Below are 115343 nucleotides of genomic sequence, written 5' to 3' on the forward strand. Positions count from 1 at the left end.
GGCAATGCGGCTGAGCTGATTATCACGATTGTGGCGCTGAGTCGGGGCGAGCTCGATCTGGTCAAGGCATCGATCACTGGTTCGATCCTTGGCAACCTGCTGCTGATCCTGGGCGCGAGCCTGCTGCTCGGTGGCCTGCGGCATGGCACGCAGAAGTTCGATCGCAGCCTGGCTGGCGTTTCGGCCACAATGATGACGCTGGCGGTGATTGGCTTGATCGTGCCAACGCTGTTTGAGCTGCTGCACGAGCTGAATCTGGGTAGCCTGAACGTTTTCAACACCAATGTCAACGACCCGGCGCTCAACCATCTCAGCTTGTGGGTGGCGGGTATTCTGATCCTTCTCTATGTGCTCAGCCTGGTGTATACCTTCCGCACACCGCAGCGCGAAGAGCATGCCGGCGTTGACGACCACAGCGACGAAGACGAAACGCATACTGCCAGGTGGAGCGTGCCGATGTCGGTGGGCGTGCTGGCGGCCAGCACAGTCGCGATTGTGTTTCTGAGCGAATTTCTGGTTGGTGCGGTCGAGCCAGTGGTCGAGAGCCTGGGCATCAGCAAGCTGTTCCTGGGCGTGATCATTATTCCGATCGTGGGCAATGTGGCCGAGCATATTGTGGGCGTGCAGGTTGCGCTGAAGAACAAGATGGACCTGTCGCTTTCGATCTCGCTCGGTTCGAGCATGCAGGTGGCGCTGTTTGTTGCCCCGCTGCTGGTGTTTATCAGCCTGCTGTTCGGGCCCGAGCTGACGCTGTTCTTTAGCCTGTTTGAAGTGGTGGCGCTGACGCTGGCGGTGTTTTCGGCCACGCTGGTTTCGGTCGATGGCGAAAGCAACTGGCTCGAAGGCGCGCAGCTGCTGGCGGTGTATGTGGTGGTTGCGCTGGGCTTCTACTATACTGGCGTGGTTGCGCCGGCAGGCTAGTATGCCCACCGCGCGCAAGGCTGCGCCATCACCACCATGCTGAACACGATCCACCTGCAAACGTTTCTTGCTGTGGTCGAAGCGGGTAACTACAGCGCCGCCGCCGAACGCCTGCATATGTCGCAGCCGGCGGTGAGCCAGCATATTCGCGCGCTGGAAGATCAGCTCGACCACATCCGCCTGTTTCGGCGCGTGGGCCAGCAGATGCTGCTGACGCACGCCGGCGAAGACCTGGTGGTGTCGGCGCGCGAGATGCTGGCCCTCTCGGCGCGGGCGGAAGAAAGCATTCGCGCGCTGCGCGGCCAGATCAGCGGGCGCGTGACACTGGGCTGCACCGCTTCCAGTGGCGAGATCCTGCTGCCGGGCCTGCTCGGCGCGTTCCGCACGCATTTCCCCGCGATCATGATCACTGTCTCGATCGCGCCGATCGAGGCGCTGCTGGAAGGCCTGGAAACCCAGCAGGTGCAGATGCTGCTGATCGAAGAGCAGCAGCGCCGCCGCGGCTGGGAATCGACGCTGCTTGGCACCGAGCGGGTCGTGCTGATCGCGCCACGCGGCCATGCCCTGCTGCACCAGGAGCAGGTGCCGCCCGGCATGCTGCGCGAACACCCGCTGGTGCTGCCACGCGCTGGCACACCCCTGCGGCGCATTATTGAGGATGGTCTGCGACGGCGCGGCGTGGGCGCAACCGACATTCATGCCGCGCTCGAAACCGACGCCATCGGCATGACGCTGCAGGCGGTGCGCGATGGGGTTGGGCTGGCTTTCATCCCCCAAACGCGCATGACACGCGGCCGCGACCTCGCAATTGTCGACCTGGCCGGCGTGAACTTGCAGCAAGACTGGCACCTGCTGCGTTCGCGTGAGCGCAACGCCCCCCGCGCCGTGCAGGAACTGTATACGTTTATGCTTGGCCCCAGCGCGCGCCGCCTGCTTGGCAAGGCTGGCCTGAAAGTGCCGGCCGAGTAGCACACGCTTCCCCACGCCCTTGACGCTCTGTGATGCGTCCTCTATACTTGCAGGCGTAACTCAACTGTTCCCTCCATACAACATACTACTCGCTGTGAGTTGTGTTTGCCGATACGATGCCGCGCTATTCATGCATTTGCGCCGGGCATAAGGAACCAGCATGACCGATCTTTCCCAATTTTATGGACCCAACGCCGGGTATGTGCTCGAACTGTATGAGCGCTACAAGCACGACCCTGCCTCGGTGGATGCCGACACACGCGCGGCTTTTGAGCGCTGGGCGCCACCAGAAACACCTGCGCCCGCCGCTTCAACGCCCGCTGCCGCGCAGCCAGCGCCAGCCACGCCCGCGCCCGAACTGGATGTGACGCGCACGGTTGCTGCAGCACGCCTGATCCGCTACATCCGCGAGCTTGGGCATCTCGATGCCCAGATCGACCCGCTGGGCAGCGCGCCGCCCGGCGACCTGGGCTTACACCTCGATATTCACGGCGTCGACGAGGCCTTTCTGGCGTCGCTGCCGGCCAGCATTGTGCGCGGCCCGCTGGCCGCCGAGTCGCGCAATGCGCTGGAAGGCGTAGAAAAGCTGCGCCGCGCCTATTCCAGCTCGATTGGCTACGAAACCGACCATATCAACACTTTTGAAGAGCGCTCGTGGATTCGCGAAGCAATTGAAAGCCAGCAGTTCTTCTACGGCTTCGACGACAACCGCCGCCGCGAGCTGCTGATGCGCCTCACCGAGGTCGAGACGTTTGAGCGCTTTCTACACACGAATTTTGTTGGCCAGAAGCGCTTTTCGCTCGAAGGCTGCGACATGGTCGTGCCGATGCTCGACTCGATCATTCGCAATGCCGCCGCCGCTGGTTCGCACGAAGTAGTGATCGGCATGGCGCATCGCGGCCGCCTGAATGTGCTGGCGCACACACTTGGCAAGCCCTACGCCGCGATTTTGTCGGAGTTTCATGCCGCCAACCGCAGCGAAGGCGCGTCGCCCGCCGGAAAGGGCAGCGTGGGCTGGGCTGGCGATGTGAAGTACCACCTCGGCGCGCAGCGCACCTATCGCGAAAGCGGCATTGACGCGATGCCAATCACACTCGCGCCGAACCCGAGCCACCTCGAATTCGTGAACCCGGTGGTGGAGGGGCGCGCGCGCGCCGCGCAGGAAACGCGCGACCGCCCCGGCGCGCCCGAGCAGAGCGACAAAGCCTCGCTGGCGATTTTGCTCCACGGCGATGCGGCCTTTCCCGGGCAGGGCGTGGTGGCCGAAACGCTGAATATGTCGCGCCTGACTGGCTACCGCACTGGCGGCACCATTCACATCATCACCAACAACCAGATCGGCTTCACCACCGAGCCAAGTGACTCGCGCAGCACGCTGTACGCCAGCGACCTCGCCAAGGGCTTTGAGGTGCCGATTGTGCATGTGAATGCCGACGACGTGGAGGCGTGCATCGCCGTGGCGCGCATGGCCTACGCCTACCGCGAAACGTTTGGCCGCGACTTTGTGATCGACCTGGTGGGCTATCGCCGCTGGGGGCATAACGAAGGCGACGAGCCGGCATTCACCCAGCCGACGATGTATGCAAACATCGCCACGCACCCAACCGTGCGCCAGATCTGGGCCGAGCGCATGGCCGAGGTTGGGCTGGTGAGCGCTGAAGAAGCGACGCAGATGCAAACCGACGTGACCGAGCGGCTGCAGGAAGCCCGCCGCGAGGCCGAAACCAAGCCGCACGAAGACCGCCGGCCCAAGCCTGCGCCGCCCGGCTTGGCGCGCAATGCACACACAGCCGTTGACGCTGAGAAGCTGCAGGCGATGAATGCGGCGCTGCTGAACCGGCCAGCTGGCTTCACCATAAATAATCGCCTGGAGCGCACGCTGGAGCGCCGCCGCAGTGGGCTTGAGCAGGCTAATGCGATCGACTGGGGCCACGCCGAGGCGCTGGCCTTTGCGTCGATCCTGGCCGACGGCGTGCCCATCCGCCTGACCGGGCAGGACAGCGAGCGCGGCACCTTCAGCCACCGCCACGCCGTGCTGCGCGACAGCACGAGCGGACAGACCTATACGCCATTGCAGCGGCTGCCACAAGCCAAAGCGTCGTTCGCGATCTATAACAGCCCGCTTTCTGAGGCGGCGGTGCTGGGCTTCGAGTATGGCTATTCGTCGCACACGCCCGAGACACTGGTGCTTTGGGAAGGGCAGTTTGGCGATTTTGCGAATGGCGCGCAGGTGATCATCGACCAGTTTATTTCCAGCGGGCGCGCGAAGTGGGGCCAGCTGCCCGCGCTGGTGCTGCTGCTGCCGCACGGCTACGAGGGCCAGGGGCCAGAACACTCCAGCGCACGATTAGAGCGCTACCTTCAGCTTGCCGCCGACGAAAATATTCGCGTGGCGAACTGCACCAGCGCCGGCCAGTATTTTCACCTGCTGCGCCGCCAGGCCGCCCTGCTCACCAGCGACCCGCGCCCGCTGATCGTTATGTCGCCCAAGAGCTTGCTGCGCCACCCGCGCGCGGGAAGCTCGCTCCGTGATCTGGCCGAAGGACAGTTCCTGCGCGTGATCGACGACCCGACTGGCGGCGAGCGCGCCGACGCAGTTTCGCGCCTGGTGCTGTGCTCGGGCAAGGTGTATATCGACCTGCTGGGCGCGCCCGAGGCCGGCGCCGCGCCGCAGGTGGCGGTTGCGCGCGTCGAGGAGCTGTATTCCTTCCCCGACACCGAATTGCGCGCTGTGATCGGGCGCTACCCGCATCTGCAAGAGGTCGTCTGGCTGCAGGAAGAGCCGCGCAACATGGGCGCGTGGAACTACATTGCCCCACGCCTGCGCGCACTGCTGCCCGACGCCATGCCGCTGCTGTATTCCGGGCGCGCCGAGTCGGCCACGCCGGCGGAGGGCTCGCTGGTGGAACACGCGATTGAACAGGCACGGATTATTGCGCAGGCGCTGCAAGGCCAGCTTCAGCCCGCCGCCGGCAGTCTTGCGTAGCGCATCAGAATATTCTGTAGAGTGGAGAAAATTATGGCGGTTGAAGTGCGTGTTCCCACCTTGGGCGAGTCGATCGTCGAGGCGACGGTGGGCAAGTGGCTCAAGCGCGTGGGCGATACCGTCGCCGCGGGCGAGACGCTGGTCGACCTGGAAACCGATAAAGTGAATGTCGAAGTCGCCGCCGAGCAGGCCGGCGTGCTTGAGCAGATTCTGAAAAACGAGGGCGAGAACGTCGCCGTGGGCGAGGTGATTGGCACCCTTGGCGCAGGTGGCGCTGCTGCGCAAAACGGCACCGGCGCTCCCGCCCCGGCGGCGCAAGCTCCCGCTCCTGAGCCCGCCCCCGCTCAGGCTCCCGCGCCCGAAGCCGCGGCACCGGCTGCGCCTGCCGCACCAGCCGCCGAGCGCGACGCGATTGCAACGCCAGTGGCGCGGCGCATCGCCAGCGAAGAAGGCGTGGACCTGCGCGCGGTTTCCGGCAGCGGGCCGGGTGGCCGCGTCACCAAAGACGACGTGGCCGCGCAGATCAAGCCCGCCGCGACGGCCCCAGCCATGCCCGCGCCCGCTGCGCCCGCACCTGCGCTGGCAGCACCAGCCGCGCCCGCGCCGCGCGCCGCCGACCCGCGCGAAGAGCGCGTGCGCATGACGCGCCGCCGCCAAACCATCGCCCAGCGCCTGGTCGAAGCACAACAAACCGCCGCGATGCTCACCACCTTTAACGAGATCGACATGAGCGCGGTGATGGACCTGCGCAAGCGGCGCAAAGACAGCTTCAAAGAGCGCAACGGCGTCAACCTGGGCTTTATGTCGTTCTTCACCAAGGCAGTTGTGGGCGCGCTGAAAGCCTTCCCCATGCTGAATGCTGAAATCCAGGGCACCGACATCGTCCTCAAGCACTACTACGACATCGGCATTGCAGTGGGCGTGGAAGAAGGGCTGGTGGTGCCAGTGCTGCGCGACGCCGACCGCAAGAGCTTCGCGACGATCGAGCGCGAAATTGGCGACCTGGCAGGCCGCGCGCGCGATGGCAAGCTTGCGCTGAACGACCTGCAGGGCGGCACGTTCACCATCACCAATGGTGGCGTGTTTGGCTCACTGATGTCCACGCCCATCCTGAATGCGCCACAGGTCGGCATTCTTGGCATGCACAAAATCCAGGAGCGACCGATTGCGCTTGGCGGAGAGGTGAAGATTCGCCCGATGATGTATGTGGCGCTTTCCTACGACCATCGCATCGTCGACGGCAGCACGTCAGTGCGCTTTCTGGTGCGCGTGAAAGAGCTGGTCGAAGACCCTGAGTCGCTGCTGCTGGAAGGATAAAGCCGAGGCCAAAAGAAAGGACGCGGGCATTGCGCTCGCGTCCTTTCTTATTATGTTAAATTAAACGAGGGAACTCGAAGCGCATCCTGAGTAGCGCGACGCGCGTATCGAAGGGTGCGCTTGATTATTCATTACGCCAGTCTGCCACTCGCTTCCGGCAGCGGCTGCAAACCGCCGCGGCTGACAATCGCCGCCCCCACGCCCGGCAGCGCCAGCGCCACAAATAACACCGCGCCAGCCAGGGGTGCAAGCGAGGCCACAATCATCACTGGCAGCACCAGCACAAGCAAGGCCAGAAACGGCAGCGCGCCCGGCTTCGAACCAGCCCGCCGCGCCAGCCAGCCACCCAGCAACTGCGAAAACACAGCCAGACCGTAGGCATACAACGCTATCACCAGCGCCACGCCGATCAGCAGGAGCGGCACGCCCACCACCGACGCCACCAGCAAGGCCCCGAGCGGCGGCAGAACCAGCGCCAGCAGCAGGGTTGTGAGCGCGCCGAGGATGAGGGTGCGCGCGGGAGCCTGCGCGAGGGTGCGGGCAGCCAATCTGGTGCGGCGCGGCCAGAACGCAATAAACAAGAGGCAGAAGGCCGCCAGCAGCGCGCCAGCCGTTCCGGCAAACAGCGCGCGGCCAACCCCGCCAAACGCGCTCGTATCCACTCCCGGCATAATCAGGTCGAGTAAGCTGGCCAGCGCGCCGCCGCCCGCCGAGTTCTCGATACGCTGCCCGGCCACTGCCGCGCCCGCCGCAACCTGCAAATCGCCGCCCGAGGCTAGGGCGTGGCCGCGCACCACCGCGCCCGGCGCGATGATCACTGTGCCGCTGTAGCTCACGACGTCGCCACCAACCGTGCCAAGCACCGTGATCGAGCCGCTCCAGCTGGTGACATCGCCCTCAACCGTCCCTTCCACCCGAATATCCTGCGATACCGTCGCGATGCTGCCAGCCTCAGTGTGGCCGGCCGGCACCACCAGCACATCTTCGCCTTGCGCCAGCGCAGCGCCAGGCCAGAGCAGCAGGCAGATCAGCAGCAATATTGCAAAACGTTTCATGGCCCGCGCTCCAGTGCAAAGCGTGGCGCCAGCCGTGCCAGCCACCACCACATTGCTGCGCCACCCGCGACCAGCGCCACGCCCACCGCCAGCTGCGCCGGAGAGACCGCCCCAACCGTGCGCCACAGCGGTTTCGCCAGTAGCTGAACCGTGAGCAGCGTGCGGCTCAGGCCAGTGCTGCCATCGCCAAACAGGCGTGCCAGCCACTCGCCGCCAAGCATAGACAGCGCGCCCGCCAGCACCACCAGCGCAACCACAAGGGCAGCACCAGCCCGCGTCACGAGCCGCACCAGCGCTGCCGCACGGGCGGCGCGCGCGGCCTGTGCGGGCGCAAGCGCCGGCAAGCGCCGGGCCGTGCGCGACACCAGCGCGGGCGGTGGATCAAGCGTCGCCGGCTCGCCTAGCTGCGCCAGCGCGCGGCGCAGGGCAGCCTCGGCGCGCTCCTCGGCGCTCAGGCTGTCGTCTCGGTGTCCCATAAAACCTGCTCCTCTGAGCCCAGCGCCGCCGCCAGCATATGCCGCGCGCGGTGCAGGCGAGTTTTAATCGTGCTTTCCGGCAGGCCCGTCACCTGGCAGATCTCCTCGTAGGAAAGATCCTGCCAGTAGCGCAGCACCGTCACCAGGCGATAATGCTCGGGCAGCTTTTGCAGCGCCTGCTGCACCATGCGCCGCTGCTCCTGGGTAATCGCGCTCCGCTCGGGGCCTGGCTCGGCACTTGGCAATGCATACGCGGCATCATCAAGCGTCATCCAGGCGAAGCGCTTCCGGCGCAACCGGTCGATACAATAATTCGACCCAATCGACAACAGCCACGTCGAAAAGCGGCGTGTTCGGTCAAAACTCTCCAGGCGCGTATAGGCGCGCAGAAAAATTTCCTGGCTGGCGTCTTCGGCATCCTCGGCGTTGCCAAGCATGCGGTAGGCCACGTTATACACTGCGCCGGCATAGCGGTGCATCAACTGGCCGAAGGCAGCGCGATCGCCCCGGAGAGCTTGTTCAACCCAGCTGATCTCGTCGACCTGCTGTTCCATAATCATTTCCTACAGCTATGTACGCAACTGGCTGCAAAGGGTTTCAGGGTTTCTTGCGCCTTTGCCCCAAAATCGAACACTTTTTAAACCACTACTACTTGCACAAGCAAATCTCTTCGTGTACCATGCGAGCGTTCCACCACGAATGAGTGCTGCACTGGCGCCCATGTGGAACCGAATTAGCGAGCAACAATGTTACTCGGGCAGCACGCCCAGGGAGATCGAGAGTGGCAGTTTCCTTGAATCGCGACCAGATCCGCGCCGCGCTCGCGCAGAATGATCCGTCGCTCAGCATGTATTTAGATCTTGAGACAGGCACGGTTGTGCGCGTCGACGAAACCGATTCGTCACCCGCTATGGAAGCGCTTCGCAACGAGGTGATGGAAAAGTACGGCGATCGTTTCCGCTATATCTCGGGTGGCAATAGCGCGGCCGACGATGCCGCCGTGTCGGCCTGGCTTGAAGGGGAAGGGCTCTAGCCCCGGCAATTGGAGTGGGCTGCGCGTTGGGAAAGCCCGCCGCGCAGCCCACTTTCTGTTTCTCAGGCGCGATCGTTGAGCGCAACCACGCCCGGCAGCTCGCGGCCTTCCAGCAGCTCCAGCGACGCGCCGCCGCCAGTCGAGATATGGCCGATCTTGTCGGCCAGCCCCATCTGCTCAACCGCCGCCACCGAGTCGCCGCCACCAATCACGGTGCGGCCCGTGCTTTCGCTCATGGCCTGCGCAATGCCGCGGGTGCCCTCGGCAAAGGGCGCGGCTTCGAAATAGCCCATCGGCCCGTTCCAAACCACCGTCTTTGCGCTCGTGATCTTTTCGCTGAACGCGGCAACCGTCGCCGGCCCAATGTCGAGGATGCGCCAGCCCTCGGGCACCGCGTCGACCGCCACAACCTTGTGGTTCGCGTCGGCGCTCATGGCGTCGGCAATCACCACATCGGTCGGCAGCAGAATTTCGGCGTTGCGCTCGCGCGCGAAGTTGAGGATATTATTCACCTCGCCGACCGCATTCGCTTCCACCAGCGAGTCGGCGACTGAGTGACCCATCGCCAGGAAAAAGGTGTTGGCCATGCCACCACCGATCAGCAGGCTGTCGACGATGCGCAGGAGGTTGGTGATGACGCTGATCTTGTCGCTGATCTTGGCACCGCCCATAATTGCCACAAATGGCCGCTCGGGGTTTTCCAGCAGGCCGCCCAGCTCGGCCAGCTCGCGCTCCATCAGCAGACCGCTCACGGCTGGCAGGAAATGCGCCACACCCTCGGTTGATGCGTGTGCGCGGTGGGCCGCGCCAAAGGCGTCGTTCACATACACATCGCCCAGTTTGGCCAGCTCGCGCGCCATGGCTTCGTCGTTGCCTTCTTCGCGGGCGTCAAAGCGCGTGTTTTCCAGCATCAGCACTTCGCCCGGCTGAAGCGCCTGCGCGGCGGCCTCGGCCTCGTCGCCAGTTGTCACTGGCACGGTTTTGACCGGGCGGCCCAGCAGCTCGCTCAGGTGCGCAGCCACCGGGGCCAGGCGCAAGTCTTCCACAACCTTCTTCTTGGGCCGGCCCAGGTGCGACATCAGCACCACCGACGCGCCGTGATCGAGCAAATATTGTATGGTCGGCAATGCGGCGCGCACACGCGTGTCGTCGGTGATCCGCCCGCCATCCAGCGGCACATTGAAATCAACCCGTACCAGCGCCCGCTTGCCGCTCCAATCGATATCGCGAATCGTCTGCTTCGCCATATACCCTCCTTATGCAAGGTTACACGCATCTGGCTGCCAAAATCGCGCCTATTGTATCACACCCTGCCGAAGCGACGATGGTTATTTATTTACTCAGCCTGCACGTTCGATTACATTGCGGCGATCCATACCTTTCGAAGATTGTAAAGCGATATACTACTAAGGACATCGCAGCTTCTCACAAGAACAGGATACCGCTATGCCTGCGAATTCTTCATCTTCTTCCGCAGCCAGGCCCGCCGATCAGCGCATTGTGGTCACCGGCATGGGGCTGGTCACACCGCTTGGCATTGGCCTCGAATCCTTCTGGAACGGACTAATCGCCGGCCGCAGCGCGACTTGCCCCGCTACACTCTGCGACCTGAGCGACATGGCTAGCCGCGTGGTTGCCGAAGTGCCCGATTTCGTCGCGCACGATTTTATGGATCACCGCGAGGCGCGCAAGCTTTCGCGCGGCAGCCAGTTTGCGGTAGCCGCCGCGCGGCTGGCCGTGGCCGATGCCTCGCTGGCAATCACGGACAGCAACCGCGAGGCGATTGGCGCATTAGTAGCGAACAGCGCCACCTCGCCGCCCGAGATCGAGATCAGCACCAAAGCCTTCTTCGAGCGCGGGCCGAGCCGGATCAACCCGTTTCATTTTGCCGCCTCGCTGCCGCACATGCCGGCCTGCCAGGTCGCCATTCAGCTTGGGCTGCTGGGCCACAGCACTTCGATTGGTACGGCCTGCGCGGCCGGCGCGCAAGCCATTGGCGAAGCAGCTGAGATTATTCGGCGCGGCGATGCCGATGTGATGCTGGCGGGCGGCAGCGAGGCCACGATCTGCCGGCTGACGATTGCATCGTTCCTGAGCCTGCGCGCGCTCAGCACGAACAGCGATGTGCCACCCGCTGCCGCCTCGCGCCCGTTCGACGCAGCGCGGGACGGCTTTGTGCTGGGCGAGGGCGCGGGCGTGCTGGTGCTCGAACGGCTCAGCGATGCGCTGCGCCGCGACGCGCCGATCTATGGCGAGCTGCTGGGCTATGCGTCTTCCAGCGATGCCTACCACATCACCGCACCGCACCCCGAAGGCGCGGGCGCGGCGCGTGCGATGCGCAAGGCGCTGCTGCGGTCGGGGCTTAGCCCAGCCAACATCGACTACATCAACGCGCACGCCACCAGCACCCCCGCCGGCGATATTGCCGAAACCGTGGCGATCAAACAGGTGTTTAGCGAGCACGCCTACCGCATCCCGGTCAGCGCGATCAAGTCGATGATCGGTCACCTGACCAGCGCGGGCGGCGCGGTGGAAGCGGCTGCAACGCTCATGGCGCTGCGGCACGGCTTGATTCCGCCCACGATCAACTACGCCACACCCGACCCGGCCTGCGACCTGGACTATGTGCCAAATCACGCGCGCGCGGTGCCGCTGGAGGTGGCGTTAAGCAACTCGTTTGGGTTTGGGGGAATGAACAGCTCGCTGGTGTTTGGGCGCGCGCCGCTCAGCGAATAATAGTGTAGACAGCGATGCCAAACAGGATCTGCACCACAATCGACGCGCCCTGGAGCAGACGCGTGCCCACCCGCTGCGCGCGGTAGAATACAAGGCCGATCACCATATTCAGCAGGCTCAGGGCCAGCGCCGCCAGCGGCAGAAACAGCACCTGGTGGCGCGGGCGCAGATCGGCGACCTGCCCGGCCGCGTCGAAACGCATGCGCACCATTGGCTCCAGGGCGGGGTAGCGCGCCGCCACAAGGCCCAGCACCACAAGGTTGAGCACTAGAGTGAGTAGAAGCAGCAGGCGCACAGTGGGGTCGCTCCAGAAGTCGTAAAGGAAGATGCGGCTCGGTTCGACCACGGCCGACAAGGGTTTGGTTGCGCCAAGGTTGCGGCGCTGCTCAAGATCCTGCACAAAGCCCTCGCCGTCGGCCGGCGAGATCGTATACGCCTGTTCGGCTGTATACACCACCAGCGATTGCGCCGCCGGGCGCGTGGAAAACTGGTGCAGTTTCCGGCCATCGCCCGTGCGCCCAGCGCCCCAGTAATAGCCAATTCCCTGCAGCACGCGCCAGGGCAGCGATACCGGCTCGACGCCAATATCGACGCTTTGCACCTGTTCAAGCGGCACCACTGCGCGATTGCCGAGCCAGGCAATATACAAGCCATTGCGATCCAGCTCATAGTGCAGCGTGAATGCAGCGAGGGTGCGGTACAACAGCACACCAGAGGCCAGCAGCAAGGCAATAAACAGCACCAGCAGGCGGAAAAGCGCCAGATTGATCGGCCAGCCCTCGGGTGGGCCTTGCAGCTGCCGCGCAAGCTGAACGCCGACCAAAGCCGCGCCAATCAGCAAGGCGACGAGCAGGGCCAGCGCGATCCAAAATCCCATTGACAGTTGCGGTTTCCAACGTCGCATAGATGTTCACCAACCGGGGATGAAACAGGCGGGGTGGCGCGCATAGGAGTTTCCTACGCACAGCCACCCCGCAGGTTTCGTCGCCACTTATGGCGCAGCAGTTGCGCCTGGGGTTGCTTCCAGCGTCGTCGTCGCCGTGGTCACTGTGGTGGCGGTTGGCGTGGCCAGCAGCTGCACGGTTGGCAGGGTATTGACATCAACCGTGGGCGTTGGCGGCGACGTTGGCGTTGGCGAAACAGCCGGGTAGCGCGCGATCGTCGCGGCGGCCCGCTTCTGTGCCAGCCACTCATCGAGCTTCTTGCTGCGTTCGTTTTGCAGCTGCACGGCTTTGTCTTCCGCCTTTTTGGTCACAAGCTGAATAATGCTCCAGCCTGCCGGCGTCTGGATGAGGTCGCTGATCTCATTTTCTTTCAGCGCCAGCGCCGCCTTCACAATTTCCGGGTCCATCTTGCGGCCATCCGACGTTTTGCCTGCCATGTCGAAGGTTGGCAAAGTGCCGCCCGCATCGCGCGTTGCATAGTCGTCGGAGCTGGTTTTGGCAGTTTCTGCGAAATCGGCACCGCCGCGCAGCTTCGCAAGAATCTCCTCGGCTTTGGGGCGGCTTGCCGCCAGCGCTGCCTGCTGCTGCTCTTGCGTGTCGGAAAGCGTCGACGTGGTCGAGATCAGGATCTGGCGCACTTCAATCGTGCTTGGGTCGGTTGAAGGCGTGAAGCTGGCTTCGGGCAGAAGCTGCTCTTCGACTTTGGCAGCAATTGCATCGCGCAGGTACTGGTCGTGCAGGGCGCGCTTGAAGTCGTCGAGCGTCAGGTTGGCCTTCTGCGGCGCGCTGGGGTCGCCCGAGAGCTGCAGCATTTCCTGCTGATAGGCGTCGTACAGCCGGCCAATAATGCCATCCTGCTGGCCGAGCGCCACATCGGGCAGGGGTGTGGCGGTGGGGACGTCCGTCGGCGCTTCGGTGGCGGTTGCGCTGGGTGCTTCAGGAGCATCTGCAGCGGCAGTTGCAGCAGCAGTTGGTGCTTCAGGCGCGGCGGCAGTCGGCTCAACGACCGCAGTTGGCGTGAGCGTGGTGGTTGAGGTAGGCACTGGGGCGGGCGGCGAAAATACGCGACCCAGGTCGGACACAATCCGCTGGGCGATCTCGCCATCGCTGACCTGAATGTTATAGTCGGCGGCTGCGCTCTGGATCAGCAGTTGCCGGTCGATCCAGGTTCCAACCGTGGCATCATCGACGGCGGCCGTGCGAACGGTTGGCACCTCCGCGTCGAGAGTCGCAAGCTGGCTGCTGATCTGGCTGCCGAACTGCGCGCCGAGGAAGCTCAACAATTGCAGGTTTTGCGCTACCTGGCGGGCAATTTCGTTGCGGCGCTCTTCCCAGTAGCCGCTGCGTGTCAGTGTTGCATTGCCCGCCTGGGCCACCGGGCGGCTCGGCACCCACAGTTTATCGTACCCCACGCCAACCAGCACGGCCAGCAGCGCAAGGCCAACAGCCACGCCCGCAATAATCACGACCAGGCGCTGGCGGCGCTCTTCGCGCTGGCGGCGGGTCATGGCGCGCCGAGTCAGGGGCGCCTGTGGTTTCTGGGGTTGAGGCGATTTTGGTGTCTGGGCCATATTCTCCACATACATAATGGGCATAGGTCATCCCTATGCCCATTGCTACGCTTCTATTGCATAGAGCCAGAGACGATGCAAAAACGCTGGCGGCACCCTCTATGCAGCGCCTGCGCTAGCCGCGGGTATGTGCGGAAGCGAAGGGCAGCAGCGCCATGTGGCGAGCGCGCTTGATCGCAACCGTCAGGCTGCGCTGGTGGCGCGCGCATGTGCCAGTGCGGCGGCGCGGCAGGATCTTGCCACGATCGGAGACAAAACGCTGCAGGCGCTTGATATCTTTGTAGTCGGCGGTGCGGATTTTGTCGGCGCAGAAACCGCAGACCTTGCGCCGGGCGATGAACTTGCGCCGGCCACCTGCACCAGGCCCACCCGGGCCACGCCGTCGGGTATCACTCATTGGGAACCTCTGTCACATATATGGGCAGCGGCAGTCAGCACACTGCGATCAGTATCAAAAAGGGATGTCTTCGTCGCCAATATCGATCGACCGATCAACGGAGCGCGAATTTACGCTGCGCGGGGCCGGCCGATGATCGAAATCATCCTCGGGCATATTCTCACGCGCGCCGCGACCGTCGAGCATAATCATATCGCTGGCGATCACCTCGGTGCGGTAGCGCGTCTGGCCATCCTGATCCTGCCACTGGCGGGTTTGCAGGCGGCCCTCGATATAGACGCGGCTCGCCTTGCGCAAATGCTCGTTGCAGATCTCGGCCAGCTTATTCCAGGTAACAATGTTGAACCACTCGGTTTCCTCGCGCATATCGCCGCTGCCATCTTTCCACTGGCGGCCAGCCGCGACGCTGAACGTCGTAACCGGGCTTCCGCCGGGGGTGTAGCGCATTTCGGGATCTTTGCCGAGCCGACCGATGATCATGACCTTATTGAGATCTTTGGCCATCATCGTTACCTTTCGTCAGCGCTCGCCCAACGCCAGGCAGCGCGCCAAAGCCCGCTACTCTTCGTCGGTGTCGGTGTCGGTGTCGTCGTTATCAGCACCACTATCAGCGTCCTCATCATCCGCAGCGTCATCGCTGGCTGGCGCGCCCACCGACACGGCAGCCACCGCCGGCGCAGTGGCCGACTTGGTTTCCACCAGGGTCATCAGGTAGCGCAGCACCGAGTCGTTCAGCTTGAGCGCGCGCTCAAGCGTTACGACCTGCGTCGTGGGAAGGCTGAAATGACAGAGCACGTAGAAGCCCTCGTTGAAAGGGCGGCGGCTGGCCTCGCCTTCGGCATATTCGCGGATGGGGTAGGCGAATTTCCGGCGGCCCCAGGGTGCGGATTGGTCCACGCTCGTCACCTCACCGCCGGCAGCGGTGATCGACTGGCGCACGCGATTAATCGCGTTGGTGATCTCTTCCTCGCTCGATCGCAGAGGCGAGATAATGAACAGCATTTCGTAGTCACGCCGACGCTCGCGCATTGTTCCTCCTGTGGTGTTGCCCCCCTGTCATAGCCTACTCGATTGCGCGTCGCGTGTAGGTGCAGGGGAGCAGAAGCATGATTCGATTACGGCGGGAGATTATAGCACAGGCGCGCCACTGCTGCAAACGCTGGTGCCGTGCGCGCTGTTCTTGGCGCAGAGCATTCACAACCGCAGGCGATCAAGAGTGCGGAGCAGGGTTAAAATACCAGCTCCTGGATTTGACGCTTCTCAGGGCCTATGCTATACTTTTCGGCGCTGGGACGTGGTGCCTGTAGCTCAATGGCAGAGCGCCTGACTGTGGCTCAGGAGGTTGCGGGTTCGAAACCCGTCAGGCACCCCAGCAAAAATTTGCTCCACTCAGCCCTAGCGCAGGATTGCTGCTAGGGCGTTTTGTTGCGCATCCCCGCGCAGCCCGAGCGATCCAGCAGGCAAAGCCTTGCGTACTAGCGTATACAATTGCTGGAATTCCTTGAGCCAATGAGGCCATGCATGATCCGTGTTTCGCGCCAGCGGCGCATTGCCGCGCCGCCTGCCGCCGTGTTTGCGGCACTCACCGAGCCCGACCGGCTTGCCGCGCTGCTGCCGCGCGTGCGCCGCATCGAATTGCTGGAGCAGCACCCAGGATTCGCCCGCGTGGCAACACATATGGCGCTGGGACCGTTTGGTACGCTGCGCAGCGAGGGCGAAGTGCGCTGGCAGGATGGCCGCGAGGTTGTGTTCGCCGCGCCCCGCCCGGTGCCGGTCGAGGCGCGCTGGCAGATCCTGCCCATCGGTGACGCAACCGACCTGCACGCCACGCTCTCGCTTGATCTCGCGCCGCTGCTGGGGCCGCTGGCCGCGTTCGTGCCCACCGCCGAGGTCGAGCGCATGGTCGCCGCCGATCTCGAAGCCGCACTGCTGGCCGTTGCTGGCGCGGTGCGCGCCTAGCAGGGAGGCGTGCTGGCTCTGGTATCATAGGCGCGGAACCACCGCAACAAGGACGCAACTGTGATAGATGTTCGGCGCATTTTGGCCGGGCTGGTGCTCAGCACGCTGATCGGTGGCCTGGCCTATCGGCGCAACTCGCTCAGCGCCAGCGGCTGGCTTGGCGCAATCATCACTGGTACGCTGACGTTTGGGTTTGGCGGATGGACATGGGGCGCGACACTGTTGGCGTTTTTCGTCAGTTCGAGCGCGCTGTCGCATGTTCGGCAGGCGCAGAAGCAGCGGCTTGCTGGCGAGAAATTCGAGAAGGGTGGCCGGCGCGACCTGTGGCAAACACTGGCGAATGGCGGCCCGGGCGCGCTGCTGGCGCTCGTCTATGGCCTTGCTGGCGAGCCGCTTGCGCTGCTGCTGGCATTTGCTGGCGTGATGGCAACCGTCACGGCCGATACCTGGGCCACCGAGTTGGGCGTGCTGAGCCCAACGCCGCCACGCTTGATCACCAGCGGGCGGCGCGTCGCGCCCGGCACCTCGGGCGGGGTGACGGCGTTGGGTTTGGGTGCCTCGCTGGCGGGCGCGCTGCTGATTGGCGCGTGCCTGGTGCTGCTGTACCGCGCTGAGCATGGCGCGTGGGCGTTTCTGCCCTTGCCGGCCGCGCTGCTTGGCGGCACGGCTGGCAGCCTGGCCGACAGCCTGCTTGGCGCGACGCTTCAGGCGATCTATCGCACGGCCAGTGGCGGCGAAACCGAGCGCCGCACCGACAGTGCTGGCCACGCGCTCGCCAGCATGCGTGGCTGGCGCTGGATGAACAACGATATGGTGAACATGCTCAGCTCGCTCCTTGGTGGTGTTGCGGCACTTGCGCTTGGCCGCACCCTCGGCGGGTAGATACCAGCAAACAAAACGCCGGACTGGCCTTGCCAGTCCGGCGTTTCGATTCAGTAGTGGCGGAAACCTAGCCGTTGCTTGTCGCCGCTGCCGGCTGCTGCTGGTCAGCGGGGGCGGGTTGCGCGGGCTGCTCAGCCGGGGCGGGGGGCGGTGTTGCGCCGGGGTTTGCGCCGGGCGCAAAGGTCGGCTTGCCGTCGGGGCCGAAATCAGCCGGGTTGTAGACGTAAATATTCGGCCAGGCGCGGAACTTGGTTTGGAACAGTTCGGGTTTGCGCTTCACGCCATTGTCAATGATCGTGCGAACGACGTCGATCGTCATACCGCCGCGTGAATGGTCGCTCTGGCGGCTAAAACCGCGCGGCTGCTCGGCATCGGCCACAAACTGGGGCTCAGTTGGCGCGGGGATCTGGTTGTACACGCGCCGCGTCAGCGAAACCTGCCGGTTCGGCTTGGTGCCGTAGAAAGCGATTTCGGCCACGCCAGTGCGTGCATTCGAAGCGCTCTGCATCAGCAGCCAGTTGCCGGTGTCATTCACGAATTTAAAGTCGGGCCCGCCGGTAAAGATCGTTGCATCCATGCCCGCGCCATTACCCTGTGGGCCAAGCGCGTAGCGGTCGTACCAGCTGATATAGAAGGAGTGGCCCCAGCGCTCGGTGATCGGCAGGCCAGCCCAGAACGCCGCGCGGAACAGCGTGGTCGAGTCCTGGCAGATGCCGCCGCCAAACTCCAGCTGGGTGCGATTCTGAATAATCGCATAGCCCTTGACAAAGCCATTGCGCTCGTCAATATCGCCAATATTCTGGTTGAACGAGAACTCTTCACCCGGCGCGATCAGGATGCCTTGCAGCAGGTTCATGCCCGCGCCGATGTTGTGGATGCGATATTCTGCCGATCCAGTGAAATCGCTGCGCCCAACCGACACGAGCTCTTTGATGCCAAGCTGGTTGAGGTTGGCTTCCGTCACCTGCGGGGCGACTTCGCGCACCGGCAAGGCCAGCTCGCGCTGCGGGCTGCCAATCGCCGCCAGAATGTCGGTGAGCGCCTGGCTTTCGTCCATGCGCAGGCCCGGCTTGCCCGGCTTGATGATCTTGAGGTTGCCGTCGTTCCAGGCCACGCGCGGGTTCACGCTGCCGCGACCGGTTTCGTTCGCCATCTCAACGATGCGCTTGTTGAGGTGGTAGGGGTTCAGCGCCACCGCCACGCGGTCGGTGCTGCTGTCGGCTGGCACGCGGGCGATATTCAGCATCAGGGCGATGTCGCTGGGCTGCCAGGTGTATTCTTTCTTTTCGACTTTGAGCGTGAATGGCGCTTGCAGCATCGCTTCGATTTGCTGGCGGGCACTGGCAACCGCTGCGTCATTCAGGCGCGGCTCGACGTCGCGGGTTTGCACGGCCACGGTTTGCGGCTGCAGGGCGGTGAGTGTGGGCATAATCTGCGCCACTGTCGCATCGACCAGCACCTGCCGGCCAGTCGTGGCGGGCTGCGTCACCACCTGCACGCCATCGAGCCGCAGCGTGGCGTCGGCTGGCGCACGCTCAAGCGCGGCGGTATTGGCGGCAACATACTCGCGCAGCTTGTTCTGGTCGAACGACACATGGAGTGGCAATTCCAGGCCGTTCTGCCAGATCGCGTACACTTCCTGCAGGTTTTCGATCAGGCCGTTCTGGCGGCCAGCGCGGTAGGCGCTGCTCACCGCATCCTGAAAATCAAAGCTGACGCCAATATCGGCGGGGCTCGGCTGGAACTGCTGGCTGCCGACCGAAAGTGTTAGCGGGTGCTGCAAGAAATCGGCATGGCGCGCGCGCAAGGCATCTTCCGCCTGCTGCGGCGTCATTTCGCCCACCTGCAAGCCCTGTATTGTGACATTCGGGTAGATTTTGCCCTGGTAGGAACGGTCGAGGTAGTACAGGCCGCCGCCCGCGCCTGCCAGCGATAGCACCAGCAAGGTCATGACGACGTAGAAGCTGGTGTGGATGCCCCGGCGCGGTGGCTGCCAGGCAGCTTGCGGGGCCGGCGGCGGGCCGCCCAGGCGCGGCATTTCGGCCGGGCGGTCGGTGATCTCGTGGGCGGGGAGTTGGCGGGTCGGGTATGACTCGCGAGGCGAGTGCCGATTTAGCCCTCGCTCAGAAAACAGCTCTTCAGCAGACACATGAGCCTCCAGAACATCTGCGACAGTTCTCGGGACCAATTACGAGCGGGCGGGCACACCAGCGCGATAGATCGCACTGGATGGGGTTAATCAGCTTTCACCGCACTATAGCCGAAAGACACATGCTGTGTCAATGACTGGAAGATGAAAATTGCTTACAATTTACAAGCAAGTTCTAGGCCACAAGAAAACTAAGCAGGGCCGCATCTCTGCGTGAAATATTCTTCACCAAATAGCGGCAAACCATTAGTGCGAGCGCCGATTGCGCCAGCGCGGCAGCCGCCGGATTGGTTTCAGGCGTAAAGGGATGGCGCGCACACGCAGGCGCGCGGCCGGCAAATGCAGGCGCGCGCCGCCAATACGCCTGATTTCGGCAATTGATGGCAGGCGCAGGCGGCGTTTGCGGGTGGGCGGGGCCAGCTGCAGCTGATCGAGAATGATCTGGGCGATCTGGCTGGCACCATCGCGTGGCACGGCGTCGGCGAGGCGCGCAACCGTGCCGGCGTAGGTCGCAGGGTCCATCAGGTCGGCAATCGCGGGCACAATACGGTCGGGCGTTGGGCAGAATGCGCCAAGCTCGTGATTCAGCACAAAGTCGATGTTGCCGCGCTCTTGCATGCCCACGGCCTCGGTGACGATCACCGGGCGGCGCATGACCAGCGCCTCCATCAGCGTGCCCGGCCCGGCCTTGGTGATAATAATATCGCTGGCGGCCATCAGCACTTCCATGTTGTCCACAAAGCCATAAATATGGATGGAAGGGCGCAAGCCCAGCGCCTGAAGATCGGCGCGCAGCGTGGCGTTTTTGCCCGTCACCACCAGCAGTTGCACATTGGGGTAGGCCTGATCGAGCATCAGCACAAGGTCGCGCAGCTGGCCCGAGCCCACCCCGCCGCTCGTGACGAGCACGGTGAATGGTTCGGCCTCGACGCCCAGCGCCGCCCGTGCCTCGGCGCGCGTGCCAGGGTAGGCCGCGAATTTCGGGTGCACGGGGAAGCCGGTGCAAACGAGCTTGCTGGCCGGGAAGCCGCGTTTCAGCAGCAGCTGGTAGGCTTCCTGCGTCGGCACAATGCACAGCTCCGCGCCCGGGTCGGCCCAGGAAGAATGCAGGCTCACAAGGTCGGTCACGACCGTGACAAAGCGGAATGACAGGCGGTACGTGGCGCGGGCATTGCCGATCAGCCGATTGACCAGCGGGTGTACCGAAACGACGAGTTTTGGGCGGGTTTCTTCGAGCACGCGCACAATGTTGCGATGCGCAGTCAGGTACACAAACTGCGTCAGCGCATCCACCCGGCGCGGGCCGTCGGTGACCTGAAACATGAGATCGAACACGGGCAGCCAGCGCGTCGAAAGCTGGCCGTAGAGGTCGGGGGCATCGCGCACCAGCGGCAGGCGCGTGCTGGTGAGCAAATCGACGATATGGCGCTCGGTGCTTTCGCCCGAAAGCTGGGCAAGCGCAGCATTGATCGCGTCGGCGCCGGCACGGTGGCCGCCGCCGGTATCGGAAATAGCAAACAGAATATTTGGTGTCTGGCTCACGGAAGGCTCCTCACAGCCGGCGGCGCATCATCATCCCATTGTGCAGGCCTGGCCTTGCGGCCCGCCGCGCATGGGCCAGAGCTGGCCCGCAACCCTTCTCTTCCGGCTGGCATGAACCTGCGGCAATCGTTACCGCGCCAACGAGCCAACACGAACCGCGACACCGGTTCACAGAAATGCAGCAGTGCAGCCGGATGTCGTCCTCACCTCAATGCCGCTATCCTACCATACCACGCACGATCGTGTAAAGCTTGCGCCAGTATGCTATAATCCACAATCACTGGATTAGCTTCTTGGGCACCTGCGGGGGGATTATGCTTCAACCCCAGGCCGCGTCCACAGTGCTATCATCTGCCCAGCCAGCCCAGTCGCTGCTGCCGCTCAAGCTGACGCCACCGCCACTTCGCGATGGCGTTTTGCTCCGGCCTGATCTGCAAGCCCTGCTCTCCGAAGTGCGCTTGCATCCGCTGACGCTGGTGATCGCCCCGGCTGGCTACGGCAAAACAACGCTGCTCTCACAGTGGGTTTCCGATTTGCAGCGTACCAATGCGCCTGTGTGCTGGCTTTCGCTCGATCGCGGCGAGCGCTACCCGGCGATGTTCCTGGCCTACCTGATTCGCGCATTCCAGAGCATTGAGCCGCAGCTTGGGCAGGAAGCCTGGCGCGTGCTTTCGGGCGCCTCGAACATGCAGCGCGACTGGCCGCTGGTGGCGGGCGCGCTGTGCAGCGATTTGCAGCGCATGCTGCCAACCACCACCTTTTTGTTTCTGGATGACCTTCAGCAGGTGATGGATTCGGCGGTGATCGGCCAGATTTTAAGCTACCTGCTGCGCGCCGCGCCGCCCACCTTACACATTGTCGTAGCCGCGCGCCGCACCCCAACCTTTGCGCCGATCTCGCGCATGCGCACCGAGGGCCGGATTCTTGAGCTGTCGCAGCGCGAATTGCATCTTTCGGTTGGCGATGCACGCCAGCTGATGGCCTCGCAGGGCGTTGCGCTGAGCGATGCCGACCTGACGGTGCTGCTCGCGCGCACCGAGGGCTGGGCGCTGAGTGTCCAGCTTGCCGCGCGCGCGCTGGCCAGCCAGCCCACCGAACGGCGCACTGATTTCGTGCAGGCGCTGGCCGGCAGCCAGCAACAGCTGCTGCGCTACCTTGCTACCGAGGTGCTGGCCGATCTGCCCGCCGAGCTGATCGATTTCCTGCGGCTGGTGGCCATCCCCGAGCGCTTCGACGCCGATTTGCTGGGCGATGTGCTCCAGCGCGACGATGTTGGCTACCTGCTGGGGCGCGCGCAGGCGCTTGGCCTGCCCATCCTCCCGCTCGACGAGCGCGGCGACATGCTGCGCTTCCACCCGCTCTGGCGCGAGCTGCTGCTGAACACAAACCTGGCAGTTCAGGGAAATGCCGACGAAGCGGGCGAAGCGCCGAACGTGCCCGACATCCGCGCGCTGCACCGCCGCTTTGGCCAGGCCCAGGAAGCGCGCGGCGACCTTGAAGAAGCGCTCCACCACTATGCCAGCGCCGGCGCCACCGACGAGCTGGCGCGCGCCCTGCGCGAGCGCGCCTGGCCGCTGCTGCAATCGCCCCGCCGCGACTCGGTGCGGCGCTGGCTCGAATTGCTACCCAGCGACATGCGCCAGCACGACTCCGAGCTGCTATACATGTGGGGCTACAGCCAGATCGTCAACGAGCCCGAGCAAGCCATCAGCGCAATTGAGCAGGCCGCCGAGCGCTACCACCAGGGCGGCCAGCTCGACCGCGAGCTGCGCGCATTGGCCGACCTGACGGCGCTGCTGTATCTGCGGGGCCGGCCGCCGAGCTTTGTGGCCTGCTGTATTCAGGCGGTGCGCTCGGCCAACCAGCTGCGCGATGCGTGGTCGCGCGGGGCGGCGCTGGTGTGTGTGACGGCGCTGCTCTACACCAAAGGGCGGCACACCGCGGCGCTGCGTGTGGCGCGCCAGGCCGGTGGCCACCCGCTCTCGCCCGCCTGGCACTGGCAGCTTGCCATGATCGTCGCTTCAATTCACAACCAGTTCGGCGCGCCGATCGACGCCCTGATCGCCATCGATAGCGCGCTAAGCCTGCCACAGGTCGATCGCGACGACCGCCTGCGCCAAAACTTGCTGCGCCACCGCGCTTTCGCGCTTGAGCTGCAAGGGCAAAGCAGCGAAGCCGCGTCGCTGGCGCTCGATTCGCACCGCCACCTGGGCGATTATTATCGCGACGGCAGCGCCAGCTTGAGCGCCCGCCAACTGGGGCTGCTGCTGCTGCTGGTTGGGCGCGCCGACGAGGCTGCAACCTATATTGCGCAGGCGCGCACCGCATTTCACGCCATGGGCGCGCTTGAGCCACTGGCCAGCCTGCAAGCCCTCGACCTGTACAGCCAGCTGCTGCGCGGGCAGGGCCAGCGCGCGCAGGCTTCGGTGGGCGCGGTGCTGCGCCAGCTTGAAGAAGCGGAGGCCACGGCGCCCGACCTGCGCCTGCGTCTCTTGCTGGCGCTGGTGCTGGGGGAAGGTGGCAAGCCCAAAGAAGCGCTTGCGCTGGCGCGCGAAACTGTCAGCCAGATGCAGGCGCGCGGCTACCGACTCTTCCTGGCCTGCGCACACTTATACACCGCCTACCTGGCTGGTCTGTCCGGCGACACTGGCACGCGCCAGGAGGCGCTCGCCGCAGGGTGGGAAATCTTCACCGCCGATGGGCAGCACTACCTGCCGCTGCTGCCGCCCGCCGCCCTGAGCGATGTGACCGTGGCGGGCTTGCGCGCGGGCTTGCCAGCCGAGAGCATTGGGCTGGTGATGCGCCAGCAACTGCCCGACCAGGCATTCGAGCTGCTGCGCAGCATGACCGACGCGACCGACCCGGCTGTGCGCGCCAATGTGGCGCAGCTGCTGGGCGATCTTGGCACGGCGGCGGCTTACCCCGCACTGCGCGCGCTGGCAAAAGATCGCAGCAATACCGTGCGCCAGGCCGCCGACCACGCCCTTGCCCGGATTGTCTACCGGCCGCCCTACAAGCTGCGCGTGCGCACGCTTGGCGCATTTACGATCTGGCGCGGCGACACCGAAGTGCGCGACCGCGACTGGCGCAGCAGCAAGGCGCGCCAGCTCTTCCAGCTGCTGCTCACCGAGCGCGGGCGCATGCTCCCGCGTGACCGCGTGCTCGAAGCGCTCTGGCCCGAGATGGAAGCCGACGCGGCGGCAAACAACATGCGCGTCACGATCAACCGCCTGAGCAAGGCACTTGAGCCCGAACGCCCGGAAGGTGCGCCGCCCGCCTATATTCTGCAACAGGGCGAAACATTTGGCTTTAACACCAGCAGCGACCACCAGATCGACGTGGTGGATTTTGCCGAGGCGGTTGCCGAAGGCCAGCGCGCGCTCCGGCGCGGCCAGCGCAGCGCGGCAATTGCGGCCCTGCGCAGCGCAATTTCGCTCTACGGCGGGCCATACCTGCCCGACAACATGTACGAAGATTGGAGTGTGGTCGAGCGCGAGCGGCTGGCAATGCTGTTTAACGACGCCGCGCTGCGCCTGGGGCAGCTTCTGCTCGACGAGGGGCTGGCGCACGACGCGATTGGCCTGGGCTGGCGCGTTCTGGAGCATGACCGCGCCCATGAAGAAGCCTACCGCCTGCTGATGCACGCGCACGCTGCCCTGGGCGAGCGCAGCACTGCGCTGCGCCTGTACACGCGCTGCGTCGCGATGCTGCAAGAGGATCTGGGAGTCGAGCCAATGGCGGAAACGCAGGCGCTCTACAACACGCTGCGCGAGCTGCGCTAGGGTCTTTTATTGCCCTGCGCGCTCAGGGCCGGCTTATCGCCGTCACCACATTCATCAGGTAGCTGACCTCGATGCGATCGCCCGCCCGTGGGTTTTCGTAGGCGCTTTCGGTGCCAATGCGCGCGCTGCGCAACGCGCCAGGCGCGTCGTCGTGGGCGTACTCGATGTCGTAGAAGCGCGTGCCGTGAATATCGACCAGCCGCACGGCGTGGAGCGTGGCGGCCTGTTTCCCCGCAAAAATCATGCAATTCCCCGCTTGTTCATAACCCTGCGTCATCCAGGCAGAAACGCCGCACGGCGGCTGCCACCCCGCCCTCGCCCGCCGGCGGCGCAACCCAATCGGCGGCGGCGCGCGCATCGGCCTGGGCATCGCCCACCGCCACGCCCACACCCGCCATGCGCAGCATGCCCACATCCGCCTCGGCATCGCCAATCGCCAGCACGTCGGCGGCGGGCAAGCCCCACGCGGCGCACAAAAACGCCAGCGCCGATTCTTTTGTGGCGTCGATATGCGTGATTGTCGCGTCGGCCAGAGTGCCGTCGGCATGGTAGTGGCGCACAAAGCGCAGCGGGGCATGGGCGAATTCGCGCATCAGCATGGCCGCGCCGGTTTCGCCGCGCACAATCAGGCGGCTGGGCGGGCGCACAAGCGCCGGCAGCATGGCGGCTACATCTTCGCCACGCGCCTGAATATGCGCAGCCGGGTGCGAGCCAGGCCGATAGAGGTTGTATTCGTCGACCGTGGCCAGCAGCGGCAGTTCATGCTGGTCGGCCAGCGCGGCCATTTCACGCGCCAGCTCAAGCGGGATGTTCAGCTCATGCAGCACAGTGCCCGCTTCATCGAAAATAGTCGCGCCGCCATTACAGGCAAGCGTGCATTCCACGCCCAGTCGTTCGGCGATCTGAAGCGCAGAATCGCGCTTGCGGATGGTGCACAGCGCCACGCGCACGCCGCGCCGGGCAGCTTCGCGCAGCGCCAGGCCGTTTTCGGGCGGCAGGGTGCCATCGCGGGCGATCAGCGTCGAGTCAATATCGGAAATAATTAGCTGGATCATGCCGCCAGTATAGCACGACTCGTCGGAGGAACTTGCGCAATTCTATTTCTGGTCAAGGCCATGTCGACGTTAGAATGGGAAGCGAGATCTATCCACAGATTACGCAGATTCCACAGATATAAAGATTTCTCATCTGCGTAATCTGTGGATCGAATTTGGGACTTTGGTGCAGCCCTGACTTCTCATTCTGACACAACTTACGCGGTGAAGTGTGGGGCGTGGCCTTTAGCCTGCGGCAGCAAGGAATTTCATTATTTTTTGTGCGACGATTTTGGCGCTCCGCGCCAAAATCGTCGCACATTTTTCGTCTCAGCAAGCAGCAACGGATTTCTGCAAGGTTGCGCCAGGGCAGTTCCACATGATGTTTTGGAGCAGGGGAAAGCCTGGTTGCGCATCGCAATCACCAAACCCTAACCCCTATTCCCCGGCGCGTTCACGCGCCTACTATGGCGCAATGGTGATCGAGCGCGTCACATACGTCCAGTCGCTGGCGGTGCTGTGCGCGTAGATGAAGAGCGTGTGCTGCCCCGGCGCGAGCCCGCCAAGCTGCCAGTTGTAGAAAAAGCCCGACGCGCTGTAGCGTTCGTCGCCAAAGACCTGCGCTACATCCTCGCGCTCGATATGATAGGGGGCTTCCGCAAGAAACTGGCCCTGGCCGGCCGGGCCGTCGAGGTAGAGGTGAATATGATCGACGCCAGTGCTTTCCGCTCCGGCCGGGTCGATTGCCCAGCCCTGCAGCGACACCATGTCGCCTTGCCCGGCCTGCTCGGCCAGCGCGTCGATCTCGATCTCGGCGTGCGGCGCAGCCTGGGCAGCCGCTGGCGCAAGATTTGGCGCCGCACCCGGCAAGCCTTCGTTGCGCACCGCGCCAGTATACGCGCACAGCCGCTGGTCGCCGCGTTCGAGGTACATGCGCGCGCAGCTGCTGTCGTAGCCGCCGCGCCCGCTGTGGATGCGCCAGCCCGAAAGCACCAGGCCATCGATCGGCACTTCCTGGCCGTTGTGCTTCAGGGCAAAATGCAGGTGCGGGCCAGTAGCGGCGCCACCTTCACACAGGGCCTCGCGCGGCGTATTAGCCACGTTCGCAATATGTTCGTTGGCCTGCACCGGGCCAGAATCGCGCACAATACGCTCGATATGATAGTACACCGTCGTCCAGCCATCGCCATGGTCGATCTCAAGGCCGCACGACGAGGTTTTACGAATCGTGCCGGCAGCAGCAGCGACCACCCACATGCCATCGGTGTTCGAGCGCCAGCGCGGCCAGGGCCGCCCCACGCTGAAGTCGATCGCATCGCGGCGCGCGCCATGCACGCCATTAAACGTCCACGTATCGCCAATCGGGAACGGGAGCTGAAAACGGTCGGGCGGGGGAACATCGGCGAGGGGGGCAGCGCCGGCAGACGGGGCCGGCCACAGGTGCGCAAGCACGGCGCACAGAACGAGCGCAAGAAAAAAACGACGCAATACAAACGCTCCTGATGGCGACAAGGCCATCCCAGCGCACGCGAAAACACGGCGCGCGCAAGCGGACTACACGTGCTACAGCGGCAGGGCTGCAGGCGGTTGATGAGTTAGAATGCAGTGTGTCATCGGTGGCGCGATTATACATGAATGTTGGAATCGCGCAAGTCAAATTTTAACGCCGGTTTAATGGATCGGCCGAATGCGGCTGAGCCGGTGAAGCATTTCGCCCGAGCGAACAAGCAGCTCGCGCCCGGCGCAGGCAGTGCTTTTGCGCATCAGCGTGCGTTAGCATGCGAGTGAGGCGCTGAAAGGTTAGGCTCAAGCAACGTTTCCTGCGCTCGCCATAGTATGCTTGGATTTCTGAAAAATCAGGTAAAAAATATGTGCTTGCAGCTCGATACTATCAGAACTCTCGTGAAATTACGTGCTGCGAACTATTTACTGGCAGTGTGGCCGGGCTAGTCCTGCGGCGAGTCGTTGAGATTTGGTTGCAGGATTTCAGCATTATGCTATAATGGTCACACCGAATTAGTGTCAATCTAACACAACTTTCTCAGGCGCTCGGAAATGCATTTGCATGGCGCAATGCAACTGAAGGAGAGGACCATGACCACCGTGCGGCGTGGCGGGCTGAACAGCACCGCCCTTGCTCTCATCCCCCTGGCCATTGCCATCAACATCGCCATTGGGCAACTCGTAGCCGTGCTGAAGCTGCCGCTCTACCTCGACAGCATTGGAACGGTGCTCACGGGGGCGCTGCTTGGCCCGTGGGTTGGGCTGATCACTGGCGCGCTTTCGAATATTATCTGGACGCTCATCGGTATCAATCCGCCAGCGTGGTGGTTTGCGCCTGTGGCTGCTATTATTGGCCTGATCGCCGGCTTTGCCGGCCGCGCGCGCTTGTTCCAGCGCCCTTCGCCGCGCTGGTTGTCGGCCGTGATCGGTGCGGTATTTCTGGCAGCGCTGGCACTGTTCGTGCTGCTGTTCATCAACCAGAGCACCGACGCCGACGGCTTTGTGGTGCTGCCCAGCGCCGGCGACCTGATTGCGCAGAACCCGCTGGTGTTTCTGGTGGCAATTGCGATTGGCGCGGCGATTGGCTACTTTGTGCTGCAAAACGCGGGCTACGCCGGCCTGGTTGGGCTGCTCACAGGCGTGGTCGCCGCAATCGTGTCGGCGCCAATTGCGGCCTATGTATTTGGCGGTATCACTGGCGCTGGCACCGACGCGCTGGTGGCGGCCTTCCGCGCCAGTGGCGCGAACATCCTGGCGTCGGCGTTTGCGCAGGGCACGGTTTCCGATCCCTTCGACAAAATGACATCGTTTATGATTGTCTACCTTATAATTCAGTCGCTGCCGCAGCGCCTGCTCCAGCGCTTCCCGAACGCGCGCCCGGCCGGCGCTGTTGTGAGCCCGGCGGCAAGCCGCTAGTGCGCTTGCAGCGCAGGGGTTAGGGTGTGGGGAACAGGGATTGCAATGCTGACGTTCTTCCCTGATTTCCACTGTGGGTAGTTCATACGACAACGAAGGACGACAGACTGCCGTAACGGCGTCTTTCGTCCTTCGCCCGTGGTTCAGGCAAATTCAAGCAACGGCACAGAATGTATGCAATCGAGTTTTAGTCCAGGCAATAGCTTTCTGCACCGCCTGCACCCGCTCACCAAGCTGACGGCGGTGCTTCTGATGCTGGTGGCGATCTACGTTCTGCCGGGCGAGTGGGGGCCGCTGGCGCTGTTTGTGCTGATCGTGGCGCTGGCCTTTGCAGCGGGCGTGGCCGGCTCGCTGCTGCGCACCCTGCTGCGGGTCATCCTGCCACTGGCCTTCTCGCTGTTTCTCATCCAGGGGATTCTGTTCCCGCCCGCGAATGCCACGCCGCTGCCGCTCGGCCCGATCACACTTATGCGCGAAGGCTTGCTGTTCGCCTATATCATCAGCACGCGCCTGCTGGTGATGAGCGCGATGGTGTTGCTGCTGCTGCGCACTACTCACCCGGCCGATCTGGTGTATGCGCTGACCGAGCGCGGCCTGCCGCGCAGCATCGGCTACATTCTGCTGGTCACCCTGCAAATCATTCCCGACATGTCGGCGCGCGCTACGGCCATTCTCGAAGCGCAGCGCTCGCGCGGGCTGGAAACGCAGCGCGGTTTTTTTCGCTTTCGCGGGCTGGTGCCGCTGATCAGTCCGCTGGTGGTAGGCGCGCTGGTGGATGTGGAAGAACGCGCGATGGCGCTGGAATCGCGCGCGTACACCGCGCCCGGCCCGAAAACCAGCCTGCGCCAGCTCACCGACAGTGGCGCGCAGCGCGTGGCCCGCCTGCTGATGCTGCTGGCCGTGGTGGCGCTGCTTGGCTGGCAGGTCTATCGCTTCTTTGCCTAGCGCCCCAGCGGGCGCAGGCGTATGCGATACGTCCTTTGGGTCTGGGCGTATTGCATACGCCCTTTGGGTCTGGGCGTATTGCATACGCCCTTTGGGTCTGGGCGTATTGCATACGTCCTTTGGGTCTGGGCGTATTGCATACGCCCTTTGTTATAGTGGCGTAGTGCGTCAAACCGCGAAACCGGCGCACTGCGCATTTTGTTTATGATGAATCAATCCATGCCGCCAATCATCGATCTGCGCGATGTCAGCTTTACCTATGCAATCGGCACGCGCCCGGCCCTCAGCCATATCAGCCTCGCCATTCCCGCCGGCCAGATCTGTGGCGTGATCGGGCGCGCGGGCGCGGGCAAAAGCACGCTTGGCGCGCTGTGCGCCGGCTTTGTACCCAATTTCTACGAAGGTACATTCAGCGGCGCCGCCCAGATCGACGGGCAGAATGTCGTCGAGCAGGAAGTTTCGGCGCTGGTACGCCACGTTGGGCTGGTTGGCAGCAACGCCTTCAGCCAGATCTCGGGCGCGCGCTTTACGGTGTACGAAGAAATTGGCTTCGGGCTGGAGAATATTGGTCTGCCGCGCGAAGAGATCAAGGAGCGGATCGAGTGGGCGCTGAACGCCCTGCAGATGAACGAGCTGCGCGACCGCTCGCCCTACGCGCTGTCGGGTGGGCAGCAGCAGCGCCTGGTGCTCGCCGCAACCCTGGCGATGCGCCCGCCCGTGCTGGTGCTCGATGAGCCAACCGCCCAGCTCGACCCGCCGACGATCGAGAAGCTGGCCGATCTGCTGCGCGACCTGAGCAAGCAGGGCACCACCATCCTGTTCGCCGAGCACCGCCTGGAATGGGCCGCTAGCCTGGCCGAGCGCATTGTGGTGCTGGATGAAGGCCAGGTCGTTGCCGATGGCCCAACCCCCGAAGTGCTGACCGACCCAATTCTGATCGAGCGCAAGATCGGCTGGCCGCGCCCGGCAGCCCTCGCCGCCGCAGCGCGCAAAGCCGCTCTCTGGCCCGACAAACGGGCGCTGCCGGTCACGTTGCCCGGCCTGGTCGAGGGCCTGCGCGACGCGAGCGGGCACGCCGCACCCACGATGCCGCCAGCCGGCGCACCCGCGCCGCCTGCCACCACAAGCCCCGCCGCTCAACCCATTATCGCAATCAATAATGTGCGCTTCAGCTACCCCAGCGGCGTCGAGGCGCTCAAAGGCGTGTCGCTCAGCATTGGCCGGGGCGAGCGCGTGGCGCTGCTGGGGCGCAATGGCGCGGGCAAAAGCACGCTGCTGCGCCATATGAATGGCTTGCTGCTGCCATCCGCGGGCCAGGTGACGGTAGCCGGCACCGACACGCGCAAAACCACGGTAGCCCGCTGCGCGCCGCACGTCGGCATTGTGTTTCAGGATATTCGCAACCAGCTCTTTGCCCGTACCGTGCGCGACGAGCTGCGCTTTGGGCCGCGCAACCTTGGCCGCACGCCCGCCGAAGTCGATCAGATGGTTGGCCGCGCGCTCGACGCCCTGGGCCTCACCGAGTTTGCCGACGTGCACCCCTACGATCTGCCGCCCGCCCTGCGCCGCCTGGTGGCGGTGGCCGCCGTCGCCGCGCTCGAAAGCGATGTGCTCATTCTTGACGAGCCCACCGCCGGCCTCGACAACGCCAGCATCGCGCGCCTGACCAACCTGGCCGAGCAGCTGCCGACGCAGGGCCGCACCATCGTCGTCGTCAGCCACGACATCGACTTCTGTTTTGAAACACTCGACCGAGTCATCCTGATGAAAGATGGCGGCATTATACTCGACAGTAGCTGGGAGAACCTGGGCCACCCGGGGCGCGCGCTAATTGCCGACACCATCGAGCTGCCGATGGCGCTGGCCGCCGCAGAAACGCTCGCCGCCGACGACAGCAGCCCGCTTGGGCAGCTGCTCACGCAGAACGCACGCTCGCTCAGCCCGATGCAGCCAGCGCTCTAAGCGCATACGCTGTGGCACCAGCTGCGCTGAATGTGTATGGAATGTAAGATTTTTCGTGGCCTTTTTGTCATCTTGTGGGCAAGAGCAGCGGGAAGAGCTATGGTATTATTGGAAAACAAGGAATGGTTTTAGAGAGCGACCCACGCAGTGGGGCGGTGGATAGCCGCCCCCTCTGATTTATATAGGCAAAAAATAGCGCCTATCGACGTTCTTATCCATCAAAATACGCAAGAAATCAGATCGTTGTGATTAGTAGGATTGTGGAGCAAGCCGATGATTGACCAAGACAACACCTACCTCCCACCGGCACCCCAGAGTGGCCGCACCCCTGGCGCCACCGACCCCGACGACGACCAGACTGGCCTCTGGTCGCAGATCATGGCGGTGTTTCGCGATATTGGCGGCTCATTCGATGCCTTCGCCAACGACGCCCACCCGGAAGTGCGCGCGCTTGGCCGCGCTGCTCGCCAGCGCCGCCCGCCCAGCAGCGACGATTATTTCGCGCTTGGCGACCTGTGCGCCCGCCTGACACTGAACAAAAACCAGCTCAACGAAGCCTACCTCGCCAAAACGCTGGCCGCCTACACCCAGGCCGCCGAGATCGATCGCGCCGAGCGCCGGCCCGCGCGCGTGGCGCTGCAAACCTTCGCGCAGTGGGTCGTCGATACGGCGCGCACACTCGGCAGCTACGACGCGCTGAAAGCTGCTACGCTGGCCTGCGAGCGCATCCAGCAGCTTGATTTGCTGGCGAACAAACCCGAAGATCGCGCGCGCTGGAACGAAACCGAGCAGCGCCTGCGCGAACAGCTGGCCCGCCAGGACACCGCGCAGACTCAGGTGGTGAGCGGCAGCGCCTCGCAGCTCGAAAGCCAGATGCTCTGCGACCAGGGCCAGATGCTGCTGCGCCAAAGCCAGCCCGAAGAAGCGTTCAACCTGTTCGAGCGCGCCATTTCGCTCAACAGCCGCAGCCACGCCGCCTGGCTGTGGCGCGCCATGGCGCTCACCGACATGGGGCGCTTCAACGATGCGCTCGCCAGCTACGACCGCGCGCTGGAGATCGAGCCCGACAATGCGCGCGTGTGGAACAGCAAGGGCGCGCTGCTGACCGAGCTTGGCCGCGCCGAGGCCGCGCTCGAATGCCTGAACCGCGCGCTCGAAATCTCGAACTCCGACGCCAAGGTCAAGGGCGTGTTCTGGCTCAATCGCGGCAAGGCGCTGTTCATCCTCAAACGCTACCGCGAAGCCCGCGAGGCGCTGGTGCGCTCGTACCAGTACGACCCCTCGCCCGAAAGCGCGGCCGGCATTGCCGCGTGCCGCGAGCAGCTCGAATTCGTCACATCCTCTAGCCCGGTAAACGCGTAGTACAAAGCACGTATTGCGCATTCGTCGTTCGTATTCTGCGCAGTACGAACGACGAATGCGCACGCATGCCAAGCATCATTCACTGGTTCCGCCGCGATCTGCGCCTGAACGATAACCCCGCGCTCCATGCCGCGCTCCACGCCAGCGGCGGCCACGTCATCCCCGTCTTTATTTTCGACGATGCCATCTTGCGCGCGCCCGACACCGCCGCCGCCCGCGTGGTCTTCATGCTCGATTCGCTCCGTGCGCTCGACCAATCGCTGCGCGCGCATGGCAGCCGCCTGCTCGTGCGGCGCGGCGAGCCACGCACAGCCCTGCGCGCCCTGGCGAAACAAAGCGGCGCGCGCGCCCTGTACTTCAACCACGACTACACGCCCTTCGCGCGCGCCCGCGATCAGGCTGTCGAGCAGGCGCTGCGCGACGCCGGGCTGGATGTGCGGGCATTCCACGAAGCCGTGATCGTCGAGCCCGGCGCGCTGATGAACAAGGCCGGCTCACCCTACGTGGTCTATACGCCCTACCGCCGCCAGTGGCAGGCGCGCGTCGATGCCCAGCCAATCGCGCCGCCGCCCGCGCTGCCAGCCATGCGCCCGGTTTCCGAAAAGCTGGATGGCCAGGGCCTCCCAAGCGCCGCCGATCTTGGCTTCACAACCGAGCAGGAACTGCTGCCCGGCGGCGAAGACGCGGCCCAGAAACGCCTAACAGCCTTTGTCGATGCGCAAAACGAGCTGGGCATTGCCGGCTACCACCACGGCCGCGAGCGGCCGGCGCTGGCTGCAACGTCGCGCCTTTCGGCCTACCTGCGCTTTGGCTGCATTGCGCCGGCCGCGTGTTTGCGCGCCGCCCAGCAGCTGGCCGCGCGCCTGGGGCCACACACCGCGCAAACCTCGGTCGAAACCTGGGTGGGCGAGCTGGCCTGGCGCGATTTCTACTACCAGGTGCTGACGCACTTCCCGCATGTCACCGATGGCGCGTTCCGCCGCCAGTACGACGCGCTGAAATGGGAAGGCGACGAATCGCATTTTGCGGCCTGGAGCGAGGGGCGCACCGGCTACCCAATCGTCGATGCGGCCATGCGCCAGCTCGCGCGCGAGGCCTGGATGCACAACCGCGCGCGCATGATCGTCGCGTCGTTCCTCACTAAAGATCTGCTGATCGACTGGCGGCGCGGCGAGCGCTTCTTTATGCGCATGTTGATCGACGGCGACCAGGCTTCGAATAATGGCGGCTGGCAGTGGGCCGCCGGCACTGGCACCGACGCGCAGCCCTACTTTCGGATTTTCAACCCGGTCAGCCAGGGGGAGAAGTTCGACCCACGCGGCGACTATGTGCGGCGCTACCTGCCCGAGCTCCATCGCGTGCCGGCGCGCTACATCCACGCGCCCTGGACCATGCCAGCCGCCGAGCAGCGCGCCGCCGGGGTGCAGATCGGGCGCGATTACCCGGCCCCAATTGTTGACCACGCGGCGCAGCGCGAACGCGCGCTGGCGATGTACCGGCAGGCCCGCAACGCTGCGCAATAAAAACGCCGGGCGCGTTCGGGAAAATGAACCCGAACACACCCGGCGCATTTCGCGCAAAACCTACTCCATCGGCACCAGACGCTGGCGCAGCGCATAGATCGCGGCCTGCGTGCGGTCGGCCAGGTGCAGCTTGCTGAGAATATTGCTGACGTGCGTCTTGACCGTTTTCTCGCTAATAATCAGCGAGTCGGCAATTTCCTTGTTGCTCTGGCCCTTGGCAATCAGGCGCAGCACATCCATCTCGCGCTCGGTCAGCTGCTCGACCGAATCCTCGGCCGGGCGCGGCGTGGTGAACTCCTGCATCAGCTTGGCGGCGACCTCGGAATGCAGCACGGCCTCGTTGCGCTGGGCCGCGCGAATCGCGCGCGCCAGTTCCTCGGGCTGCACGTCTTTCAACAGGTACGAGATCGCGCCGGCTTTCACTGCCGGGAAGACTTTATCGTCGTCGGCAAACGAGGTCAGCACAATAATGCGCGTCGAAGGGCTCACCCCCTTGACGCGCCGCGTCGCCTCGACCCCGTCGATACCGGGCAGCACAAGGTCCATCAGCACGACATCGGGCAGCAGTTCCTGTGCCAGCTTCACGCCGGCTTCGCCACTTGGCGCCTCGCCCACCACCTCGATATCATCCTGTAGCTCAAGAAAATCGCGCAGCCCCTGCCGTACCACACGATGATCATCAACAAGCAGCACGCTGATGCGGTCCATGGCCCACTCCTTCATTTGTGGCTCGTACGATTGCACGCTGCGTGGCGCCCTAGCGGGGGACAACCACAACGATTTCGGTTCCCCGCCCCGGCTGCGAAACCAGCTCGAAATGCCCGCCAAGCTCGGCGGCGCGCTCGCGCATACTGGTCAAACCCAGGTGCCGCCCAAACGACAGCTCCAATAAGTCGAGATCGAAACCCGCGCCGTCGTCGCGCACTGCCAGGCGAACCTGCTCGGGCTCCAGGTCGAGCGTGATCGCGACATGGCACGCGCCAGCGTGCTTCACGACATTGTTCAGCGCTTCCTGCGCAATGCGGTAGATCGCCTGCTCGGCCCCGCGCGCAAAACGCTCTTCGCCAGTGATCTCGAAGTTCATCGTCAGGCCTTCGCGGCGGCTCAGCGCGGTGACATGCTGTTGCAGCGCGCCAACCAGCCCCTGCTCGCTCAGCGCGGGCGGCCGCAGCTGGAAGATCAGCGCACGCATCTCGGCCAGCGAGGCGGCGGCAGTTTCTTGCAGGCGCTCAAGCTGCGAGGCGGTACGCGCCGGGTTTTTGTCGAGCTGCACGCGCGCCGCCTGTGCGGTCAGCGTCATGCTAAACAGCTGCTGCGAAATCGAGTCGTGCAGGTCGCGCGCCAGCCGCGAGCGCTCTTCCAGCACTGCCGCTTCCTGGGCGCGCTGGTAGAGCCGGGCATTCTCGATTGCGCTGGCAAGCACATCGGCGGCGGTTTCGAGCACTGCCACGCCTTCGTTGGTAAACGCGCCCAGCTGCCGCGACTCAAGGTTCAGCACCGCCAGCACGCGCGAGCTGGCTACCACCGGCACGCACAGCTGCGAGCGCGTTTCGCGCGGAGTTTCGGCCACATAGTCGGCGTCGGCCAGTACATCGTCCACGCGCACAGTTGCGCCAGTGCGGTAAGCCCGCCCCAGCAGGCCACGCACCACCGGGATGCGGTAGCCGATCTCGTTCGGGCGGAAGGTGCCGGCCTGGGCGGCCAGCATCAGCGTGTGGGTTTCGTCGTCGGCCAGGTAGAGCTCGACATGGCCGTAGCCGAAACCCTGCTGGATCTGCACCGTGACTGCGGCCAGCATGCGCTCAAGATCAAGCGTTGAGACGGCGATGCGCGCCACCTGATTGAGCACGGTCAGGTGCTCGTTGCGGCGCTTGACCTGCTCGGCCAGGCGCTGCGCCTCCTGGTACAGGCGCGTGCTGGAGATCGGCCCGCCGATCTGGGCGGCCACCGCTTCCAGCAGGTCAACATCCTCATAGGTGAAGGCGTTGGTCTGGTCGGATTCGACGCTCAGTGAGCCAAGCACACGCCCGCCCGTGCGCAGTGGCACGGCAATATACGAGCGAATCGCGTGGTTAGTGCCGATATCGCGGCCAGCGGGCGGCACGCGCGTTTCGTTCCAGGTGTCGTTGGAAAGAAACGGCAGGCCGCGCTCGACCACCCAGCCGCAAATGCCCTCGCCAACCCGCAGCCGCACCTGGCGCGCAGCGTCGTCGATCTGCCCGACCGTGGCCACAATCTCCAGCTCGCCCGCGTCGTTCAGCAGCGAGATCGCGCCACCTTGAAACGCGACCTCCAGCCGCTCGACGGTGCGGTTCAAAATCGTGTCGAGGTCGAGCGTGTTGCTGACATCGCGGCCCAGCTCGGCCAGCAGCTGCTCTTTCGCCAGCAGGCGAGCGCCACGCGCGGCCAAACGCGCATTTTCCAGCGCCAGCGCGGCCTGGCGGGCAATCGCCTCAAGGATCTGGATGCTCGAAGGATCAAGCAAGCTGCCATCGGCCGGCGGCTCAACGTAGATCACGCCGGCCAGGCGTTCGCCGCGCCCGCGCAGGGGCACCAGCAGAATGCCGTGGTCGCGCGCGCCTGTTGTGCGCGGTGCGCCATTGGCTTGCTGGAGCTCGCGCTCAACGCTGCGCCCGGCCGGGATCAGGTACGATTCGCTTAGCCGGTAGCGCGGCTGGAGCAGCGCCTGGTAGAAAGCCGGCGCGGTCGGGTTCGCACGGAGATGGGCGACCTGCGGCTCGGGCAGGCCAGCAAAGGCCACCGCCTCAAGCTCGTCGGTGTCGGGGTGGCGCAGCCGCACATACACCTGCGGGTAGCCCAGCACCGTGGAAATAACGTCGGCAACTTCTTGCAGGAGTGCTTCGGGGGGAATGTCGGCGCGCAGCTGCGTACCAAGCGCCAGCAGATCGCCGAGCGGCAAGTTGCGCGCCAGATCCGGCGCGGACGAGTTGGCATTGGAAAGAGGCTGTTCTAGCACACTCTACCTAGGCTATCGATGATTCTTCTCTCAGCTTCCCCACTGCGCTTATGTATTGTATCACATCCCTTCGGGGCACATCTCATTCAGAAGCCCGATCCGCATTACTCCTCAATACCCAGCGCATGAAGGTCGGTTGCGCTCAGGTTTGCGCCGCGCCCAATCATAATCGGCCCAAACAGCTCCTGCTGCTCAACCACTACGGCGCGGCGCTTTAGCAGCTCAAGCACCGCCCACAGCGCCACCACCACTTCCACGCGCAGCGCCGCCACCGACAGCACATCCTCGAAGCTCAGCCATTCCTGTTGCGCCAGCCGGTCGCGAATGCGGCCAGCCATCTCGGGCACGGTGATGATCTTGGGCGCGGGCAAGGGTACGTCGGGCGGCTCCAGCGGCATGAGCAGCTGCATGCGGCGCTGCACGGCGGCAATCATGTCGTTCAGCGTTACGTCAAGCTTGTCGGGTTTTGGAAGCGCAGGCACGGGTGGCGCGGCCACGCGCAGAAACGAGCGCCGGCCCTGCGCTTCCCACTCGCGCAAAAGCGCGGCGGCCTGCTTGTAGCGCTGATACTCGCGCAGCTGGCGGGCCAGCTCGGCCGCTTCGTCGGGCGGGTCGTCGGGGCCGGGCGGGGCGGGCGGGCGCGGCAGCAGCGCGCGCGATTTAATCAGCAGCAGGCGCGCGGCCAGCACCAGAAACGACGACAGCGCGCCCGGCTCGGGTTCGGTCAGGCCGCGCACATGCGCCAGGTACTGGTCGGCCACCTGCGCCAGCGCGATCTCGGTAATATCCAGCTCCTCGCGCTCGATCAGCTTGAGCAGCAGATCGAGCGGGCCTTCAAACGCCGGCAGCTGAAAGGTATAGTCGAGCGTTTCCTGAACCAGCATGGGAGCGCTTCCTTACACGTTGCGTAGCTATGGCAGAGTACACAACATAGCCACAAAGACTCGAAGACTCCAAGTTTGAATACTATTGCGTTGAAAAACTCTTTATCTGTGTAATCTGCATCATCTGTGGATGATATATATCTGTTCAGTTTTGACGGTCGGCCCAGCCCAGCGCCAGCGTAGCGGGCGTGGCGCGGCGCGCGCCATAGTCGCGCAGAATCTCCACCAGCGCGGGCGGGCTGCCAGCGCGCGCGGCCATCGCGGCGCTGCGCTCGTCGTGCGCGGCGTGCAGCGCGAACCAGCGCAACGGGCCGTGGCCATTGCGAGCAGCGCGCCAGTACAGGCCGGGCGCGAGCCGCTGCATCACCACAAACAGGCCATAATAGAGCAAGGGCAATGGCCGGCCATCGTCGCTGACCTTGCCGCAATCGTGCAGCAGGGCTGCGCGCAGCAGCAGAGGATCGGTGTGGCCGGCTGCGCGCAATGTCAGGCACACATCCAGGCAGTGGCGCTGGTCGTAGCGCGGCATCTGCATGAACAGCGCCAGCTCAGCCGGCGCAAGCGTTTGCGCGACCAGCGCGCGATCCGCAGCGCTCAGACGCGCCACCAGCGCCGCAAGAAATTGTCGCAACCGATAGAACACAGAACGGAGCAACGACGATTATCCTAGCAGCTCATCGATCTGGCGCGCCAGGTCGAAATCTCGGTCGCTCAGGCCGCCCGCGTCGTGCGTAGTCAGCGCGAGCGTGACCTTGTTGTAGCGAATGTCGATATCGGGATGGTGGCGCGCTGCTTCGGCCAGAAAGGCTACCTGGGTGACAAAGCCGATCGCGCCGGGAAACGACGCCAGCTTGAACTGCTTCTGAATGCGATCACCTGCGCGCTGCCAGTCGAGCAGTTCGCTCATCCGTGCGCCAATCGCAGCCTCATCGAGTTTCGCAGCCATTGCGGGCCTCCTTTCGAACGCGATCTGCAGGCATAGTATAGCAAGCTCGCGGGCAAAAAGAAACCGGGATCTACAGTAGCGTAGACCCCGGCAACATGCGAAACAGAAGGTTAGTCGAGGTAGCCGCGCAGCTTCTTGCCCAGGTGCGGGTGGCGCAGTTTGCGCAGGGCCACCGCCTCGATCTGGCGGATGCGCTCGCGCGTGATGCCAAACTCGACGCCCACTTCTTCAAGCGTGCGATACCGGCCATCTTTCAGGCCATAGCGCAGCTGAATGATCTTGCGCTCGCGCTCGGGCAGTTTTTGCAGCACTTCCTCGATCTGCTCACGCAGCATCGCGGCGGCAGCGGCATCAGCCGGCGTTGAAATCCGGTCGTCCTCGATGAAATCGCCCATGCGGCCTTCGCCTTCCTGGCCCACCGGCATTTCCAGCGAAAGCGGGTGCATCGAGGCTTCCAGCGTGCGGCGAACCTTGTTTGGGCTCATGCCCATTGCGTCGGCAATTTCTTCGGGGGTGGGTTCGCGCTGCATCGACTGTTGCAGCTTGTGCGAGGTGCGCTTGACCTGACTGATCGCTTCGCCCATATGGACGGGCAGGCGAATGGTACGGCTCTGGTCGGCAATGGCGCGAGTGATTGCCTGGCGGATCCACCATGTCGCGTAGGTTGAAAATTTGTGGCCCTTGGTGTAGTCGAATTTCTCGACCGCGCGCATCAGGCCAATATTGCCTTCCTGCACAAGGTCCATCATTGTCAGGCCGTAGGACGTGTACTTTTTGGCGATGGAAACGACCAGCCGCAGGTTCGCCTGAATAAGGTGCTGGCGGGCGTCGTTGCCGCGCGCAAGCTGCTGCTCAAGCGCGAAACGCTCCTGCCACGACCCGTATTCCTCGCGATCAAGCGCGGCCTTGGCGTAGTCGCCACTCTCCATCTGCTTGGCAAGCGTCACTTCCTGCTCGGCCGAAAGCAGTGGCACCTGGCCAATTTCCTGCAAGTACATACGCACTGGGTCATCCAGCGCAATGTCCGTCAGGTCGGGGAGTTCAGCGAGAAGTTCTTCTTCAATCGTGGGAGGCGCGTCGGTAATTTCAGCTGCATTCTCAACAACGCGGATTCCCTCGGCCTGGAGGGCGGCGTAGAGCTGATCGACGTCGGCAACATGGTTCTCAGGTTGGGGAAGCGCCTCGAGGATGTCGCTATAGGTGAGATAGCCCTGAGCGCGGGCGATCTCGAGCAATTGCTCCAGCATTTGCGCCCACTCCTGTAGCGATGTCTCTGCGAGAGGGACGGTCATAAGCGTGTTCCTAATTGACATATTACACGACCTGTCAAGCTTCGTCACTTGGTCAGGTCGTGTTGTGAAATCATTCACCAGCTTCGGTGCTGTTTTTAAGACAACAAGATGGGGCTGAGAGACTCTCACTCAAAGCCCCCGCTCTGCTCTCTTAAATAAGAGGGACGCGAGCTTGGCACCCCGTTTCGCGAGATTACTATAACATTAGTAACTGGTTAAAGTCAACCCCTTTCTCCACAAGATCTTCGACACTTTGTCCACTTATCCACATAACGGAATCACATTGGGATGCCATAGAACATACGTTCTACACAATTTCAGTGTCAAGGATGTGGAAAAAACCAGCCGCCAGGCACGCGCATGCTCGTGCAAGATTTGTGCCATTACAATGCTCTAAATGCTTCTACAAGAGATATATTCCCTTGGTGCCGCTGATCCAGACGAACAAAGGCCGCCAGAGGTTGCGCCGCGCCTCACAATCTTTTACACGAACCCGCAGTACCTTGGATCGCTGCCTTTATGTAAATCGTTTCGGCCCCGCTGTGGCGCATTTCACCTTGACATCCGGCGCGTGAACTCGTAGGATCAGGCGACAGAAAAGGAGTAACCATGAGCCATTTCGCCTATGCGCTGCGCGCCGCCTCCGAACGCAACCGGAGCCACCTGTGCGTCGGCCTCGATCCCACGCGCCTGCCCGCGCAATTCACCAACGCCGAGGACGGCCTCTACGATTTTTGCATGGCCATTGTGGAAGCAACGGCCGACCTGACCTGCGTCTTCAAGCCGAATATCGCGTTTTTCGAGGCGCATGGCCCTTCTGGCATCGCGTCGCTGCGCCGCCTGATTGCCGACATGCCGCACAGCGTGCCGGTGCTTGTGGATGCCAAGCGCGGCGATATTGGCTCGACTGCCGCCGCCTATGCCCAGGCGATCTTCGACCAGCTTGGCGCGGATGCCGTCACGCTGAGCCCCTACCTCGGCGGCGACGCGCTTGCGCCTTTTCTCGCCTACGCCGATAAAGGCTGTTTTATTCTTTGCAAAACCTCCAACCCCGGCAGCGGCGACATCCAGGATTTGCAACTGGCTTCGGGCGAGCCGCTGTATATGGCGGTGGCGCGCAAAACCCGCGAATCGTGGAACGCGCACGGCAATGCTGGCCTGGTGGTGGGCGCGACCTACCCGGAAATTCTGGCGCAGGTGCGCGCTGAGTGTCCCGGCCTGCCTATTCTGGTGCCGGGCGTGGGCACGCAGGGCGGCGACCTGGCGGCGGCTGCGCGCGCGGCCTGCGATGCCGATGGCGGCGGCCTGCTGGTCAACGCTTCACGCAGCATTCTCTATGCCGGCGATGGGCCAGATTTCGCGCAGGCCGCGCGCGCCGAAGCCATGCGCCTGCGTGACGCGATCAACGACGCGCTGGCACCCAGCAGCCAGGCCGCGTAATACTCGCAGGGAAATACAGGTCCGCAGATTACACAGATAAGGCATCACAATACCGTATGGGTATGTGAGCCTTTGTGAATCTCCTGGCTCATTCTGCACGAAGTGCCGGCAAAAGGTATGCGCCTCGATCTGCTGCTTAATCGACTGCACGAAAGCGTGGCCCAGGAGCGCGCCGAGCTGCGCCGCACGGCGCGCTACATTCTGCCGCTGCTTCTGCTGCCGCTGGGCTTTGCGCTGGCGCAGATGGTGCGCGGCTGGATCGGCCTGCTCACAGGCGGGCTGGCCGCGCTGGTGCTGCTGATGCAGACCGAGCTGTTCATCCGCCCGCTGCTCGACCGCGCCCGCACCACCAGCCGCGACATGGCGACCTTTCTGGGGCTGCCGCGCACCCGCAGCAGCCCCGATCTGCGCCCGGTGCTGCGCCTGCTGGCCCCGGCGGCGCTGGCAGTGGCCGCGAGCAGCCTGGTCGCTTTCCCAACCATGCTGGCGCGCGCCGCCGGCTGGCAGCGCGTGCTGGCGCTGGCGCTGGCGTTGTTTGCGCTTTACGCGGTGTGGCAGCGGCTCGAACAAGCCTATACCCTGCTCGAAAGCATTGATTCGCGCATCAGTGCGGCGCGGACGCGCTGGTTTGCAGGCACACCTGCACCCGCGCCGGCCCCACCCAGCCCACGCCGCCCGCTCGATCTGCTCGACCCGGCGATTGCCGGGCGCATTGCGCAATTGCCCGGGCCTGCGCTGGCGATCTCGCCGGCCGCGCAGGCACTCCTGCGCGCCGAGGCCTACCTGACGCTGCGCGACTTCCCCGACACGCCCGACGCCGACCTGCGCGCGGCTCAGGCCGAGCTGGCGCGGCAGGCACACGCCGACGAGCTGCGCCACTGGTTGCTGCCACCCGTCGGCGGCAAGCTGTATGTGCCAATCGCGGCTAATGGCACGCTGGCGCGGGCGCTGGCCGAAACCATGCGCAAGCTCGGCATGGATGGCGCGTTTTCGGCCACGCTCGGCACCTGGCTGGTGCGCCTGCCCCCGGCGCGCTCCTATGCCGTCGCTGGCCGCCTGATTGACGCGGTGATTGCGCTGGGCCTGCCGCCGCCCGGCACGGTGCTGCCGCACCACCTGACGGTGCAGGGCGACCTCAAGGACGAGGCGCGTGTGCTCAGCATTGTGCATCTGCTGGCCGCGCCGATGCTGATGGAAGCACGCCCCGGCCACGCCGAGGACGACGAGCGCCCCTTTATTATGCGCGGCGGCGGCGTGCTCGACGATATGGGCGGGCGCTCGCGCGGCCACGGCCCGCGCACCGATTTCATCGACGGGTTTATTTTTGCGCAGGCACCCGGCATGGACGATGTCGAGTTTCGCACGGCGCACACGATCAACCTGCGCGTCAAGCAGGTATTAGCCTTTGGCCTGCTCGCGAATGCCCGCCCATCCGAGCGCCGCGCTCCGGTGGAGCAACAGGCCGCCGATGCGTATATTCACCTGCGCGTTGCGCTGCGCGACTTGCTGGCCGCGTATGGGCTGGAGGCAATGCTGGCCGCTGATTGGATCGATGGGCGCTGGAGCGAGCTGTGGCCACTGATCGAGCACATGAATGCCTGCAAGCAGGCTGCACCCGTGCTGATCGACCAGGCGCAGCAGCTGCGCGACCACACGCTCGACGCGCTGGAAGGCATTGCAGTGCGCGCGACATAGCGGGATTTACGATTTCGGATTGACGATTTACGATTGGATGAAGCAGCGCCAACTGCGAAAGCTCAAATAATTCACCGCAAAGAGTGCGGAGGATCTGGGGGGTTGGCAGGTTTGCAGGTTTGCAGGTTGCAGGTTGCAGGTTGCAGGTTGCAGGTTTGCAGGTTGAAGGTTGGCAGGTTGCAGGTTCGCAGGTTCACAAGCACAGCTCACTGCCAACTGCCGACTGCCGACTGCTTGCTTCTCAGTTCTTGGTTCTGCGCTCCCCGCTCCCGCGCTCCCCACTCACCCGCAACTCCTGCTATAATGGGTGCTCCAGCGAACTCTGCGCCGCCGCTTGCCCGCGGGGGCGTTTGCTTTGAGGGCTTTTATCATGGCAGGCAAAGACGGCCAGCACAGCGCCACCGTGGCCGACAACCGCAAGGCGCGGCACGACTACTTTATCGACGAAAGCTACGAGGCCGGCATCGCGCTCACCGGCAGCGAGATCAAGTCGATCCGCGCCGGGCGCATCAATCTGCGCGGCAGCTACGCCCGCGTAGTCAACGGCGAGGTATGGATGTACGATGCCCATATTTCGCCCTACGACCAGTCCGGCAAATATTTCAACCACGAGCCAACCCGCCCGCGCAAGCTGCTGCTGCACCGCCGCGAGATCAGCCGCATTCTCGGCCAGGTCGAGCGCCAGGGCTTTACGCTGGTGCCGCTGCGCATGTACTTCAAGGGCCGCACCGCCAAGATCGACCTGGGTCTGGCGCGCGGCAAGAAGCTCTACGACAAGCGCGACGACATTGCCAAGCGCGACGCCAAGCGCGATATCGACCGCGCCATGAAGTCGCGTGGGCGCGAGTGAGCCGCCCATGAGCGCCACGTTTGAACAGCCCGATTACGCGCTCTACGCGAAGATCTACACCGTTTGCGAGCAGATCCCGCCCGGCCAGGTCGCCACCTACGGCGACATCGCCACAATCGTGGGTGGCGGCTGCGACGCGCGCACCGTCGGCTTTGCGCTGAACGAAATGCCGCCCGAGCGCGCGGACCTGCCCTGGCAGCGCATCATCAACCGCCAGGGCGGCATCAGCACGCGCGGCCTGGCCCAGCGCCAGCTGCTCGAAGCCGAGGGCGTGGCCTTCGACGCGCAGGATCGCGTGATTTTGGCGCGCCACCGCTGGGCCGGCCCCAGCGCCGAGTGGGCCGCCGCGAATGGCTTCAACACCCTGCCGCCGCGCGACGACGCCGAGCAACTCAGTTTGTTCTAAACTGCCGGGCACGCCTTTCTACGGAAGAAAAGAAGCTGCCACTATGCCAAAGCCCGCCGCACATGCCCCCGCCCATCCGGCACCGCTCATTCTGACACTCGACATTGGCACCTCCTCAGTGCGCGCCCTGCTCTACGACGCGCGCGGACGCCTGATCGACGGCATTGGCGCGCAGGAGCACTACCAGGTGCGCGCCGCCGCCGACGGCACCAGCGAGGATGACCCAAACGCCGCGTTCGAGCGAATTGCCCGCTGCATCGATGCCGCGCTCGCACAGGCCGGGCCGCTCGCTGAGCAGATTGGCGCGGTCGCCGCCGACACGCTTGTTTCCAACATTTTTGCGCTCGACAAGGGCGGCCAGCCGCTCACGCCGCTGATCACCTACGCCGACACGCGCAACGCTGAAGATGCCGCCACGCTCCAGCGCGCGCTGGACGAGCGTGAAGTGCACCAGCGCACAGGCTGCCTGTTGCGCACCAGCTACTGGCCGGCGCGGCTGGCCTGGGTGCGCCGCACGCAGCCCGAGGTCTGGCAGGCGGCCGCGCGCTGGCTCACCATTGGCGAATTGCTTGAGCTGCGCCTGTTCGGCCAGAGCCGCGCCAGCTACTCGGTGGCGGCGTGGAGCGGCCTGCTCGACCGCGCCCGCTTGGCGTGGGACGCGCCGCTGCTGGCGCATCTTGGCGTGGATGCCGCGCAGCTCTCGCCGCTGGCCGATGTCAGCGCGCCGCTGCGTGGCCTGCGCGACGAGTTTGCCCGGCGCTGGCCGGCGCTGCGCGATGTGCCGTGGTTCCCGGCGATTGGCGACGGCGCGGCGGCGAATATTGGCAGCGGCGCAACCGGCCACAGCCGCATGGCCCTCACGGTCGGCACGACTGGCGCGCTGCGCGTGGTGCAGCCCAGCGTGGAGCATGTGCCGCCCGGCCTGTGGTGCTACCGCGTGGACAAGCGGCGCGCACTGCTGGGCGGCGCAACCAGCGAGGGCGGCAATGTGTACGCATGGCTGCGCCAGACGCTGCAATTGCCCGCGCCCGATCAGCTCGAAGCCGCGCTGGCCACCATGCCGCCCGACGCGCACGGCCTGACGGTGCTGCCGTTTGTGGCCGGCGAGCGCAGCCCCGGCTGGGCCGGCGACGTGCGCGCCACCATCCACGGCCTCGGCCTCAACACCACGCCACCCGAAATTGTGCGCGCCTGCCTGGAAGCCGTCGCCTATCGCTTCGCGCTGATCGAGCAGCGCATGTGCGGCAACCCCGCCTGCGACCACCACATGATTGCCAGCGGCGGCGCGCTGCTCAGCTCGCCCGCGTGGATGCAGATGCTTGCCGATGTGCTGAACCGCCCGGTGATCGCTTCGGAAGAGCAGGAAGCCACCAGCCGCGGCGTGGCCCTGCTGGCGCTCGAGTCGCTTGGCGCGATTGCGTCGATTGACGAATTGCCCGCCGCCGACGGCGCGGTGTACCAGCCTGACGCAGCCCGTCACACGATGTACCAGGCCGCGATTGCCCGCCAGGAAGCGCTGTACGCGCAGTTTTATGCGAAACAAGCGGCGAGCGTGTCATGATGCAAACACTGTATCTCATTCGGCACTGCCAGGCCAGCGGCCAGTCGCCCGACGCGCCGCTCACGCCGGAAGGCGCGCAGCAGGCGGTCGCGCTGGCCGCCGCGCTCGCGCCCTTCGCAATCGAGCAGATTGTCAGCAGCCCGTATGCGCGCGCCACCCAGTCGGTCACGCCGCTGGCCGAGCTGCTCGACCTGCCGATCCGCACCGATGCGCGGCTGGTTGAGCGCGTGCTCAGCGGCGCGCCGCTCGACGACTGGGTGAACGCCCTGCGCGCCACCTTCGACGATTTCGAGCTGGCATTTCCCGGTGGCGAAACGAGCCGCGCCGCCACCGAGCGCGCCGTAGCGGCCTGTACCGAGGCGCTGGCGCAGGGCGCTCGCACGCTGGCACTCGCATCGCACGGCAATTTGCTCAGCCTGCTGCTGCGCCATTTCAACCCGCGCTTTGGCTTTGCGGAATGGCAGGCCCTGCGCAACCCCGATGTCTACCGCGTTGTGCTGGGCAGCGGCGCGCCACAGCTTACACACATTCCGCTCAACACATAACGCGAATACCCGACAAAAGGAGCAAACCATGGCGGTTGTGGTGTTTGGCAGCATCAACATGGACCTGGTGGTGCGCGCGCCGCGCCTGCCCGCGCCCGGCGAAACCCTGATCGGCCACGAGTTCTTCACTGCGCCGGGCGGCAAAGGCGCGAATCAGGCGGTTGCCGCTGCGCGCCTGGGCGCTGCCACGCGCATGGTTGGTCGCGTGGGCGACGACGTATTTGGCGGCACGCTGCGCGCCGGCCTGGAGGCCGACCGCATCGACACACGCGGCGTCACAACCTGCGCGGGTGTGTCGTCGGGCGTGGCGCTGATTGAGGTGAACGACGCCGCCGAAAACACGATTGTGGTGGTGCCGGGCGCGAATGGCCTGCTGGGCGACGACGACCTGGCGCTGCTGGAAGGCGCGCTCGACGGCGCAAGCACGCTGCTGCTTCAGCTGGAAGTGCCGCTCGCCACGGTGGTGCGCGCCGCCCAGCTTGCCCGCGCGCGCGGCGCGACCGTGATCCTCGACCCCGCGCCCGCCCAGCCGCTGCCGCCCGAGCTGTATGCCGCCGCTGACATCATCACACCCAACGAAACCGAAGCTGCCGCGCTGGCAGGCTTCCCGCTCGACAGCGATGCCGCGCTGGAGCGCGCCGCCGATGCCTTGCTGGCGCGGGGCGTGGGCACAGCCGTGATCAAGCTTGGCGCGCGCGGAGCCTACTGGCGCAGTGCCGCTGGCAGTGGCGCGCTGCCCGCCTTCCCCGTGCGCGCAATCGATACGGTTGCCGCAGGCGATGCCTTCAATGGCGGGCTGGCGGCCGCGCTCGACGCCGGGATGAGCTTGCCCGAGGCGCTGCGCTGGGGCATGGCTGCTGGCGCGCTTTCAACCACAAAAATCGGCGCGCAACCCGCGCTGCCTTCCCGCGCCGAAGTGGCGGCGCTGCTTGCCGGCCACCAATAGCGGGATGCAAAGTTCGTTGGGCACAGATGCGCTGCCTGTCGCCAATCTATCATATATCGTGTATTCACAGATAATTTCGCGCATTTTACGACATGAAATGATACAAATTGTGTTTCTCTCCCTAACGCCACGCATCAGTCTGCCGATGTATTCCACCCCTGCCAATTTGGAAGTACCTGATCGCCAGAACGGGTGATCGCACCCCCACCAAATTGGCTATAGGCGCTCATCTGTTCCCCTGATGGCGCAGGCAGCTCTTTCTGTTATATTCCCTCGTAGGGTGCAGTTTCTGCCTGTACGCCACGCCAATCCGAGCGCAACGCCAAGATTCAACGCCCCGATGCGCTACCTCGCACGCTGCTGTGCAATTTGAGCATGGCTGTGCTGCGCCCCATTTCATTCGAACCGCTGGCGCATTGCTGTTGCCCCACCAAGCGCCGCTTCATTAACAAGTGGTTTCTGTATGGCAGTTTCCAGTGCTTCGCGCGCCGCGCCAGCGGTGCGGCTTGCGGCATGGCCGCAGCAGGTTCCAACGTGGCTGGTGGTGTTGTTGCTGGGCGGGGTAGCGTTGGTGCCGCGGGCGCTTGGCCTGAACGATTTCTACACCATCGACGAGGCATACCACTGGCCGGCGCGCACACGCGCTTTCGCTGACGCTATTCTGGCGCACGACTGGGCGCGCACCAACCAGACCGGCCACCCGGGCGTGACAACCATGTGGCTTGGCTCGCTGGGCTACTGGCTGGCTGGCTGGATGCAGATTGCGCCGCCCGCCCGCACTGGCGATGGCACGCTGTTTCTTGCGCTGCTGCGCCTGCCGCTGGCGATTGCAAATAGCCTGGCGGTGCTGGGCGGCTATGCCCTGCTGCGCCGCCTGTTTGCGCCTGCAACCGCCATGCTGGCCGCGCTGCTGTGGGCAACTGCGCCATTTCTGGTGGCGCACAGCCGCGTTCTGCACCTCGATGCGCTGCTGACCACATGCATGTCGCTCAGCTTGCTATGCCTGCTGGTCGCAACTGCACCGCCTATGGATTCGGCAGAACACGCGCCAGCGCAGAATGAGCGTGTGACATTTCTTTCGGCACACCCGGCCACATTTTTTGGCTCGGCAGTATTCGCTGGCCTGGCGCTGCTCACAAAAGCGCCCGCGCTGATTCTGCTGCCCTTCACCGGCCTGTGGATGCTGTATGCTGGCCGATCGGCCTCGCCAATTGTGCGCCTGCGCCGCACAATCATCGGCTACGCGCTGTGGCTGGGCATTGCGCTGCTGGTGGTATTTGCTGGCTGGCCGGCGCTGTGGGTCGCGCCGCGCGAGGCGATTGCCAGCGTCGTCGAAGAAATTGTGTCGAACGGTGGGCAGCCACATGTGTATGGCAACTTTTTCCTCGGGCAGCCGATTGATGCGCCGGGCTGGACGTTCTACCCGCTGGTGGTGGCATGGCGCATGACGCCGCTGGCGCTGCTTGGTATCATCCTTGCGCCGCTGGCGATTGCCATGCGGCGCGGCGAGCGGCGCGCGCTGCTGGGCCTGCTGCTGTTTGCGCTCTTTTTTCTGCTGGTGATGGGCAGCGAGCCCAAAGAGTTCGATCGCTATATTTTGCCCATCTGGCCGGCGCTGCTGGTGCTCGCCGCCGCCGGGCTGGCCGCGCCATTTCAGCTGCTGGCCCACCGTTTTGGCTCGGCGCTGCGCCTGCGCACGTTCGCGGCGGCGGCGCTGGCGGCCGGGCTGTGCGGCGCGCTGCTGGCCGAAGTGATGAGCTACCACCCATACACGCTGGCTTACTTCAACCCGCTGCTCGGCGGCGGGCCAGTGGCTGCGCGCACCTTGCTGGTGGGCTGGGGCGAAGGTGCCGAGCAGGCTAGCGCCTGGCTGCGCGACCGCCCCGACCTCGATGCTGGCGCGGTGGTGGCGCGCAACCCACCCACCTACGAGCCCTTCCTGCCGGTGCGCGTGGGCGACCTGACGGCGAAAAATCTCACGAAGAATCCGAATTATGTCGTGCTGTATGTGAGCTACCTGCAGCGCCAGACCGACCCCGACCTGAATGCGCAGGTGCAGCAGAATCCGCCGCTCCATACGGTAATGATCAACGGCATCCCTTACGCCGCGATCTACCAGATGCCGCGCCCGTTCGACACGGCGGTTGACGCAACATTTGAAGGAAGTATCCACCTGCGCGGCACGACCGTCACCCTAGACAACAACATCCTGACGATCACACCATCGTGGGATATTCGGCAGGACGAAGCGCGCCAGCTGTTTGTGTTCGTACACCTGCTCGACGCGAACGGCCAGCATGTCGCCCAGCTCGATCTGCCGCTCGACCCGCGTTTCCCGCAGCTTCAGGCCGGCCAGCAGCTTGCCAGCCCAATTGCGCTGCCGTTGCCGCAGGGACTCGCGCCGGGCAGCTACCGCGTGGCGATGGGCGTGTACACCATTCAGGATGGCGCGCGCCTGCCGATCACGCAGGGTGCGGCGCTGCCCGAAGCAACCGATGGCCCGCACGTCGCTGACGCCGGCACAATCACCATTCCAATGCAGTAAGCGAAACCAACGCCCTTTCTACGCACCACGCACTATTCTTCGTGCGTGGTGCGTAGTGCGTCGTCAGAAAAGCACTGCACAGTTTTCAGGTCTTGACATCCATGACGCAGCGTGTTATTATTAACGCAGTGCGTTATAGTGAAACGCTGAAAAGGAGCAAGACGATGACTATTCTTGATACTGCGAGTACGGTTGCGCGCAAGGGCGCGCTGGCCTATGTTGGCGCGCTGGCGCTTAGCGGCGATGTTGCGCGCGATACTTTCGCCCAGCTGGCCGAGCGCGGCGCAAGTGCCGAGCAAACCGCCCGCGCCGAGCTGCGCCGCCTGACGCGCATGGTGCGCCGCGACGCAAGCGAGGCCGTGGCCGAGGGCGAGGAGCAGCTGAGCGAGGCGCGTTCATTTGTGGCCGAGGGCCGCGACCGCGTGCTCGACATGTTGCTGCTGCCGACGCAGCGCAGTCTGCACGAGTTGAACGCGCAGGTCGAGCGGCTGAGCGTGGCGATTGACGACCTGCGCGCCAAGACGCGCCGCCAGAAGGCCGCCATCCCGGCCGAGCCCATCCCCGGCTACGAGAAGATGAACGTCGACACCGTACTAAGCCGGCTGCCGAAGCTGGAAGAAGCGCACCTGCTGGCCGTGCAGTCGTACGAGCAGGCGCACCAGAATCGCGTCACCGTGCTGCGGGCCGTCGAGCGCGCAATTATCGAGCTGCAAGCCGCGCGCGGCGCGCTGGCCGAGCCGGCCACCCGCACCAGCGTCGAGCCACTGCCCGGCTACGAGGGGTTGCGCGCCGAGGAAGCGATTGAGAAGCTGGCCGGCCTGAACCCGGCCGAGCTGCAGCACGTGCAGATCTACGAGCAGGAGCACCAGAACCGCGTCACCGTGCTGCGCGCGGTGGAGGAGCGGCTGGCCGCAAGCGCCGAGTAAGCAAGCAATAAACAAGCGCATCCTTCGATATGCGCTTCGCGCTACTCAGGGTGCGCACGCATCATTTCCCCAATATCGCATACGAAAAGACGAAGGACGAACATCCGGTTCGTCCTTCGTCGTTTGTTGTTGGTCGTTCGCCGGCCTGCTTACGGCATTGGGCTCAGCGCCGTCCAGCCGCCATCGACAATAATCGTCTGCCCGGTGATCATGGCCGCGCCGGGCGATGCCAGGAACAAGAGCGTGCTCGCCAGGTCGGTGGGCTGCAAGGCGCGCCCGGTGGGAATAACGCCCGCCCAGTGCGCGGCGTAGTCGGGGTCGTCGGCAAGATTGCGGGCGTTGAGCGTTGCGCCAATACCGAGTGCGTTGACGGTAATACCGTGGCGGCCCAGCTCGGGCGCGAGCGTGCGCGCCATGTGGCGCAGCGCCGCCTTGGTGATGCCATAGACTGACAGGCCCGGCACTGCCTGCACACCCGTCACCGACGAAGAAAACACGATTCGCCCGCCCTCGCCCTGCGCGATCATCTGGCGCGCTGCCGCCTGCGCGGCAAAGAACGAGCCTTTCAGGTTCAGGTTGAACAGCGCGTCCCAGGTGGCTTCGTCGGTGTCCAGGAACGGCTGGTACATGGTGATGCCAGCGTTGGCGGCCAGAATATCGAGCCGGCCAAACGCCTCAACTGCGCGGGCGATCATTGCCTGGTTCGCACCAACATCCGACAGGTCGGCATCTAGCGCAAGAGCGCGCCCACCCGCCGCCGTGATCCGTTCAACTGCCTGGGCGGCCAGCTCGGCCTCGTTGTGGTGGGCCAGCAGCACGGCCGCGCCCGCGCCGGCCAGCGCCTCGGCCATGGCCGCGCCAATCTCGCGGCTCGCGCCAGTGACGATGGCGACCTTATTGTGAAATGTCATATGCCTGTCGCTTGTGGTGGGTAGTGCGTAGTGCGTAGTCCATAAAGGATTTGTTTCTCGCTACGCACTACGCACTTCTCAATCCTGAAACCTGACTCCTGACAGCTATAGTGCTACTTCTGCTGGAAGGCCGCGTCGAACGCAACATCCGACGGCGTCAGCTCAAGCCGCTTGACCATCGCGCAGGCCTCGGGCGCGCCCTGGTCGCGGTTCATGCCGTTGTCTTCCCACTCGACCGACAGCGGGCCAGTGTAGCCCACGTCGTTGAGCGCGCGGAACACCCGCTCGAAGGGCACGCCACCGCGCCCCGGCGACACAAAATCCCAGCCGCGCCGGTAGTCGCCAAAGAACAGGTGCGAGCCAAGCACGCCGTTGCGGCCGTTCAGGTTGCGCACCGACTCCTTGACGTGCATGTTGTAGATCTTGTCGCCGTACTCGTAGACGAACTCAACCGGGTCGAGCATCTGCCAGTACAGGTGGCTCGGGTCGTAATTGATGCCGAACGCGTCGCGATTGTTCAGCGCCTTGAGCGTTGCCTTAGTGCTCCAGAAGTCGTAGGCGATCTCGCCGGGGTGTACTTCCAGCGCGAACTTCACGCCAACTTCGTCGAACACATCCAGCACCGGGTTGAAGCGGTCGGCAAACTCCTTGTAGCCGTTCTCAATCATCTCGGGCGGCACCGGCGGGAACATCGCCAGCACGTGCCAGATCGGCGAGCCGGTGAAGCCATTCACCACCTTCACGCCAAAAGCGGCGGCGGCGCGGGCAGCATTTTTCATGTGCTCAGCGGCGCGCTGACGCACACCCTCGGCCTCGCCATCGCCCCAGACGTGCGGCGGCACAATGCCCTTGTGGCGCTCGTCGATCATCTTGTCGCTGATTGCCTGCCCAACGAGGTGGTTGCTGATCGCGAAGCACTGCAGGCCGTGGCGCTCAAGCAGCTCGTGCTTTTCGCGCACATAGCTGTCAGATTCCAGCGCCTTTTCGACCTCGAAGTGATCGCCCCAGCAGGCCAGCTCCAGGCCATCGTAGCCAAAGCTCTTGGCCTTCTTCGCCACTTCTTCCAGCGGCAGATCGGCCCACTGGCCGGTAAACAGCGTGACAGGTCGTGCCATTGATCTCCTCCGTTGGTTTTCAGCTCATCTTTTCGCTTGCGGCAGCAAGGTAGTTTCGATTATTGTGTATGTTTTTCGCGCTGCGCGCGAAAAACATACACGCAGATATTAGGAAGGTATGCTGTTGTGATCAGAATCGCTTTGTCAAAGGCAATACACCCTGCGTAAATCACAACCTACTTCTCCGTCAGAACCGCTCGCCGCGCACCGGGATGATATGCGTGCGAATAAGCTGGAGCGCCATGGTTCGCATGGTTTCCAGGTGCTGGCGCTGCACGCGCGCGGCCGCGTCGGCGTCGCAATCGGCGATGGCGCGCGCCAGGGCCACGTGCTCGCGCGAGCCTTCGAGCAGGTGCTCGGGCTGGCGCGACAGGTGGTAGGTGATGCGCTGCAAGCGCCGGCGCACATCTTCAATCGAGCGCCGCAGGTACAGGTTGTTCGAGGCGTCGAGCAGCGTTTCGTGGTAGGGCTGGTCGATACGATCCCAGGCCTCGATGTCGTAGCGCTCGGCGGCCACCATCAGCTCCTGCGCAATTGCCAGCAGCCGCTCGGCCTGGGCGGGTGTGCGGCGCTGCGCGGCCAGGCAGGCGGCCTGCGTGTCGAGCAGGCAGAGCATTTCCAGCAGGTCGTCGGCGTCTTTGATCGTCAGCTCCGCCACAATCAGGCCACGCCCGGGCGCAGTTTGCAGAATGCCATCCTGCTCAAGGCGGCGCAGCGCCTCGCGCACCGGGGTGCGGCTAATCGCCAGCCACTTCGCCAACCGATCCTGGGTGAGCGACTCGCCGGGCTTCAGCTCCAGGCGCGCAATCGCGTGCGAGATCGCCCGGTAGGCGCGCTCGGTCAGCGAGTGGTCGTCGTCAGTCTGGTGGTTGGTGATTGGTGCGTTCATAGCATGTTCTTACACAGGCGGCTGGCCGGGCGGCAGCACACGGCAGCCGGGAATATCGCGCAGCAGGCGCTCGGGGCCAGCCGGCGAGTAAACCACCAGCAGGCGCATTGGCTCCCAGCCGGTGTTCAGCGTCGAGTGGTAGACATCGGCCGGGATGTAGATGCTCGCGCCGGGCCGCACGTGTATCGGCGGCTGGTCGTCGATCATCTGGTCGCCCTCGCCCGACATCACGAAGATAATCTCTTCTGAGCCGGGGTGGTTGTGCCGCTCGTGGCCCTTGCCCGGCGCCAGCACCACCATCCCAAAGCTGAAGCGCTCCGCGTCGGTGACGGCTGGCTCGCTCAGGATTTTGATCGCGCCCCAGTCGAACACCAGCGCCTCGACGTCGTCGCCATACACAACCCAGCCCGAACCCGATTGCTGCTTCATATACACCTTCCTGCCGGCACAGGGCCGCCGGCGCTATTATAATCGATTAGCGCTTACCTGTTTTTCGTGGCGCAAGCGCTTTGAACTCGCGCGTCTGCGCTTCGATCGCCGGCTCAACGGCCAGCCGCTCGATGCTCGACGCGCCAAAGAAGCCGGCAATGCCTTCGGTATGGTCGAAAATAAATTGCGCATCGGCTGGTGTGGCGATTGGCCCGCCGTGGCAAAGCACCAGCACATCGGGCCGCACACGCACGGCCGCGTCGCGCATCGCCTGCACGCGTACTGCCGCTTCCTCGAGGGTTAGCGCGGTGTTTGCGCCAATGCTGCCACTGGTGGTCAGGCCCATGTGCGGCACCAGCACATCCGCGCCGGCCTCGGTCATGGCGCGCGCGTCGTCCTCGCTGAAAATATACGGGCAGGTGAGCATGTCCTGGCGGTGCGCTTCGGCGATCATGTCGACTTCGAGGCCATAGCCCATGCCAGTTTCTTCCAGCCCGGCGCGCAGCATTCCCTCGAACAGGCCAACCGTCGGGAAGTTCTGCACGCCATCAAAGCCCATGGCCTTCAGCTCGCGCAGAAACACCGGCATCAGGCGGAACGGGTCGGTGCCGCAGACGCCCGCCAGCACGGGGGTGTTTTTCACCACCGGCAGCACTTCACGCGCCATTTCGACCACAATCGCATTTGCGTCGCCATAGGGCAACATGCCGGCCAGACTGCCGCGCCCAGCCATGCGGTAGCGCCCCGAGTTGTAAATAATAATCAGGTCGACGCCGCCGCGCTCGGCGAATTTGGCCGAGATGCCAGTGCCCGCGCCCGCGCCAAGCAAAGGGTGGCCCTGCGCAACCTGGTCGCGCAAGCGGCGGAGCGATTCGTCGCGAGGAATAAATGGCATGAGAACTTCCTTCGGGATTTACGATTGACGATTTATGATTAACGATTTGGATGGCTGACGAAAAATGAACCGCAAAGAACGCAAAGGGCGCGAAGGTTTGATTACAGGTTTGAAAGTTCCAGGTTGAATGTTAGAGAGTTGCAGGTTACTGCCCGCTGCCCGCTTCCTACTGCCCACTGCCCGCTGCCTCCTGCCGCCTGCCTCCTGCCCACTGCTCACTGCCCACTGCCGCCTGACTCCTGGCTCACCATCCCAAGCAGCAGCTCCACGGCACGGTCGGCGAAGGGCGCGTCGTTGATGTTGGCGTCGAGCGTTTCGAGCGGGATGTCGGGGCGCAGGTCGGCGCGTAATGCCTCGGTGAATGCTGCGTCGGCAGCCGGGTTCCAGAAGCGGTCGCCGGGGCTGTCGAGCATGGAAACACCGCGCAGCGGAACGAGCACTTGCACCGGGCCGCGCGCCGCGTTGAGCTTGGCGGCAAAAATGCGACCAAGCTGGGCGTTTTCTTCGGGCGTGGTGCGCATCAGCGTGACGGTCGGATTCCACTCGTAGAGCTGGCGGCCATCGTAGCGGGCGGGTACGCTGCTGCGCGGGCCAAAGTTCACCATGTCGAGGCAGCCGGGCGCGACAACCTGCGGCACGCCTGCCTGCGCAGCCGCATCAAGCCGCGTCGGGCCAGCACTCAGAATGCCGCCCGCCAGCTCGTCGGCCCACTCGGTGGTGGTTAAGTCGAGCACGCCGCGCACAAAACCGTCGCCAATCAATCCTTCCATGGTCGCGCCGCCGGTGCCAGTGGCGTGAAATACCATCACTTCGTAGCCAGCCGCTTCGAGCGCGGCGCGCGCCCGGTCGACGCAGGGGGTGGTGTTGCCAAACATGCTGGCCGCGATGATCGGGCGCTCGTCGTGGGCAGGCACGGGCGCGCGCGCCATGCCGGCGATCGCGGCGGCGGCGTGCGTGAAGATCTGCCGACTCACGCGATTCAGCCCGGCCACATCCACCACCGAGGGCATTACCGTGATGTTGCGCGTGCCGAGGTAGGGCTTCATGTCGCCCGCAGCCAGCGTGAACACCAGCAGCTTGGGGACATGCAGCGGCAAGGCACGCATCGCGCTGGCGATCACACTTGCGCCACCGCTGCCACCCATGCCAATCACCGCGCCGATCTCGCCCGCGTCGGAGAGCTGGCGGGCCAGCGCGGCCGCGCCCTGCGCCATGGTTGCCATGGCCGCGCCGCGATCATTGGCCCCGCGTAACGCATCAAGATCGGCACCGGCAGCGCGCGCGACTGCATCGCTCGCAATATCGGGCGCGAAGGGCGGCGCGCCCATCACACCAATGTCGAGCACGCGCGTGGGCAGGCCATAGGCGGCGATCTGGTCGCGCAGAAACGCAAACTCCGCGCCTTTGGTGTCGAGCGCGCCGATGATTAAGACACTTGTGCTCATAGTTTCAATTCTTCCGGATACTTTTTAAATAACCACCAAGGCACCAAGACACCAAGATTCTGGAAGCCACGTTAATACTCTTGCTGCCGTTCGCTGTAACCTGCAACTTGAAAACCTACCAACCTGCAACTTGCTAACCTGCAACCTGCAAACTTGCTAACCGGCCAGCAGGCCGCGCAGAAACGCCAGCCCATCGCTTGCCAGAGCATCCTGGCTGCTGGCAAACGGCCGCCAGACCGCCGCGGCGCGGGCGATGCTTTTGACTTCGCTGGTGAATGATTCGATCACGACCGGGCCGTCGTAGCCAATGTCATGGAGCGCGGCGGCAACATCGTTCCACGGCACATGCCCACTGCCCGGCGCGCCACGATCGTTTTCGCAGGCGTGGACATGGCGCAGGCGCTCGCGCCCGACCAGGCGGATGGCGTCGCCCAGCGATCGTTCTTCGATGTTCATATGAAAGGTGTCGAGCATGAGGCGGCAGTGCGGGTGGTCAACGCGGTCGATCAGCTCAGCGCCCTGCGCGGCCAGGTTGATCAGGCTGGTTTCGAAGCGATTGAGCGGCTCGACACACAAAACGACATCGTGCGCAGCGGCGTATTCGGCCAGGCCGCGCAGCTGTCGCACCAGCAGCTCGATGTCGCGCTCGCGCTCGGCGGAGGTGGACTGCCACACGCGCCCGACCGCGCTGTACAGCGGGCCGATCAAATTCGTTGCACCGGCAGCATGCGCGATTTCGATGCACTCGCGCACATAGGCAACACCCTGCGCGCGGATGTTTTCGTCGGGGTGGATGAGGTCGCGCTCGGGCGAGATCGCGGCGGCGGCGCTCACTCCCAGCCCGCAGTCGCGCAGCACCGCCCGCGCCGCCGCCGGGTCGAAGTCGCCGGGTGCTTCGATCGGCAGCTCGATCATGTCGAAACCAAGCGCGGCGACTTTGGGGGCCAGCTCGCGCAGCGCGGCGTCGCTCAGCGGCGACACCCACACCCATGTGTTGACGCCGAATTGCATACTCTCTCCTCAGTCGGCAGTCGGCAGTCGGCAGTGTGGCGTTATTACGTGCACGTCCACTGCTTTCTGCCTACCGGATACTGCCTACTGGCTGCTCACGCGCGCACCATTTGGCGCGAAGTAGTGCAGCCGCTCGCGCGCAATGTTGAAGCGCACCGCATCGCCAATCGCGTAGCGCGAGATGCCCGGCACACTGCTCACCAGCGTGCGCTCGCCCGCCTTGATATACACCAGCGTCTCGACGCCCAGCGGCTCCAGCAGCGCGACCGTGCCGGCGAACGCGCCTTCGGGCCGCGGCTGAATATCTTCGGGCCGCACGCCCAGCGTAAAGCTGCCGGGCAGCGCCGCGCCCGCGCCATTCGCCTCGAACGCGATTGGCGCGCCATCGACATGCACGCGCCCATCGTCGCGGGCGGCCGGCAGGAGATTGATGCGCGGCGAGCCAACCAGCTGCGCGACAAAGGTCGTGGCCGGGCGGTCGTAGATGTCGTGCGGCGTGCCGATCTGCACAACCGTGCCGTTATTCAGCACGGCAATCCGATCGGCCATCGTTAGTGCTTCAATTTGGTCGTGGGTGACGAAGAGCGTGGTGCTGGCGCGCGTTTTCTGCAAGTGCTTCAGCTCAACGCGCAACGCCTCGCGCAGCTTGAAGTCAAGGTTCGAGAGCGGCTCGTCCATCAGGAAAATGCGCGGGTCGCGCACAATCGCGCGGCCAATCGACACGCGCTGCATTTCGCCGCCCGAAAGCCGCGCCGTTTTGCGGTCGAGCAGGTGCGTGATGCGCAGCTTTTCGGCCACTTCGCCAATGCGCTCTTTAATTGCGGCTTCGGGCGTCTGGCGCGACGGCGCGCGCAGCGGGAAGGCCAGGTTGTCGAACACGGTCATTGTGGGGTAGAGCGAGTACTGCTGAAACACAAAGGCCACGTCGCGCTCGGGTGTGGTCATCGCATCGGCTGGCGCGCCATCGAACAGCACGCTGCCGCTGTCGGGCTGCTCCAGCCCGGCAATCACGCGCAGCGTGGTGGTTTTACCCGCGCCGCTCGGGCCAAGCAGCACGAAAAACTCGCCGTCGCGAATGTCGAACGAGACGTCGGCAAGCGCGGTGGTTTTCGCAAAGCGCTTGGTGATGTTTTTGAGTTCGATGTCTGCCATTATGTCTCCAGTCGGCAGGTAACAGTCGGCAGATGGCAGGTACAGCGTGCTCATTGATGTTCAATGAAACACAACAATACTGCCGGCTGCCTACTGCAGACTGATGGATCGTTCTGTTTGCTTGTCGAAAAAGCGCACCTGCTCGGGATCAAGGTCGAAGCGCAGCGCCGTGCCAATCGGGTAGCTCAGTTCGCGGGCAGCGCGGGCATGCACCACCGTGCCATCGCTCAGCGCAAGATGCAGCATGGTATATGCGCCGTGCAGGTCGGACGCATAGACTTCGGCGGCAAGCGGGCCATCGTTGCGCAGCAGCACCGCCTCGGGCCGGAAGCCCACCACCACTGCGCCGGACTTGTGGCGCTCGATCGCTGCGCGGGCGGCAGGGCTCACGGGCAGCGCACCGCCGAGTAGCTGGATCGCGCCACTGGCATACTTGCCGGGGAGCAGGTTCATGCCCGGGCTGCCAATGAAGCGCGCCACAAACAGGTTGGCCGGGTCGTAATACACGTCGTGCGGTGTGCCAATCTGCTGCACCACCGCGTTCGACATCACCACAATCCGGTCGCCCATCGCCATCGCTTCACCCTGATCGTGCGTGACATACACCGTCGTGGCTTTGGTCGCCAGGTGCAGGCGCTGAATCTCAACCCGCATCACCTCGCGGAACTCGGCGTCGAGCGCGCCCAGCGGCTCGTCCATCAGGAATGCTGCTGGCCGGCGCACAAGCGCACGCGCCAGGGCCACGCGCTGGCGGTCGCCGCCACTGAGCGCGCGCGGGCGACGATGCTGCAAATGCTCGATGCCCAGCAAGCGAATCACTTCATCGACACGGCGCTCGATTGTGTCGCGCGGCTCGCGCTGCGTTTGCAGCGGGAACGCAACATTCTGGCGCACGGTCATATGCGGGTACAGCGCGAAGAGCTGGAACACAAAGGCAATGTCGCGCTCGCGCCCGCGCAGGTTGGTCACGTCGCGCCCGCCAAGCAGAATATTGCCGCTTGTCACGGTTTCCAGCCCGGCGATCATGCGCAGCGTGGTGGTTTTGCCGCAGCCAGAAGGGCCGAGCAGCGCGACAAACTCGCCATCGCCAATGGTCAGATCGACTGGCTCGACGGCATGAACCGCGCCGAATTTCTTTTCTACCTGTTGCAGTTGAATCGTCGCCATTCGTTCGCCTTTAGTTTAACGCAAAACATCCACAGATTACGCAGATTCCACAGATTTAGAATTTTTGCAGTCGGCGTTTTTAGCCTTCGGTTCGGCAAGCTCACCACAGGCGGCAGAGCGGCACTTTGGCTATTATGGTGCGCCGATTTTGGCGCCTCGCGCCAAAATCGGCGCACAAAAGAAAAGAAAATACCTTGCTGCCGCAGGCTAATGGTCACGCCATGCGGGCCACTGCAAAAGACCTGCTAATGAGATCATCCCTTCACATACGAGAGTTTTTCGCAGATTAGGTTGTTTTTTACCTGATAGATATCGACGCCGCGCACATGGCCGGCCTGACCGCTCGCATCGACCCAGCTGTAGCGCCAGCGCATCACGCAGCGCAAGCCCAGGCCAAACAGCTCTTCGATTGTGATCTGTGCGCCCGGCGAGTCGCGGAAGAAATCGCGCCAGAACTGCGTTACCGCTTCTTTGCCGCTGTACACGGTGCCGTCGGGCGCGGGCGCGGTGTTCTCGAACACGCAGTCGTCGCTCATCAACTCCATCATGGCATCGACATCGTGGCGGTTGAAGGCATCGTTAAACGTCATCACGAGCCGCATCGCCGCTTCGACCTTATCCATTCGCGCTGGGCTCATAGGTACCTCGCTGCGGGCGCTACTCGGGCAGGTGGCTGACCACAATAAACATCAGCGTGCCGGCCAGAATGACAATAAAGCTGTAGGTGTAGAGCGTTTTGGCGAAGGGCTGAAAGATCATCAGAAAGCCCAGCGCCATGATCGCAATCGCCAGCGGCTCCAGATAGCGCCGCGACGATGGCCGCCCCACTGGCAGCTCGGCGCGCTCGTCGGGCGTGTCGGTCAGCGCAATCGGTTCGCCGGCGTGCGGCGATGTCAGCGGGTTGTGATCCATAGTTATATCCCTATTTTTCACCGCAAAGAACGCAAAGGGCGCGAAGTACGACGAATGACGAATGACGAATGACGAATGACCGACGACCACAGACGACTGTTGCCTGCCTCCTGCCAACTGCAAACTGCCAACTGCAAACTGTCGCCAGCCCACTGTCTCCTGACTTCTGAATCCTGACTCCTGCTCCTACTGCCGTATCGCCCCGAACGTAATGCCGCGCAGCAGGTAGTTGCGCAGTGCAAACACCACAATCACCACCGGGATCAGGAACAGCAGCGAGCCGAACGCAATCGCCGACCACTCGACGCCGCCGGTGCCAAGCTGCGAAGGGATGCTCGGCGGGGCGGTGCGCGCCCGATCCGACGTGAGCATCAGCGCGAAGGCGTACTCGTTCCAGGCGAAAATCAGGCAGAAGACTGTGGTGGCAGCAATGCCCGTAATCGCCTGCGGCAGCACGATTTTCACAAAGGCCTGCCAGCGGCTGTAGCCATCCACCAGGGCGGCTTCCTCATACTCACGCGGAATTTCGTCCATAAAACCCTTGATCAGCCAGACCGAGAGCGAAAGGTTGAACACCGTATAGAGAATGATCAGGCCCAGGTGGGTGTCGCTCAGGCCCAGCCGCCGATACATCAGGAAGATCGGGATGGTGACGACGACGGCGGGCAGCATGCGCGTGCTCAGAATGAAGAACAGCAGGTCGGCCTGGCCGCGCACGCGAAAACGACTGAACGCATAGGCTGCCAGCGTACCGAGGACCACGGCTGCCAGCGTTGAGCCGGTAGCAATGATGACGGAGTTGAGCAGGCGGCCAGCGTACTGGCTCGGGCCGATCGTGATCTGCCCCTGGCTGAGCGCGACCTGATCCCACCAGTTCAGATCGGTGCGCCCCTGGTACGCGGCCATTTGCCCCTGCGGCAGCGCCAGCCGCTGGAAGAACAGGTTTACAAAGCCTTGCAGGCTTGGCGTGAACAGCACCTTCGGCGGCACTTTGATCACGTCCTGCTGCGGCTTGAACGCGGTCAGCAGCATCCACAAAATTGGGATCAGGAAGATGATGCAGATCACAATCGCGGCGCTGGCGCGCAGGGCCGTGAGTGTGCGCGCGCGCTGGACATTTTCAACCTTTGGCATGGCATCCCTTCCCTAGTGCTGAGTGTTGAGTGTTGAGTGTTGAGTGATCAGTCGGCAGTCGGCAGTCGGCAGTTGGCAGTCGGCAATCGGCAGTCGGCAGCCGACAGTTGGCAGTTGGCAGTTGGCAGTCGGCAGTCGGCAGTCGGCAGTCGGCAGTCGGCAGTCGGCAGTCGGCAGTTGGCAGTTGGCAGTCGGCAATCGGCAGTTGGCAGTCGGCAGTTGGCAGTTTGCAATCAGCTGCAACGTTCCAACATTCAACTTGCAAACCTGCAACCTGCAACCTGCAACATTCAACCTGAAACCTGCAACCTGCAAACCTGCAACGTGCCGCTTAGCCTTCTTTCAGCTTGTTCAGGTAGCGCACATAGATATTGCTCACGCCGGTGATGATCACCAGCACAATGTAGGCGAGCGCGCTCGATTTGCCGGTGTTGAACTGGCCCAGAAAGGCGATGCGATACAGATCGACTGCCACCAGCTCGGTGGTGTCGCCCGGCCCACCCCCTGTGAGGCCCATCACCAGGTCGAAGGTTTTGAACGCTTCGATGGTGCGGAATAGCACGGCGATCATGAGCATGGGCGCGACCTGTGGCAGCGTGATGCGCCAGAAGGTATAGAACGCGCTTGAGCGGTCGATCTCCGCCGCTTCGTACAGGTAGTCGGGGATGGCGCTCAGGCCGGCGAGGCAGAGCAGCATCACATAGGGCGACCACATCCACACGTCGACAATCACCACTGCCCACAGTGCCAGCTTGGGCGACGACAGCCAATCCGGTCCGCGCCCGGCCGGGAAGCCGAGCAGGTAGTTGAAAATGCCATAGCCGGGGTTGTACATCATCTTCCAGAACAGGCCCACAACCACTGGCGAGCACATCATCGGGATGAGGATGAGCGTGGTGATGATGCCGCTGCCGCGAAACTTGCGCCGCAGCAGCAGCGCCAGCCCAAAGCCCACCAGCAGCTCCAGCGCGACCGAGAGCACCACATACCTGCCGGTGTTGCGGAAGTAGATCCACAGCTTGTCGTCGTTCAGGATGTCGCGGTAGTTCTGCAAGCCGATCCACTCCGGCGCGCGGTTCGAGATCGCGGAGTAGTCGGTGAAGCTCAGGTACAGGCTGTAGAGCAGCGGGAAGATGTTGAACGCGATCAGCAAGCCCAGCGTTGGCCACAGAAACAGGCGTTTGAGCGCATTATCGCTCAGCGCGGCGCGCGCGGGGCCAGCACGCCCGGCATTCTTCTCAATGTCTTTGGCTTGAAACATAGGTTTCCCGTGGTGCGTTGTGCGTGGTGCGTAGCGCGCGGGCCGAGCCGTTGCGCGCTACGCACCACGGAGCGCTTACTTCAGCAGCCCGGCCTTTTTGAGAATGTCTTCGTGCTTGGTGGCCATGTCGTCAAGCGCGGCCTGCGCGGTGCCCTGGTCGGCCACCACGAAGTTGTGCAGGTTTGCCTGCGACACTTGCAGCATTTCGGAGTAGACCGGCACCGCCCAGAAGTCTTTGACCTTCTGCATGGTATCGGCGAAAGCCTGATTGTATGGCGTGGCCTTCAGGAACTCCTGCGACTGGAGCACGGCGTTGTTGCAGGTGTAGCCGCCGAGCTGCGCCCACTTCTTCTGGACGTCGTCGGAGGCCAGCCATTTCAGGAAGTCCATCGACGCCTTTTTGCGGTCGTCGCTGACGTAGCTGAGCACGCTGATGCCCTGGCCGCCGAGCGCCGCAAAGCTCTTGCCGCTCGGCCCCTTCGGGTTTGCGAAGTAGCCGGTCTTGTCGGCGTAGGGGTTGCTCGACGAGTTGGCCAGCGCCGGGAAGAAGGCGAAGTAGTTCATGCCCATGGCGATCTGGCCGGCGGTGAATTTGTTGTTGACTTCCTGGAAGAAGTCGTTGCTGCTGCCGGGCGGCACGTACTTATACAGCTCTTTGTAGAACTCCAGCGCCTCGACGGCTTCCTTCGAGTTCAGCACGCCCTGCACCTTGTAGTCGGGCGTGCCCCAGTCGGCACCCCAGCTAAACAGGACGTTCTCGTAGCCCATCGTGATGGCGTCGTAGTCCTTCTGGGTGTAGATGCCCAGGCCGTAGAGGTTTTTGTCGGGCCGCGTGAAGAACTCGGCGATGTCCTTCAGCTCCATCCACGTCTCGGGGATTTTGAGATCGCGGTTGTACTTGGCCTTGAAGGCTTCCATTTCCTTGGGATCTTCGAACAGGTCCTTGCGGTAGGCCCAGCCGTCGGCGTCGCCTTCAAGCGGGTAGGCCCAGTATTTGCTCGCGCCCTTGGGGTACTCGGCGTAGGCAGAGATGGTCGCGGGCGCGAGTGCCTTGCCATTCAGCTCCGTGTTGAAGACATCGGTCAGCTCGACATAGTAGCCGTTGGTGGAAGCCTGGCCGAGCCACTGGCTGTCGCCCACCACCATGTCCCAGGCGGTGCCTTTGGCCGCCATCTCGGTGAAGAAGCGGTCGCCGAAGGTGCCCCACGGCTCCTGCACGACTTTCACGTCCACACCGGCAACGCCCTGGTAGTCTTTGACAAGCTGCTGGAGGTAGTTCGAGGGGTCCCACTGCGCCCAGAGGATGGTTAGCTCTTTGACGCTGCCGGCCGCCGCGCCGCCCGAGCTAGCCGCCGCTGCGGTGGGGGCTGCCGCCGCGCCGCCGCTGGCTGCCGCAGTTGGGGCTGCCGCGCCGCCGCTGCCGGCGGGGGTGGAGGGCGCGGCTTCACCGCCGCACGCTGCCAGCACCGCGCCAATGCCAGAAAAAGCTGCAATCTGGAGAAATCTGCGCCGATTAAGCTTCGAGTCAGACATGACTGAACTCCTTTGTTCTGGTTACGTACCGATCATCAAACGGTGAGTGGTCGGATGCGTCGTGGCGCGGCGTGGCTGCGGGGTCCTCCTTTCGGTGTGGTTTGTTTCGATAGTGAGCGTATGTATCAATGCGAACGCAATGCTTTTTTGAGCTTTCGGCAGAGCGGTACTTACTTTTCTTTGTATCAGGTTTTCCGCGCGTAGCGCGGAAAACCTGATACAGATCGATGGGATGTCAGCGGTCCGTTGTCAATGGTCAACCACCAATCGCCAGTCCCTATCCCCCATCTCCCAACCCCGGCGCTGAAAGCGCGCTAATAATCCGGCGCAACCCACTGGCGGCTGCCCGACGAGCGCTCGACCGCGTCGAGAATCGCCTGGCAGCGCACGCCATCCTCAAAGGTCGCGGCGGGCGACTCGCCAGCGGCAATGCCGTTCATCAGGTCGTACACGCCGTGGGTGAAGGTGTGCTCCCAGCCAATGATATGCCCGCCCGGCCACCACGCGCCCATGTACGGGTGCGCCGCGCCGTCGCCCACCAGAATGTTGCGGAAGCCCTTGACATCGCTGGCGTCATCGTCGAACAGCACGTTCAGCTCATTCATGCGCTCAAGGTTGAAGGTGATGCTGCCTTTGCTGCCGTTGATCTCAAAGGCGTTGTAGTTTGCGCGGCCTTTGGCGAAGCGCGTGGCCTCAAATGTGCCAACCGCGCCACTGGCGAACTGCGTCATAAAGAGCGCCGCATCGTCCACCGTGACATCACCCATCTCCTGCCCGCCAGCCGCGCCAAGGCCGCCAGTGGTGCCGGCCAGCACCGGGCGCTGCTTGATGAACGTGGTGAGCATGCCGCTCACGTCGGTGATTTCGCCCAGCAGCATGCGCGCAAGGTCGATGATGTGCGCGCCCAGGTCGCCCAGCGTGCCCGCGCCGGCCTGATCTTTCTGCAAGCGCCACACCAGCGGGAAGTTCGGGTCCATGATCCAGTCTTGCAGGTAGACCGCGCGCCAGTGGTAGATCTTGCCGATCCGCCCGTCGTCGATCAGGCGCTTGGCAAGCTGCACCGCCGGCACGCGCCGGTAGTTGAAGTTGACCATGCCGACGACCTTGTTGCGCTGCACGGCGTCAAGCATCTGCTTCGCTTCGGCCAGCGTGTTCGCCAGCGGCTTCTCGCAAAAGACATGCTTGCCGTTGTTGGCGGCCTCGATCGAAATCGTGGCGTGGCTGTCGCCCGGCGTCGAGACATCGATCAGGCCGATATCGTCGCGCTGCACCAGCGTGTGCCAGTCGGTTTCGTAGCCCTGCCAGCCGAACTGCTCGGCGGCGGCCTTCACAGCGGCCTCGTCGCGCCCGCAGATCGCTTTCATCTCGGGGCGCAGCGCCACGTCGGGGAAAAAGCTCGCCACCTGACGATACGCATTCGAGTGCGCCTTGCCCATGAACTTATAACCCACCAATCCTACGCCGATTGTGCCTGCCATTCCGTCCTCCTTAACGTGTTGCAGCGCGAGCACCAGGGATGCCACATCTTACCGCAAAACGCCTCACACATAGCTGCCCAGGATGGTGGTGTATTCGATCGTGTTGCCAAACGGGTCGCGGCAGAAGAAGCGCGGCCGATTGTGGATCGGCGTGGTGTCCCAGGGCGCATAGCCCGCGTCAACCAGCCGCGCGCGCACGGCGTCAAGCTCATCTACTTCCAGGCACAAGTGCCGGCCCGAGCTGTCGTCGCGCGGCTCCTCGCTAAAAAGGTGCAGCTCGGTGCCATCGCCCACATCAAACCAGACGAGATCGAGGCTGGCGATGCTGGCGGGCACGGGCTTCTCGGGCAGGCCCAGCACGCCGGTGAAAAAGGCGCGTGCCTGATCGGCGCTGGCCGGGCCGGGCGGGCGCGGGATGCTGACATGCTGAATACGCGGGCGATGCATGGTGTGCCTCCTCTGTGTGTGGGCGGCGCGATCGGGCGTCGGTGCGCGATCCGGCGATTGTAAGGGCGAAGCAATCGCAGTAGGCATTATAATGCCACCGCGATTATTCTCGTGCGATTGCTTCGCCCCTCCATGCGCACCCACGGATATCGCGCGCGCACCGCACGCCACATATCGCGCACCCACGGATATCGCGCACGCACCGCACGCCACATATCGCGCACCCACGGATATCGCGCACGCATCACACGCCCACATATCACGCACGCGCATCACGCCCGGTCGCGGAACTCGCGGCTGTGCACCGTAACCTCGACGCGCTGCAGCTCGGTGATCGCCTCGACGAGGTGCGCCGCATAACGGCGGAACGCTTCTTCGCCCTTTTCGGCGCTGGCACGCATCGGGTTGCCGATCACGCCCGTCTCGGTGAACTCGTCGTGATCCATTGGGAACTGGAAATACTGGTAGCCGTTGAACTGCACGTCGGGCGCGCCGTCGGCCTTCTGGAAGGCTTCGGGCAGCCAGCCGGGAATGTGCGTCTCGGTGCTGGCGGCGCGGTCCATACGCACAAACTTCGCGTTGTGCGCCAGCATCTGCGAGGTTTCCAGCTCGCTGGAATGCCAGCCCGGCGTTTCTTCGGGCGGGTTCTCCATCAGGTCTTTCACTAGGCCCATGTAGCGCTCGGCATAGGGCTTGTAGAAGGCGACCATCGCGCCCGTATTGTAGCGAATGCGCCGCAACACCGGGTCGATCACCTTGACATTCGAGCCGTGCCCGTTCACAAACACCAGCTTGTTGAAGCCGTGGTGAATCAGGCTGCGGGCCACGTCGTAGATCAGGTTTAGCAGCGTTTCGGCGCGCAGTGTTATGGTGCCCATGCCCTGGCCGGGGCCGCGCATGTGCTGCGGCGAGTAGCCCGTCCAGATCGTTGGCGTATACAGCACGCCGGCCTGCTCGGCAGCGCGCTTGCTCACTTCATACGCCGTCACTGTGTCGGTGCTGAGCGGCAAGTGCGGGCCGTGCTGCTCAAGGCTCGCCATCGGGATGAGAATCAGGTCGCTGCGCGTCAGGTATGCTTGAATATCGGGGTACGCCAGGTCGGCCAGGCAGTGAGATAAAAGTTGTTCTGCCATTCCGTTTGTGCTCCGTTATTCCTGAAAGGGTGAGCGGGTGAAGGGGTAAGCGCGCACGCCGGCATTGCGTCACCCGTTCAGCCGTTCACCCGTTCACTCGCTCTTCACCAGTCATTAGCTCCAGAAAAGCATTCGCTACTGCTTCCGCAAACGCCGGGTCGTTGATATGCGCGTCGATCTGGTGTACGGGTATGCCCGGTCGCAGCGCATCCAGCAGCGCCGCGCGAAATGCCGCGCTCGCTTCCGGGTCGTAGAATGCGCCGCCCGGCACATCGGGGATCGACACGCCACCCAGCGGGATGAACAGTTCGACCGGGCCACGCGCCGCGTTGAGCTTGCGCGCAATCGTTGCGCCAACCTGCGCCTGCTCGTCGCGGTTGAGGCGGATGAGCGTAAACTCAGGGTTGTGGTAGTAGGCCGGGCGGTCGCGCAGCGCCTCGGGCACGCTGTTGCGCGGGCCGTGGCATGCGAAATCGACGCAGCCCGTCACAACCACCTGCGGCACGCCCAGCGCGCCCGCCTGCTCAAGGCGGCCCGGCGCAGACTGGAAGCCGTTCAGCAGCGGCTCGGCCAGCTCGTTCAGCGTATAGTCGATCACGCCCACAAACATCCCCTGCGCCGCCAGCTCCTCCATGATCGGCCCGCCCACGCCGTTCGAGTGAAAAATAACCGTCTCGTGGCCATGTGCCGCCAGCGCATCTTTCACCACCATCATGCCCCGCGTGGTGTTGCCCAGCATGGTCGCGGCCACATAGGGCGGGTGATTGCCGGTCGCCAGCTCGTCGTCCTGCGCGAGCGTGTGGCCGTGGGCCAGCATGCCAGCCATGGCCGCCGCCACATTGTCGAAAACCGTGCGACTGATCGGGTTGATGCCCAGAATGTCGATCAGCGAATGGACAACCATGATGTCGCGCCGGCCGATCAGCGGGCCAAACCTGCGCACGCCCGAAGCGATGGGCGACACAATGATCTTCGGCACGCCAATCGGCAGCGCCTTGGCCGCCGCCGCGCCCAGCACCGCGCCTTCCGCGCCGCCAAGCGCGATCAGCCCGTGGCAGCGCGCGTCGGCAAAAAGCTGCACGGCCAGCCGTTCCACGCCCACCACCATCCGCTCGACCGCCGCGCCGCGCGTGCCGATCGTGCGCAGCGCGTCGATCTCGTAGCCGGCGGCGCGGGCCACCTCGGCGCGGGTGATGTCGGGCTCACAGCCAAGCGGCTCGCCCAGAATGCCCGAATCGAGCACCAGCGAACGCACGCCCATCGCGCCCAGCCGCTCGCGCAGGTAAGCAATCTCGCGACCCTTGGTATCGAGTGTGCCAATGAGAAGAACTGTCTTCATGGCTATTTTTGATTTACGATTTACGATTTACGACGGCTCAACCCGGCAGCAGCTATTGTATGAATAGGATGTGGGGCATGCGCTGCTTGGTTCTTGGTTCCTGGTTCTCGGTTCTGGAATGACGCAATAATCGTCAATCGTAAATCGTCAATCGTAAATTACATGTATTTGCGCAGCGTCTTGATGCTTTCCTCGACCAGCCAGGAGTAGAACTCTTCCGAGAGCACGCCCGAGCCGTGGTCTTCGATGAACTTGAGCTGATCGGCAGTGAGCGTGGAATCGGCGGCAGCCAGCGCATTCTTGTAAGGGTTGGCCGGCGTGCGGTCGATTGGCGGCACAAACTCAACCGTCAGCGAGCCGTCGTAGCCGATCTTCTTGCAGGTGTTCAGCAGGCGCTCCCAGTCGAGCGCGCCCTGCCCGCACGCCATGCGGTTGTTGTCGGCCACATGCAGGTCGTAGAGCTTGGAGCCAGCGTTTTCAATCGCCTTGAACATGTTGGCGTCTTCCTGGTTCATGTGGTAGACATCCAGGCACACGCCAACATCGGGCGCAACCTGCTCGGCCAGCAGCAGGGCCTGATCGTGCCGGTTGAGGAAGTTCGTCTCGAAGCGGTTGAGCGGCTCCAGCGCCACGCGAACGCCTTCCTTGGTGGCGTGCGCGTGCACTTCCTTCAGCCCCTCGATCGCCCACTGCCATTCTTCCTCGGGTGAGGCCATCGCCTTGACCTTGCCCACCTCGGAAGGCACAATGCTCATCAGCTGGCCGTCCAGCTCCTTGACCATGGTGATGCAGTTTTTCAGGTACTCGACCGAGCTGGCGCGCACGGCCGGGTCGGCGTGGATCAGGTCGCGGCCGGTGAACATCAGGCTGATCGAGCCGTAGCAGGTGATCCCGTTGTCCTTGAGCATCTGCGCTACGGCCTTGGTGCCGGGCGCGCCGGGCGAAAGCTCGACGCTGTCGTAGCTGATCTCAATGCTGTCGTAGCCGTACTTCGCCAGCCGGCGGATGGTGGTTTCGAGCGGCTCTGCCCGCATCCAGTTGTGCATGGAGACTTGCATCGTTGCTCCTCCTTACGTGAAAGTTTTGAATGATGAATGTTGAGTTTTACATTGCCACAAATTTTGATAAACGTGAAGTTTTGAGTGATCGTGGTGAGCGTTGAATCGTCGCAACTCCAGCCACAACGTTCAAACAACACCACGATCTTTTTGTGTATTTTCGGCGCTCCGCGAGATTTTGAATGCTGACAGATAACTCAATATTCAAAACTCAGCATTCAGAACTTTCAACGTGCTGCGCCAGCAGTTCGTACAGCCCAATCACCTCGACGCCATCGCCAGCGTGGGCGCGCAGATGCGCCAGACAGGCGGGCGCTTCGGTCACAACTGTGCGCGCGCCGCTGCGCGTGGCGTCATTCAGCGCGGCGCGAGCCATGTCGCCCGCCAAACGCGGCTGCGTGAGCGGCAAGCCACCGCTGGCGCCACAGCTTGCGGCGCGCTGCTCGCGCCAGAAACCTTCCTGAATCGGGCGCTCGGTCAGCGCGGCCAGCAGGCGGCGCGGCGCGCGCCAGCGCCCACCGAAGCGCGGCGTTTGGCACGGGTCGTGGTAGGCCAGTTCGGCATTGCCGCGCCGCAGCCGCAAGCGCCCTTCGTTCAGCAGGGTCGCCAGCAGCGCCGTCAGCTCGATCACCTCTGCGCCGTCGGGCAGCGCCACGCCCAGGCGTGGGAAAATGTGCAGCAATGTGTGCGCGTCGTCGGGCGCGAGCACCAGCAGGCGGCGCGCGCCAACACGCGCAAGCTCGTCGGACAGGGTTTGCGCCGCCGCGCGCGCCCTGTCGTGCAAACCAAGCGTGTAGGCCAGCGCAATATCCTGCTCGGGCGCGACCAGCGGGTCGTTCACGCCAAGCGTTTCGAGCAGCGCGCGCGCCGCTTCAAGCGAAACACCCAGATCGCGCACGGGCATGGTTTCCGGCAGCTCAGGATGCGGCCCACCCTGCGCCAGCAGCGCGGCGCGCGCCGCCACAATCGCGTCGGGCAGCGGCTGGTCGGTAACGCAGAACGACTCGCAGGCCCCGCAGTCGGCGCACTGGTAGAGCAGGTTGGCGGCTTCCGCGTCCCACGCGAGCAGCCCGCGCCGCACCGACGAGACGGCTAGCGCCCAGCCGTGCGGCGAGGTCGCTTCGTTAAACGTCACCCGCGTGACCGGGCAAATGTGCCGGCACATCAGGCAGAAGCGGCAGGACTCGGTTGTTAGAAGAATGTCGTTCATACAGTTTTGAGTTTTGAGTGTTGAGTTTTGAGTGGCCCCAATTCAAAACTTAGCACTCAAAACTAAGAACTTCCGACGGGAAATCCCAGCTTCCCCGGATTCATAATATTCTGCGGGTCGATCACGCGCTTGATCTCGCCCAGCACCGGCCAGGCCGCGCCATACAGCTCGGGCATCAGGCGGCCAAGTTTCCAGCCGATGCCGTGGTGCTCGTTCAGCACCGCGCCTGCCGCCAGCGACGCGCGCGCTGCCGCCGTCCAGATCTGGTTGTGCAGCCGCAGCGCCTCGCTCGGGTCGGCGGGCGGCTCGTCGATCACAAAACGGTCGTAGACCATCACGCCCCAGGGGAACCAGTGCGAAAAGTGCGCGATGTAGCGCGCATTCCAGGCGGCGTAGTCTTCTTCGATCAGGCGCTTTTTGCTGTGGTACACCGCCGCGATCTTGTCGAAGGTGCAGACCGTTTCGATCGTGCCGTACATCTTTGGCAGCGAGAGTGTGAGCGGCGGGTAGTAGAAATCGTAGCGGTGCTCCCACCAGTGTTCGCCCGGCTCGCGGCCCAGGTCCTGCCCGCTCAGCTCGGCGCAGATCGCCAGCGCCCGCGCTTCCTGCGCCGCCGCGATCTCGGCCCAGCCGTCGAAGCCAATAATGAAACACGCGCCCTGCAATTCCAGCCCCAGCACGCGCTTCAGCATCGAACTGGTCGAGGCTTCGTCGTAGAGGCGCAGCACGCACGGCTGCAAGCGCGCCGTCATGATGCGCCGGCCAGCTTCCAGCGCCGCCGCCAAGTCGGCAAACAGCACCGCACGGAACAAGCGCGCCTCGGGCACGTGCTCAACGCGCATGGTCGCCTCGGTGATCACGCCCAGCGTGCCTTCCGAGCCAACAAACAGCTGCAGCAGGCCCGGCCCGCTGGCATGGTTGGGCACCGGCAGTGTGCGCATGAGCGTGCCGTTGGGCAGCGCCACCTCGGCGGAAAGCACCAGGTCTTCGGCCTTGCCATATTTGGTGGAGATCACGCCCGAACCGCGCGCGGCCAGGTAGCCACCGAGGGTGGCGCAGTTCGCGGAAGACGGGTAGTGCGGCAGCGTCAGGCCGCGCTCGTTCAGCGCCCACTCCAGCGTTGTGCCGATCACGCCGGCCTGCGCGCGCACCGTCAGCGAGCTTTCGTCGATCTGGAGAATTTTGTCGAGCCGCTTGGTGTCGAGCACAATGCCGCCGTAGAGCGGCGCGGCGCCGCCCTGCGAGCCCGAGCCGCCGCCCCATGGCACGACCGGCAGGCGGTGGCGTGCCGCGATCTGCAGCACCGCGCAGACCTCGGCGGGTGTGCCGGGGTGCGCAATGAAATCGGGCAGCGGCGGCTGCTCGCCGCGATCGAGCCACACCTGCGACATCCACGACCAGTCGCCGGTGTAGATCAGGCGGTCGCTGGCGCTCACCGACACAGAGTCGGGGCCAAGCGCGTCGGCCAGCTCGCTATAGATTGCTTCGCGCTGAAACGGGTGCAACACCAAACAAGCCTCGCTGCTTTTTGGCAGCCACATGCGTGGCCTCGCTCCGAGCCGCTGGAACACCGTTGTTACGCTGGCGCGCAGGCAGGGGAACACGCAGTTCGCCGGCCGCGCAGGCACGCCACAAGCTCAGGGTTGTTGGATGAAAGATGGGACGCAGGTTTGGATACAGTGAAGTATCCAGAGTATACTGAAAGAATGGCGAGTCGTCAAGCGGGAAAATTTGCTAGGGTAAGGGTGTGAGCGCGAGCACAGAGATTGTGGTGAAATCCGAGGTTCGGCGAGCAATCGCCGCGCAGCTGGGCAGCTCATGCACGCGCCACAAGCGCTCCCAGTGCCCCGCATACGCCCAGTTTGTTTCGAGGTGCCAGCGGTAGGTTACGGCAAGCGGATAGCCAAGCTGCGGGTCGTAGCGCGCCTCGGCGCTGTATTGCGCATAGCAGACGCACGTAACTTCGGAAGGGTAGCAGCGCCGGGCCTGCCCATTCAGGCCGGCCACCCAGGTAAACAGGTTCGAGACGGTCCAGCTTGGCACGCGCACGCACTGGTTCTCGCGCACTGCCACAATCTGCTCGGCGCTGATCTCAAGGTCTTGCCTGCAATCGCCCGCGCCAGTCGATTCGCGAACGACCAGGCGGTAGTGGGTCATGGCCTGAGCCTGCCAGCGTGCCCGCGCCGCTGCCAGCGCCGTGTTGGCTCCGTGGCGCATGCCGAGCGCGCCCAGGCCCGCGCAAGCGAGCAGCGCGCCCGCGACCAGCCCGGCGAGGATTGCCAACACTACGCGCCGCTGCATGTGCGTTCCTCATGCGTATTTGCCCTCAGTGCGGGCACTATAGCGCGCTGCGCAGGGCATGTCAATGGTGTATCGTCTCTTGGCGACCCTGTCTGGGCGGACCTGTCTGGGCGGACCTGTCTGGGCGGACCTGTCTGGGCGGACCTGTCTGGGCGGACCTGTGTGTCCGCCCCCGCCCCCGCCCCCGCCCCTTTGCGAGGGCTGCGCGCCCTCGCGCTCCGCGGTTAGGGGTCGCCGCCGACCCCTAACAACCCCGCCGTCGGGGCCTTGCCCCGAACCCCTTAAAGAGCGTGATACCAAGTCCAAATGATTGTGTGTCATGCCTCCGTTGTGGATCAAGGCAAGGCATCAGACAAGCAATACGGATTTCGTTAGAAAGCATTCAAACCGGCACCCATTTGTATCGGCAGATGCCAGCGGTGAGCATAACGGAGGCATGAAAACTAAATATCGAGTATGCCAACCACCTAAAATTTGGGATCTGGGGCGCAAGCCCCAGTGCCGGGCGGGTACCCACAAAGTGGGTGGGGCGGCGTAGCCCCTGCGGCCTTGCGGCCCGAGCAAACCGCGCTCTCAGGTCTAGGGTTTGAAGGCAGAAACAGCCACAGCACCAAACCCCAAACCCTATTCCCCAAACCCCACTTTTGCCGAGCGCCGCGCGATGCGCTATACTACACACGTTCTACTTTTCACAGCGTAAAGCCATGCCAAACCTGACACACACGGCGATCGCCGATCAGCCGCTCTTTCAGGAGCGTCTCAAAAATGTGCCGCTCGCGCCCGGCGTCTACATCTGGAAAGACGCAACCGGCCATATTCTCTACGTCGGCAAAAGCAAGGTCCTGCGCGACCGCATGCGCTCCTACTTTGGCGCGCCGCGCGGCCTGAACAGCAAAACCCGCCGCCTTGTCGCGAATATCGCCGACTTCGAGATCATCCTGACCAGCTCGGAGCTGGAAGCGCTGCTGCTTGAAATGAACCTGATCAAGGAGCACCAGCCGAAGTACAACATCCTGCTGAAGGACAACAAGAGCTACCCCTTCATCCGCGTGACGCTGCACGAAGCCTGGCCGCGCATCTTCAGCACCCGCGCCACCCCCGAGGACGGCTCGCGCTACTTCGGGCCCTACTCCAGCGCGGGCGCGGTGCGGCGCGTGCTCAAAGAGCTGAACCGCCTGTTCGCCTTTCGCCCGCCCTACGACTGCAAGGACGACAAGTTCAACCGGCACCGCAAGCTTGGCAAGCCATGTATGTACTACGACATCCACCGCTGCCTGGGGCCGTGCGTGCCCGATCTGGTCGACCGCGCCGAGTACCGCGCCACAATCGAGGCGGTCTGCCGCTTTCTGGAAGGCAAAACCGACCAGATCGTGCGCGATCTGCGCCGCCGCATGGCCAGTGCCGCCGAGAACATGGAATATGAGCGCGCCGGCTACCTTCGCGACCAGATCCGCGACATCGAGCAGATCAGCCAGCGCCAGCAGGTGCTGCGCACGGTCGACACCGACCAGGACGTGATTGCCTTTGCGCGTGAAGCTGGCTCGGCGGTGGTGCAGGTTTTCTACATTCGCGGCGGCAAGCTGATCGGCTCGGAGCCCTTCGCCCTGCAAAACACCGAGGATGAAGACGACCAGCAGCTGCTTTCGTCGTTTCTCACGCAGTTCTACGACACCGCCGCGCAGGTGCCGCCCAACATCCTGCTGGCCGACCATGTCGAGGAGCCGGTGATCATCGAGCAATGGCTGCGCCAGAAAGGCGGCCACAAGGTCGAAATACAGGTGCCGCGCCGGGGCGAAAAGCGCAAGCTGATCGACATGGCCGAGCAGAATGCCCGCCAGAAGCTTGAAGAAATGCGCCTGCAGTGGCTCAACACCGAGCAGAAGGCCGTCGCCAGCCTGAGCGAAATTCGCGATCTGCTGGGCCTGCCCGGCCTGCCCGCGCGCATCGAGTGCTACGACATTTCGAACACGCAGGGCACGAATTCGGTGGGCGCGATGGTGGTGTTCGAGCAGGGCGAGCCGAAGAAAAACCGCTACCGCAAGTTCAGGATCAAAACCGTCGAGGGCGCAAACGATGTCGCGTCGATCCAGGAAGTGCTGCGCCGCCGCTTCAAGCGCGCCGCCGAGGAATCGGGCGAAGTGCTGAGCTCGGAGTTCTCGGTGATGAGTGCGACCACGCCGCCCGAGAACGCCGACGCGACCGACCCCGAGCAGCGCGCCATCGACGAGGCCGAGGCAGTTCGGGACGACGTGGAGACGGTGCAAAACGGGAAACTCAGCGCCACACAAAAATCCGACGACACCTGGGCCGAGTTGCCCGATCTCATTCTGATCGACGGCGGCGTGGGGCAGCTCAATGGCGCAATGGAGGTGCTGCGCGAGCTGCATTTCGATCACATTCCCACCGTGGGCGTGGTGAAAGGCGTGCGGCGCGACCGTTTCGACCTGCTGCAGCCGGGGGCGAGCGAGCTGATTGTGCTGGGCCGCGACAGCGCGGCGCTGCGGCTCATCCAGACCATCGACGAGGAAACCGACCGCTTCGCCAAGCAGTATCACCGCAACCTGCGCACCAAGTCGGCGCTCACATCCACGCTGGAAGAAATCCCCGGCATTGGCCCCAAGCGCCGCCGCGCCCTGCTGAAAGCCTTTGGCTCGCTCGACGGCATTCGCGCCGCGACGATTGAGCAGCTTGCCGCCGTGCCGGGCATGAACCGCAAGAGCGCCGAGGAGCTGAAAGGGCTGCTGTGACGCCGCGCGCCGCCTGGGTGATCATCCCGACGGCAGCGCGGCAGGGCCAGTAGCCCGCTCATTTTTCTGGCTGCTGAATCGTGAATTCTGCTACCAGCAGCGCATCCGGGCCATCGGCCCCACTGGCGGGCGCGGTGGTTTGGAGCGGCAGCCGCTGGCCGCTGGCCGGGTCGTAGCTCCCCACAAAGACCTGGTATTTCCCCGAGGCAATGTCGGCGGGCAGCGGCAGCTCGAGCGGCGCTTCCACTTTTTCCCCGGCGCCCCACTGCGCTGGCGGCAGCAGCGCGTCAAGCGGGAGATCAAACTGCGCCACCGGCCCGCCCGCCCCAATGATATGCACAAACACATTCAGCGGCTGGGCCGGGCGCGCGCGCGTCTGCAAGCCGAGCGACAGCGCCAGCTTGCTCGCGCCACAGGCCGTGTTGGGCGGCAGCAGGCTAAAACCATCGACCGCAAACGCATCGCCAAAGCGCGCCGCCAGTGGTTCGGCCTGTCGGCGCGGCGTCTTGTAGATCCACACATAGTCGATGCCAGCGATGCGCACGGTATGGAGCGGCGCGCAGGCCGGGTAGAATTCGCCAAAGTACAGCCCGCCGGTCTGCACCTGGTAGAGGTAGACCACCAGATAATCGGCGCGATTGGTATCGATCAGTTCCTGCCAGGTGGCGGTGGTGTGCAGGTAGGCTTGAATCGACGGCGGCGACCACGTGCCCACCACGCTCTGCGCAATATCTGGCTGCGCATTCAGCCAGTCGGCGGCGAGATCGAGCCCTTCGCCCCAGCCAATCGGCACGGCCCTGACGGCGCCGGCGCTGCCGCCAATCAGCGGGCTATAGTAGGCGAGATAATACGGGTGGACCAGCAGCAGCGTGGTGGCCGCCATCAGCGCCAGCAGCAGCACGCCACCCCGCCGCAGAAGCCCGGGCATCAGCCCGCCCAGCCAGGCAAGCCCGCAGGCCGCCAGCACCAGCAGCAGCGGAATCGCCGGCAGCGCATAGCGGTCGAACTTCTTGGGCGCGGCGCTCAGCACGCCAACCACAAACAGCGCAGCAAAAGCGACAAGCAGGAGCGCCGCGCCACGCCCGCGCAGCCATTCCCAGCGCCGCGCCAGCGCCACCAGCAGCGCCAGCACGCCCAGCGCCGCCCAGGGCGTGGTGCGCGCCAGCAGCGTCACCGGGTAGAACAGCGCGCCGGGGTCGTGGTCGGGGCTGCCGAGCAGGAAGTTGTGCGGGTGCTCGGTGCCGCCGTTCACAACCATCTCATTGACGACGCTGGTGATCGCGCTTTTGGGCGCAACCCACAGCGCCGGCCAGGCCAGAAACGCTGCCAGCAGCGCCACGCCAAGCCACAGCAGCCCGGCCAGAAAAAACGACCGCAGCGTGCCCGGCGCGCGGCGGCGGAGCCACGCCCACACCAGCAGCACCAGGCCGCAGCAGGGCAGCAGCAGCAGGCCCGGCGCCTTTGTCACCAGCGCCAGGCCGGTCGCCACGCCGGCCAGCGCCAGCGCCCGCCGCCCCGGCTGCACGCGCGCCCCGGTTTGGTCAAAGCAGGCCGCCAGCATGCCCAGCAGCGCAACAAGCATCAGGGCCGTCAGCACGCCATCAACATGCAGCAGGCGCGTGTGCGCCACCAGAAACGGGTCGCTCGCCCACAAGAGCGCCGCCAGCAGCGCCACGCCAGCGCCCAGCACGCGGCGCAGCAGCACAAAGCCGCCCGCAATCGCCAGCGACGCCGCGCAGGCCACTGGCAGACGCAGCAGCGCCAGATGCGTGGGCGGCGTGGCGCTGCCGATGACGCCCAGCGCCTGAAGCGCGCGCTCCAGCAGGATGCCGAGGCTGCCCAGCCACATCGTCGTCACGCCCGGGTGGCCGGTAATAATGGTGTCGGCGAAGTCGCCGCTTGTGAGGGCTTGCAGAAAGGTTGCGCTGCGGTTCTGCCAGAAATACGCTTCATCGACCGTCAGCGGGCGATCGAGCGTAAACACGCGCGGCAGCAAGGCAGCAACGAGCACCAGCAGAAACAGCGCCGGGGTCGTGAGCACCAGGGTGCGGGCGCGGCGCAGCGGCAGACTTATCGACATAGCAGGGCCGCGCCTTCGGGGCGCACTACTGCGCCGCCGGCCACGAGTCGTGGCTGGGCACGTAGTCGTCGTTATTGAACCAGCGGAAGAACACCACCGTCAGCACCCCCAGAAACACCAGCGCGCCCGGGATCCACATGATTAAGCCGGCCATCTGCTGATCGAGCTCGGCCGAAATGCCCCACACGCGCGGCGCGCGCCGGTAGGTTGGGTAGAGTACCCAGCTCGCAAAGGTGATCAGCGCGCCCAGGATCGTCGGCGGCAGCGATTCGAGAAACAGGTACAGGCACTGCGCCGGGTCGGGCAGGCGCGGCAGCTCATTCATCGGGCTGAAGATCGGCCACCACGTCAGCGCCGCCGTGCTGAAGAAGAGCGCGTGCTCAAGCACATGGATCGGCACGCTGCGCAGCGTTGCCTCGTAGTAGGCTGGCGTGTGCCAGATCGCAAAGACGATGTTGTAGCTCAGGAAGGCAAACACCGGGTTGGTGATGAACCGCCCGATTGGCAAGGCCAGCGGCAGCCGCAGCAGCGGGCGAAACAGCCAGCGCGGTGTGCCCAGCAGCAGCAGCGGCGGCGCAATCAGCGTCATCAGGAGGTGCTGAACCATATGTGCCGACAGCAGGTAGCCGTCGCCCAGCGTCTCGATTGGCGAGCACAGGGCAATAAACAGCACCAGCGAGCCAAGCAGAAAGGTCTGCACGCGCGCCGGCGACACTGGCTCGGAGCCAGGAAAATACTTCCGCAGCGGCCCAACACACGCCAGGTAGGCACCAGCCTGCAAGGCCAGCCCAATCAGGATGGTTGGGTCCCAATTCCATGCGAACATACGGGTAACTCCCGAAAAGGGAAAAAGGTGACACAGCCAGCGCCGAAACGCCGCCACGCCACCTTTCCGCCATATCAACCCACGCCAGGCTAGCCGCCAATGCCGACATGCCCGCTAAACAGCAGGTGCATGGCAAGAAACATCGAAACTGCCAGGATCAGCGGGGCAATAAACAGGAACTTGAACACATTCGCGTCGCCGCGCAGGTGCATAAAGAACATGACCACGGCCGCGCCCTTCACCACCATCATGACCATCAGGATGGCCAGCAGCGCGATCGCGGGCATTGGCACAAACGTCACCAGCACTTCCGCGACCGTAATCACCGCCAGCGCCGCGCCGACGATCAGGTAGAAGCGTGGCGCGTGTTCTTCGGTATGGTTCTCAGCCATTGCGATACGCTCCTTACAGATGGAAATGGAAGAATAGCATCTCGGCGGCCGGCGCAAAATCGGGCATCAGGTAGATGATCGTGAAAATACCCACCCACACCAGGTCGACGAAGTGCCAGTACAGGCCGGCCAGCTCGATATCCATCACGTTCTCGGACGAGCTGGGGTAGGCGCGCACCTTGAAGTAGGTTGCCAGCAGCCAGATCACGCCAATCGCCACGTGGGTGCCGTGAAAGCCCGTGAGGATGAAGAAGGTTTCGCCGAACATGCTGGTAGACATTGTAATGCCTTCGCCCGCGATCAGCTCCGTGAACTCGAAGGCCTGGCCGCCCAGAAAGCACAGCCCCAGCACAACGGTCGAAAGCATCCAGATCGTGAACTGCCGCCGGTCGCCACGGCGCGAAGCCGCCAGCGCCAGCACCATTGTCACCGAGCTAGCCAGCAGGATGGCGGCCAGCACGCTGGTGACGCCAATGCCCAGCACTTCTTTCGGGTCGGGGCCGCCATTGGCCAGGTTGCGCGGCTTGTAGATCAGGTACACCGTAATCAGCGCCGCGAAGAACATTACTTCCGAGCCGATAAAGGCCCAGACGCCGAGCTTGCGGCTATCGACGTGCATCGAGGTTGCGTGCGCGCCGTGCGCTTCGTGGGCGCCATGCCCGGCCGACGCGTGCCCCGGTGCTGTGGAAACTTGGCTCATGCGTAGCTCCTCTTTCAGAAAGAACCTCGGAACCAGAAACCAGGAGCCGCCTGTCTGACGCAAGCAGTTTCCCGGTTCCTGGTTCTAGTCAAGCTAGTGCAGCGCGTCGGCGTGCGAGTCTTTCACCCAGCGGAAAATGCCAACCGCAATAATCGCAATGCCGATCAGCGCCAGGAACGGCACCGGCACATCTTCCGACACAAAGCGATACAGCGCGCCAAAGCCGGCTACCATCACGCCAAACGAGACAATCATTGGCGCAAGCGTTGGCGATGGCATGTGGATGAATGGCTCGTCGGCGGCTTCGGGGTGGCGCGCGCGCTCACGCTCGATCATTTCGCCGCGCTTAACCGCGTGCGTGCCCGGCTCGTGCGCCATTTCCAGCTCGGGGTATTTGGTATCCCACAGCGGGCGGCGGCTGTACACGGTCGGGATCTTGTCGAAGTTGTGGGCCGGCGGCGGCGAGCTTGGCGTGCCCCACTCCAGCGTCGCCGCGTCCCACGGGTCGAGCGGGGCCGGCGCGCCATTGCGGATGCTGGTCAGCATGTTCCAGATGAACAGCAGGATCGAGAGCGCCAGCGCAAAGGCGCCAATCGTCTCAATCAGGTTCCAGATATCCCAGCCCATGCCCGGCTCGTAGGTGTAGTAGCGGCGGGGCATGCCTTCAATGCCGACGATGTGCATCGGGAAGAAGGTCACATTGAACGAGATCAGCATGAACCAGAACTGAAGCTTGCCCAGGCCTTCGTTATACATGCGGCCGGTCATCTTCGGGAACCAGTAGTAGAAGCCAGCAAAGAGCGCGAAAATGCTGCCGCCAAACAGCACATAGTGGATGTGCGCCACCACATAGTAGGTGTCGGTCTGCTGCGAGTCGAGCACCGGCGAGCCGAGCGTAATGCCCGAAATGCCGCCGATGATAAACATCGCCACAAAGCCCACCGCGAAGTACAGTGGCGTTTTCAGGCGGATGTTGCCGAGGTAGAGCGTGGCGATCCAGTTAAAAATCTTCACGCCGGTCGGCACGCCAATCAGGAAGCTGCCAGCCGAGAAGAAGCCATTGACCAGCGGGCCCATGCCGGTGGCGAACATATGGTGCGCCCACACGGTGAAGCCCAGGAAGCCAATCGCCACCGTCGAGTAGGCGATGAATGCATAGCCAAAGATCGGCTTGCGCGAGAAAGTCGGCAGGATCTCCGAGATGATGCCCATCGCGGGCAGGATCATGATGTACACCTCGGGGTGGCCGAAGAACCAGAACAGGTGCTGCCACAGCAGCGGGTCGCCGCCGCCGCCCGGGTTGAAGAAGTTGGTGCCAAACTGGCGGTCGAAGAACAGCATCACCTGCGCCACCGTCAGGCTCGGGAAGGCGAAGATGATCAGAAACGACGTGACCAGGTTGGTCCACACAAACAGCGGCATGCGGTTAAACGACATACCCGGCGCGCGCAGGTTCAGCGTCGTGACAATAAAGTTCAGCGCGCCAGCAATCGACGCCACGCCGGTGATGCCCAGGCCCAGCACCCAGTAGTCCATGCCGGTGGTGGGCGAGTAGGCTTTGCCGCTCAGCGGGGCATAGGCGAACCAGCCCGCGCCGGGCGCGCCGCCGGTGATGAAGCTGGCGTACAGCATCAGGCCGCCAAAGATGAACAGCCAGATACTCAGCGCGTTCAGGCGCGGGTAGGCCATATCGCGCGCGCCAATCATCAGCGGCACAAAGTAGTTACCAAAGCCCACCAGCATCGGCATGATCGCCAGGAACACCATTGTGGTGGCGTGCATGGTGAAGATCTGGTTGTACACATCGGGTGAAAGGATGGTATTGTTCGGCGCGCCCAGCTGCAAGCGGATCAGCAGCGCCTCGATGCCGCCAATCACGAAGAAGAAGAACGCCGAGATCAGGTACATAATCCCGATCTTCTTATGGTCGACCGTGGTGAGCCACGAAAGCCAGCCACCTGGGTCGGCCTTGGTTTGCTGAATGCGCACCGGCGAGACGGAACGCTCGAGTGTTGCCATTGCTGCCTCCAGATAACTAGCGCTCGGCGGGCTTCTCGATCGACACTGTCTGGCTCTCAAGGAACGCGACAATATCGGCGATGTCCTGGTCGGAAACGGTGCCAGGCTTGATCACAGTGCTCATGATGTTGCCGGGCTTGACGGCACCGGGGTTGTGGATCCAGCGCGAAAGGTTCTCGGGCGTGTTCGGCAGCGCGCCGGCCCCGATCGTCTCACGGCTGCCAAAGTAGGTCAGGTTCGGGCCGGTAACGCCAACCGCCTCTTTGTAGCCGCTAATCGCGTGGCAGGTGATACACAGGTTTTTGGCGTTCAGGAAGGCCTTCTCGCCGCGCGCCGGGTCGCCCGGGCCAAGCCGTGCCGGGTCGGCTGCCGCCGCCTGGAAGCTGGGGCCAACCGGCTGCTGATGCTGCTGCACCCAGCTATCGAAGACTTCCTGTGGCACGGCGATCACGCGGAAGCGCATGACGGCGTGCTCTTCGCCACAAAACTCGGCGCACAGGCCGCGGTAGATCCCGGGCTCCAGCGGCGTGAACGAGATGTAGTTGATATTGTTTGCGCCGGGAATGGCATCGGTTTTGCCCGAGAGCCGCGGCACCCACGGATCGTGGATAACATCAACACTGGTCATCTTGAACTGCACCGGCTTGCCAACTGGGATGTACACATCGTTGGCTGTGACAATCTTTTTGTCTTCGTACTGGAATTCCCACCACCACTGATGGCCCACCACTTTGATCTGCATCGCGTCGGCTGGCTGCGTTGCATTCACGGCCTGCGTGCGGAAGCTCAGCACCGCAATAACCAGCAGAATCAGCGCCGGCGCGATTGTCCACATGATCTCAATGCGGGTGTTGCCATGGATCTGCGCCGGGATGGGGTCGTTCTCCGAACGCTGCCGGAAGCGAAACACGGAGTAGATCAGAATGCTTTCCACCACGACAAATACGCCTAGTGCTGCCCAGAATACTGGGATCATCAGGTCGTAGACGCGCTGCGCATAATCACCATTCGGGTGCAGCGTGGTTGCGGGAAGCACCTGGCCGCAGCTCGAAAGAAGCAACGCTGCGCCAGCCAGGGATAGGGTTGCTACCACAGGCAGTCTGAAAGAAGGACGACGTGCCCGCATGGGACCTCCTGCTAGTGGCGAACAAGACCGGGGACAGACATCCATCGTCGCAAGGCCTGGGCTGCGGTGCGGCGCTTGGGCATGTGCGCGATGAGTACCTGGGCCAGGTATCATTCGCTATGAGCGGACTCCAGAAATTAAGTGAAAATTTGCACACGCTGATTATACATAAATAGCTCGATTCGTCAACGTCATTGCCAGCGTTCCAGAGCCTCAGCGCGTGTCTTTCCACGGCCCCTGGCAATCACGTATTCGGGCTATTTTCCACGCTCACTCGCGCCGCCCGCCGCCTCGCTTCGCACCACACTGTTCGGCGGTGGGGCGGTTGCGCGTTCGAGTTCGTTCAGCCACATCAGGGCTTCCACCCGGTTCCAGCCGCACATGTCGCGGCTTGGCCGCAGGCTGGCGCACACATCCGGGCGCTCGGGATGCCCAAACAGTTTGCAGCGGTTGTCGTCGGTGAGCTGGGCGCAGCGCACGCCGGCTGGCTTGCCATTCGTCATGCCCGGGATGGGCGATGAGATCGACGGCGCGATGCAGCACGCGCCACAGCCAGCCCGGCACTCCAGCCCTTCCTCATGCGTCACAGCGCCTCCCACCGTGCGAGGCCAGCCGCGCGGCGCAGCCGCCCAAAGCCAGCAATATGGCTTGCCAGAAGAATGTCATCGCCGTTTGGGTCGGCGGCACCGAGCGCGGCGCGGCTGCTGGCGCTTGCCACCGGGTCGGCCCAGCGCACCAGCCACTCGGGGCGCGCAACTTCCACTTCATGATGGTACAGGTCGCCAATCGCCATGCAGCGCTGCCCGGCCATTTCCACCCGCACGGCCAGGTGCCCGGGCGTTTCGCCCGGCAGCGGCAGCACCTCGATACCCGCCACCAGCGTGCGCGGCCCGTCCACCAGCTCAATCAGGCCAGCGCGCCAGAGTGGGCCAAGCACGCGCGCCGCCGCAGTGCCGGGCGTTGCCAGCATGTGCCGCGCCGCGTCCCAATCGGCCCGGCCAATGATGTGCCGCGCGCGTGGGAAGCATGGCAGCATTTCGCCCTGAACGTCGTGCGCCAGGCCGATGTAGTGGTCGGTGTGCAGGTGCGTCACCACCACATAGTCAACCGCCTCGGGCGCAATTCCCAGCGCGGCCAGCTGCTCCCGCGCATTGGGCGGCGGCTGGTAGTCGGGCGGCACCGTCTCGAATGCGGGCAGCGCCACCGGGTCGCAGGCATCCACCAGCACGGTCGCGCCCGGCGCAACCACCAGCATCGACTGCGCGGGCACCGCGACCAGCTGCGCGAACAGTGGCGCGTCAGCGCCGCGCTGGGCGGGCGGCACGCGCAGCCAGTCGGCCAGGTCGGCCATGAGCGTGCCGAGGTTTAGCGCATACACACGCGCTGCGCCAAGTGTGATGCTGTGCGTCGTCATGCTTGCCCGCGCTCTAATGCGGCGGCAATCGCGCGCTCGGTGTCGAGCTGCGACCCCGGCCCGCCCAGCCACGCCAGAAATTCGATGTTGCCAGCCGGCCCGGTGATCGGCGAGCGCACCAGGCCGTGCGGCACGAGCCCGATCTGCGCGCTGAAGCCCAACACCTCGCGGAGCACCGCCGTGTGCGCCGCCGGGTCGCGCACCACGCCGCCCTTGCCCACCTGCTCCGCGCCGGCCTCGAACTGCGGCTTGATCAGCGCCACCACCCACGCGCCCGGCGCGATCAGGCGCTGCACCGCCGGCAGCACCAGGCGCAGCGAGATGAACGAGACGTCGATGGTTGCGCAGGCGGCGAGAATAGGGTTTGGGGGTTGGGGGTTGGGGGTTGGGGCGGCAGTTCCATCCCCCCTCTCCTGTTCCTCATCCCCTGGCAACGATTCCAGGTAGCGAATATTTGTGCGCTCGATCACCACCACCCGCGCGTCCTGCCGCAGCCGCCAGTCGATAATGCCATAGCCCACATCGACCGCGTACACACGCGCCGCGCCGCGCTGCAGAAGCACGCTGGTGAAGCCACCCGTCGACGCGCCCACATCCATTGCAACCAGTCCTGCCGGATCGAGCGCAAAGGCGTCGAGCGCGTGGGCGAGCTTGTAGCCGCCCCGGCTGGCGTAGGGCAGCGCGGCGGCCAGCTCGATCTCGGCGTCGTCGGGCACAAGCTCGCCCGCTTTGGTATGGGCCGCGCCGCCAATACGCACCGATCCCGCCAGGATCAGCGCCTGGGCTTTGTTGCGTGTTTCGGCCATGCCGCGCTGCACCAGCAGCTGATCGAGCCGGGTTTTGTGTTTCGCCATAATGAAATAAACCAAAGCCATGTCAACGCTGGAATGGGAAGCGAGATATATCCGCAGATTACGCAGATTACACAGATATATAGGTCTCCCTTCTGCGTAATCTGCGTCATCTGTGGATGGATTTTGGGACTTTGACCTAGCCCTGGAAATAAGTTGCCTTGCAAGCGCACATCCAGGGTAGCAGGACCGAGTTACAAACGAGTGGCGCCGGCGGCTAGCCTTCCAGCCGCGCCACTTCGGCTTCGAGCGCGCTGATGTAGGAAATGAGCCAGGCCGGCTGGCCGGCCGCGTCGCTGCGGGCGCGCAATCGCGCCAGCTCGGCCCGGCGGCGCTGCAATTCGGCGCTGGTGTCGGGCGCGGGCGCAGATGGAACGGCAATGTCCTGTGCTTCGAGGTAGTCGGCCACAATTTCCGACAGCAGATCGACCAGATCGACGTCGCGCTCGTGCACCAGCGTTTCCAGCCGGGCGCGCTGCTCGGCCGTGAGCAGAAGGCGCGTTGTGATGCTGAACAGCCCATCGTGCTCGGTCATATCGCCTCCGGCGAGTGTTAAGTTTTGAATGTTGAGTGCTTAGTTATGAATGATCCTAACTCAGCATGTAGCACTCAAAACGCAACCCTGTTATTCCACCACGCGGCTCGCGCGCAGTTCGGCGATGGCGGTTTCGTCGTAGCCCAGCTCATGCAAAATTGCGTCAGTGTGCTCGCCCAGGCGCGGCGGCGGCAGGCGCACTTCGGGCGGCGTGGCCGAAAGATGATACGGAGGGCCAACCACTTTGATCGCGCCCGCACTGGGATGATCCAGTTCGCGCACAATGCCAATCGCGTCGGTTTGCGGGTCGGTGAAGGCGGTATGCAGATCGCGCACCGCGCCGCAGGGCACGCCAGCCTCGTTTAGCAGCGACTCGATCTCGGCGATTGGGTGGCGCGCAAATGCCTCGGCCAGGATGTCGTTCAGGGCATCGCGATGGGCCAGCCGGTCGGGGTTACGCGCAAAGCGCGGGTCCTCGCGCAGGTGTTCCATCCCGAGCGCCGCGCAGAAGCGCCGCCACAGGTCTTCGGTGCCGACCGCCAGGTTGAAAAAGGCGTCGGCGGCGCGGTACAGCCCGTAGGGCACAATCGTTGGGTGCATGTTGCCGCTGGTGCCGGGTGCCTCGCCAGTGGCGAAGTAGCGCCCGGCCTGGTAGGTCATCATCGCCAGCTGCCCTTCGAGCAGCGAGGTGTCGACGCGTTGGCCCACGCCGGCGCGCTCGCGGTGGTAGAGCGCGACCTGCACGGCGTAGGCGGCAAACATGCCGGCCATGATGTCGGCGATGGCGATGCCCACGCGCATTGGCTCGCCGCCAGCCGCGCCGGTCATGCTCATGATCCCGCCCATGCCCTGCAAGATCTGGTCGTAGGCGGCGCGTTCGCGCTCGGGGCCAGTTTGCCCAAACCCTGAGATCGAACAGTAGATTAGGTTGGGCGCAAGCGCGGCGCAGGCTTCGTAGCTAAAGCCCAGGCGGTCGAGCGTGCCGGGCACAAAATTTTCCAGCAACACATCGCTGCCGGCCACCAGCCGGCGCAGCACCTCGGCGCCGCGCGCGTCGCGCAGATTGAGCGCAATACTGCGCTTGTTGCGATTGACGCTCAGGAAGTAGCTGCTCTCGCCGCCCTGGAACGGCGGCCCCCACGCGCGCGCATTATCGCCCACGCCGGGCTGCTCGACTTTCACAATGTCGGCGCCCATGTCGCCAAGCATCTGCGCGCAGAATGGGCCGGCCAGGGCACGCGTCAGGTCGAGCACGCGCAGGCCGTCGAGAGGCGGGGTCATGGGCGGTCCTTTGCACTACGGGCGGTTTCGTGGCGGGTATTATAGCAGGAGTCAGCAGCCAGGAGTCAGGAGTCAGGGGTTGGGGGTCAGGGGCGAGAAGCAAACAATACAAACGTCCGGGCCGATACACGTTCGACCCGGACGGCGCTGCAACCGTAGTGCGGAATGCGCTTATTTGCCAATGCCGGCAAGCACGGCGTCGAAGACACGCGTGGCAAGGATGTTCGGGTCGGTCGCGCCCTGGTTTTCGCCCAGCGCAATGGTGATACCGGTGGCGGGCGCGTGCCACACAGCCGAGCGGAAGCCACCGAATCCACCGATATGGCCCATCACGGTTTTCAGCTCATCGCTGCGCGCCTGCCCGTCGGCGGCGGGGCCAACCGCCAGCTTGTTGCGCATCACGCCCAGGCCATATTCCAGCGCCGGCATTTTGTACTGGCCTTTGCCGTTCACAAATTGCAGCATCTGGTCGAGCATGGCGGGCTGCAGCAGCTCGCCGCCGAACAGCGCGTCGGCGAAGCGCCGCACGTCGTCGGGGCGCGACACGATGTTGGCCGTGGCAAAGGCGAACGACATCGCCGCCGCGCTTTGGTCGGTGCTGCCTGAGTAGCCGCGCGCCGCTACGCCTTCCACCGGCTCGTCGGGCGCGAAGTAGGTGCTGGTCAGCTCCAGCGGCGTGAAAATGCGGGCGCGCATTTCGTCGGCCAGCGTGTTGCCGGTCGCGGATTCCACGATCATGCCCAGGATCACAAAGTTGGTGCTGGAATAATCCCAGCCGCCCTTTGCGCCGGGCTTGAACAGCGCCGGCTTGCTGGCGGCGTACTCCACCAGCTCGCGCGAGGTAAAGACGCGCTCGGGCTGGCTGTAGACCTTGCCGACATAGCTGCGATCTTCCAGGTAGTCGTACAGGCCAGTGGTGTGTTGCAGCAAATTGCGCACGGTGATGCGCTCGCCGGCCGGCACAAGATCGGGCAGCCATTTCGCCATGGGGTCGTCAAGCGCGATCACGCCTTCTTCCACGAGTTGCAGCACCACCACCGCCGTGAAGACCTTGCTGATGCTGGCGATGCGCAGGCGCGTGTCGGTGGTCATGGCCGTTGCGGCCGCGCGGTCGCTCATGCCGCTGGCGCCATTCCACACGCCCTGCCCGGGAATGCTCACCGAAAGCACCGCGCCGGGAATTGTGCCGTCGGCCACCAGCTCGTCGAGGATGGCTTGCAAACGCTCGGCCAGCGCCGGGTCGACGGTCGCCACTGGCGCGCTGGTTGCCGCCTCCGTTGGCGCGGCGGTCGGCTCGGCTGTGGCCGTTGGCTCGGGCGTGGCCGTTGGCTCGGCGGTCGGCGGCGCGGTTGGCACGAGCAGCGGCGTGGACGACGGGGCGTTGGTGGGCACGATGGTTGGAACAATCGTGGCGAGCGGGATCTCCGTGGGCAGATCGGCTGGCGTGGCTGGCGGCACCGCGCACGCGCCCAGCAGCACCATCGCCATTGCCAGCGCGGGCACGGTTGGCCGCGCCGCCGGGATCGGCGGGGTGCGCAGCCCGCGCCACCAGCGACCCAACGCGCCGCGCCGCACCGGCTGCTCGACATAGCGGAACGACAGCTCGGTGAGCAGCAGCACCAGGCCAAAGCGCAGCGCCAGCAGCGGCCAGCCGTCGATTGGCACATCCAGGCCCGGCCGCGTCAGCATAAACACCGGCCAGTGCCACAGGTACATGCCATACGAGCGCTGGCCCACCCAGCGCAGCGGCGCAACGCCAAGCAGGCGCGGCAGCAGGCGCGCGGCCGGGTGCGTCGCCGCCACAATCAGCAGCGTCGTCACCAGCGCAATCGCCAGAAAGCCGCCACGGTACAGCAATGGGTGCGCTTCGGAAAAGCCAAGGTAGGCCAGCAGCAAGCCGCCTAGCGCCAGCCCGCCAGCCGCATCGAGCGCCCGCCCGCGCCGCGCGCTGGCCGCAGCCCCGGCTGGCGACCACGCCAGCGCCAGCGCCGCGCCTAGCAGCAAGCCAGCCGCGCGCGTGTCGGTGCCGTAGTACAGGCGCGACGGATCGGCGCCGGGGTCGAACAGGAGCGCCATTGCCAGCGTGCTCGCCACCACGCCCGCCAGCGCGAGCGCCAGCGTGCCGCGCCGGCCCAGCCAGCGCATCGCCAGCACAAACAGCAGCGGCCACAGCAGGTAAAACTGTTCTTCCACCGCCAGCGACCACAGGTGCTGCAAGAGCGACGGGCGCAAGCCCGCGTCGAAGTACGATTGCTGGCTCAGCACCAGCCGCCAGTTCATCACATAGGCCAGCGCGGCCAGCGCATCGGCGCGCAGCGCCGCAAGCTCGCCGGGCAGCAGCACCGCCGCCAGCAGCAGCACCCCGCCCAGCACAACAAACAGCGCCGGCAGAAGCCGGCGCGCGCGTCGCAACCAGAAATCGACCAGATTCACCCGCCCGTGTCGCTCCCACTCGGTGCGCAGCAGCGCAGTGATCAAAAAGCCACTCAGCACAAAAAACGTCTCAACGCCCAGGTAGCCGCCGCTGGCCCCCAAGTCGGCGTGGTACAGAAGCACAGCGATCACCGCCAACGCCCGCAACCCATCAAGCCCAGGCATATATGGCAGGTGCGGCGCTTGCAGCTGCGGTGCAACGCGTCGTTCAGCCTGCATACCTTCTCCCTTTTGCTACAACCCTCCTGCCGCATGCTACTGCACGCGCTATGCCGAAGATAGTTTGTGTGCAAAAGGAGCTGTGTAAAAGGTTTATGAAAAAGAGCGCCGGCTCGCCTTGCAGCCATGATGCTTCAGGATAAGCGGTTTTCTAATTATTCGCCGTTCGCAGAAGCCCGAAACGCTAGCCAACGCGGGTCATATGTTTCTATGAGAGGTCGGTGAGAATAGCGAAGGAGGCGCGTGTGCGCCTCCCCGACGTGTTCGATAAAGTCCACAGATTACGCAGATAAGTCAGTTGTACGGCGCCTCTTTCCGACTTCCGTTATATGCCTCTCAGGCGAAAACAGCCTATGGTACTTTTGTTCGCTACGAATACTTTCATGCTACAATCGCATCATACAAAATCCCGTTGCACACGCTACTCAACAACTGCTGGAGGGATAGTATGGATTTGACCATTGAGTATGAACAAGAACCGGATGGTCGGTGGATCGCTGAAGTCCTTGAATTACCTGGCGTCCTTAGCTACGGCCCGACTCGTGATGCTGCAATTGCGCATGTTCAGGCCTTAGCGCTCCGAGTTATCGCAGATCGTCTTGAACATGACGAAGCAGCACCGACTTGGACACCTATTGCATTTGCGGCAGCTGCATGAGTCAATAGTCGGCAACAAAAGCACGCCGAGTTCTTGCCGCACTATTACGCATTGGATGGCGTGTCAAGCGTATTTCTGGCTCACATAAAACACTCGAACGACCGGGATGGCCAGATGTAGTATTTGCTTTTCACGACAACGAAGAGCTTGGCCCACGGATGTTAGCGCGTCTCGCAAAACACACTGGTTTGACACCCAACGACGTATAATTCAGTTCGGCCACGAAAACCCACAACAGTAATCCAAAAAAAGGCGTCAGCGAGCCAAAACCGACTGACTTCTGTCTCCTGACACCTGAATACTGCTTTTGGCCTAACCCCGGCTCGCCACAACCATTCGCCCGAGCCGCTCGCGCGCCGCGCCGCTGGTGATGCTCGCGCGCGCCTGCTCCAGCCCTTCGGGCAGGCTGCCTGCCAGGTTGGCGGCAACCAGGGCGGCGGCAGCGTTCAGCAGCACGATATCGCGCTTCGGCCCGGTTTCCTCGCCCGCCAGAATATCGTTCACAATCGCGACGTTGGCCGCCACATCGCTGCCGAGCACGGCATCTTTCGGCGCGGCGCTCAGGCCCAGGTCGCCGGGCGCAAGCTCGTAGCGCTGCATGTCCTGGCCGGCGCGCACCTCGTACACCAGGTTTGGCCCGCTGAGCGACAACTCATCCAGCCCGCCGTGGCCGTGCACCACCAGTGCGTGCACGGTATCGAGCCGCTGCAGGGCCCGCGCCAGCTTCTCGGCAAGGTCGGCATTTGCCACGCCCAGCACCTGGTGGCGCGCGCGCGCCGGGTTCGAGAGCGGGCCGAGAATGTTGAACACCGTGCGAATGCCGATTTCGCGCCGCACCGGGCCGGCAAAGCGCATTGCCGGGTGGAACTTCTGCGCAAACATAAAGCCAATGCCGGCGTCGCGCAGGCAGCGCACCACGCCCTCGGCATCCAGCTCGATATTCACGCCCAGCCCTTCCAGCACATCAGCCGAGCCGCACGCGCTCGACGCGGCGCGGTTGCCGTGCTTGGCCACGGTTGCGCCCGCGCCAGCCGCCACAAACGCCGCCGTGGTGGAAATATTGAATGTGCCCGAGGCATCGCCGCCAGTGCCGCATGTGTCGAGCACGGGGGCGTCGTAGTGCACCGGCATCGCTTTCTCGCGCATCACCTGCGCCATGCCCGCGATCTCGGCTTCGGTTTCGCCTTTAAGGTGCAGCGCCGTCAGAAACGCGGCGATCTGGGCGGGAGTGGCGACGCCCGTCATAATTTCTTCCATGGCCGAGGCAGCATCGGCCTGCGAAAGTTCGCCGCCGCGCGCCAGCGCGATGATCTGATCGCGGATGGGCATATGCATCTCCACTTCTTGCTTGTGTGCGAAGTATTATAGCAGTATTCAGAAGCCAGGATTCAGAAGTCAGTATGCGCTTGGCTTTCCAGAGCCGTATCTGCGTGATTACGCAGATCTGTGAATTTACACGCCGCAATCGATGCCCTTCTGGCGCGCACAGCAAAGCCGGGCGCGCATGCACCCGGCCCTGCCTGCGAAACGTTATTATGCCGGGTCTTTGCGGCCCAGCAGCGCCACCGCGCCCAGCGCGCAGAAGCCCGCCAGACTGAGCGGGGCCAGCGGCGGCGGCGGGGTTTCTTCGCCCGGGCCTTCGGGGCGCTCACCAGCTTCGCCAGCTTCACCCGCTTCTTCGCTTTCGCCCTGCTCGTTCTCGCCCGACTCGCCACTCGCCTGGTTGCCGGTGGTCTGCGCGGCCGGCGGCCGGCGCTCTTCTTCGCCGCCCAGGCGCTCTTCGTTGTGCTCGAACACGCCAATCACGCCCACCAGCGACAAGGCAATAAAGCCTACCGCCAGCCAGCGCCGCAGGTTCGCGCCTGCGCCAATGCCCACCAGCGCCATGATCGCGCCAATTACGGTCGAGGCCGTGCCAAGGATTTGCAAGCCTTTGAAGTGATTGTAGAGAACCAGTTCGCCAAAAATCAGCAGGAACCCTGCGGCAAGCAGCAGCATGAGTAGGGTGAAGAACCGGCGTTGAACGAACGTTTGCAAGCTTCCCAACATACAGAGAACACTCCTTGCTAGAGATACTGGCGGGCAATCCGCTCAGTTTGGCACGTAGCTCGTTTTCAGGCAAACCGCGTGCCTTCATCACGTCGCGTATCGCACGACGCTATTTGAACGTCGTGATACGCAGTGTAGAGCATAGCAAAAAAATAGTTAAGAAACAATGAAGATCTGATGGAGATACTTGCACAATTTGCCCGACGCGCCTGCAAAGTTCTGCGCACACAGCAGCGCGGGCGAATCGTGCGACTCGCCCGCGCCTTGTTTCTCACATCCGCAGATTACACAGATATTGAAATTCAATCTGCGGAATCTGTGTAATCTGTGGATGATCCTAACCTGTATAGCGCAGCCGGAAAATCCGCCCACCCAGGTCGTCGGAGATGAGCACGCTGCCGTCGGCAAGCTGAAGCAGCCCGGCCGGGCGACCCCACACCTGCCCGTTAGCGTTCCAGCCGCGCACAAGGTCGTACATCGCCGTGGGCTGGCCGTGGCGAAAGCGCACCCACGAAACGTTATAGCCGGATAGCTGCTGCACCTGGTCGGTGGCGGTGCCGTGGAAGGCTACCAGCGCGTCGCCCTGGAACACGGGCGGGAAGCCAACCTTGTTGTAGAAGATCAGGCCCAGCGGCGCCCAGTGCGGCGGGAAGTTGAACGCGGGCGCGACGCTGTTCGCGCACTTGCTGGCGTCGTTGAACTCGGGGTTCGGCACATTATTGTCGTAGCAGTAGGGCCAGCCGTAGTTTGCACCCTGCACGATTTGGTTCAGCTCGTCGTGCACTTTGTCCGCGCCGAGGTTGTTGCGGCCCATGTCGGCGCCCCACAGCTCGTGGGTGAATGGCCGCCACTCAAAGCCCACGGTGTTGCGCAAGCCGCTGGCATACACCTCCAGCCCGCTGCCATCGGCATTCATGCGCAGCAGCGCGGCGCGCAGGGGCGTGTCTTCCACGCACACATCGCACGACGAGCCAACCGACAGGTAGAGCTTGCCGTCGGGGCCGACGGCGAGCGTGCGCGTGCGGTGGCCGTACAGGTCTTTCGCGCCCGACGGCAGCGCCAGCACCAGGTCGACCGATTGCGCCGCGCCGCTGGCGTCGAAGTTGCTCAGGCGCACCAGCCGATCTTCGGCGGCGGCGTAGAGCACCGGCGTGCCGCCCGGCCCGGCGTTCACAAAGGCCACGCTATGCACGGCGGCCAGCCCGCCCGCAACTGTTTGCGTCTGGTCGTAGCGCCCATCGCCGTTGGTGTCGCGCAGGCGCACAACCTGACTGGTGGTGTGCGACCCGTACACCAGGCTGCCATCCGCCGGGTCGATGGCCATGAAGCGCGGCGATTGCAAACCGGCCGCAGCTTCTTCAATCGTAAAACCTTTCGGCACTTCAAGCGGTTGCGGCCAGCCATTTTGCTGCACCTGCTGGTACACAATCGGGCCAGTGCCGGTCAGCGGATCGTACACTTCGGCGCCGAGACGGCCCAGCAGCACCTTGTAGGGGTCGGGGTTGTTGGGCAGGTACTCAAAGCGCGCGCGCTCGAACCACTGCGTCAGCACGGTGAAGCCCGAGCTGTTGGTTTCCATAGCCGGCTCGGACAGTGGGTAGCCGAACAAGGCCAGGCTTTCGTCGTAGCCCGTGCCGCGCTGCCCGTCGAACTCCAGGCCGTGGGTCTTCCAGTAGCTCAGAAATGGCTCGCACAGCGCGTGGCCGGTCGCGTCGAAGAACTGGCAGCCAGCCTGTGGCTGACCCTTCGGGAAGGTCTGCCAGTCGCGGCCCTGCCGGCGCAGCGCCTCGTCGCCCAGGCGGCCCAGCAGCACGTCGTAGGGGGCTTTATTTTCGGGGTGGGCCTCGAAGCGCTCGCGCTCGAACCACTGCGACACAAACACGCCTTCGGTGCCGCGCTCCTGGCGCTGCTCGCCAATTGGCAGGCCAAAGACCGGCAGGCCGCCATTGCCATCCCAGTATTGCGCAAAGCGCCCGGCAATGCACTCGGTGGTTTCGGGGAAGCAGCGGTCGCCGGGGGCGGCCTGCGCGGCGGGCGCGAGCGCCAGCAGGCACACGCTCAGCAGCAGAAGAAAGACATATCGCTTCATTTTCGCTCGCTTTCTCACACACTTTTCTCTATGCTACGCCCGCCGCGCGCCAGAGTGTATGACAGGCGGCTGAGCTGCGGGTGCTTCGGGGTTGCAGGTTATAGGTTCGAAGGTTTTCAGGTTGCAGGTTTGAAGGTTGCAGGTTTGAAGGTTGCAGGTTGCAGGTTTGAACGTTGGCAGGTTACAAGGTTTCACGCTCAATCCCAAAACCCCAGACCCTAAACCCCTATGCAGTTGCAGGTTTGAAGGTTGCAGGTTGCAGGTTTGAAGGTTGGCAGGTTACAAGGTTTCACGCTCAATCCCAAAACCCCAGACCCTAAACCCCTATGCAGTTGCAGGTTTGAAGGTTGCAGGTTGCAGGTTTGAAGGTTGGCAGGTTACAAGGTTTCACGCTCAATCCCAAAACCCCAGACCCTAAACCCCTATGCAGTTGCAGGTTTTCAGGTTGCAGGTGGCGACGAACGACGGCCGGGAGAATAAACCGCAAAGAACGCGAAGGACGCAAAGGGTTGCAGGTTCTTCGCAAACTCAACATTCAACATTCAACATTCAACATTCAAAACGTGCAAACTCTCTCCGTCACCTGCCCATGGCGCGCAGCAGGGCGTCGTGCGGCAGGGCGTGCACCACGCTGCCATTGAAGCCATGCATCGTTTCGGCGGCGCACAGCGCGTTGAGAATGGCTTCTTCGGTGCTCTCGGCAGCCGCGCGAAACAGTTCGTTCATGCTATCGTGCGGCAGCATGGTCAGTGCCAGCGGCTCGGTGCCGCGCGGCAAATTGTTGCCCGTGGCAAAGGCCAGAAAGATGTCGCCGCTGCCATTAAAGCCATTGCCGCCAACCCGCGCCAGCCCAACGGTTGCGCGCCGCGCCAGGCGCTTGCACTGGATGGGCAGCAGCGGCGCGTCGGTCGCCAGAATCACGATGATCGAGCCGGCATCGCCGCGATTTTCACCCGGCATTGGCACCTGCTCCGCGCCAATCGCCCGCCCGACCGGCACGCCATCCACGCGCAGATCGGTGCGCCAGCCGTAGTTGGCCTGCACCAGCGCGCCCACGGTGAAAGCGCCATTCGGGGTTGTAGCCACGCGCGAGGCGGTGCCAATGCCGCCCTTGAAGCCGTGGCAGATCATGCCGGTGCCGCCGCCAACGTTTCCTTCGGCCACCGGGCCGCCGCGCGCCGCCGCCAGCGCCGCAAACACATGCTCGCGGGTGACATGAAAGGCGTTGATGTCGTTCAACATGCCGTCGTAGGTTTCGGCGGCAATTGGCAGCAACCAGCCCGCCGCGCCGTACTGCTCGAGCGTGTGCGCCACCAGCGCGTCGCGCACCACGCCAACGGCGTTGGTGTTCGTGATGCCGATTGGCGCGTCGATCAGGCCGGATTCTTCCAGCCAGTGCACGCCGGTCATTTCGCCATTGCCGTTGAACGAGTGGAACGCGCCAAACACCTGATTGGCGTGCGCGTTGGGGCGTGGCAGCACCACCGTCACGCCAGTGCGCGCCACGCGCGGGCTGTCGTAGACAAGCGTGGTGTGGCCGACCTGCACGCCTTCTACGTCGGTGATGGCGTTGTGCGGGCCGGGCGGCAGCGCGCCAATGGTGATGCCCAGGTCGCGCAAACGAGCTTTGCTCATTGGTGTTTCTTTCATCTATACAACCGGCCGCCAACGACCAGAAACAGAGAGGGTTGCAGGTTAGAAAGTTCGCAGGTTGCAGGTTCTATCGGCGGAAGAAGCAAAGTTCTGCTCAACATGCAACTTGCAACCCTGTAACCTGTCAACTCAACCCTCAACCTGCCAACTCAACCCTCAACCTTCAACCGGCACTGAAGCTCCCTACGCTGGCGCGACCACATAGGTGGGCGGGGCCGCGCCGCCGCCAGCCGAGACGTTCAGCAGCGCGCTGGCGGCGATGCGCGTCAGGCAGCCAACAGCCTGCACCGCCGGCGAGTGCGGGTCGCCATACACGCATGGGTCGCTGTCGACATAGCGCGGCGTGATGCGCAGGCCGTCTTCGGCCGTCCAGGTCGGGTAATCCTCCTGCGGCACCGGCACACGCTCCTGCACGACAAAGGGCGCGCCTTGCGCCGCCGCCAGCGCGCGATCCCAGGCGGGCTGGTCGGTTTCCCAGCCCAGCAGCACGCCCTGCCCGCCGTAATCGTCGTTGGGCTTGAGCACCAGCCGCTCGCGGTTGCGCTGCGCAAACGTAATCAGCGGCACATTCTGCTCGGCGTAGCGCGTCACGCCCCCGCGCACAATCCGCGTCCACGGCACATGCGCGCGCACGGCGTCGCGCTCCTCGGCGTCGAGCAGGCCGGCGGCCGGGCCATCTTCATCCGACAGCAGCGCCATGATGATTTTGGTGTGCACGGGCTTGCTGCGGAAGGGGTTGACCACACACACCGCGCCGTCGGCGTAGGCGCGCACGAGCGGGTGGGTAAGGTCGTACTGCGCGAGGAACTCGTGCTGGAGCACGCGGCGGTACACCAGATCGATGGGCGTGGGCGCACCAGCGTCGGGAATGGCGGCGAGGAGCTTCGTGCCGTCGTAGGTGAGCCAGCCCGGGTCGGCGATGACAGTGGGGATGCCGTCGGCGCGGAAGCGCGCAGCAATGTGCTCGAACTCGGGCCATGTCACTGCGCCCGCGAAATCAACAATTGCGACCGTGGGCGTGCCGCTGCCGCCCCAGGCGCCGTAGGTGTCGAGCAGCATCTGCTGGAGGCCCTGTCGGTGCGGCAGCGCCTCGGCGCGGTAGGTTTTGCGGAACTCGGCCATCACCGGCAATTGGTCGAACACCTCGACCATGGCTTCGTCATAGCCAATCCCGGCCGGCGACTCAAGGTTCGCCTCGACAAACCAGCACGCGCTGCCATCGGCGGCCAGAAAGCCATCGAGCCGGCCAAATGCCGACGCGCCGGGGTAGCCCGGGTCGATCGCCAGCAGCGCGCGCTCGGTCTCGGTGAGCGCGTAGGGCGCAAGCAGCTGCGGGTCGATCAGCGCGGCCGCGCCGACTTTGCGAATGGCGCGGCCAACCAGCGCGGTGGCGCGCTGCAAGGTGGCAAGCTGCGCCGGCACCAGCAGGCGAGGCCGCAGCACCGAGCAGATCAGGCGCTCGCGCGGCTTGCCCACCAGCATGTCGCGCTCGCGGATCAGCGCCTCAAGCTGTGCAAAAGTCTCGCGCGCGCTCGTGTCGTCGAGCAGGCCGTGGTAGAAGTCGATTGCGGTTTGCAGCTCCATATCCCTTCCTTCTCGATCCTTCTGTTTTGCTCCGCAGGGATTATACGCGATGAAGGGAGTCGTTGGGGTTTGCGGGTTCTCGCGCTCTTCGTGTCTGGGCGGACCTATGTGTCCGCCCACGCCTTTGTTGGCGGCTATGCGCCGTATGTCGCCTGCGCGGCGAGCGGCAGCAGTCTACTCAAATCGAGTGGTGTCGCCTGCGCGGCGAGCGGCAGCAGTCTACTCAAATCGAGTGGTGTCGCCTGCGCGGCGAGCGGCAGCAGTCTACTCAAATCGAGTGGTGTCGCCTGCGCGGCGAGCGGCAGCAGTCTACTCAAATCGAGTGGTGTCGCCTGCGCGGCGAGCGGCAGCAGTCTACTCAAATCGAGCGGTGTCGCCTGCGCGGCGAGCGGCAGCAGTCTACTCAAATCGAGTGGTATCGCCTGCGCGGCGAGCGGCAGGGGCTGTGCCGCCCCTGCACCCGCACCAGGGACTGCGTCCCTGGACCCGCAAGGAGCGTGGCCGACATGCGAATTGCAGGTCTGTTATGCCTCCGTTGTGCCAAAAAGCAGGCATCGAATGAATACGGCTGTACCAGTTTGAAGTAGTTCATTCTCATATCGAATGTTGCCAGCGGTGAGCACAACGGAGGCATGACACGCGAAATTTGAATACGGCAACCACATCAAATTTGGGGCTCGGGGCGATAGCCCCGACGCCGGGTGCCGGGTTGCGCCCGCGCCGCCACAGTGCGATAATCGGGCGCGGCGCTGGCACAGCAGCAAGCGAGGCACCGCATGAGCAACATTCCCGCGCAGATTATCATCCTCAACGGCGCGCCGCGCTCGGGCAAATCGAGCATTGTTGCCGAAATTCAGCAGACCTACCCGGGCGTGTGGATGAACTTGGGCGTCGACCGCACCATGGCAATGACCCCGCCGCAGTTTCAGCCGGGCATTGGCCTGCGCCCTGGCGGCGAGCGACCCGACCTTGAGCCGCTGGTCGCCAGCATGTACGCCGCGCTGTACGACTCGGTCGCCGCGCACAGCCGCCTGGGCCTGAACGTGGTGGTCGATGTTGGCCACCACGACGTTTATGCAACCCTGCATGGCATTCTGCCCGATTGTATGCGCCGCCTGATCGGACTGCCTGTGCTGCTGGTTGGCGTGCGCTGCCCGATCGAGGTGATTATGGAGCGGCGGCGCGCGACAGGCTGGAACCCCGACTACACGCCGGGCGACCCCATTCCAGCACCGATTCTACGCTGGCAGGAGCAGGTGCATCTTCCGGGGATCTATGATCTGGACGTCGATACCGCCGCGCTCAGCCCGGCCGCCTGCGCCGCCGCAATTCGCGAGCGGCTGGAAAACGGCCAGCCCGCGCGCGCGTGCGAGCAGCTCGCAGCACTGGCGGGGTCTTGAATTCTTACTGCTGAATCCTGCTGTAGAAGGAGCAAACCGATGCACTGTACCATGTGCGATGCCGAAATTCCGAACGGCTCCAAATTCTGTATCATCTGCGGCGCTGCGGTTGCGCCAGCAAAAACCGGCGCGACCGAGCGGCTCACCCCTATCGAGCACATCGCGCTCGACCCAGCCATGATCACGGCGGCATTTGAGTTACCGGGCTACCGCACGCTACGTTCGCTGGGGATTGTGCGCGGGCTGACGGTGCGCTCGGCCAGCATCGGCGGGCAGATCGCCGCGGCCTTTCAGTCGCTTGGCGGCGGCAACATCCGCACCATGACGGCGGTGTGCGAGCATACCCGCACCGATGCCTACCTGATGGTGCTGGCGCACGCCGCCCAGCTTGGCGCAAACGCGATCATCGGCTTTCGGTACGACACCACCGAGATCGCCCAGGGAATGACCGAAGTGCTGGCCTATGGCACGGCAGTTGTGGTCGAGCGCGACGGCGATGCGGGCGGTTAGCTCGTTGGCCGCGCTGTATCAGAACATATTGGCAACAATCGTTGTTGGGCACTGGGGCGGCATGGCCGCCCCAGTTTCTTGGCCCCGGCCCGCCCATTACTCGATTTTGTTGCCATCCCGCTACTGTTCCGCGCCATTTCATTCATCCCGCGATCATGTTTAGAGCTACTGCGCAAAATGGTGTTTTGTTATGATGGTGCTGCGATGCGCCAGATGATCGCTTGTACTTGGCTTCATTATGCCCAGGCGCAATTGCTCGCAAAAGGATAACGCCCTATGCTTCAACCGCAGCCAATCCAGATTATCATTATTGATGACGATTCCGACCAAAGCGCGATTTTGGCGGATCTCCTGTCGGCGCAGGGGCACACTGTTTTCCTGGCTGGCTCGGGCCGCGAAGGGCTGGCAATGGCGCAGGAACGCCTGCCCGACCTGATTTTGCTCGATGTCATGATGCCCGGCATGGATGGCTTCGCCGTGTGTGAGGCCTTGCGCACCAACCCGCGAACTGCCGAAGTCAATATTCTGATGATGACGGCGCTGGAAGATCGCGCATCGCGCTTGCGTGGCATTGGTGCCGGTGCCGACGAATTCCTCACCAAGCCGCTCGACCATATGGAGCTGAGCCTGCGGGTGCGCACCATTGCCCGCATCAATCGCTACCACCGCCTGCTCAACGAGCGCGAGCGCGCCGTAACTGCCCTGACGCAGGCCCGCGACACTGCGCTTGAAACACTCCGGCTGAAAACGGAATTTATGTCAACCATCAGTCATGAACTGCGCACGCCGCTGAATGGCATTCTTGGCATGAGCGAGCTGCTGCTCGACACGGCGCTCGACGCCGAGCAGCACGAGTATGCGCGTGCGGTGTACGATTCGGGCAATCTGTTGCTGGGAATCGTTGGCGATATGCTGGAATACACCAACCTTGAGTCGGGTGCCTATGCACTCACCAATTTGCTGTTCAAGCCGGCCGCCGCTATCGTCAGCGCGGTTGAAGCGCAACGCCCGGCTGCGCAAGCCAAGGGCCTCCAGCTGACATCCAGCATTGATGCAGATGTGCCGCACTACGCATTGGGCGATCCGTCGCGCTTGCAGCTCGTACTGGGCAAGCTGCTCGACAACGCGATCAAGTTTACGCCCGCCGGCCCGGTGATTGTCAGCGCCGACCTGGCCGGCGAGTCGGCCGAGCTGGCCCACCTGATCGTGCGCGTGCGCGACAGCGGGATCGGCATTGCGGAAGCGAGCCACCAGCAAATCTTCCAGCCTTTTCATCAGGCCGATGGCACAACAACTCGGCGCTATGGTGGCATTGGGCTGGGCCTGGCGATCTGCAAGCGCGTAGTCGAGCACATGGGCGGGGCGCTCGGTGTCGAAAGCAGTGTCGGCCAGGGCGCAACCTTCTGGTTTCAGCTGCCCTTGCGCAAAGCTGCGCCATGAGTACTCTGGAAAGAAAGTTCTTTTCTACAACGGGCAAGCTTCCAGGAAGCTTATCTGGCTACCATGTTGAAAGAAAACTGGCTTGAGCTTCCTGGACGCTGAGTACAGGGAAATTTATTTTCCAGAGTAGTGAGCAGCCAGAAGCTGCCTTTGCTATCGCTCATTCGTTCCCCAGCCGCACATAGAACGTGCCCTCCCACTACGAGGGCTGTCAATCCACCACAGCAACGAGGAAGCCCGCAATGCACGACCGCCTTAGGAACGTAGCAATACGCACCAGCCTGATGTATTGCCTGGTTGCGGCGTGGTGGTTGCTCTACTCGGATCGGATCGAAGCAAGCCTTCTGGCAGAATCCACACTGACAGAATTTCTGCGCGTCAGTAAACCTGGCGTATTCGTAGCTGTAAGTACAGTGCTGCTGTATGGTGTGCTGCGCCAGCAAATGCGGCGGCACGAGCAGGCCGGGGCCGCGCTCGCCGCCAGCGAGCAGCGCCTGGCGCGGATGATTAGTTCGGCAAAAGACGCAATTCTTACTGTCGATTCCTCGCGACGCATTGTGATCTTCAATACCGCCGCCGAGCAGATGTTTGGCTGCGCTGCCGCCGAGGCCATTGGCCATCCGGTTAGCCGCTTCATCCCACAGCTCTGCGCGATGCTTACGCCTCCCAGCGAGGGCAGTGCTTCGCAGTGCGCGATCAACTCAACGCCGATCCTGACGGCCAGGCACGCCAAGGGCAGCGAGTTTTTTATCGAAGTCGCTGGCGCACAGATCATGGATGCCGGGCAATCGTTGTGCATGGTCTCGATTCGCGACGTTACCGAGCGCATACTGGCCGACGAAGCGCTCCACCGTTCCGAAGCGCGCTTTGCAACGACGTTTCAGGCCAGCCCGGTTGCCAGGGCCAACGCATTACAAATGTTCTACAGACGTGGCTCAACCTGAAGCACTTTCATCGCATAGGCATCGTCCCAAGTCGCACGCAGCCGCTTCTGACGTACACTCGCCTTCAACGTCGTTTCCTCGCGCAGCAGGTTCAACACCAAGTGCCGAATAATTGCCAGATTATGCGCTGAGTGACCAATTCGCGCGCGGCTGTCATCGGCGGCAAACACCACATCCAGCACCCAATGCAGCCGGTTTTCGATCCCCCAATGCTGCCGAATGGCGTCTGCAACCCGCTCGGCTCCCAGCGGCAAACTTGATATGTACGAATGTGTCTCCTCGCTCGTCACACCATCACACGTGCGCGTCGAATGCACCCTTACAACCGAGCGCAACTGCGACCAGCGCGCGCGGTCGACGATGCTCTCCACTTGGTCACAGCTGCGATATTCGCGCCGTTCGCTCCGTCCGTGACCTTCCATTGTGATGATGCATCGATCCAGGTGTTCCTCTTCAATCGGCTCGGCAAAGATGCGTGCAATGTCGCGCGCCAGTTGCGGCTGGTTGTCTTTACACGCCAGCACATAGTCACCACCCTGCGCCACAATCTGTTCGGCAATCGCCACCTGGCAGCCCATCGCATCAATCGTCACGATGCAATCGTTGATGTCGAGCAGCGAGAGCAGCAGCGGGATGGCGGTGATCTCATTCGATTTGCTGTTCACGCGAACCTGACCGAGAACCAGGTGATTGGCCGCCGAGAACGCGCTGACGATATGCAGTGGCGACAGGTCGATCGCACGGTCGTGGGTACGACGTTCGGTTTTGCCGTCAATCGCAATCACATCGCCGGGCAGTTTGGCACGAATGGTGTCGACCCAGGCGAGAAAGGCGGATTGGAACGCGGTGGGATTAAGACGCGCAAAGACACGGGCGAAGGTGTCGTGCGACGGAATGCCAGCGGGCAACTCGAGAAACTGCTCCAGCAAGGCGTGTTTGGCGTGGCCATAGGCTTCGATGTCGGTCCAGCCATCAGCACTGCTCAAAACCGCGCAAATGGCAATCGAGATGATGTCGATCAGTTTGTGGTGTTTACAGCGGTCGATACGCGGGTCGGGCAGATCGCCAAAATGGCGAGAAAGCGACGTCGGTAATTCCACCACACACCTCCTGCTGCTGGAAACCATTCAGAGAGGTGATTATAGCATCAGAAACGCGATGGCGAGTTGCTCACTCTGATGCACGAGTGCACGAAAAACAGCATAAAGAACCACATTGCTTTGTTTCGCCCATACTGAAAGCGTTTGACAGACAAAACGTCGTTTTATGCTTCATTCATAATGCGTTGGCCCTGGCCCGGTTGCGCAGGCTATTCTTCGAAGAAGCAACCTGCATATCATCGACGTAAACAGGAAGATGGAGTTTTTGCTGGGGTATGGCCGTGAAGAATTACTTGGCCACGATCTGGATACAGCAGGCATCTTCCCGCATCTCCACAAACTCGCGGAGTTTCGCCAGTCATTGCAGGAGCAAGACGAATTATTTAATGCGGAGCTTACCATCACAACCAAAACAGGCGAAATGCGTCAGGCGCTGTTTTCGGCCGTGCCCTTCGAGATCGATAAGGAATCCTGCACACTTGTTACGGTGCAGGATCTTACCAGGCGCAGGCGCGCCGAGGAGCTGATGCAGCGCGCGACCGAACGCCTGCAAGTGCTGGCCGCAGCCTCACATTCCTTTGCACAAGCCGAGAACGACTACCCGGCAGTGCTTGAGCAGATCGCGCAAACCGCCGCACGCATCAGCGACGGCTGTGTGATCATTTTGCTTTCCGACAACCAGGAATATCTGACGCCGGCAGTGTTGTACGATTCCGACCCGCACATCATGCAGTTATGGCACGCCCATCTGGGCAAAGCGCTGTTCCCTATCGGCAGCGCAAGCAAGGCAGCGCATGTGTTGCGCAACCAGCAGCCAATGCTTGTGTCGCTTGACGATCCTGAGCAGCGCCACATGATCGCGCAATCAGCGCTCCTGGCAGCAGCTGAACAAATCGGCATCCCTCTGCACAGCATTCTTGCCGTGCCAGTAAGCCTGCAAAGCCGGCACTTTGGCGCGCTGTTTCTCTACCGGCGCCGGCCCGAACGACCGCCATTTGATGACGACGACCTGACTTTGACGCAGGATCTGGCCGACCGCGCCGCCCTGGCTCTCAACAACGCCCAACTGTATTCTTCGCTTCAGCAATCGCACGGCAAGCTCGAAGCGCGGGTTGCCGAGCGCACCAGCGCGCTGAACCAAATGCTGGAGCGCGTGCAGGATCTGTACGCGATTACCAACGATGCGATCGTGACTGATCATCTGGTTGAGGCGCTTCAGCGCACCACCGACCGCGTTCGCGCCACGCTGCCAGCCGACCGCGTCGTGCTGCTGACGTTTGACTGGCGGGCGCGCCGTGTCGAGCACCTGGCGTACAGCCGCTCGGATGCATGCGACAATAAAAGTGCTGTGCACGATACGCTGCCCTTCGCGCTGGACGAGGTTGATTTCGAAGAGTATATGGGCGGCCTGAGCGGCTGGGTGGTTGCCGAACTGCGCCCGGCAATCTCGCCTAAAAACATCGCCGACCCGCGCGAAAGCACTGCCGCGCAGCAGCGCCGGGTCGAAACGCAGAGCGGCTCGATTGTTGTTGTGCCGCTCCTGTACCTCGGCGAGGTATTCGGTACTATTACCGCGATCAATCGCCCCGACGAGCCTGATTTCTCCGATGATGATGTGCAACACCTGACAGCGGTGGCCGGACAGATCGCACTGGTGTATGGCCGCAACCGCCTGATCGCCAAGCTCCAGCAGGCTAATGCGGATCTGGCGCGCGCCGCCCAGCTGAAAGACGAATTTCTCGCCAACATGTCGCACGAGCTGCGCACGCCGCTAAACTCCATTCTGACTCGCTGCCAGGCGCTGCAAGAGCGTTTGTATGGCGAGCTTACCACGAAGCAGTCCGATGTGCTGCACGGCGTTGAAGAAAGCGGTCGCCATCTGCTCGCGTTAATCACCGATATTCTCGACCTGGCCAAGATCGCGGCAGGTAAGCTGGAGCTGCAGATTGTGCCAGTGACAGTTGCGCCGCTGTGCCGCATGAGCGTACAGATGGTTGCGCAAACTGCCTTGAAGAAGCAGATCGATATTCGCACAAGTATCGCCGGCCCCGTCGATCACTTCCTGGCCGACGAGCGACGCCTGAAGCAGATCCTGGTCAATCTGCTTTCCAATGCGGTGAAGTTCACGCCCGACGGCGGGAGCGTTGGCCTGGATGTGCGGGGCGATGCGGAGACACAGGTGGTGACGTTCAGCGTGTGGGATACCGGCATTGGCATCGCCAAAGAAGATCAGCTAATGCTGTTCAAACAGTTTGTGCAGATCGACAGCAAGCTCTCGCGCCAGTACGAGGGCACCGGGCTTGGGCTGGCGATGGTACAGCAGCTTGCCGAAGCGCATGGCGGCAGCGTCGCGGTGGAAAGCGAGCCGGGGCAGGGAAGCTGCTTCTGTGTGACGCTGCCGTGGAGCAGGGATACTGACGCGCTGCTGCTGGGGCCTGTGCGGCCCCTGCCCGGCGTGCTCCCTCGGTGAGGGCTGCGCGCGCTTGAGGGACAAGTCAGCGGGGGCTTGCGCGGCCCGGTTCCCCGCGGCCTGAGGGACAAGTCAGCCGGGGCCTGCGCGGCCCCGTTCCCCGCGGCCTGAGGGACAAGTCAGTCGGGGCCTGCGCGGCCCCGTTCCCCGCGGCCTGAGGGACAAGTCAGTCGGGGCCTGCGCGGCCCCGTTCCCCGCGGCAAAGGGCCGACCGCGGCCCTCTGCACTCCCCGGTCGGGGCCTTGCCCCGAACCCCATAAAGAGCGTGGCCGGCATACGAGATGCCCGTGCTCATGCCTCCGTTGTGGATGCAGCCCAGGCATCGAACGAGAAATGCAGTATTTCGTTAGAAAGCATTCAAACCGAAACATATGCATATCGGCAGATGCCAGCAGAATGGCATAACGGAGGCATGACAGCCCAAGGCCGTCGCAGACGACCACATCAAATTTGGGGTTCGGGGCGATAGCCCCGACGCCGGGTGCCGGGGCGGCGTGAGCCCCGGCGGCCCTGCGGCCTGAGCAATCTGGCTTGATGCTGGCACTGCTCACGTATGCAGACAAGGTGCGGCCCTGCGGCCTGAGCAAGCTGGCTTGATGCTGGCACTGCTCACAAGTGCAGACAAGCTGCAGCCATACGGCCTGAGCAAGCTGGCTTGATGCTGGCACTGCTCACAAGTGCAGACAAGGTGCGGCCATACGGCCAGGGCAGCCCGCACACACCCCTAGCGCCGAGCGCGAGTATAATAGCAGCCTCGCCCGAGACAAACAGAAAGCACCCACTCATGAGCTTCCCACCGATCAACCCGCGCGCGCCCTTCATCTGGCACGGCGCCGACTACAACCCCGAGCAGTGGCCCGCCGCAACCTGGGACGAAGACGTGGCGCTGATGCAGCAGGCCGGCTGCACGATCGCCACCGTCGGCGTGTTTTCCTGGGTGTCGCTGCAGCCCGCCGAGGACACATTTACGTTTGAGTGGCTCGACACCGTGATCGAAAAGCTCCACGCCGCTGGCCGGATCGTCTGCCTGGCCACGCCCAGCGCCGCCCAGCCGGCCTGGATGTCGCTGGCCTACCCGGATGTGCTGCGCGCCGACGCCACCGGCCGCCGCGTGCACCACGGCGGGCGCACCAACTACTGTCCAAACGCGCCCAGCTACCGGCGCTTCGCCGTGCAGATGGCCAGCAAGCTCGCCGAGCGCTACGGCCAGCACCCCGCCCTGGCGATCTGGCACGTTTCGAACGAGTATGGCGGCAGCGGGCCGTGCTACTGCGAGAACTGCGCCGTCGCCTTTCGGGCGTGGCTGCAGCAGCGCTACGCCAGCCTCGACGAGCTGAATGCGCGCTGGTGGACGCCATTCTGGAGCCACACCTACACCGACTGGTCGCAGATCGAGCCGCCCTACGCCAATGGCGAGTCGGTGACGCACGCGCTGACGATTGACTACCGGCGCTTCCAGAGCGACTCCATGTTGGAGTGCTTCACGCTTGAGCGCGACGCCCTGCGCGCTGTGACGCCCAATGTGCCGATCACAACCAACATGATGGGCACCTTCCCGCACCTCGACTACCGCGCCTGGGCGAAGGAAGTGGACGTGGTGAGCTGGGATTGCTACCCGCGCCCGAACGCCAACACTGGCGACATTGCCTTTCTGCACGACCTGAACCGCAGCCTGAAGGACGGCCAGCCTTTTATGCTGATGGAGCAGACGCCAAGCAGCCAGAACTGGCAGCCGGTAAACGCGCTGAAGCGACCGGGCGTGCTGCGGCTGTGGAGCTACCTGGCGCTGGCGCACGGCGCCGAAACGGTGATGTATTTCCAGTGGCGGCGCAGCCGTGGCGGCGGCGAGAAATTCCACGGCGCGATTGTCGAGCATGGCGGGCGCTCCGACACGCGCGTGTTTCGCGAGGTGGCCGCGCTGGGCGCGGAGCTTGCGCGCCTGGGCGGCGCGACTATCGGCGCGGCAACGCCCGCGCGCGTGGCTGTGCTCTACGATTGGGACAACGCATGGGCGATCGAGGCCGCGATTGGGCCGATCAACCCGAAAGACTACGGCGGCTTTGTGCGCCGGCACTACAACGCACTGTGGCGCAAGAACATCCCGATCGACATTGTGTGGAGCGACTCCGACCTGAGCCGCTACGATCTGGTGGTCGCGCCGATGCTGCATATGGTCAAGCCCGGCCTGGCCGAGCGGATCGAGGCGCTGGTGGCGCGCGGCGGCACTTTCCTGACGACGGTGTTCAGCGGGGTGGTGGACGAGAACGACCTGGCGTTTGAGGGCTACCCCGGCCCGCTCAGCCGCGTGCTGGGCATCCGCGTCGAGGAGATCGATGCGCTGTATGAGGGGCAGACCAACACCGTTGTGATGGCCGACGGTAGCGGCAGCTACTCGTGCGCGCGCCTGTGCGACCTGGTGCACAGCGAGGGCGCGGCGGTGCTGGCGACTTTTGGCGACGATTTCTACGCTGGCATGCCCGCGCTGACCGAAAACCGCTTTGGCGAAGGGCGCGCGCTGTTTCTCGCCAGCGACGCCGAAGACCGCCTGCTGGACGCTCTGTACGCCCGGCTGCTTGCCAACCACGGCATCGCGCCCGCGCTTGAGGCACCCGCCGGCGTGGAGGTAGCGGTACGCCAGAATGCACAGCACGATCTTCTTTTCATCCTGAACCATAACGCCACACCCGCCAATGTCACCCTTCCCGCCAATTACCACGACCTGCTGAGCGGCCAGACGGCCAACGGCACGATCGAGCTGGAAGGCTATGGTGTGCGCATTCTGGAGCGTGCGAGGGACTGACAAGCTGAAGGGGTGAAAGGGTGACAAGGTGAAGGGGTGGGTTGCAGGTTGCACGTTTTGAATGTTGAAGGTTGAGTTTTGAGTTTGCACGAACCTGCAATCTGCAAACCTGTAACTTGCAACCGCAAAACCTCCGTGCCTCTGTGTCGCTGTGGTTCACTTCTTGGTCATCGGTTGTCACAACCTGCAACTTGCAACGTTCCAACCTTCCAACCCTTAAAGAAGGAGGCACGAATGGCCCTGCTTTCCCCGCTCAAGCCGGCGAAGAAGCCGCGCATTGGCCTGTACTCGGTGGGGCTGCGCGCCTACTGGGAGCAGTTCCCCGGCCTGCGCGAGCGGCTGATCGGCTATGGCGAGCATATTGCGCGGCGGCTTGGTGCGTGGGCCGAGGTCGCGAACTTCGGGCTGGTGGACACCGAGGGCGAGGGGCGGCGCGCGGGCGAGTGGCTGCAGGCGCAGAATGTCGACCTGGTGTTTTGCCACGCCGCCACCTATACCACCAGCTCGGCGGTGCTGCCAGTGCACCAGATCTGCCGCGCGCCGGTGGTGGTGCTGAACCTCCAGCCGACGGCACGGATCGACTATGCGCGCTCGACCACGGGCGAGTGGCTGGCGCACTGCAACGCCTGCGCGGTGCCCGAGTTCGCCAACACCTTCAACCGCGCCGGGCTGCCCTTTCGGGTGGTGAACGGCTTGCTCGGGCTCGACGCCACGCCCGCGATCTCGCTGGCCGACGAAGTGACGCACCAGCGCCCCGAGGCGGTGCGCGCGTGGCGGGCGATTGAGGGCTGGGCGCGCGCCGCTGGCGTGAAGCGCACGCTGCAGCACGCCCGCTTTGGCTTTCTGGGCAACACCTACAGCGGCATGCTCGACATGTACAGCGACTTCACGATGGTGCAGGCGCAAACCGGCCTGCATGTCGACGTGCTGGAAATGAGCGACCTGATGCGCCTGCTGGCCGACGTGAGCGAGCGCGGCATTGCCGCCAAGCGCGACGAGCTACAGGCCATGTTCGAGATCAGCGGCGACTCGCCCGCCGACCCGATTGCGCGCCGCCCGACCGAGGAGCAGATGGGCTGGGCCTGCCGGGTGGCGGCCGCGCAGGAGCGGCTGGTGCGCGAGTTCGACCTCGACGCGCTGTGCTACTACGTGCATGGCGCGCCCGGCGCGGAAGACGAGCGCGTGCAGGCCGGCTCGATCGTCGGCCACTCGCTGCTGACGGCGCGGGGCATTCCGTGCGCGGGCGAGGGCGACCTCAAGACGGCAGTGGCGATGAAGATTTGCGATACGCTGGGCGTGGGCGGCAGCTACTCGGAAATTGTGGTGGTCGACTACGACGACGAGACGATTCTGCTCGGCCACGACGGCCCGTTCCACATCGCCATTGCCGAAGGCCGGCCAATGCTGCGCGGCATGGGTCTGTACCACGGCAAGCAGGGCAGCGGCGTCTCGGTCGAGGCGAAGGTGCGCGCCGGCCCGATTACGACGCTGAATGTCACGCAAACCGGCGATGGCCGGCTGAAAATGATCAGCGGCGAGGGCGAAGCGACGGCCGGGCCGATTATGCAGATCGGCAATACCCAGACGCCTGTGCGCTTCCGCGAGCACCCCGACGCCTACATGGCGCGCTGGTTTGCCGAAGCGCCCACGCACCACTGCGCAATGGCGGTTGGGCATAACGCCGCGCAGTTCGCGCAGGTGGCCGAACTGCTGGGCATTGCGCATGTGAGTTTGTAAACAACCTTTGCACCGCAGCTATCAACTGGTTCCCGGCCGGGGCGGGAAGATCGTCCCGGCCGGAATAGGGGCGCGCGCTCACGACAGCGGGAGGGCCGCGTGATAGGCTATTCCCTGTCAGAAATCGTTAGCCCCAAAGGAGCCACACGATGTCAACCCACGCTGTTTCGATTGCCACCCCACGCGCCGCCCGCCTGCTTGGCCCGGCCTTCACAATTGGCGGCCTGCTGTGGATCGGCGATTTTGTGCAGATTGTTGCCTACGGCCTGATCAGCGGCACCCTGGTAGACGGGCCAGACCAGGAATTGCCGCTCGCGCTGCGCATTGGCCTGCGCCTGTTCGTCCTCTCGGTTGTGATCCTCGGGCTGGGCCTGGCGGGGCTGTTTACTCGCCTGCAAAACCGCAGCAAGAAACTGGCGATTGCCGGCCTGCTGTTTACCGTGATCGCGCTGGCGCTTGGCACGGCGAACCTTGTGCTGCTCAGCGGCGTGCTGGGCGCGCCATCCTTCAACGACACGTTCATGGGCCTGTCGGTCTTCTCCACCAGCATTGCGACCCTGCTGATGGGCATTGGCGCGCTGCGCAGTGGCGTGCTGCCGCGCTGGGCATCGTTGGCGCTCGTCTTCGTCGGCGTCAGCACCATCCCGATCCTGTTCGGCACGCCACTGCCCATCGGCCCCGACTGGGCCACCGACCACCTGGCCTTTCTGACCAGCGGCATCGCCTTTGCGGCGGTGGGCGTGAGCGAGTGGCGCGGCAAGCGCAGCTAGAGCAGTAAGCAGGTATCAGTCGGCGGTTTTGCGGGTATGCTTCCAGACTTTTGCATCGCACGTGCCTGCTGCTTACTGCCGACTGCACATTTCTGCTAAACAGGACGTGGACACACGCAGAGAAGGCGGATTAGAGAGGCATACAGCTATCCGCGTTGGTCAGCGTTCGTCGGCGTGCTATTTCAGGAAAGCGGGCAAGAAGCAGAGCAGCATAACGCCATCTGTCTCAGTTTGTCTGCGTCCTGTGTCTCAACGCTTGAACACAGGCAGCAGCTAGCCCCGCAGCAGCCACACCAGCAGCGGCGCAACGATCGTCGTCACCGCGCCATTCAGGCCCATCGCAAGGCCGGCAAACGCCCCGGCCTGCTCGCTGATCTGCAACGCGCGCGCCGTGCCAATGCCGTGCGCCGCGATGCCAAGCGCAAAGCCGCGCACGCTGTCGTCATCCACGCGCAGAAGCGCCAGCAGCGGCGGCCCCGCCACCGAGCCGAAAATGCCGGTCAGAATGACCAGCACGGCAGTGAGCGAAGGCAGGCCGCCTAGCTGCTCGGAAATGCCCATCGCAATTGGCGTGGTGACGGATTTCGGCACAATTGACATGAGCGTTTGCCCCTGCAAGCCCAGCGCCCGCCCGATCAGGCCCGCCGCCAGCACGCCCGCAACTGCGCCAAGCAGCAGCGTGCCGGCCAGCGGCGCAAGCCGCCGCCGCAGCGTGCCATACGCGCCATACAGCGGGATGGCCAGCGACACAGTTGCCGGGCCAAGCAGGAAGTGCACGAACTGCGCGCCATCGAAGTAGCGCTGGTAGGGCGTGCCAGTGGCCAGCAGCAGCACCACCAGCAGCGTCACCGCAATCAGCACCGGGTTAAAGAGTGGGTTGAAGCGCGCCCGCCGGTAGATTTCGTGCGCCAGCATATACACCGCCAGCGTCGCCGTGAGCCACAGCAAGGGCGTTTGCGCCAGGTAGACCCAGATGCTGGCAATATTTTGCGTCATGCCGGGTCGCCCCGCTGGCCGCGCAGCAAGAGCTTGAGTGTCAGCGCGGCGACGGCCAGCGTGACCAGCGTGCTGAGCGCCAGCGTCGCGAGGATTGGCAGCCAGGCCGCGCGCAGCAGCGCAAAGTGCGCCATAATGCCAACGCCAGCCGGCACAAACAAGAGCGACAGATGGTTCAGCATCGACTGGCCGACTGTGCGCAGTGGCGCGGGCACCCCGCCGCGCACGAGCAGCGCCGCGAACAGCAGCAGCATGCCCAGCACCGGGCCGGGCAGCGGCAGCGCCAGCGCGCGGGCGATCACTTCGCCGGCAAGCTGGAAGGCCAGCAATGTCATCATAGCGCCAATTATGTCCATGCCAAACTCCGTACATACATATGAAGGGCCAATACCTTTCAAATAAAGCCGCCAGGAGAATTTTCACCACCAAGACACCAAGACACCAAGGTCTTCAGGAAGCCATAAAATCTTGGTGCCTTGGTGTCTTGGTGGTTATTTGGGCTTGGCTCTATTGCGGGCGCGAAGCCGTTTGCAGCACTGGCTGCCCGCTGCGGCCAGCCAGGCGCAGCGCGAGCTTCTTCAGTTCCATCGCCCACAGCACGCTGCTGCCCACCCCGATGCACACCAGCCAGTCGCGCGCGCCGAGCGGCACGGTGCCAAAGGCCGATTGCAGAAACGGCACGTACAGCACCGCCACTTGCAGCAAGGCTGAAACCGCCACAGCCAGCCACAGCCAGACATTGCTGAAGAGCCGGTACGCGGCGCTGCGGTCGTCGAAGCGCGCGTTGAAGACGTTAAACAGCTGCAGAAACACCAGCGTCGTGAAGGCCAGCGTGTGGGCGTATTCCATCGAGCCAGTGCCGCCCGGCAGCAGCCCGCCCGGCAGCGCCCAATCCATCACACCCAGCGTGCCAACCGCCATCACCACGCCCACAAACACAATATCGACCCACATGCGCCGCGTGATCACGCTGCTGCGCGGGTCGCGTGGCGGGCGCGTCATCACGCCATGGTCGGCCGGCTCGACGCCGAGCGCCAGCGCTGGCCCGGCATCGGTCAGCAGGTTGATCCACAAAATTTGCGTGGCCAGCAGCGGCACCACAATCGCCTGGCCGGGCTCGGGCACCAGCCCGATTACGCCCGCCAGCACTACGCCGAAGAACATCACCAGCACTTCGCCAATGTTGGACGAAAGCAGATAGCGCAGGAATTTCTGGATGTTCGCGAAGATCGAGCGCCCTTCTTCCACCGCCGCCACAATCGAGGCGAAATTGTCGTCGGTGAGGATCATGTCGGCCGCGCCCTTCGAGACGTCGGTGCCAGTAATGCCCATTGCCACGCCAATATCGGCAGCTTTGAGCGCGGGCGCATCGTTCACGCCATCGCCGGTCATAGCCGCGATTTCGCCATTGCGCTTGAGCGCGCGCACCAGCTGCAGCTTATGCTCGGGCGCGACGCGCGCAAACACCGAGCTGCGGGCCAGCGCGGCCTGCATGCCTGCGTCGTCCAGGCGCTGCAGCTCGCCGCCCGTGATTGCTGGCACGCCTGCGGCCACAATGCCCAGTTCGGCAGCAATCGCCGCCGCCGTAATCGGGTGGTCGCCTGTGATCATGATCGCGCGGATGCCCGCGCCCTGCGCCTCGGCCACGGCCTGGCGCGCTTCCGGGCGCGGCGGGTCGATCATGCCAATGATGCCCAGCAGCACCAGTTCCTGCTCGATTTCTTCGCCCAGCGCGCCGCCCGCCACACTGCCCGGCAGCGTGCGAAAGGCCACGCCCAGCGTGCGGAGCGCGTCGGCGGCCAGTTGCTCGATACGTGCGCCAATCGCGGCGCGCCGCTCGTCGCTCAGCGGCACGCTGGCTTCGCCCACGCGCTCGTGCGTGCAGCGCGCCAGCAGCACATCGGGCGCGCCCTTGGCAAACACCACCACCCGGTCGTCGTGCGCGCGGTCGTTGTGCGCGGTGCTCATCAGCTTGCGCTCGGAAGAAAACGGCACCTCGCCAATGCGTGGGAAGCGCTGGTCGAGCTCGGCGCGGGCAAGGCCGACTTTGCGCGCCGCCACCAGCAGCGCGCCTTCGGTCGGGTCGCCCTGAATGCTCCAGCGGCCATCCTGCTCGACCAGCGTGGCGTTGTTGGTCAGGCCGGCGGCGCGCAGCAGCTTCGCTACTTCTTCCAGCAGCGCCGGGTCGGCAACCGCCGCGCCGCCCTGCTGCACCTCGCCGGC

General features: G+C 64.0%; 97 protein-coding genes, 1 tRNA gene and 1 pseudogene (2 of these 99 running past the window's edge). 35 read left to right on the forward strand and 64 right to left on the reverse strand.

All coding sequences use genetic code 11. The annotated features are described in order from the left end of the window. The 4 genes from cax to odhB all read left to right on the forward strand — a co-directional run. Positions 1–921, forward strand: partial view of a calcium/proton exchanger gene (cax, locus tag M1P90_RS12220; RefSeq protein WP_483702933.1) — the 3' portion only. 195 nt of this gene lie to the left of the window's left edge; 921 of the gene's 1116 nt are visible here — the last part of the coding sequence; its start codon lies beyond the left edge, outside the window; its stop codon occupies positions 919–921. 36 nt (positions 922–957) lie between these two features. Then, a complete protein-coding gene (locus tag M1P90_RS12225) occupies positions 958–1890 on the forward strand; it encodes a LysR family transcriptional regulator (RefSeq protein ID WP_483702934.1) in 933 nt (310 codons plus the stop codon). 160 nt (positions 1891–2050) lie between these two features. After that, complete coding sequence (locus M1P90_RS12230) at positions 2051–4876, forward strand: 2-oxoglutarate dehydrogenase E1 component (protein ID WP_483702935.1); 2826 nt, start codon at positions 2051–2053, stop codon at positions 4874–4876. 33 nt (positions 4877–4909) lie between these two features. Further along, positions 4910–6193 (forward strand): 2-oxoglutarate dehydrogenase complex dihydrolipoyllysine-residue succinyltransferase, encoded by a 1284-nt coding sequence (gene odhB / locus M1P90_RS12235; RefSeq protein ID WP_483702936.1) that lies wholly within the window; start codon positions 4910–4912, stop codon positions 6191–6193. Positions 6194–6324: 131 nt separating this feature from the next. Here the strand turns inward: odhB and M1P90_RS12240 are convergent, their stop codons facing one another. Genes M1P90_RS12240 through M1P90_RS12250 form a run of 3 tightly spaced genes read right to left on the reverse strand, consistent with a single transcriptional unit; the run spans position 6325 to position 8278 of the window. Then, positions 6325–7248, reverse strand: coding sequence for a bactofilin family protein (locus tag M1P90_RS12240; protein WP_483702937.1), 924 nt, complete (start codon positions 7246–7248; stop codon positions 6325–6327). Then, positions 7245–7724 (reverse strand): hypothetical protein, encoded by a 480-nt coding sequence (locus M1P90_RS12245; protein ID WP_483702938.1) that lies wholly within the window; start codon positions 7722–7724, stop codon positions 7245–7247. Before M1P90_RS12245 ends, M1P90_RS12240 begins: the two co-directional genes overlap by 4 nt. Further along, the gene (locus M1P90_RS12250) at positions 7700–8278 is read right to left on the reverse strand and encodes a sigma-70 family RNA polymerase sigma factor (RefSeq protein WP_483702939.1); all 579 of its coding nucleotides are present in this window, start codon (positions 8276–8278) and stop codon (positions 7700–7702) included. The genes M1P90_RS12245 and M1P90_RS12250 overlap by 25 nt, the downstream gene beginning before the upstream one ends. 227 nt (positions 8279–8505) lie before the next feature. Between M1P90_RS12250 and M1P90_RS12255 the strand changes: the two genes are divergently transcribed. Beyond that, complete coding sequence (locus M1P90_RS12255) at positions 8506–8757, forward strand: hypothetical protein (RefSeq protein ID WP_483702940.1); 252 nt, start codon at positions 8506–8508, stop codon at positions 8755–8757. Positions 8758–8819: 62 nt separating this feature from the next. Here the strand turns inward: M1P90_RS12255 and M1P90_RS12260 are convergent, their stop codons facing one another. Beyond that, complete coding sequence (locus M1P90_RS12260; protein WP_483702941.1) at positions 8820–10004, reverse strand: phosphoglycerate kinase; 1185 nt, start codon at positions 10002–10004, stop codon at positions 8820–8822. A gap of 199 nt (positions 10005–10203) precedes the next feature. On the opposite strand from M1P90_RS12260, the gene fabF reads away from it, so the two are divergent. Beyond that, on the forward strand, positions 10204–11493 hold the full coding sequence (gene fabF / locus M1P90_RS12265) for a beta-ketoacyl-ACP synthase II (RefSeq protein ID WP_483702942.1): 1290 nt from the start codon (positions 10204–10206) through the stop codon (positions 11491–11493). Here fabF and M1P90_RS12270 read toward each other — a convergent pair. From M1P90_RS12270 to rpsF, 5 genes are all read right to left on the reverse strand, one after another. Continuing rightward, positions 11483–12370 (reverse strand): PH domain-containing protein, encoded by an 888-nt coding sequence (locus M1P90_RS12270; protein WP_483702943.1) that lies wholly within the window; start codon positions 12368–12370, stop codon positions 11483–11485. The genes fabF and M1P90_RS12270 overlap by 11 nt on opposite strands. A gap of 114 nt (positions 12371–12484) precedes the next feature. Beyond that, positions 12485–14008: a peptidylprolyl isomerase gene (locus M1P90_RS12275; RefSeq protein ID WP_483702944.1), complete on the reverse strand. Its 1524-nt coding sequence runs from the start codon at positions 14006–14008 to the stop codon at positions 12485–12487. 115 nt (positions 14009–14123) lie between these two features. After that, on the reverse strand, positions 14124–14405 hold the full coding sequence (rpsR, locus tag M1P90_RS12280; RefSeq protein ID WP_483702945.1) for a 30S ribosomal protein S18: 282 nt from the start codon (positions 14403–14405) through the stop codon (positions 14124–14126). A 54-nt stretch (positions 14406–14459) separates the two neighbouring features. Further along, positions 14460–14912 (reverse strand): single-stranded DNA-binding protein, encoded by a 453-nt coding sequence (locus M1P90_RS12285; RefSeq protein WP_483702946.1) that lies wholly within the window; start codon positions 14910–14912, stop codon positions 14460–14462. Between the two features lie 51 nt (positions 14913–14963). Then, positions 14964–15434 (reverse strand): 30S ribosomal protein S6, encoded by a 471-nt coding sequence (gene rpsF, locus M1P90_RS12290; RefSeq protein ID WP_483702947.1) that lies wholly within the window; start codon positions 15432–15434, stop codon positions 14964–14966. A 268-nt stretch (positions 15435–15702) separates the two neighbouring features. Between rpsF and M1P90_RS12295 the strand changes: the two genes are divergently transcribed. The 3 genes from M1P90_RS12295 (at position 15703) to M1P90_RS12305 (ending at position 17246) form a co-directional block, all read left to right on the forward strand. Next, positions 15703–15777 (forward strand) — tRNA-His (locus M1P90_RS12295). A 149-nt stretch (positions 15778–15926) separates the two neighbouring features. Beyond that, complete coding sequence (locus M1P90_RS12300) at positions 15927–16364, forward strand: SRPBCC family protein (RefSeq protein WP_483702948.1); 438 nt, start codon at positions 15927–15929, stop codon at positions 16362–16364. A gap of 60 nt (positions 16365–16424) precedes the next feature. Next, positions 16425–17246 (forward strand): DUF92 domain-containing protein, encoded by an 822-nt coding sequence (locus M1P90_RS12305; RefSeq protein WP_483702949.1) that lies wholly within the window; start codon positions 16425–16427, stop codon positions 17244–17246. A 67-nt stretch (positions 17247–17313) separates the two neighbouring features. Here M1P90_RS12305 and M1P90_RS12310 read toward each other — a convergent pair whose 3' ends face one another. Next, the gene (locus M1P90_RS12310; RefSeq protein WP_483702950.1) at positions 17314–19395 is read right to left on the reverse strand and encodes a VanW family protein; all 2082 of its coding nucleotides are present in this window, start codon (positions 19393–19395) and stop codon (positions 17314–17316) included. A 246-nt stretch (positions 19396–19641) separates the two neighbouring features. Further along, positions 19642–20937, reverse strand: a complete 1296-nt coding sequence (locus tag M1P90_RS12315; RefSeq protein WP_483702951.1) for an MGDG synthase family glycosyltransferase — start codon at positions 20935–20937, stop codon at positions 19642–19644. 314 nt (positions 20938–21251) lie between these two features. Here M1P90_RS12315 and M1P90_RS12320 point away from each other — a divergent pair, with 314 nt between their 5' ends. Next, entirely contained in the window at positions 21252–24719 is a 3468-nt protein-coding gene (locus M1P90_RS12320; protein WP_483702952.1) for an ATP-binding protein, read from the forward strand. Between the two features lie 22 nt (positions 24720–24741). Here M1P90_RS12320 and M1P90_RS12325 read toward each other — a convergent pair whose 3' ends face one another. The 3 genes from M1P90_RS12325 to M1P90_RS12335 form a co-directional block, all read right to left on the reverse strand. Continuing rightward, the gene (locus M1P90_RS12325; RefSeq protein ID WP_483702953.1) at positions 24742–24963 is read right to left on the reverse strand and encodes a hypothetical protein; all 222 of its coding nucleotides are present in this window, start codon (positions 24961–24963) and stop codon (positions 24742–24744) included. Between the two features lie 16 nt (positions 24964–24979). Then, entirely contained in the window at positions 24980–25774 is a 795-nt protein-coding gene (locus M1P90_RS12330) for an HAD family hydrolase (protein ID WP_483702954.1), read from the reverse strand. Positions 25775–26218: 444 nt separating this feature from the next. Then, complete coding sequence (locus M1P90_RS12335) at positions 26219–27241, reverse strand: M23 family metallopeptidase (RefSeq protein ID WP_483702955.1); 1023 nt, start codon at positions 27239–27241, stop codon at positions 26219–26221. Positions 27242–27847: 606 nt separating this feature from the next. On the opposite strand from M1P90_RS12335, the gene M1P90_RS12340 reads away from it, so the two are divergent. The 5 genes from M1P90_RS12340 (at position 27848) to M1P90_RS12360 (ending at position 34464) form a co-directional block, all read left to right on the forward strand. Continuing rightward, on the forward strand, positions 27848–28672 hold the full coding sequence (locus M1P90_RS12340) for a LytS/YhcK type 5TM receptor domain-containing protein (protein ID WP_483702956.1): 825 nt from the start codon (positions 27848–27850) through the stop codon (positions 28670–28672). A 174-nt stretch (positions 28673–28846) separates the two neighbouring features. Further along, a complete protein-coding gene (locus M1P90_RS12345) occupies positions 28847–29617 on the forward strand; it encodes an energy-coupling factor transporter transmembrane component T family protein (RefSeq protein ID WP_483702957.1) in 771 nt (256 codons plus the stop codon). A 219-nt stretch (positions 29618–29836) separates the two neighbouring features. Next, the gene (locus M1P90_RS12350; RefSeq protein WP_483702958.1) at positions 29837–31579 is read left to right on the forward strand and encodes an ABC transporter ATP-binding protein; all 1743 of its coding nucleotides are present in this window, start codon (positions 29837–29839) and stop codon (positions 31577–31579) included. Between the two features lie 273 nt (positions 31580–31852). Next, positions 31853–32941 (forward strand): tetratricopeptide repeat protein, encoded by a 1089-nt coding sequence (locus M1P90_RS12355; RefSeq protein ID WP_483702959.1) that lies wholly within the window; start codon positions 31853–31855, stop codon positions 32939–32941. 65 nt (positions 32942–33006) lie between these two features. Next, positions 33007–34464 carry a cryptochrome/photolyase family protein gene (locus M1P90_RS12360; protein WP_483702960.1) on the forward strand — a complete coding sequence of 486 codons (1458 nt, stop codon included), beginning with the start codon at positions 33007–33009 and terminating at the stop codon, positions 34462–34464. 60 nt (positions 34465–34524) lie between these two features. Here M1P90_RS12360 and M1P90_RS12365 read toward each other — a convergent pair whose 3' ends face one another. The 6 genes from M1P90_RS12365 to rpoD form a co-directional block, all read right to left on the reverse strand. Next, positions 34525–35172, reverse strand: coding sequence for a response regulator (locus M1P90_RS12365; RefSeq protein WP_483702961.1), 648 nt, complete (start codon positions 35170–35172; stop codon positions 34525–34527). Positions 35173–35221: 49 nt separating this feature from the next. Beyond that, positions 35222–37441 carry a sensor histidine kinase gene (locus M1P90_RS12370; RefSeq protein ID WP_483702962.1) on the reverse strand — a complete coding sequence of 740 codons (2220 nt, stop codon included), beginning with the start codon at positions 37439–37441 and terminating at the stop codon, positions 35222–35224. Between the two features lie 104 nt (positions 37442–37545). Then, positions 37546–38325, reverse strand: a complete 780-nt coding sequence (locus M1P90_RS12375) for a segregation and condensation protein A (protein WP_483702963.1) — start codon at positions 38323–38325, stop codon at positions 37546–37548. A gap of 145 nt (positions 38326–38470) precedes the next feature. Then, positions 38471–38980 carry a hypothetical protein gene (locus tag M1P90_RS12380; protein ID WP_483702964.1) on the reverse strand — a complete coding sequence of 170 codons (510 nt, stop codon included), beginning with the start codon at positions 38978–38980 and terminating at the stop codon, positions 38471–38473. A 6-nt stretch (positions 38981–38986) separates the two neighbouring features. Then, positions 38987–39271, reverse strand: coding sequence for a 4a-hydroxytetrahydrobiopterin dehydratase (locus M1P90_RS12385; RefSeq protein ID WP_483702965.1), 285 nt, complete (start codon positions 39269–39271; stop codon positions 38987–38989). A 110-nt stretch (positions 39272–39381) separates the two neighbouring features. After that, positions 39382–40518 (reverse strand): RNA polymerase sigma factor RpoD, encoded by a 1137-nt coding sequence (gene rpoD, locus M1P90_RS12390; protein WP_483704640.1) that lies wholly within the window; start codon positions 40516–40518, stop codon positions 39382–39384. Positions 40519–41172: 654 nt separating this feature from the next. Here rpoD and pyrF point away from each other — a divergent pair. From pyrF to M1P90_RS12435, 9 genes are all read left to right on the forward strand, one after another. Next, positions 41173–42003 carry an orotidine-5'-phosphate decarboxylase gene (pyrF, locus tag M1P90_RS12395; RefSeq protein WP_483702966.1) on the forward strand — a complete coding sequence of 277 codons (831 nt, stop codon included), beginning with the start codon at positions 41173–41175 and terminating at the stop codon, positions 42001–42003. A gap of 117 nt (positions 42004–42120) precedes the next feature. Further along, on the forward strand, positions 42121–43698 hold the full coding sequence (locus M1P90_RS12400) for a hypothetical protein (protein WP_483702967.1): 1578 nt from the start codon (positions 42121–42123) through the stop codon (positions 43696–43698). Positions 43699–44068: 370 nt separating this feature from the next. Continuing rightward, positions 44069–44548, forward strand: coding sequence for an SsrA-binding protein SmpB (smpB, locus tag M1P90_RS12405; protein ID WP_483702968.1), 480 nt, complete (start codon positions 44069–44071; stop codon positions 44546–44548). A 7-nt stretch (positions 44549–44555) separates the two neighbouring features. Next, positions 44556–44954 carry an MGMT family protein gene (locus tag M1P90_RS12410; RefSeq protein ID WP_483702969.1) on the forward strand — a complete coding sequence of 133 codons (399 nt, stop codon included), beginning with the start codon at positions 44556–44558 and terminating at the stop codon, positions 44952–44954. A 43-nt stretch (positions 44955–44997) separates the two neighbouring features. Then, a complete protein-coding gene (locus M1P90_RS12415; RefSeq protein ID WP_483702970.1) occupies positions 44998–46515 on the forward strand; it encodes a gluconokinase in 1518 nt (505 codons plus the stop codon). Then, positions 46512–47060, forward strand: coding sequence for a histidine phosphatase family protein (locus M1P90_RS12420; protein ID WP_483702971.1), 549 nt, complete (start codon positions 46512–46514; stop codon positions 47058–47060). Before M1P90_RS12415 ends, M1P90_RS12420 begins: the two co-directional genes overlap by 4 nt. A gap of 28 nt (positions 47061–47088) precedes the next feature. After that, entirely contained in the window at positions 47089–48006 is a 918-nt protein-coding gene (gene rbsK / locus M1P90_RS12425; protein WP_483702972.1) for a ribokinase, read from the forward strand. A 463-nt stretch (positions 48007–48469) separates the two neighbouring features. Further along, positions 48470–50551, forward strand: a complete 2082-nt coding sequence (locus M1P90_RS12430; protein ID WP_483702973.1) for an ArnT family glycosyltransferase — start codon at positions 48470–48472, stop codon at positions 50549–50551. Positions 50552–50715: 164 nt separating this feature from the next. Next, positions 50716–51477, forward strand: a complete 762-nt coding sequence (locus tag M1P90_RS12435; protein WP_483702974.1) for a hypothetical protein — start codon at positions 50716–50718, stop codon at positions 51475–51477. Between the two features lie 149 nt (positions 51478–51626). Here the strand turns inward: M1P90_RS12435 and M1P90_RS12440 are convergent, their stop codons facing one another. The 22 genes from M1P90_RS12440 to M1P90_RS12545 all read right to left on the reverse strand — a co-directional run bounded on the left by M1P90_RS12440 (position 51627) and on the right by M1P90_RS12545 (position 74297). Beyond that, the gene (locus M1P90_RS12440) at positions 51627–52388 is read right to left on the reverse strand and encodes an SDR family NAD(P)-dependent oxidoreductase (RefSeq protein ID WP_483702975.1); all 762 of its coding nucleotides are present in this window, start codon (positions 52386–52388) and stop codon (positions 51627–51629) included. A 113-nt stretch (positions 52389–52501) separates the two neighbouring features. After that, positions 52502–53503 carry a sugar phosphate isomerase/epimerase family protein gene (locus M1P90_RS12445; RefSeq protein WP_483702976.1) on the reverse strand — a complete coding sequence of 334 codons (1002 nt, stop codon included), beginning with the start codon at positions 53501–53503 and terminating at the stop codon, positions 52502–52504. 187 nt (positions 53504–53690) lie between these two features. Then, on the reverse strand, positions 53691–54392 hold the full coding sequence (locus tag M1P90_RS12450) for a GntR family transcriptional regulator (protein WP_483702977.1): 702 nt from the start codon (positions 54390–54392) through the stop codon (positions 53691–53693). A 9-nt stretch (positions 54393–54401) separates the two neighbouring features. After that, a complete protein-coding gene (locus M1P90_RS12455) occupies positions 54402–54821 on the reverse strand; it encodes a cupin domain-containing protein (RefSeq protein ID WP_483702978.1) in 420 nt (139 codons plus the stop codon). Between the two features lie 46 nt (positions 54822–54867). Next, positions 54868–55716, reverse strand: a complete 849-nt coding sequence (locus M1P90_RS12460) for a phosphoenolpyruvate hydrolase family protein (RefSeq protein ID WP_483702979.1) — start codon at positions 55714–55716, stop codon at positions 54868–54870. A 215-nt stretch (positions 55717–55931) separates the two neighbouring features. Further along, complete coding sequence (locus M1P90_RS12465; protein ID WP_483702980.1) at positions 55932–57161, reverse strand: Tm-1-like ATP-binding domain-containing protein; 1230 nt, start codon at positions 57159–57161, stop codon at positions 55932–55934. 156 nt (positions 57162–57317) lie between these two features. Next, positions 57318–58172 (reverse strand): sugar phosphate isomerase/epimerase family protein, encoded by an 855-nt coding sequence (locus tag M1P90_RS12470; RefSeq protein WP_483702981.1) that lies wholly within the window; start codon positions 58170–58172, stop codon positions 57318–57320. An 84-nt stretch (positions 58173–58256) separates the two neighbouring features. Further along, entirely contained in the window at positions 58257–59324 is a 1068-nt protein-coding gene (locus tag M1P90_RS12475) for an ABC transporter ATP-binding protein (RefSeq protein ID WP_483702982.1), read from the reverse strand. Between the two features lie 90 nt (positions 59325–59414). Further along, the gene (locus M1P90_RS12480) at positions 59415–60491 is read right to left on the reverse strand and encodes an ABC transporter ATP-binding protein (protein WP_483702983.1); all 1077 of its coding nucleotides are present in this window, start codon (positions 60489–60491) and stop codon (positions 59415–59417) included. Between the two features lie 254 nt (positions 60492–60745). Next, positions 60746–61129 carry a nuclear transport factor 2 family protein gene (locus tag M1P90_RS12485; protein WP_483702984.1) on the reverse strand — a complete coding sequence of 128 codons (384 nt, stop codon included), beginning with the start codon at positions 61127–61129 and terminating at the stop codon, positions 60746–60748. 19 nt (positions 61130–61148) lie between these two features. Then, complete coding sequence (locus M1P90_RS12490; protein ID WP_483702985.1) at positions 61149–61403, reverse strand: hypothetical protein; 255 nt, start codon at positions 61401–61403, stop codon at positions 61149–61151. 186 nt (positions 61404–61589) lie between these two features. Next, positions 61590–62537, reverse strand: a complete 948-nt coding sequence (locus M1P90_RS12495) for a carbohydrate ABC transporter permease (RefSeq protein WP_483702986.1) — start codon at positions 62535–62537, stop codon at positions 61590–61592. 331 nt (positions 62538–62868) lie between these two features. Further along, positions 62869–63798 (reverse strand): carbohydrate ABC transporter permease, encoded by a 930-nt coding sequence (locus tag M1P90_RS12500; protein WP_483702987.1) that lies wholly within the window; start codon positions 63796–63798, stop codon positions 62869–62871. A gap of 75 nt (positions 63799–63873) precedes the next feature. After that, positions 63874–65331, reverse strand: a complete 1458-nt coding sequence (locus tag M1P90_RS12505; protein WP_483702988.1) for an extracellular solute-binding protein — start codon at positions 65329–65331, stop codon at positions 63874–63876. A 314-nt stretch (positions 65332–65645) separates the two neighbouring features. Beyond that, the gene (locus M1P90_RS12510; protein WP_483702989.1) at positions 65646–66809 is read right to left on the reverse strand and encodes a Gfo/Idh/MocA family protein; all 1164 of its coding nucleotides are present in this window, start codon (positions 66807–66809) and stop codon (positions 65646–65648) included. A 63-nt stretch (positions 66810–66872) separates the two neighbouring features. Beyond that, positions 66873–67256, reverse strand: a complete 384-nt coding sequence (locus M1P90_RS12515) for a VOC family protein (protein ID WP_483702990.1) — start codon at positions 67254–67256, stop codon at positions 66873–66875. A 272-nt stretch (positions 67257–67528) separates the two neighbouring features. Beyond that, positions 67529–68389: a creatininase family protein gene (locus M1P90_RS12520; protein ID WP_483702991.1), complete on the reverse strand. Its 861-nt coding sequence runs from the start codon at positions 68387–68389 to the stop codon at positions 67529–67531. Between the two features lie 85 nt (positions 68390–68474). Beyond that, positions 68475–69728 carry a Tm-1-like ATP-binding domain-containing protein gene (locus tag M1P90_RS12525; protein ID WP_483702992.1) on the reverse strand — a complete coding sequence of 418 codons (1254 nt, stop codon included), beginning with the start codon at positions 69726–69728 and terminating at the stop codon, positions 68475–68477. Positions 69729–69886: 158 nt separating this feature from the next. Continuing rightward, on the reverse strand, positions 69887–70786 hold the full coding sequence (locus M1P90_RS12530; protein WP_483702993.1) for a sugar phosphate isomerase/epimerase family protein: 900 nt from the start codon (positions 70784–70786) through the stop codon (positions 69887–69889). Between the two features lie 211 nt (positions 70787–70997). Beyond that, on the reverse strand, positions 70998–71996 hold the full coding sequence (locus tag M1P90_RS12535) for a (Fe-S)-binding protein (protein ID WP_483702994.1): 999 nt from the start codon (positions 71994–71996) through the stop codon (positions 70998–71000). 62 nt (positions 71997–72058) lie between these two features. Next, entirely contained in the window at positions 72059–73537 is a 1479-nt protein-coding gene (locus M1P90_RS12540) for an FAD-binding oxidoreductase (RefSeq protein WP_483702995.1), read from the reverse strand. Positions 73538–73730: 193 nt separating this feature from the next. Continuing rightward, positions 73731–74297, reverse strand: coding sequence for a hypothetical protein (locus tag M1P90_RS12545; protein ID WP_483702996.1), 567 nt, complete (start codon positions 74295–74297; stop codon positions 73731–73733). A 704-nt stretch (positions 74298–75001) separates the two neighbouring features. Between M1P90_RS12545 and uvrC the strand changes: the two genes are divergently transcribed. After that, complete coding sequence (gene uvrC / locus M1P90_RS12550; protein ID WP_483702997.1) at positions 75002–77044, forward strand: excinuclease ABC subunit UvrC; 2043 nt, start codon at positions 75002–75004, stop codon at positions 77042–77044. A gap of 58 nt (positions 77045–77102) precedes the next feature. On the opposite strand, the gene M1P90_RS12555 is transcribed toward uvrC, so the two are convergent. The 12 genes from M1P90_RS12555 to M1P90_RS12610 all read right to left on the reverse strand — a co-directional run bounded on the left by M1P90_RS12555 (position 77103) and on the right by M1P90_RS12610 (position 90920). Further along, the gene (locus tag M1P90_RS12555) at positions 77103–79124 is read right to left on the reverse strand and encodes a glycosyltransferase family 39 protein (protein ID WP_483702998.1); all 2022 of its coding nucleotides are present in this window, start codon (positions 79122–79124) and stop codon (positions 77103–77105) included. Positions 79125–79149: 25 nt separating this feature from the next. Continuing rightward, positions 79150–79950 carry a cytochrome c oxidase assembly protein gene (locus M1P90_RS12560; RefSeq protein WP_483702999.1) on the reverse strand — a complete coding sequence of 267 codons (801 nt, stop codon included), beginning with the start codon at positions 79948–79950 and terminating at the stop codon, positions 79150–79152. Positions 79951–80039: 89 nt separating this feature from the next. Beyond that, entirely contained in the window at positions 80040–80342 is a 303-nt protein-coding gene (locus M1P90_RS12565) for a cytochrome C oxidase subunit IV family protein (RefSeq protein ID WP_483703000.1), read from the reverse strand. A gap of 13 nt (positions 80343–80355) precedes the next feature. Beyond that, positions 80356–81042, reverse strand: a complete 687-nt coding sequence (locus M1P90_RS12570; RefSeq protein WP_483703001.1) for a cytochrome c oxidase subunit 3 — start codon at positions 81040–81042, stop codon at positions 80356–80358. Positions 81043–81135: 93 nt separating this feature from the next. Beyond that, positions 81136–83061: a cytochrome c oxidase subunit I gene (gene ctaD, locus M1P90_RS12575; RefSeq protein ID WP_483703002.1), complete on the reverse strand. Its 1926-nt coding sequence runs from the start codon at positions 83059–83061 to the stop codon at positions 81136–81138. 16 nt (positions 83062–83077) lie between these two features. Then, a complete protein-coding gene (gene coxB / locus M1P90_RS12580; RefSeq protein WP_483703003.1) occupies positions 83078–84097 on the reverse strand; it encodes a cytochrome c oxidase subunit II in 1020 nt (339 codons plus the stop codon). A gap of 347 nt (positions 84098–84444) precedes the next feature. After that, positions 84445–84774 carry a YkgJ family cysteine cluster protein gene (locus M1P90_RS12585; RefSeq protein WP_483703004.1) on the reverse strand — a complete coding sequence of 110 codons (330 nt, stop codon included), beginning with the start codon at positions 84772–84774 and terminating at the stop codon, positions 84445–84447. Then, complete coding sequence (locus tag M1P90_RS12590; protein WP_483703005.1) at positions 84771–85601, reverse strand: MBL fold metallo-hydrolase; 831 nt, start codon at positions 85599–85601, stop codon at positions 84771–84773. The genes M1P90_RS12585 and M1P90_RS12590 overlap by 4 nt, the downstream gene beginning before the upstream one ends. Beyond that, on the reverse strand, positions 85598–86455 hold the full coding sequence (locus M1P90_RS12595; RefSeq protein ID WP_483703006.1) for a TlyA family RNA methyltransferase: 858 nt from the start codon (positions 86453–86455) through the stop codon (positions 85598–85600). The genes M1P90_RS12590 and M1P90_RS12595 overlap by 4 nt, the downstream gene beginning before the upstream one ends. A 214-nt stretch (positions 86456–86669) precedes the next feature. Continuing rightward, positions 86670–86987, reverse strand: a complete 318-nt coding sequence (locus M1P90_RS12600; protein WP_483703007.1) for a hypothetical protein — start codon at positions 86985–86987, stop codon at positions 86670–86672. Between the two features lie 90 nt (positions 86988–87077). Beyond that, positions 87078–88268, reverse strand: a complete 1191-nt coding sequence (locus M1P90_RS12605; protein WP_483703008.1) for a CaiB/BaiF CoA transferase family protein — start codon at positions 88266–88268, stop codon at positions 87078–87080. A gap of 171 nt (positions 88269–88439) precedes the next feature. Then, the gene (locus M1P90_RS12610) at positions 88440–90920 is read right to left on the reverse strand and encodes a serine hydrolase (RefSeq protein WP_483703009.1); all 2481 of its coding nucleotides are present in this window, start codon (positions 90918–90920) and stop codon (positions 88440–88442) included. Between the two features lie 448 nt (positions 90921–91368). Between M1P90_RS12610 and M1P90_RS12615 the strand changes: the two genes are divergently transcribed. Both M1P90_RS12615 and M1P90_RS12620 read left to right on the forward strand, forming a co-directional pair. Further along, positions 91369–91578: a type II toxin-antitoxin system HicB family antitoxin gene (locus M1P90_RS12615; protein WP_483703010.1), complete on the forward strand. Its 210-nt coding sequence runs from the start codon at positions 91369–91371 to the stop codon at positions 91576–91578. Positions 91579–91613: 35 nt separating this feature from the next. After that, positions 91614–91787: pseudogene (locus M1P90_RS12620) on the forward strand (type II toxin-antitoxin system HicA family toxin); the annotation flags it as partial. 103 nt (positions 91788–91890) lie between these two features. Here the strand turns inward: M1P90_RS12620 and trpD are convergent. From trpD to M1P90_RS12650, 6 genes are all read right to left on the reverse strand, one after another. Further along, entirely contained in the window at positions 91891–92907 is a 1017-nt protein-coding gene (gene trpD / locus M1P90_RS12625) for an anthranilate phosphoribosyltransferase (protein ID WP_483703011.1), read from the reverse strand. 204 nt (positions 92908–93111) lie between these two features. Continuing rightward, positions 93112–93627 carry a hypothetical protein gene (locus tag M1P90_RS12630; RefSeq protein WP_483703012.1) on the reverse strand — a complete coding sequence of 172 codons (516 nt, stop codon included), beginning with the start codon at positions 93625–93627 and terminating at the stop codon, positions 93112–93114. A gap of 337 nt (positions 93628–93964) precedes the next feature. Next, positions 93965–95716 (reverse strand): PQQ-dependent sugar dehydrogenase, encoded by a 1752-nt coding sequence (locus M1P90_RS12635; RefSeq protein WP_483703013.1) that lies wholly within the window; start codon positions 95714–95716, stop codon positions 93965–93967. 579 nt (positions 95717–96295) lie between these two features. Beyond that, complete coding sequence (locus tag M1P90_RS12640; protein WP_483703014.1) at positions 96296–97351, reverse strand: DmpA family aminopeptidase; 1056 nt, start codon at positions 97349–97351, stop codon at positions 96296–96298. A 201-nt stretch (positions 97352–97552) separates the two neighbouring features. Beyond that, positions 97553–98953, reverse strand: a complete 1401-nt coding sequence (locus M1P90_RS12645; RefSeq protein ID WP_483703015.1) for a hypothetical protein — start codon at positions 98951–98953, stop codon at positions 97553–97555. Between the two features lie 134 nt (positions 98954–99087). Next, positions 99088–99360: a hypothetical protein gene (locus M1P90_RS12650; protein ID WP_483703016.1), complete on the reverse strand. Its 273-nt coding sequence runs from the start codon at positions 99358–99360 to the stop codon at positions 99088–99090. 369 nt (positions 99361–99729) lie between these two features. On the opposite strand from M1P90_RS12650, the gene M1P90_RS12655 reads away from it, so the two are divergent. From M1P90_RS12655 to M1P90_RS12670, 4 genes are all read left to right on the forward strand, one after another. Then, positions 99730–100353: a phosphotransferase-like protein gene (locus M1P90_RS12655; protein WP_483703017.1), complete on the forward strand. Its 624-nt coding sequence runs from the start codon at positions 99730–99732 to the stop codon at positions 100351–100353. Positions 100354–100392: 39 nt separating this feature from the next. Next, on the forward strand, positions 100393–100863 hold the full coding sequence (locus M1P90_RS12660) for a heavy metal-binding domain-containing protein (protein WP_483703018.1): 471 nt from the start codon (positions 100393–100395) through the stop codon (positions 100861–100863). Between the two features lie 276 nt (positions 100864–101139). Then, positions 101140–102303, forward strand: coding sequence for a hybrid sensor histidine kinase/response regulator (locus M1P90_RS12665; RefSeq protein WP_483703019.1), 1164 nt, complete (start codon positions 101140–101142; stop codon positions 102301–102303). 242 nt (positions 102304–102545) lie between these two features. Then, complete coding sequence (locus M1P90_RS12670) at positions 102546–103247, forward strand: PAS domain-containing protein (protein WP_483703020.1); 702 nt, start codon at positions 102546–102548, stop codon at positions 103245–103247. On the opposite strand, the gene M1P90_RS12675 is transcribed toward M1P90_RS12670, so the two are convergent. Next, complete coding sequence (locus tag M1P90_RS12675) at positions 103226–104347, reverse strand: ISAs1 family transposase (protein WP_483696769.1); 1122 nt, start codon at positions 104345–104347, stop codon at positions 103226–103228. The two genes, M1P90_RS12670 and M1P90_RS12675, sit on opposite strands and share 22 nt — an antisense overlap. 235 nt (positions 104348–104582) lie before the next feature. On the opposite strand from M1P90_RS12675, the gene M1P90_RS12680 reads away from it, so the two are divergent. From M1P90_RS12680 to M1P90_RS12695, 4 genes are all read left to right on the forward strand, one after another. Next, positions 104583–106817: an ATP-binding protein gene (locus M1P90_RS12680; RefSeq protein ID WP_483704642.1), complete on the forward strand. Its 2235-nt coding sequence runs from the start codon at positions 104583–104585 to the stop codon at positions 106815–106817. 784 nt (positions 106818–107601) lie between these two features. Next, complete coding sequence (locus M1P90_RS12685; RefSeq protein ID WP_483703021.1) at positions 107602–109617, forward strand: beta-galactosidase; 2016 nt, start codon at positions 107602–107604, stop codon at positions 109615–109617. Positions 109618–109851: 234 nt separating this feature from the next. Next, positions 109852–111354: a hypothetical protein gene (locus M1P90_RS12690; protein ID WP_483703022.1), complete on the forward strand. Its 1503-nt coding sequence runs from the start codon at positions 109852–109854 to the stop codon at positions 111352–111354. Between the two features lie 149 nt (positions 111355–111503). Then, positions 111504–112124 carry a hypothetical protein gene (locus M1P90_RS12695; RefSeq protein ID WP_483703023.1) on the forward strand — a complete coding sequence of 207 codons (621 nt, stop codon included), beginning with the start codon at positions 111504–111506 and terminating at the stop codon, positions 112122–112124. A 273-nt stretch (positions 112125–112397) separates the two neighbouring features. Here M1P90_RS12695 and M1P90_RS12700 read toward each other — a convergent pair whose 3' ends face one another. The 3 genes from M1P90_RS12700 to M1P90_RS12710 form a co-directional block, all read right to left on the reverse strand. Further along, complete coding sequence (locus M1P90_RS12700; protein WP_483703024.1) at positions 112398–113120, reverse strand: LrgB family protein; 723 nt, start codon at positions 113118–113120, stop codon at positions 112398–112400. Next, positions 113117–113476, reverse strand: a complete 360-nt coding sequence (locus tag M1P90_RS12705; protein WP_483703025.1) for a CidA/LrgA family protein — start codon at positions 113474–113476, stop codon at positions 113117–113119. Before M1P90_RS12705 ends, M1P90_RS12700 begins: the two co-directional genes overlap by 4 nt. Before the next feature lie 151 nt (positions 113477–113627). Continuing rightward, positions 113628–115343 carry the 3' portion of a cation-translocating P-type ATPase gene (locus M1P90_RS12710; protein WP_483703026.1) on the reverse strand. Its footprint extends 1128 nt past the window's final position, so only the last 1716 of its 2844 coding nucleotides appear in the window; its start codon lies off the right edge, out of view — the gene reads right to left on this strand; its stop codon occupies positions 113628–113630.

The sequence above is a fragment of the Kouleothrix sp. 19917 genome, from assembly GCF_057073505.1.

What these genes read in the sequence shown, in the direction of transcription:
- M1P90_RS12225 (WP_483702934.1), top strand. Translation starts at nt 958, where the DNA reads ATGCTGAACACGATCCACCTGCAAACGTTTCTTGCTGTGGTCGAAGCG.
- M1P90_RS12230 (WP_483702935.1), top strand. Translation starts at nt 2,051, where the DNA reads ATGACCGATCTTTCCCAATTTTATGGACCCAACGCCGGGTATGTGCTC.
- odhB (WP_483702936.1), top strand. Translation starts at nt 4,910, where the DNA reads ATGGCGGTTGAAGTGCGTGTTCCCACCTTGGGCGAGTCGATCGTCGAG.
- M1P90_RS12240 (WP_483702937.1), bottom strand. Translation starts at nt 7,248, where the DNA reads ATGAAACGTTTTGCAATATTGCTGCTGATCTGCCTGCTGCTCTGGCCT.
- M1P90_RS12245 (WP_483702938.1), bottom strand. Translation starts at nt 7,724, where the DNA reads ATGGGACACCGAGACGACAGCCTGAGCGCCGAGGAGCGCGCCGAGGCT.
- M1P90_RS12250 (WP_483702939.1), bottom strand. Translation starts at nt 8,278, where the DNA reads ATGGAACAGCAGGTCGACGAGATCAGCTGGGTTGAACAAGCTCTCCGG.
- M1P90_RS12260 (WP_483702941.1), bottom strand. Translation starts at nt 10,004, where the DNA reads ATGGCGAAGCAGACGATTCGCGATATCGATTGGAGCGGCAAGCGGGCG.
- fabF (WP_483702942.1), top strand. Translation starts at nt 10,204, where the DNA reads ATGCCTGCGAATTCTTCATCTTCTTCCGCAGCCAGGCCCGCCGATCAG.
- M1P90_RS12270 (WP_483702943.1), bottom strand. Translation starts at nt 12,370, where the DNA reads ATGGGATTTTGGATCGCGCTGGCCCTGCTCGTCGCCTTGCTGATTGGC.
- M1P90_RS12275 (WP_483702944.1), bottom strand. Translation starts at nt 14,008, where the DNA reads ATGGCCCAGACACCAAAATCGCCTCAACCCCAGAAACCACAGGCGCCC.
- rpsR (WP_483702945.1), bottom strand. Translation starts at nt 14,405, where the DNA reads ATGAGTGATACCCGACGGCGTGGCCCGGGTGGGCCTGGTGCAGGTGGC.
- M1P90_RS12285 (WP_483702946.1), bottom strand. Translation starts at nt 14,912, where the DNA reads ATGATGGCCAAAGATCTCAATAAGGTCATGATCATCGGTCGGCTCGGC.
- rpsF (WP_483702947.1), bottom strand. Translation starts at nt 15,434, where the DNA reads ATGCGCGAGCGTCGGCGTGACTACGAAATGCTGTTCATTATCTCGCCT.
- M1P90_RS12300 (WP_483702948.1), top strand. Translation starts at nt 15,927, where the DNA reads ATGATCCGTGTTTCGCGCCAGCGGCGCATTGCCGCGCCGCCTGCCGCC.
- M1P90_RS12320 (WP_483702952.1), top strand. Translation starts at nt 21,252, where the DNA reads ATGCTTCAACCCCAGGCCGCGTCCACAGTGCTATCATCTGCCCAGCCA.
- M1P90_RS12325 (WP_483702953.1), bottom strand. Translation starts at nt 24,963, where the DNA reads ATGATTTTTGCGGGGAAACAGGCCGCCACGCTCCACGCCGTGCGGCTG.
- M1P90_RS12330 (WP_483702954.1), bottom strand. Translation starts at nt 25,774, where the DNA reads ATGATCCAGCTAATTATTTCCGATATTGACTCGACGCTGATCGCCCGC.
- M1P90_RS12340 (WP_483702956.1), top strand. Translation starts at nt 27,848, where the DNA reads ATGACCACCGTGCGGCGTGGCGGGCTGAACAGCACCGCCCTTGCTCTC.
- M1P90_RS12345 (WP_483702957.1), top strand. Translation starts at nt 28,847, where the DNA reads ATGCAATCGAGTTTTAGTCCAGGCAATAGCTTTCTGCACCGCCTGCAC.
- M1P90_RS12350 (WP_483702958.1), top strand. Translation starts at nt 29,837, where the DNA reads ATGCCGCCAATCATCGATCTGCGCGATGTCAGCTTTACCTATGCAATC.
- M1P90_RS12355 (WP_483702959.1), top strand. Translation starts at nt 31,853, where the DNA reads ATGATTGACCAAGACAACACCTACCTCCCACCGGCACCCCAGAGTGGC.
- M1P90_RS12360 (WP_483702960.1), top strand. Translation starts at nt 33,007, where the DNA reads ATGCCAAGCATCATTCACTGGTTCCGCCGCGATCTGCGCCTGAACGAT.
- M1P90_RS12365 (WP_483702961.1), bottom strand. Translation starts at nt 35,172, where the DNA reads ATGGACCGCATCAGCGTGCTGCTTGTTGATGATCATCGTGTGGTACGG.
- M1P90_RS12375 (WP_483702963.1), bottom strand. Translation starts at nt 38,325, where the DNA reads ATGCTGGTTCAGGAAACGCTCGACTATACCTTTCAGCTGCCGGCGTTT.
- M1P90_RS12385 (WP_483702965.1), bottom strand. Translation starts at nt 39,271, where the DNA reads ATGGCTGCGAAACTCGATGAGGCTGCGATTGGCGCACGGATGAGCGAA.
- rpoD (WP_483704640.1), bottom strand. Translation starts at nt 40,518, where the DNA reads ATGCTGGAGCAATTGCTCGAGATCGCCCGCGCTCAGGGCTATCTCACC.
- pyrF (WP_483702966.1), top strand. Translation starts at nt 41,173, where the DNA reads ATGAGCCATTTCGCCTATGCGCTGCGCGCCGCCTCCGAACGCAACCGG.
- M1P90_RS12400 (WP_483702967.1), top strand. Translation starts at nt 42,121, where the DNA reads ATGCGCCTCGATCTGCTGCTTAATCGACTGCACGAAAGCGTGGCCCAG.
- smpB (WP_483702968.1), top strand. Translation starts at nt 44,069, where the DNA reads ATGGCAGGCAAAGACGGCCAGCACAGCGCCACCGTGGCCGACAACCGC.
- M1P90_RS12410 (WP_483702969.1), top strand. Translation starts at nt 44,556, where the DNA reads ATGAGCGCCACGTTTGAACAGCCCGATTACGCGCTCTACGCGAAGATC.
- M1P90_RS12415 (WP_483702970.1), top strand. Translation starts at nt 44,998, where the DNA reads ATGCCAAAGCCCGCCGCACATGCCCCCGCCCATCCGGCACCGCTCATT.
- M1P90_RS12420 (WP_483702971.1), top strand. Translation starts at nt 46,512, where the DNA reads ATGATGCAAACACTGTATCTCATTCGGCACTGCCAGGCCAGCGGCCAG.
- rbsK (WP_483702972.1), top strand. Translation starts at nt 47,089, where the DNA reads ATGGCGGTTGTGGTGTTTGGCAGCATCAACATGGACCTGGTGGTGCGC.
- M1P90_RS12430 (WP_483702973.1), top strand. Translation starts at nt 48,470, where the DNA reads ATGGCAGTTTCCAGTGCTTCGCGCGCCGCGCCAGCGGTGCGGCTTGCG.
- M1P90_RS12435 (WP_483702974.1), top strand. Translation starts at nt 50,716, where the DNA reads ATGACTATTCTTGATACTGCGAGTACGGTTGCGCGCAAGGGCGCGCTG.
- M1P90_RS12440 (WP_483702975.1), bottom strand. Translation starts at nt 52,388, where the DNA reads ATGACATTTCACAATAAGGTCGCCATCGTCACTGGCGCGAGCCGCGAG.
- M1P90_RS12445 (WP_483702976.1), bottom strand. Translation starts at nt 53,503, where the DNA reads ATGGCACGACCTGTCACGCTGTTTACCGGCCAGTGGGCCGATCTGCCG.
- M1P90_RS12450 (WP_483702977.1), bottom strand. Translation starts at nt 54,392, where the DNA reads ATGAACGCACCAATCACCAACCACCAGACTGACGACGACCACTCGCTG.
- M1P90_RS12455 (WP_483702978.1), bottom strand. Translation starts at nt 54,821, where the DNA reads ATGAAGCAGCAATCGGGTTCGGGCTGGGTTGTGTATGGCGACGACGTC.
- M1P90_RS12460 (WP_483702979.1), bottom strand. Translation starts at nt 55,716, where the DNA reads ATGCCATTTATTCCTCGCGACGAATCGCTCCGCCGCTTGCGCGACCAG.
- M1P90_RS12465 (WP_483702980.1), bottom strand. Translation starts at nt 57,161, where the DNA reads ATGAGCACAAGTGTCTTAATCATCGGCGCGCTCGACACCAAAGGCGCG.
- M1P90_RS12470 (WP_483702981.1), bottom strand. Translation starts at nt 58,172, where the DNA reads ATGCAATTCGGCGTCAACACATGGGTGTGGGTGTCGCCGCTGAGCGAC.
- M1P90_RS12475 (WP_483702982.1), bottom strand. Translation starts at nt 59,324, where the DNA reads ATGGCAGACATCGAACTCAAAAACATCACCAAGCGCTTTGCGAAAACC.
- M1P90_RS12480 (WP_483702983.1), bottom strand. Translation starts at nt 60,491, where the DNA reads ATGGCGACGATTCAACTGCAACAGGTAGAAAAGAAATTCGGCGCGGTT.
- M1P90_RS12485 (WP_483702984.1), bottom strand. Translation starts at nt 61,129, where the DNA reads ATGAGCCCAGCGCGAATGGATAAGGTCGAAGCGGCGATGCGGCTCGTG.
- M1P90_RS12490 (WP_483702985.1), bottom strand. Translation starts at nt 61,403, where the DNA reads ATGGATCACAACCCGCTGACATCGCCGCACGCCGGCGAACCGATTGCG.
- M1P90_RS12495 (WP_483702986.1), bottom strand. Translation starts at nt 62,537, where the DNA reads ATGCCAAAGGTTGAAAATGTCCAGCGCGCGCGCACACTCACGGCCCTG.
- M1P90_RS12500 (WP_483702987.1), bottom strand. Translation starts at nt 63,798, where the DNA reads ATGTTTCAAGCCAAAGACATTGAGAAGAATGCCGGGCGTGCTGGCCCC.
- M1P90_RS12505 (WP_483702988.1), bottom strand. Translation starts at nt 65,331, where the DNA reads ATGTCTGACTCGAAGCTTAATCGGCGCAGATTTCTCCAGATTGCAGCT.
- M1P90_RS12510 (WP_483702989.1), bottom strand. Translation starts at nt 66,809, where the DNA reads ATGGCAGGCACAATCGGCGTAGGATTGGTGGGTTATAAGTTCATGGGC.
- M1P90_RS12515 (WP_483702990.1), bottom strand. Translation starts at nt 67,256, where the DNA reads ATGCATCGCCCGCGTATTCAGCATGTCAGCATCCCGCGCCCGCCCGGC.
- M1P90_RS12520 (WP_483702991.1), bottom strand. Translation starts at nt 68,389, where the DNA reads ATGGCAGAACAACTTTTATCTCACTGCCTGGCCGACCTGGCGTACCCC.
- M1P90_RS12525 (WP_483702992.1), bottom strand. Translation starts at nt 69,728, where the DNA reads ATGAAGACAGTTCTTCTCATTGGCACACTCGATACCAAGGGTCGCGAG.
- M1P90_RS12530 (WP_483702993.1), bottom strand. Translation starts at nt 70,786, where the DNA reads ATGCAAGTCTCCATGCACAACTGGATGCGGGCAGAGCCGCTCGAAACC.
- M1P90_RS12535 (WP_483702994.1), bottom strand. Translation starts at nt 71,996, where the DNA reads ATGAACGACATTCTTCTAACAACCGAGTCCTGCCGCTTCTGCCTGATG.
- M1P90_RS12540 (WP_483702995.1), bottom strand. Translation starts at nt 73,537, where the DNA reads ATGTGGCTGCCAAAAAGCAGCGAGGCTTGTTTGGTGTTGCACCCGTTT.
- M1P90_RS12545 (WP_483702996.1), bottom strand. Translation starts at nt 74,297, where the DNA reads ATGCAGCGGCGCGTAGTGTTGGCAATCCTCGCCGGGCTGGTCGCGGGC.
- uvrC (WP_483702997.1), top strand. Translation starts at nt 75,002, where the DNA reads ATGCCAAACCTGACACACACGGCGATCGCCGATCAGCCGCTCTTTCAG.
- M1P90_RS12555 (WP_483702998.1), bottom strand. Translation starts at nt 79,124, where the DNA reads ATGTCGATAAGTCTGCCGCTGCGCCGCGCCCGCACCCTGGTGCTCACG.
- M1P90_RS12560 (WP_483702999.1), bottom strand. Translation starts at nt 79,950, where the DNA reads ATGTTCGCATGGAATTGGGACCCAACCATCCTGATTGGGCTGGCCTTG.
- M1P90_RS12565 (WP_483703000.1), bottom strand. Translation starts at nt 80,342, where the DNA reads ATGGCTGAGAACCATACCGAAGAACACGCGCCACGCTTCTACCTGATC.
- M1P90_RS12570 (WP_483703001.1), bottom strand. Translation starts at nt 81,042, where the DNA reads ATGAGCCAAGTTTCCACAGCACCGGGGCACGCGTCGGCCGGGCATGGC.
- ctaD (WP_483703002.1), bottom strand. Translation starts at nt 83,061, where the DNA reads ATGGCAACACTCGAGCGTTCCGTCTCGCCGGTGCGCATTCAGCAAACC.
- M1P90_RS12590 (WP_483703005.1), bottom strand. Translation starts at nt 85,601, where the DNA reads ATGACGACGCACAGCATCACACTTGGCGCAGCGCGTGTGTATGCGCTA.
- M1P90_RS12595 (WP_483703006.1), bottom strand. Translation starts at nt 86,455, where the DNA reads ATGGCGAAACACAAAACCCGGCTCGATCAGCTGCTGGTGCAGCGCGGC.
- M1P90_RS12600 (WP_483703007.1), bottom strand. Translation starts at nt 86,987, where the DNA reads ATGACCGAGCACGATGGGCTGTTCAGCATCACAACGCGCCTTCTGCTC.
- M1P90_RS12605 (WP_483703008.1), bottom strand. Translation starts at nt 88,268, where the DNA reads ATGACCCCGCCTCTCGACGGCCTGCGCGTGCTCGACCTGACGCGTGCC.
- M1P90_RS12610 (WP_483703009.1), bottom strand. Translation starts at nt 90,920, where the DNA reads ATGCAGGCTGAACGACGCGTTGCACCGCAGCTGCAAGCGCCGCACCTG.
- M1P90_RS12615 (WP_483703010.1), top strand. Translation starts at nt 91,369, where the DNA reads ATGGATTTGACCATTGAGTATGAACAAGAACCGGATGGTCGGTGGATC.
- trpD (WP_483703011.1), bottom strand. Translation starts at nt 92,907, where the DNA reads ATGCCCATCCGCGATCAGATCATCGCGCTGGCGCGCGGCGGCGAACTT.
- M1P90_RS12630 (WP_483703012.1), bottom strand. Translation starts at nt 93,627, where the DNA reads ATGTTGGGAAGCTTGCAAACGTTCGTTCAACGCCGGTTCTTCACCCTA.
- M1P90_RS12635 (WP_483703013.1), bottom strand. Translation starts at nt 95,716, where the DNA reads ATGAAGCGATATGTCTTTCTTCTGCTGCTGAGCGTGTGCCTGCTGGCG.
- M1P90_RS12640 (WP_483703014.1), bottom strand. Translation starts at nt 97,351, where the DNA reads ATGAGCAAAGCTCGTTTGCGCGACCTGGGCATCACCATTGGCGCGCTG.
- M1P90_RS12645 (WP_483703015.1), bottom strand. Translation starts at nt 98,953, where the DNA reads ATGGAGCTGCAAACCGCAATCGACTTCTACCACGGCCTGCTCGACGAC.
- M1P90_RS12655 (WP_483703017.1), top strand. Translation starts at nt 99,730, where the DNA reads ATGAGCAACATTCCCGCGCAGATTATCATCCTCAACGGCGCGCCGCGC.
- M1P90_RS12660 (WP_483703018.1), top strand. Translation starts at nt 100,393, where the DNA reads ATGCACTGTACCATGTGCGATGCCGAAATTCCGAACGGCTCCAAATTC.
- M1P90_RS12665 (WP_483703019.1), top strand. Translation starts at nt 101,140, where the DNA reads ATGCTTCAACCGCAGCCAATCCAGATTATCATTATTGATGACGATTCC.
- M1P90_RS12670 (WP_483703020.1), top strand. Translation starts at nt 102,546, where the DNA reads ATGCACGACCGCCTTAGGAACGTAGCAATACGCACCAGCCTGATGTAT.
- M1P90_RS12685 (WP_483703021.1), top strand. Translation starts at nt 107,602, where the DNA reads ATGAGCTTCCCACCGATCAACCCGCGCGCGCCCTTCATCTGGCACGGC.
- M1P90_RS12690 (WP_483703022.1), top strand. Translation starts at nt 109,852, where the DNA reads ATGGCCCTGCTTTCCCCGCTCAAGCCGGCGAAGAAGCCGCGCATTGGC.
- M1P90_RS12695 (WP_483703023.1), top strand. Translation starts at nt 111,504, where the DNA reads ATGTCAACCCACGCTGTTTCGATTGCCACCCCACGCGCCGCCCGCCTG.
- M1P90_RS12700 (WP_483703024.1), bottom strand. Translation starts at nt 113,120, where the DNA reads ATGACGCAAAATATTGCCAGCATCTGGGTCTACCTGGCGCAAACGCCC.
- M1P90_RS12705 (WP_483703025.1), bottom strand. Translation starts at nt 113,476, where the DNA reads ATGGACATAATTGGCGCTATGATGACATTGCTGGCCTTCCAGCTTGCC.